Here is a 115343-nt window from a genome sequence, read left to right on the forward strand (position 1 = left end):
GATGCGCCAGAGAGACCGGAAAAACCGCCCGAAAGGCCGAAGATCAAGATTGCAAGGCAGATGATGAGCGCCACGAAGCTGCGCCGCGATGCCTGCTGCAAGACTTCCTCAGTCACCCGCAGAACGGTTAGGATGCGCGAAAGTGTAGTCTTGCGCGCCACTGGCTGAGGTCTAGGTTGGTTACGCCCGCCATAGCGAATATTGACGCCCGATGCTGGCCGCCCGCGTGCGGCGGAAACGGTCACGAATTCGGCATCGACGATATCGGATTTCGGCGTGACGTAATGCACCGGGCTCGACCCCGCTCCGCGCTCGGGCGGAATGAGGTCATAAATAAGCCCCGTCTGTTGTTGACGGTGGCGAAAAGCGCCCATGATGGCCTCCCGTTGCGGTGATCCACATGGTTTCGACGCCCATTGCCAATCTGGGCATTGAAACGAATCCTGCCCAGTCGTAAATTTTATTGGTTAATGCTTCGCAAAGATCGCCATGAATAGGGCGCCTTTCCAGAAAAATTTACCGGCTGTTAATGCCATTGGTTAACAAGTCGCCTGATTGAACCCTGCGGAAGACTGGACTGCCCGTTGATTCATTTTGAGAACGTCGGTTTGCGCTACGGCATGGGTCCGGAGATCCTCCGCGACCTGAGCTTCGACATACCGAGGAAATCGTTCCAGTTCCTGACCGGCCCTTCCGGCGCCGGCAAGACGACACTGCTGCGACTGCTCTTCATGTCGCTGCAGCCGACGCGTGGGCTGATCCGCATGTTCGACCGGGAGATTTCCTCGATCCCGCGCAATGAGCTGCCGCTGCTGCGCCGCCGTGTCGGCATCGTCTTTCAGGATTTCCGGTTGCTCGAGCATTTGACGACCTATGAAAATGTCGCCCTGCCGCTCCGCGTGCGCGGCAAGGAGGAAAGCTCCTACCGCACCGACGTCCTGGAACTGCTGAAATGGGTAGGCCTCGGCGAGCGCATCAATGTGCTGCCGCCGGTTCTCTCCGGTGGGGAAAAGCAGCGCGCCGCGATCGCCCGTGCCCTCATCGACCGCCCGGAAATCCTGCTTGCCGACGAACCGACGGGCAATGTCGACCCGCCGATGGCACGCCGCCTGCTCAATCTCTTTCTGGAACTCAACCGTCTCGGCACCGCCGTCGTCATTGCCACGCACGATCTCGCTTTGATGGACCAGATCGAGGCGAGGCGCATGATTCTATCGGGGGGGCATCTCGATATCTATGACTGATCCCCGCCCCCGCAGGACAGCCCCGAACACCGGAGCTCCGCAAGCACGGCAGGCGCCTGCAGCACCCGCAGAACGCAGGCGCCCGGAGATGCGCGTGCGCCCGACGGGACCGATCGTGCCGTCTTCGAACATTCAGGGCAATGCGCTGATCGTCGTCATCGCCATCATGGCCTTTCTTGCCTGCCTGACGCTCGGTGCGGTCAGCATGGTGCGCTCGACGGCGGCAAGCTGGGAGAGCCAAATTTCCCGCGAGATCACCATCCAGATCAAGCCGGACGACAATCTCGACATGGAAAAGGCGCTTGCGAGCGCCCGCGACATCGCATTGAGCTTCGTCGGCACCAAATCAGGCCAGATCGTCGACGAGGCGGCGACCGCGCGCCTGCTCGAGCCGTGGCTCGGTGCCGGCCTCGATATCAAGGAACTGCCCGTCCCGCGCCTCGTCATCATCACGATCGACGAGACGCATCCGCCCGATTTCGAAGCGATGCGCAGCCTGCTCAAGGCACAGATCCCGCAGGCGACCCTGGACGACCATCGCACCTGGGTCGATCGGCTCGTGTCGATGGCGCACACCACCGTTCTCATCGGCACCGGCGTGCTGCTGCTCGTCTTCACCGCCATGGTGCTGACGGTGGTCTTCGCCACGCGCGGCGCATTGTCGGGCAATCGCCATATCGTCGAAGTCCTGCATTTCGTCGGCGCAGAAAGCACCTTCGTCGCCAATGAATTCCAGAAGCATTTCCTGAAGATCAGCCTCAAAGGCTCGGGAGCCGGCAGCGCGCTCGCCGCCCTCTTCTTCGCGACAGCCGGCCTTCTGCAGAGCCATACGATCGCGACACCGCAAACCGATCAGGCAACGGCATTGTTCGGGACTTTCTCCGTCGGCGCGCTCGGCTATGTCGGCATTCTCGCCACCATGATCATCATCGCGCTGCTGACGACGCTGACGGCGCGATTCACCGTCATGCGCACGATTTACGAGATCGATCTGGTCCGTTCCGATCCCGGGCGGACGGATAGCGTACCGAATTGACGCCTCAGCGATGTTTTTTTACCGTTTGCCAGCCCGTTCATTGCCGCAATTGGCGTATAATAGCGAATCATGAGCATGGATCTGACGACTCGCAAGTCCGTGAGTTTGCAGTCGCTGCGGGCCCGACCCCGCGGTGATAGACCCGTGCGCCGCAGCCTGTTCCGCCGTCTCTTGCGCTGGGGCGGCTTCGCTTTCATCTTCCTGGTAGCCATCGTTTTCGGCGGCTTCCTGCATTTCGCCGATTCGATCACCACCTTGAAGCCGCCGCTCGACCCCAAGGCCGATGCCATCGTCGTGCTGACGGGCGGCTATCAGCGGATCGATCAGGCGGTGGAGCTGCTGCGCACCGGTGCCGGCAACCGCCTGCTGATCTCGGGCGCACATCCGACCACCACGCCGACGCAGATCCGGAAACTGACGCAGAGTTCCGCCAGCCTGTTCAGCTGCTGTGTCGACATCGGCTATGACGCGCTCGATACGATCGGCAATGCCCGCGAAGCGGCAAAGTGGATTCACGCCAGGGGCTACAAGAGCGTTCTCGTTGTCACGAACAACTACCATATGCCCCGCAGCCTCGCAGAATTGAAATACGTCGATCCCTCGACCGATTTCATTCCCTATCCGGTCGTCAACTCCGATCTGAAGACCAAGAACTGGTTCACGGACCCGAATGCGCTGCGCACGATGATCGCGGAATATGCCAAGGTGCTCCTTGCCGGCGCCCGCAACATCACGGGACTTGGACGTCCGACCGGCCTGCGTTCGCGTCAGCCGATCGAGGACGACGACTAAGGCCTGTCGCGCAAAACCGTGCACGCACCGACTTTTTATTGACGTCGTAATCGTGTAGGCAAACCTTTGGATGCCGGTGCAAGCCGGTGCATTGGAAAAGCCTCGATGATTATCCTGCGTTCGATCCTGTTCAACACGGCCTTCTATGCCAATCTGATCATTCGCATGATCGTGCTGGCGCCGATTTACTTCCTGATGCCGCGCAAGGCGGCCTATGCGATCCCCAAGGCATGGGCGAAATCCAGCACCTGGCTGATGGAGAAGATCGTCGGCACCACCTTCGAGATCGAGGGCTTGGAAAATATCCCCAAAGGCAGCTTCATCTTCGCGCCCAAGCATCAATCCTTCTGGGATACATTTGCGCTGCTGCCCTATCTGGACGACCCGGTCTATATCCTGAAGCGCGAGCTGATGTGGATTCCATTGTTCGGCTGGTACGCCGGCAAACAGCGCATGATCCCGGTCGATCGCGGCGCCCGCGGCAAGGTCATGTTCGATGTCCTGAAGCGCACGCGCGAAGAGCTCGCCACCGGCCGCCAGCTCATCATCTACCCCGAGGGCACGCGACGGCCGCCAGGCGCCGAGCCGGTCTACAAATACGGCATCGCCCGCATGTATCGCGACCTAGGCATCCCCGTCGTCGCCGTTGCCATGCATCCGGGCCTTTTCTGGCCGCGCCGCACCTTCCGCAAATATCCCGGCCATATCAAGGTGCGCATCCTGCCGCCGATCGAGCCCGGCATGGACCCGGATGCCTTTTTCGCGCGCCTGATCGAGGAGACGGAAAGAGCAAGCGACGAGCTGCTGGTCGAAACGATCGCCAACAACCCGAACCTGCCGGTTCCGCCGACGGCGGCGCAGCGTCTGGCGGAAATCGCCAAGGCAAAACCCGTTACCGCCGCAGTCTGAGCGAGCTCTCAACGCCAGGCGACAGGTTCAGGATGCCTTTCGCATCCGCTCCACTTCGCCGGCAACCTGTTCGAGCCAATGATCGCGGATGCCCATGTCGCGCAGATGCGTCAGCGTATTGAAGACATAGGCATCGTTCGGGCCGGAACGCCCATTGGCAGCTTCCACCACATGCGCGGCCTCGATCGCATTCAGCGAGCCGGCATATTGCCTGTGGTTGCGATCGACGACATAGGCGACGGCGATCACGCGCCGCCCGTCGGCGAGCCGGATCGGCAGGGTCTTTTCCAGATAGACGTTGGTGACGAGTTCGCGCTCGCGCAGATAGGTTAGCACCTCATCCCAATCGGAGGCCGGAACCCGGAAGGCCATGCCCCGGCAGGAGCCGCCACGATCAAGGCCGAGGACGAGGCCGGGGTTTTCTTCCGTGCCGCGATGGACCCAGGAACGGACGCAGAGTGAGCGGCGATAGCCAAAAATCAGGGCCTCGGCCCGCTCGTCATAACCAAAGCCCGGATTCCACATGAGGGATCCGTAGCCAAACACCCAAAATTCGTCCATATCCAACGCCAAATCACTGTGAAGCTTCAGTCCAACCATTGGAGAACAACATGGCAGCGTCAAGCCAGAGCGTAACGACCGGTCGAGGCAAGCGTCTGTGGCTCATCCTTTTTGGGTTGGTGGTGGTTCTAGCCGGTCTTTACACCGGCGGTTGGTACTATGCGACCAGTTTCGTCAGGACCAATGTCCTGAAGGCGCTCGGCCAGCAGAACAGCGCCGGCATTGCCGGCAAATGCGAGAACATGGCCTTCAACGGCTTCCCCTTCTCCATAGGCCTGACCTGCGACACGGTGACAGTCGACAACCCGACGCGCGGCGTCTCCACCAATTTCGACAGGCTCAGCGCCTCCGCACCGGTCTTCCAACCCAACCATGTGAGCTGGAGCCTGAAATCTCCCGCCGAGTTGCGCACGACTGAGGGCCTGACCGTATCGGCCGAATGGGCCGATTTGCAATCGAACCTCATCGCCAAGGGCCGCGGCGTCGCTCAGACTCAGACTGTCATCGAAGGGCTGAAGGCCGGCATCGTCTCCTCCGTCACCGGCCAGAGCCTCAATGTCACCGCTGCCCACACGGAGATGCACGCCAGTCAGAATGGCAGCGATCTGGATTTCGCGATCGGCGTCGAAAATGCCAATGCCGTCATCAAAGACTTCCCGCAGACATTGCCCACCGCATCGACCAGCGCCAAGGTGACGCTGTCCGGCAAGGCCGGCCTGCTCGATGGCAGCGACCGGGAGGGGCTTCGCGGCTCGGCAGGCATGCTGCATCAGGCCGTCATCGATATCGGCGATGGCCGCATCATGACGCTTTCCGGACCTTTCAACTTTGACGATGAGGGTTTTCTGTCCGGGCAGTTCAAGCTGGAGATCAATCAGATCGGGCCCTGGGGCGATAGCCTGACCACGACGCTTCCCGCCGCCAAGAACATCATCAAGACGGCGACGAAGATGCTGAAGGCGCTGGCCAATGGCGCGGATAAGGTCTCCGTCGATCTCACCGCCGATCGAGGTCGCCTCTCACTCAGCGGCTTCATCCCGCTCGGAAAGATCCCGCCGATCTGAAGCCTATCCTCTGCGGGCGTCGGAGATATCCTTCACAAAGAATATCTCCGGGCTCGGCTGGACGATACGGAGGTCGATGCTGCCAGCTGGCTTGAAGCCGTTGCGGCGGTGCCAGGCCTGTGGCTCGGCTTGCGCCCATTCGCTCGATGTCATCAGATGCTTGGCGCCCTCGTCGATCATGGCGCTTTCCCAGGCGTGGAACAGAGCAGTTCCGAGACCCTCGCGCCGGTGTAGCGGCAGCACGCGGATCATATCCATATAGGGTATCTTGCCCCAAAAGCGGCTGAAGCGCAGAAAGCCGAGGAGTTTGCCATCCCGCTCGGCCACAAAATATTCACCGAACGCAATGCAGCGCCCAATCCAGTCTTCACTGGCGTCATCATGCTCAAGGAGCCAGGACAAATCTTCGGAACGCGCGCGCCTGACGATCATAAGCGCCCCTCCGTCGTATAGGGATGCCTATTCCTTCACATCCAGCGCATGACGGCCGAAGTCAGGCACGTCGACATCCTGGCCGGCTTCGACGATCGAACGGCGAATGGCGCGGGTGCGGGTGAAAAGTTCGAAGATCTTGTCGCCGTCGCCCCAGCGGATGGCACGCTGCAGCGATGCCAGATCCTCGGAGAAGCGCGACAGCATCTCCAATATGGCATCCCGATTGTGCAGACAGACGTCGCGCCACATGGTCGGATCGGACGCGGCGAGGCGCGTGAAGTCACGGAAGCCGGAGGCGGAATATTTGATGACTTCCGATTCGGTCACCGTCTCCAGATCGTCGGCGGTCCCGACGATGTTATAGGCTATCAGATGCGGCAGATGCGAGACGATCGCCAGCACCTTGTCGTGATGCTCCGGATCCATCTCGTCGACGCGGGAGCCTAAGGTTTCCCAGAAGGTGCGCAGCGTCTTGATCGCCGCCTCGTCTGTGCCCGGAACTGGCGTGAAGATGCACCAGCGCCCCTTGAACAGCCCCGGAAAACCGGCATCCGGACCGGATTTCTCCGTACCTGCGAGCGGATGGCCCGGAATGAAATGCACATTGGACGGCATATGCGGCTGCATCTGCGCAATAACCGACGCCTTGGTCGAACCGACATCGGTGACGATAGCGCCCGGCTTCAGATGCGCCGCGATTTCTTTGGCGACGCTCTCGGAGGCGCCTACAGGCACGGAAACGATGACGAGATCGGCGCCTTTCACTGCTTCGGCCGACGACGGCGTATAGCGGTCGCCGAGCTTCAGCTCCTCGGCACGCTTCAGCGTCTCGGCGCTGCGTGTCGAGATCACCACTTCCTTTGCGATACCGAGGCGCTTGATGTCGTGGGCGATGGAAGAGCCGATCAGGCCGATGCCGATCAGCGCAATGCGATCGAACTGGATGTTGCTCATGCCTTGCGTCCCATAAACTCGGTCAGAGCGTCGATGACGCCGAGATTGGCCTCTTCGGTACCGATGCTCAGGCGCAGCGAATTCGGGAAGCCGTAAGCGCGCACAGCGCGCAGGATATAGCCGCGGCTCGTCAGAAAGTCATCGGCCTCGGCCGCACGCTTGCCGTCGCTATCGGGGAAATGGATCAGGACGAAATTCGCAACCGACGGCGTCACCCTGAGGCCCAGAGCTTCGAGCGCAGCCGTCATCTTCTCGATCCAGAGCGTGTTGTGTGCCACAGCCTTTTCCGTAAAGGCCTGATCGCGAATGGCAGCCGCTCCGGCGGCAATGGCGGCGCTGTTCAGGTTGAACGGAGCACGCACGCGGTTGATCGCATCGACGATATCGACAGGACCGTACATCCAGCCGATACGAAGGGCTGCCAGGCCATAGACCTTGGAGAAGGTACGGGTCATGACGACATTCTGGTTCGCCGAAACGAGCTCAAGGCCGGCTTCGTAATCGTTGCGGCGGACATATTCCGCATAGGCCGCGTCGAGCACGAGGATGACGTGCTTCGGCAGGCTCGCCTGCAGGCGGCGGATCTCGCTTACCGGCACATAGGTTCCAGTCGGATTGCCAGGATTGGCAATGAAGACCATCTTGGTCTTTTCCGTAACGGCCGCGAGGATCGCGTCGACATCGACGGTGCAATCCTTCTCCTTGACGGTGACCGGCGTCGCGCCGGCGGCCATGATCTGGATCTTGTAGACCAGGAAGCCGTGCTCGGTGATGATGCCTTCGTCACCGGTGCCGAGATAGGTGTGGCAGAGCAGGCCAAGCAACTCGTCCGAGCCGGCGCCGCAGAGGATATTGGCCACATTCAGCCCATGCACATCGGCGATCGCCTGGCGCAATTCCTTGGCCTGCCCATCCGGATAGCGCTCGAGATTGCCGGCAGCGCCGCGGAAGGCTTCAATGGCCTTGAGGCTGGCGCCAAGCGGCGTCTCGTTCGAGGATAGCTTGAACACGCGCGCAACGCCCGGCGCATGCTCCTTGCCCGGCACATAGGCGGCTATATCGAGGATGCCGGGACGCGGGACGGGCTTGCTCATTTCCATGCTCATGGGATCGACCTTGGGAAAGACCGGAAAATTCCGGTTTATGACACCCCGTCGCATTAATGCGGATTGACAAATTTGTCGAGTGTCGGCGCTACGACGAAAGCGTCACGCGCCATCGCGCGTCGTCGGTATGCCACGCGGTGCCAGCACCGGCACGAAGACGCGGCGCGAGGCACGAACGGCAACGGGCAGGCCCTGATAAAGCCGTTTCTGCGCCTCGACGATGATGACGCCGGAAAACGCTGGCCACAGGGTGCGGCCAACCCGCTCGAATGCGCGGCGCAGCCGCAGCACGGTGCGCAGCTTCGAGGGCGGAAAGAACAGCGCTTCGGCGGTCGCGCCGGGCGTGAAGTTTGTTTCGCGCAGCAGCGACGTCAGCTGGCCGCGCGAATAGGGCCGGCCGGAGCCGAACGGCGTATGCTCCATGCGCGCCCACACGCCGGTTCGGTTCGGCACGACAATAACAAGCCGGCCGCCGGGCGCCAGAACGCGCCAAAGCTCTTTCAGCGTCTCGCGCGGGCTTTCAGCGAACTCCAGAGAATGCACCATCAGCACGCGGTCGATCGAACTGTCGGGCAGCGGCAATTCCTCATCGAAGATCAATGCTGTCGCCGAGGCCGACCCCATAGGCCAGTTCACCGCGCCCTGCCCCGCCGGCATGAAGGCGAAAGTGCGTTCGGTATCGGCACGAAAACGATCGAGATAGGGCACGGCATAGCCAAGGCCGACGAGCCGCTCCTCCGGCATACGTGCCCAGATGGAAGAAAGCGCCATGGCAATCGACTGCTCCGCCAAGCGACCAAGCTCGGAATGATAAAACTGGCGGAGATCGACAATATCGGTATGCATCGAAACAAATGTTATCAGCCGAACGTTGGACTTCAAGGCCGAACGGCTTACATTCTCTACTCACGGAAAAGATGAGGACGATTTCGATCATGAAACCATTGGAATTAGAGATTTTTATCTGCCGTTCCGACAATTACGGCGTCTTGGTCCATGATCCCGAAACCGGATTGACGGCATCGATCGACGCTCCCGAAGCGGATGCGATCCTGAAGGCCGCCGATCGGCGCGGCTGGACGATCAGCCACATCCTGACGACCCATCACCACACCGATCATGTCGAGGGCAATCTGGCGCTGAAGGAGCAGTTCGGCTGCGAGATCATCGGACCGATCAACGAGGCCGTCGCCATTCCCGGCCTCGATCGCGCCGTTGCTGATGGGGATACGTTCGAGTTCGCCGGCCATACGGTCAATGTCATCGAAACGCCGGGCCACACCGCTGGTCACGTCTGCTATCACTTTGCCGACGACAAGCTGCTTTTTGCCGCCGACACCCTGTTCGCGCTCGGCTGCGGCCGCCTGTTCGAACGGCCGGCAGCGGATATGTGGGCCTCGCTGCAGAAGCTCGCCGTGCTGCCGGACGAAACGGCCGTCTATTTCGGCCATGAATACACGCTCTCCAATGCCCGTTTCGCGCTGACCATCGATCCCGACAACGAGCGGCTGAAGGCGCGCGCCGCCGATATCGAGGCATTGAGAGCGGAGGGTAAGTTCACCATCCCGACGACATTGGCGCTTGAGAAGGAAACGAACCCGTTCCTGCGCGCCGCCGATCCGGCAATCCGCCGCCATCTGCTGATGGAAAGCCGCAGCAACGAAGAAGTCTTCGCCGAGATCCGCAAGCGCAAGGACAATTTCTGATGCAGGCAAAAGAGATCATCGAAACGCTTTCCATGCAGCGGCATCCGGAAGGCGGCTGGTACGTGCAGACGTTTCGCGACGAGAACGGCGGCACGAGAGGCCACTCCACCGCCATCTACTATCTGCTGGAGGCGGGCGAGCGCTCGCACTGGCATCGGGTGCACGACGCCGCCGAGGTCTGGCACTACTATGCCGGCGCCCCCCTTGCTTTGCATCGCTCGGCCGACGGCAAGGCGAGTGAAAAACTCGTTCTCGGCATGGATCTGGCAAAGGGCGAGCGCCCGCAGGCGATCATTCCGGCCAACTGGTGGCAATCGGCCGAAAGCCTCGGGCAATTCACGCTCGTCGGCTGCACGGTCTCTCCCGGCTTCGAATTTTCGAGCTTCGAGATGGCGCCGCCTGACTGGAAGCCGGCCTCAGACTGACCCTTTTCTACCTTTCATTGACATCACGCAGGATGCGGCCAGACAGCGCGCAGCGACGGTCTTGAAAAAGCGACGCGCTGTGTCAGCTTTACACGGGGAAAGTGAAAATTGATTCATCTGGAGGAGGTTTTTTCGTGCGTTTGTTGTTTCCTTTGCTCGTCGCAGCAGGCTGCGTCATGAGCGCCCCTGTCTTTGCCCTTGATGCTCCGGCCTCGCCGCCGGCCGACAAGCCACTGAAAAACTTCGTGACCGCGGTAGAGAAGGATGGGTCTATCACCTTCCGCCTCTATGCGCCGGCGGCAAAAGCGGTTTCCGTCACTTTGGGCTCGCGCGATCCCCTCGCCATGCAACGCAGCGACGATGGCACATGGAGCGCGAAGACGGAGGTGCTGAAGCCGAACCTCTACGAATATTACTTCAACGTCGACGGCTTCCGCAGCGTCGACACCGGCACCAATGCGCCGAAGCCGCAACGGCAGGTCAATACCAGCCTCATCCTGGTGCCCGGCAGCATTCTTGATATCCGCAACGTGCCGCATGGCGACCTGCGGCTGGTGACCCTGCATTCCAAGGCGCTCGATTCGGAACGGCAGATGTATGTCTACACGCCGCCCGGCTACACCGATTCCTCCAAGCCGCTGCCGGTGCTCTACCTCTATCACGGCTTCGGCGATACCGTGGGGTCCTGGGTGCTCCAGGGCCGCGCGCCACAGATCCTCGACAATCTCCTTGCCGAAAAGAAGATCGAGCCGATGATCGTCGTCATTCCCGATACGGAAACCGACGTACCGAATGCGATCGCCGAAAACTTCCCGGCCGCCGATCGTCGCGCGAATTTCTATCCGGCCAATGCCGAGGCGGCCGATCGTGAGCTGACGGAAGACCTTATCCCCTACATGAAGAAGCATTATCGGGTGCGGAACGAGGCGAGCGGCCGCGCCGTTGCCGGCTTGTCGCAGGGCGGCTATCAGGCTCTCGTATCCGGCCTTTCACATCTGGATACCTTCGGCTGGGTCGCAACCTTCAGCGGCGTCAGCACGACGACCGTTCCGAACAAGGCGGTAGATGCCGTGCTGAGCGAACCGGAAAAGATCAACAAGGCGCTGCATAATTTCACAGTGACCGTCGGCAGCAAGGATCAGGTCGTCGGCAAGGACGTAGCCGGCTTGAAGGCGACGCTCGACGCCAAGAAGATCAAGCACGAATACCATGAATACCCCGACCTCCAGCATGAGATGGATGTCTGGCGGCCGTCGCTCGCGGCCTTCCTGGAAAAAGTCTTCAAGAAATAAACGGCAGCGAGGGCGGCGGAGCTATTCCGCCGCTTCCGCCTGCGTCCGCACGACATCATCCCGGCGCAGGATCATGCGATGGGCGGCCAGCACCGCACCTCCCGTCACGAGCAGGCAAGCAAGCGCAATGCCCCAGCTCGGCTCGGCAAAACCGAACAACGTCAGGATCAGCGTCGAGAGCAGCGGTGCGGCATAGCTTGCCGCGCCGAGGATCTGGATATCACCGTTCTTGACGCCGTAATCCCAGGCATAAAAAGCCGCGCCGACGGGAAAAAGACCCAATCCAAGCACGGCGATCCATTGGGGCACGCTCTCAGGCCAGATGGTCTCCTCCAGGCCAAGGTGGCAGAAAAAGGAGAGAATCGATGTCACAAGGCAGAAGATGGTGACGACATCGGTGGAAACGGCCTCGAAGCGGCGCGTTATCAAGGAATAGCCCGACCAGGTGAAGGCACAGAGAAACGCCGCGCCATAGCCGACGGCATAGGCGCCTTCGAAATGAAAGCCGTTGCGGCCGACGATCAGAACCGTACCCGCCAGCCCCATCAGCGCGCCGACGATGTGATACCAACGCAGCCGCTCGCCGGGCAGCAACGCCGAACCGACGACGATCAGCAGCGGCCAGAGATAGGCAATCAGCCCTGCCTCCACGGCCGGCGCATGGCGCAATGCCGTGAAATAGAGGAAGTGATAGCCGAACAGGCCGGCAATGCCTGTTATCCAGACCTTGGCGGGCTGGCGCAGGAGCTGCAAACGCTCCGGCCGCAGCAACAGAACCACAATGCCGGGAATGCTGCCGATGGCAAAGCAGATGGCGAGCAGCTGAAAGGGCGGCATCTTGCCGGAGGCGACAGTCAAAAGCGCCAGAAACGACCACATCAGAATGGCTGAAAAGCCTGTCAACGTCGCGCGAAATTTCATCCCTGCCCCCAGCTTATCGCCGCGGACGTTCCCAGCCCGCCAAAGCAATTCCACGAAAATACACAGCAATTTTCGTGGAATTGCGTAGAAACAACCGCGAGAATCGTCAAGCGTTTCCGTGAAAACAGCAGCCGGTCTAGCTGCCGTATTTTACGGCCGTAATCGTCACCGTTCCGTATTGCGTCGGGATGCGGACGTAGACCGGGGCATAGACATTCATCGTATCCGCCTTGGCGAACCAGATCTCCATATTGTCGCTCTTGGCGAGGTAGAGATAATCCTTGCGGGTGCTCTTGTAGCCGCTCTTCGGCGTGAAACGCACGCCACAGGCGATGGTCTTGCCCTTGAAGCCATCAGTCGAGAAGGGATGCGATCCCTTTGGCGACAGCTTCAGATCCATGCGCATCTCGCCATCGAAGACGGCCAGCGTCTGGTTGCAGAGGTTGAGGCTGGGCGTGATCGGGAAGATCATGCCCGATATCGGATCGAGCACGGACTTCAAGTCGCTTTCCGTGATGGGGACCCAGGTGTCCGGACGCTTCGGCTCGGGCGTGATCGTATTCGACGTCACATTGCCGTTGGTATAGGCGACATCATAGGTGCGCTCTTTCTTCCCGCTCTTGTAGAAGAGCGTGTAGTGGGTCGCCTGCAGCTTACTGTCGTTGACGACCCCAGTCACATCGGTCTTCGCATCGATCGACGTGACGAGATCCGCAAGGCCAGCCGAGGTGATATCGCCGCGAATGGTGAATTGTTTGCCCGTGACCTCGGTCTTGAAATCCGCCCTGGCGATCGGCAGGCCGGCCAGCGAAACGCGATAGCGCGTTTCATGCCGCAGCACATCGGCCAACGCCATCGACGGCATCGACGCGACGATCGCTGAAATGATAAGCCACTTCCGAATTTGAACCATGATCAGGGCCTTCAACGAGGATCAGGCAAGTTATATAGTTGCTTTGCTCGCCTGCTGCGAGCGTCAGACAACAGCAGCTTTTTGACGGAATTGCGGGAAAACACAAGGTTTGGCTTGACGCGGCCAGCCTCTCTGACTATAGAACCGCAACTTTCCAATTATGGCCTGTTGGATTGCGCGCCGGGTTTTGCCCGGTATGTCTATCCGATGGCCGAGAAAAACAAAAGTAGGTGTACCATGTCCCGCATGTGCGAATTGACCGGCAAGGCCGTCCTCGTGGGCAACAACGTTAGCCACGCCAACAACAAGACCAAGCGTCGGTTCCTGCCGAACCTCTGCCAGGTCACGCTGATTTCCGACGTTCTCGGCCAGCGCTATCGCCTGCGCGTTTCCGCTGCAGCGCTGCGTTCGGTCGAGCATCGCGGTGGTCTGGACGCTTTCCTCTTGAAGGCAAGCGAAAACGAACTCAGCATGCGCGCTCGCCTGCTGCGTCGCCAGATCGTCAAGAAGTCCGCTGAAGCTGCCGTTGCTGCCTAAGCAGCGCTAGCATTTCGCGATTTCATACCGGCTAAGAGGCTTGCACGGATCATATCCGGACAAGCCTTTTTCCATGTCCGGTTTCTTTCAACTGGTGGCATCTCCCAGGATAAAAAAATGCTGACGATACGTCATACCCTTATCTACGTTCTGCTGATGACGCTGGTCGTCGTCGCTTCCAACATCCTCGTGCAGTATCCGCTGCAGGTCAGCCTCGCCGGCATCAATCTCGCGGATATCCTCACCTGGGGTGCCTTCACCTATCCAGTCGCCTTCCTCATCACCGATCTGACCAACCGCCAGTTCGGCCCCAAGGCCGCGCGCAAGGTCGTCTTTGCCGGCTTCGTCGTCGGTGTCGCGCTGTCGTTCTACACGGCCCAGCCGCGCATCGCGGTCGCCTCCGGTTCGGCCTATCTTGCCGGCCAGCTGCTCGACATCTCGGTCTTCAACCGCCTGCGCCGCATGGCCTGGTGGCGCGCGCCGCTGTTCGGTTCGCTCATCGGCTCGATGCTGGACACTCTGATCTTTTTCTCCTTCGCCTTCGCGCCCTTCTTCGTCTTCTTCGGCCCGAACGATCCCTTCGCGATCGATTGGGCTCCGATCCTCGGCGCTTTCTCCACCTCGGCCCCGCGCTGGGTATCCTGGGCGATCGGCGATTTCTCAGTCAAGGTGACCGTCGGCCTCGTGATGCTGCTGCCCTATGGCGCGCTGATGAACATGCTGAAGCCGATGTCGCAGGCGCCAACCGCCTGACAGCCGAATGGTCCGCTGCGCGACGCAGTATGGCGAGCGGCACCATTTCCCAGCGAAAGAAGAATGAACCACAACAGGCTGCTAGCTGCTTCAATTCTGGCTGACGATATTGTCATCATGCAGCTTGAACTCCAGCATCAGGCTGCGCTGCAGAATCGAATGATTGTCATCCGAGACCATGACAAGATGCAGGGAACCATCGGTCGCGCGGAAGACATCGAGACCCTCCATATTGTCGATCTGATCTCCCGAGCCAGCCACGAAAATCACCTTGCCGTCCACGACAGCGCCCGGCTTGATGTGAGCACCCACGATGCGGCGGATACGCACGCCGAGGCCATGGATCAGCCCGAAGCGCCGCTCCAGCAGCAATAGATCGCCATCAGGCAGAAAGACGCCGTCGCTGACATTGAAGCCGCCATGGCGCCTCACGGTGAAGCGCCCCTGAAGCGGCCCGTCCAGAACGGCGGCGAACAGATTACCCTGATCGTCCAGACTGTCTTCGGCGACGATGACAGCCCCGCCGGCAAGCGGGCTCGACTGCGGCGCGATCATCAGTGCCTCGAGGCTGCGATTGGACCGCAGTTCCCATCTCGGGATAGGAACGGGCATGCTGCCATCGGGCGGCGAAATCTCAAAGCCTGGATCGGGATAGGCATCGACGCGGTGATATTGTTCGTAGCTGACGAGGACGTGATTGCCGCGCAGCGCCAAGCCTTCGGCATCCATGACCCCATCGCCCGCATCCGTCTCGCCGAAGGGGTCGATCATAGGCGCAATCCGCGCATCGCTGATCCCCTTCAGCCGCCCCTCCTGGTCGCGTTCGATGGTGCCGGTGAACCAGTGGCCGGTATCCAGCACCGAAATGAAACGCCGCTGATCGTCACGAAAACGAATGGCCGAAACAGCGCCGAGAAGCGCATTGTCCGAGCTGAACTCAAGACCGCCGAGAAATTCCAGCGCGCCGAAGCGCGTTTGATCCGAGCCTCGTTTGAAGGTGGAAATGACCTGGGCCTGAATTGCCGCCTTGCCACGCTCGTCGGTGTCATTTCCGGAACCGCAGCCCGAAAGCAGGCCCGCGACCATCGCAATGAAACACACGGATTTCGCGGCAACCGGCCGGCGTCGCGAACCGGCGATCTCGTCCGAAAAAGACACCGGCCATAAGGCCGATGCCGATAAGCGCCACAGCGGGCTCAGCTGGCGCGGCGCATGCGCGAGCGCGGCATGCTCGTCTGATCCTCGAAAAGCGAGGCAAGCTGCTCTGTCATGGCGCCGGCCAGTTCGTCGGCATCGACGATGGTGACGGCGCGGCGATAGTAGCGCGTGACATCATGGCCAATACCGATGGCAAGCAATTCCACCGGCGAGCGCGTCTCGATCTGGTCGATGACGGCGCGCAAATGCCGCTCCAGATAATTGCCCGGGTTGACCGACAGCGTGGAATCATCGACCGGCGCACCATCCGAGATCATCATCAGGATGCGGCGTTGTTCTCGGCGTCCGAGCAGGCGGTTATGCGCCCAGATCAGCGCTTCGCCGTCGATGTTTTCCTTGAGCAGGCCTTCGCGCATCATCAGACCGAGGTTACTGCGAGACCGTCGATAGGGCTCGTCCGCGGACTTGTAGATGATGTGGCGCAGGTCGTTCAACCGGCCCGGCGTTTGCGGCTTGCCGCTGGCCAGCCACTTTTCACGCGCTTGGCCGCCCTTCCACGCCTTGGTGGTAAAGCCGAGAATCTCGACCTTCACACCGCAGCGCTCCAGCGTGCGGGCCAGAATATCGGCACAGGAGGCGGCAACCGTGATCGGACGACCGCGCATCGAGCCGGAATTGTCGATCAGCAGCGTCACCACCGTGTCGCGGAACTGCGTATCGCGCTCCATCTTGAAGGACAGCGCCTGCATCGGATCGATGATCAGCCGCGGTAGGCGTGCCGGATCGAGATAGCCCTCTTCCAGATCAAAGTCCCAGGAGCGATTCTGCTGCGCCATCAGACGGCGCTGCAGGCGGTTGGCGAGCCGGCCCACGGCGCCCTGCAGATGGGCAAGCTGCTTGTCGAGGAAGGCACGCAGGCGCTCGAGTTCGGCCACGTCGCACAGCTCCTGCGCCGTCGTGGTCTCGTCGAACTCCTCCGTATAGACGTGGTAGTCGACCTTCTCGTTGAAGTCGGCGAAAGGCGTGTTCGGACGTCGGGTCTCGCCCGGCGTTTCCGAATCTTCCTCGCCCTCTTCGCTCATATCGTCGTCGGAGATCTCGCCGCCGTCTTCGGTCGCACCGTCTTCCATCTGCTCGTCGGAAGCTTCGCTATCTTCGGCTGGGGCGGCGTCGGCGCCTTCGTCTTCCTTGACGTCGTCGTCGTTCTGATCCTCGCCGCTCGGCTTGTCCTCTTCGCTCTGCTGGTCGTCGCTATCGGGTTCCGACTGCTCGTCGCCATACTCCTCGGCCATTTCCATAGCCGTCAGCATGTTGCGGACGACACGGGCGAAGCTCTGCTGGTCGTTGATGGCAGACAGCAGATTGTCGAGTTGACCGCCGGTCTTTTCCTCGATGAAGGGGCGCCAGAGATCGAGCACCTTGCCGGCAGTTTCCGGCGGCTTCTGGCCGGTCAGCTTCTCGCGCACGATCATCGCCATGGCTTCACCGATCGGCGCATCCTCGCGCCGTTCGATGCCGGAGAAATTCGCCTTGGCGTATTTCTCCGTATTCATGGAGCTGAGGTTGGCGGCAACACCGCTCATGCGCAGCGAGCCGATCGATTCGACACGCGCCTGCTCCACAGCATCGAAGATCGAGCGGGCGTCCGCGCCTTGCGGCGCCATGACGGCATGCACGCGGGCATCGTGACAGGCAAGCCGCAGGGCCATCGAATCGCCAAGGCCGCGCGTCACCGCGAGCTCATGGGCTGTCGGCCGCTTCGAAAGCTCCGGCAAGCGGATGCGCTCGCCGGTCATACCCGGGCGTTCATTGGCAAAAGCCACCTCGACCTCGGCATCGCCGGCGATCGAGCGGACACAGCCGGTGATCGCCCGGCGCAACGGCTCCATGTCCACCGGGGCGCCCGGCTTCGCTTTGGAATTATCTCCGCGACCTGACATGATGTATCGGCTTTTCCCTAAAGCAATTCCAGGAAAAATGCATAGCATTTTTCTATCCGGAATTGCGTCAAAACAAAAAGATAGAACGTTTTCGCAATTCGAAGAAAAGCGGAAATGTTCTAGGCTTCGAGCACGATGTTGGCGGCACTTTCCTTCAGCTCGACGCCGAACGCGCGCTGATAGTGCTCGGCGACCAGCGGCCGTTCCAGCTCATCACACTTGTTGAGGAAGGTGACGCGGAAAGCAAAGGCGACATCGCCGAAGATTTCCGCATTTTCGGCCCAGGTGATGACGGTACGCGGGCTCATGACGGTCGACAGATCGCCATTCATGAAGGCGGCGCGCGTCAGGTCGGCAACGCGGACCATCTTGGAGACGGTGTCGCGGCCCTTGTCGCTGCGGAAGGACTTCACCTTCGCCAGCACGATATCGACTTCATTGTTGTGCGGCAGGTAGTTCAGCGTCGTCACGATCGACCAGCGGTCCATCTGCGCCTGGTTGATCTGCTGCGTACCGTGATAGAGGCCGGTCGTGTCGCCAAGACCGATGGTGTTGGCGGTTGCGAACAGGCGGAAGGCCGGGTGAGGACGGATGACGCGGCTCTGGTCGAGCAGGGTCAGGCGGCCCGAGGATTCCAGCACACGCTGGATGACGAACATGACATCCGGGCGGCCGGCGTCATATTCGTCGAAGACGAGCGCGACATTGTGCTGATAGGCCCAGGGCAGGATGCCGTCCTTGAATTCGGTGACCTGCAGGCCATCCTTGACGACAATCGCATCCTTGCCGACGAGATCGATACGGCTGACGTGGCTGTCGAGGTTGATGCGCACGCAAGGCCAGTTGAGGCGCGCGGCGACCTGCTCGATATGGGAGGACTTGCCGGTGCCGTGATAGCCCGAGATCATCACACGGCGATTGTGAGCGAAGCCCGCGAGGATGGCGAGCGTGGTCTCGCGGTCGAAGAGATAGTCCGTGTCGAGATCGGGCACGTAGGCACTGCCCTGGCTGTAAGCGGGCACGCGGATGTCGGAATCAATGCCGAAGACTTCACGGACCGAAACTGTGGTATCGGGGATCTCGGAAATATCAAGGTCAATCTTGCTCATCATGTCTCCAGGGCGGGTGGCTCTCACCCTGCCATATCAAACTCAGCCGATTTATCCGAAACGCCGCAGCTTGTTGCCCGCATCCGTCCGGTCGGAACAGCGGCGATACTTCTCCGGGACTAAAGCAAAATCTCGGCGCGATAATATGATCGCTTGCGAGCATCCTTGAACAGAGTCCCCGGACAAGAAACGCCGCGTCCGGAAAGTTGACCGAGGTGCAGCCAGCCAAATGCGCACCCTCCCGCGGTTGCCCGCAGCTTCAGCCGATTTGGACCATACCTGATTGAAGGCGGAGAGCAAGGACGGGAATTAACAAAAACCGTTCTGCTTCAATAATTGATAGGCCTGAATCACTGCGCGGAAGCGCTCTTCCGAGCCGCGGTCGCCGCCATTGGCGTCGGGATGGTGCATTTTCACCAATTCCTTGTAGCGTCGCTTGATTTCCGGAGCCGAGGCATTGGCGCCGAGACCCATGGTGTCGAAGGCTTTCGCCTCCAGCGTTTTCAGCTTGCGCTGCTGCGGAAAACGCGGGCCGCGACCTTGGCCCTCGCCTTCCCTAACGAAGCCGAAGGGGTCGCGAACGCGGGAATAGGCGCCCGAGCGGATATCGGAATGAAGCGGGCTATTCCTGGCAGCCTTGTTCACGCCCACGGTCCAGGTCGGACGGTGGCCGGTGATGGCTTCCTTCTGATAGCGCGCGATTTCCCCGTCCGAGAGGCCGGAGAAATAATTGTAGCCCTTATTGTATTCCTTGACGTGCTCGAAGCAGAACAAAAAGAACTGCCCTTCCGCATTGCGCCCCACCGGGGCGCGATGCGTACCGTGCTTGTCGCAGCCGTCCCACTGGCACGTCGGCGGACCCTGTTCGGGCTCCTGCGCGCGCTTGCGGCGGGTGCGGATGCGATCGAAATATTTTGAATCAAGTCTCATGGCGTCCTAATTATGGGGCCTTGGATACCCCACAACAAGAATTGACAAACAGGAATGTTATAGGCTTTGTGGGAGCCTTTTTTCGCAAGCGAGGTCGACGCGGGAATATGGAAACGACACTGCAATCCCGCATTGAGCGGAAGCTCACCGATGCCTTCGCGCCCGAGCGCCTTGCCGTCATCAACGAGAGCCACCTGCATGCGGGTCATCAACCCGACATGATCGGGACGGGCGAAACTCATATAAGAGTTCGCATCGTGTCCGCCAAGTTTTCCGGCATGCCCCGCCTCGCGCGCCACAGGGCGATCAACGAGTTATTGAAGCCGGAACTGGAGGCGGGGCTGCACGCGCTGGCGGTAGAGCCGGCAGCTCCGGGAGAGACGGTGCGCTGGTAGGGCGCTGGGGACGCCTTAAGCCGGCTTCGCCTCTTCCGCCTCCGCGGGACGGATGCGCAGCTTGGTGATGCGGTTCTTTTCGCGCTTCATGACGATGAAGCGCTTGCCGTAGAACGTGAAGGCCTGCCGTTCTTCAGGGATGGTCATCGATTCGTGGATGACGAGGCCGGCAATCGTCGTCGCCTCTTCGTCGGGCAAATCCCAGTCGAGCGCGCGGTTCAGGTCGCGAATCGGCACGACTCCGTCAACAACGATCGAGCCGTCGGCCTCCTGCCGCACGCCCTGGATATCCAGATCGTGCTCATCGGCGATGTCGCCGACGATCTCTTCCAGAATATCCTCCAGTGTGACGATGCCCTGCACCTCGCCATATTCGTCGACGACGACGGCGAAATGCTGCTTGCGGCGCAGGAAGGCGTTGAGCTGGTCCTCGAGATTGGTGCTGTCGGGCACGAACCAGGGCTTTTGCGCGATCTTGACGATATCGAGATTTTCCGGCTCGACATTGCGTTCCGCCAGCGCCCGCAGCAGATCCTTGGCATGTACGACGCCGATGATGTTGTCGATGGTGCCACGCCAGAGCGGCATGCGCGTATACGGACTGTCGAGGATCGCACGCACGACCACTTCTGGCGGATCATCGGCATTGATGGCGCGCATTGCCGTGCGGTGAACCATGATGTCTGACAGTTCCAGCTCGCCGAGATCGAGAACGCCGCCCAGACGGTCGCGGTCGGCCTTGACCACGGAACCCTCGCGGTGGAGCAGATCCACGGCGCCGCGCAACTCCTCATGCGCCGACAGCATCGACACTTCCCGCGAGAGATTGACGCCGAAAATGCCCAGGATCTGGCGCACGATGGCATTGACGACGCTCGACACGGGCCCAACGACGATGACGAAAAGGCGTATCGCACTGGCGACATTCAGCGCGAAGCGATCCGGCGTCGCAATGGCCCAGCTCTTCGGCAGAACCTCCGCGAAAATCACGAGGATGACGGTCATGGCGGCAGTGGCGATCGCCACGCCGGAATTGCCGAACAGACCCAGGAACACGCTGGTCGCAAGCGAGGACGACAGAATATTGGCGAGATTGTTGCCGATCAGCAGCGCGCCGATCAATCGGTCGCGACGTTCTATCAAGAGCCGCACGATGCCGGCACGCCTGTCGCCGTTGGCTTCCAATGTATGAATACGGCTGCGCGAAGCCGCCGTCAGCGCCGTCTCCGAGCCGGCAAAGAAGGCGGAAAGCAGCACCAGGGCCACGATCGATATAATCTCGGGCCAATATTCCCACAAAACAGCCAGCGTGCCCTCGACGGTCATCAGGGATGTTTTTCCTTCAGGAAACTCAGGACTTCGGAAGACGGTACATCGTCCGCAACGAAGGACTGACCGATGCCACGCGTGAGGATGAAGGTGAGCTTGCCGCTTTTGACCTTCTTGTCCTGCGCGATCGCATCCATCAGCGCTTCGGCCGGCGGCAGCTCGCCCGGAATATCGCCCATCCGCGTTGGCAGGCCCACGGCCTTCAAATGCGCCTCGACACGCTTGGCATCATCCGGGCTTGCCAGATTGAGGCGCGCGGAAAATTCATGCGCCAGCACCATGCCGATCGCAACACCCTCGCCATGCACCAGCCGGCGGCTGTCATAGGCAATGGCGGCTTCCAGCGCGTGGCCGAAGGTATGGCCGAGATTGAGCAGCGCACGCGGGCCGTTTTCGCGTTCGTCGGCAACGACGACATCGGACTTTGCCTGGCAGCTGGCGGCAATCGCCTCGATGCGAGCGGCGCCACCCGAGAAGACATCCTTCCAATTGGCTTCCAGCCAGGCGAAGAAATCCGGCTTGTCGATCAGGCCATATTTGGCGACTTCGGCATAGCCGGCGCGAAATTCACGCTCGCTCAGCGTATTCAGCACATCGGTATCGGCAAGGACGAGATCAGGCTGGTGGAAGACGCCGACCAGGTTCTTGCCATGATGGGTGTTGATGCCGGTCTTGCCGCCGACGGACGAATCCACTTGCGACAGAAGCGAGGTCGGAATCTGGACGAAACGAACGCCGCGGCGCACGATGCCGGCAGCAAAGCCGGAGAGATCACCGATGACGCCACCGCCAAGTGCGATCACCGCATCGTTGCGCTCCACACGCGCCGTCAGCACCGCATCGCAAACGGTAATCAGATGCTCGAAGCTTTTTGTCTTTTCACCGGCGGGCAAAACGAGGCTGGAAGCCTGGATACCGGCCGCTTCAAGGCTCGCAACCAAAGCATCGAGGTAAAGCGGCGCGACATTTTCATCGGTGATGACGGCGGCCTTGCGCCCCTTCAGCCGGGCTGCGATCTCTTGGCCCGCACGCGCGATCAGGCCGGGGCCGATCAGGATGTCATAGGCACGCTCGCCGAGAGGCACGCGCACGAGACGCTCAGCGGAAGCCGGTATGATCGCATTCATGGTATTCTGCCTTCTGCTTTCTTTCCCTCGGCAATCGCGGCAAGGACTTCCCTGACCATGATATCCTTGCTTACGTCGCGGGAGAGAACCGTGATATCGGCTTCCGCATAGATCGGATAGCGCGCATTCATCAGGTTCTCGAGGGTCTGTTTCGGATTCTCGGTCTTCAGCAACGGCCGTGTGTCGCGCTTGTTGACGCGGTCCCACAAGACGTCGAGGTCGGCCTTCAGCCAGACGGAAAGGCTGCCGCGTTTGACATGCAGCCGCGTGCTTTCGTTGATGAACGCGCCGCCGCCGGTCGAGACGACACGCGGGCCGCCCTTGAGCAGCCGCTTGATGACACGCGTTTCCAGCGCCCGGAACTCCTGCTCGCCATAGGCGGCAAACAGTTCGGCGATCGTCATGCGCGACACGCGCTCAATCTCGATATCCGTATCGACGAAGGGAAGGCCGAGCTGCTGCGCGACTGGCCGGCCGATCGAGGATTTTCCTGCTCCCATCAATCCCACGAAGACGAGATTGCGCTGACCGAGCGCAGCACGCGCCCTGTCTTTAAGGCTCTCGGCAAGGGTCAGGACTTGTTCACTCATCGGCCCATTCACAATTTCTTTGGAAACGGTATCGTCAAATGCACCGGTAGCGTCAAGACGCCGCTATCGTAAACATGTCTGCAATATCCTTCAGCTAACCCTTGAAGGACATAATTATTGCGCATCGCCGCGCCAATGAACGGCGAAGGAGAGTTTTCGAATGCCAACCCTATTTCGCTTCCTTGTCATCTGCGCGGTCATCGCCGGATCGATATATGGAGCAATGTGGGCTCTGGTGCTCTTCGTCGATCCCCAGCCACGTGATGTGACGATCCGCATTGCCCCCGAACGCCTCAATCCTCCGACGACAGGCTCGCTGAAACCATGAGCGCGCAAGCCGAAAATGTACGAGCGGGCAAGAGAGATCTGGGGCGAGTGCATCTGGAAGCCTTTCTGGAAATGATGAGCGCCGAGCGGGGTGCTGCCGTCAACACGCTGCAATCCTACGAGCGTGATCTCGACGATCTTCATTCATTCCTATCCGGGCAAGGAGTCCGCCTGACGGAAGCCAGCTCCAGCGACCTGGGAGCCTATCTTTCCAACCTGTCGAGCCAGGGCTTCAAACCGTCCTCCCAGGCACGCCGGCTCTCTGCCATGCGGCAATTCTATAAGTTCCTCTATGCTGAAGGTCTGCGCACGGACGACCCGACGGGGATCCTCGATGCTCCCAAGAAGGGCCGCGCCCTTCCGAAGACGATGGGCGTCGACGAAGTGACGAGGCTTCTGAGCCAGGCTGAGGAGGAGGCCGCGGCCGACGGACCGGACCGGCTGCAGCGCCTGCGCATGCTGGTGCTCCTGGAAATGCTCTATGCCACCGGCATGCGTGTGAGCGAGCTCATCTCTCTGCCGGCGAAGGTGCTGGATCAGGAAGGCCGCTTCCTGATGATCCGCGGCAAAGGCAACAAGGAGCGGCTGGTACCGCTGTCGCAGTCGGCCATTTCGGCGCTGAAAAGCTATGGGCGCCTGCAGGCCGAGATTGCGGCAAACGCTAAGAACCCTGCCCCCGAAAGTCCGTGGCTTTTCCCCGCCGCTTCCAGGCAGGGCTATCTGCCGCGTCAGGTTTTTGCGCGCGATCTCAAGGACCTTGCCATCCGGGCCGGCCTGACACCTTCGATGATCTCGCCGCATGTGATGCGCCATGCCTTCGCGAGCCATCTTCTCGCCAACGGCGCGGACCTGCGCGTGGTGCAGGAACTTCTCGGCCATTCGGACATTTCGACGACACAAATCTACACACATGTGCTGGAAGAACGCCTTCATCAGCTGGTCCAAACGCATCACCCCCTTGCCAAACAGGCAAAAAAACAGGATTAGGACCGGCATACAGGCTCAAGCCGCCATCTCTCGTCACGGGCAAAAGGATCGGAAACGCACCTCATGCACAATTATCTGGACTTCGAAAAACCCATCTCGGATCTCGAAGGCAAGATTCACGAGCTCAAGAAACTGGCGAGCGAAGACGAAAGCATCGATACGTCCGAAGAAGTCGGACGGCTTGAAAGCCGTGTCCGCGAGGCGATGGTCGACATCTATTCCAAGCTCAACGCCTGGCAGAAGACGCAGGTCGCACGTCATCCGCAGCGCCCGCATTTCGTCGACTATGCCAATACGCTGTTTACGGAATTCACGCCGCTCGCCGGTGATCGTCAATTCTCGGAGGATGCCGCCATACAGGCGGGCTTTGCCCGCTTCCGCGGCCAGCCGGTCGCTCTCATCGGCCAGGAAAAAGGCAACGACACCAAGAGCCGCCTGAAGCACAATTTCGGCAGCGCCCGGCCGGAAGGCTACCGCAAGGCAATCCGCATTCTCGAAATGGCCGACCGCTTTCAGCTGCCCGTCATCACGCTGGTCGATACCGCCGGCGCTTATCCGGGCGTCGGAGCAGAAGAGCGCGGCCAGGCCGAAGCGATTGCCCGCTCTACCGAGATGTGTCTCGGCGTGAAGGTGCCGATCGTCTCCATCGTCATCGGCGAAGGCGGTTCGGGCGGCGCGATCGCGATTGCCGTCGGCAACCGCGTCTATATGCTCGAACATTCGATCTACAGCGTGATTTCGCCTGAAGGTGCGGCATCGATCCTGTGGCGCGATTCGACCCGCGCCAAGGAAGCCGCCACCAATATGAAGATAACCGCCGATGATCTGAAAAGCCTCGGCGTGATCGATGGCATCATTCCCGAGCCTGTCGGCGGCGCGCATCGTGATCCGAACGCGGTGATAAGCGCGGCCGGCGAGACGATTGCGAACGCGCTTGCAGAGCTTTCCAGCCGTTCGGGTGAACAATTGCGTAGCGACCGCCGCCAGAAATTCCTCAACATCGGCCGCAATCTCTAAGCCGCATTCGGAAAAAGTGATCGCGAAAAACGGGAATGAGGCCAAACCTTGGCCACATTTCCGTTATCGAAGCTATTGTGGCAAAGAAAAGCTTGCCGACGCGCTGCGGGCACGTCATAGGCTGGTAAGGAATTTTCAAGTATAAGCCATCTATGATTCCGTTTCATGCTTCGAGGGGAGTGGCGAAACAGATCGAGCTGCCACTCTTCGCATTTATGGACCAAGTCAGAATGCGCATTCGACACCTTGCCTATGTTTCCCTGATGGCGCTGGCGCTCGCCGGCTGTAACGACGCACTGGACACCGCGTCGATCGACCTGTCGACGGTGAAGAACAAGGTCGAACAGCCGCTTCCGAGCCATATCCTCGCCGACATGGCCAAAAAGGGGATGGATCGCAACTCGCCGATCATGATCCGCATCTTCAAGGAAGAAGGTGTGATGGAAATCCTGAAGGCGAACCAGAACAATCGCTTCGAAGTCATCGCCGATTACAAGATCTGCGCCTGGTCAGGTCGCCTCGGCCCGAAGGTGAAGGAAGGCGATCGGCAGGCGCCGGAAGGCTTCTATATGCTGACGCCGGCCAACCTGAACCCGAATTCGAAATACTATCTCGCCATCAACACCGGCTTTCCGAACCGCTACGATGCAGCCAATGGCCGCACCGGCAACAATCTGATGATCCACGGCGCCTGCTCGTCGTCCGGTTGCTATTCGATGACCGACCAGCAGGTGCTGGAAATCTATGCCTTCGCGCGCGACGCCTTCAAGGGCGGCCAGAAGGCCGTTCAGCTCGAAGCCTTCCCTTTCCGCATGACGGCGGAAAACATGTGGAAGCATCGCCTCAGCCCCAATATCGAATTCTGGAAGATGCTGAAGGTCGGCTACGACAATTTCGAAGTCACCAAGCGCCCGCCCGAAGTCGAGGTCTGCGAGAAGAAATACGTCTTCAACCAGCAGGCCAGCGGTCCGTTCAACGCCAGCGGCAAATGCCCTGTCATGACGACGCCGCCTGCCCTGCAGGTGGCGCTTGCGACCTATGACAAGCAGTATCAGGCGGATTATGCGGCCGCCTCGAAGAAGTTCGACGGCATGGCCTGGTACGACCCGACCGAAGCCGAGCGCAAAGCCATCGTCGCCAAGCAGCGCAAGGGCCATGATCTCGCCTATGCTCCGACAGGCACCGCGCTTGCCGCCGGCAAGATGATGAAGGTTGCCGATCTCGAATCGATGATGTCGAACCAATCGGCGCAGCAGATTGCACGCGGCGGCACGGTGGCGAGCCCGACGGGCAACCCGACGACGGCAAGTATCCGCGTGGCGGCAGCGAACCCTGCGGCAGGCGCACCGGTGGCGACTGCGCAGCAGCCCGCAGCTGGCCCCGTCGTTGCGGCCAACGTTCCGGCGAACGTGCCGATCCCGACGGCGAACCCGATGAACCCGGGCCTCAATGCGCTCGCCTATGCGCCAGCTCCGACCGTCGAAACCGCGCAGACCGAGGCCAAGAAGCCGCCGTTCTGGAAGTTCTGGGCCAAGAGTGAATAGTCCGGATACCGAGATCTACGATCTGCGCGGCCTAAAATGCCCCTATCCGGCGATCAAGACGGAGAAGCGCCTGCGCGGCATGGTAAGCGGCGCGACTTTGACCGTGGAAACCACGGATCCGCTCGCTATCATCGACATCCCGCATCTCTGCAACGAAAAGGGCCACACGCTTCTCGTGAGTGAGAGGACGGATGACGGCCATCGCTTCGTGATCCGCAAGGGGTGACCATTTGCGACCGGGGCCATCCTCGTTATTCGAGGGTCGCTACGCTCCCGCCTCACCATGAGGATCGAGCGACCACGAATTTCGCTTATCGCCCCGACTTCTCTTCGATCATGGGCGACAGTGCGGCCAAGATCAGCCTCACCCTGAGCCTGTCGAAGAGCGAGGCGGGCTGTTGGATCTCATCGAGTTTAACTAAAACTTCATCCCCGGCACGGCCAACGGATTGTCCTCCAGCGCTGCCCTGTCGGGCGTATCGACGCGCGGCTTGCTGAGAAAGGCGTCGAACAGGCCCTTCACGAAATCCTCGGGCAGGTCCTTGGTGATGATGACCATGCGCGTGCGTCGGTCTTCGGGATCGGGCCATGCCGGCAGGCGCACCGGCGCATGGAAGATATTCTGCACCCCATGCAGCACGACAGGACGCTCCGGCCGATCGGACACGGCAACGATCGCCTTCATGCGCAGCAGCTTTTCGCCATGGGCCGAACGAAGGAGATCGATGAACATTTCGAGCGCCATCGGATCGATAGGCTGCGTCTCGATGATCGAGAAAGACCGGATCGATCCGTCATGGCGGGTGACGTCATGAGCGTGCTGATGCCGATGACCGTGGTGGCGCCCATGATGGTGATGGTGGTGTCCATGATCGCCGTGATGATGATCATGGTCGTGGTGATCGTGCTCATCATGGTGATGATGATCGTCGTCCGCTTCCAGCTCGTCCTGCAGCCAGCGGCCGACATCGGCGATCTTCGAGGCCGGGTCGTAAAGGCCGTTGACGAGAATGGCGGCACGGCCGGCCTCGTCGCTATCGGCATTCAGGATCTGCGCGCGCGGATTGAGCCCCCTTAGCCTGCTCTCCAGCTGCACTTCCGGCACGGCGCCGGCAATCCCGGTCTTGGACACGATCAGCCGGTCGGCGACTGCGACCTGCTTGCGCGCTTCTTCGTGATTGTCGAGCGTCTGCAGCCCGTTGACCGCATCGACGACGGTAATGACGCCATCGAGGTCGAAATTGTTGGCGATGATCGGATTGCCCATGATCGACTGCATGACGGGAGCAGGATCGGCAAGGCCGGTCGTTTCGATGACGACGCGCTTCAGCGGCCGGATGCGGCCGGTCTGCATAGCGTCCATCAGGTTTGCCAGCGTATCCACCAGCTCGCCGCGCACCGTGCAGCACAGGCAGCCATCGGAAAGCTCGATAATGGAATCGCCGGAGCTTTCCACCAGCAGATGATCGATGCCGACATCGCCGAACTCGTTGATGATGACGGCCGCATCGCGCATGTCCTCATCCTTGAGGATGCGATTGAGCAGGGTCGATTTACCCGCACCGAGGAAGCCGGTCAGGATGGCAACCGGCACTCTTTGCTGCGAAACGCTCATGATTCCTGTCCGATATTAGAAAGTGGGCCGCGGCATGGGGACCGGCACATTGGACGCGCCGCCGGAGATGGCGATCTTGTTGTCCCGGGTCGCCTTATCGCCTTTCGCCGTCACATCGTCCTTGTCGCCCTTGGCGGCCGTTGCGATGTCCTGGCCGCCGATCAGGCCGGCATAGACGAAATTGGGCTCGTGATCCATTTCGTGGATATAGGGCGACTGCACCTTGGTGCGGCCGAAGGGATCGCGGGTCTCGCTGCGCGCCTGCGCGCCCTTGGTGCTGCAGATGTCGGCCGTGACATCGGCGACATCGGCCGCAAGCGGCGCGTCGGGTCTCAAGGTTGCGAGCGTGTCGCGGGTGGACAGCTGGTTCTGGAAGCCTTTTTCCAGGAGATTGGCAGAATCGTCGGCGCGTGCCGCCAGGCTGTCGGTGCCGAGAACGACCGAGATCAGCGTACGGCCGTTGCGGGTTGCCGAGGCGATCTGGTTGAAGCCCGCCGCGCAGATGAAGCCGGTCTTCATGCCGTCGGCGCCGTCGAAACGGCCGATGAGCATATTGATGTTCGGCACCTGCTTGACGCCGTTGGTGAAGCCCTCGAGCGAGAAATAGCCGGCATATTGCGGGAACTCGCGGCGCAGCGCCACGCTGAGAATGGCAAGATCGCGCGCCGTCGTATATTGCCCCTTGCCGGGCAGGCCGTTCGGATTGATGAAATGCGAGTCGCGCATGCCGAGGCGCGCTGCTTCCGCATTCATCCGCGCCACGAAGCCCTGCTGCGAACCGCCGACCGTCTCTGCGACCGCCATGGCAAGATCGTTTGCCGATTTGACCAGCATCATCTTCAAGGCGTTGTCGAGCGTCATCTTCTGGCCCGGCTTGAAGTACATCTTCGCCGGCGGCTGTGCGGCAGCAAGCTTCGACATGACGACGGGCGTATCGAGCCGGATCTGACCGGACTGAATGGCTCGGAAGGTCACATAGGTCGTCATCAGCTTCGTGAGCGAGGCGGGATACCAGCGGCGAAACGCCTCCTGCTGGTCGAGAACGCGTCCGGTGCTGACATCGACGAGAATATGCGGATTGGCTCCGGCCGTTTGCGCGGTCGACAGGAAAAGCATGGATGTTGCTGCGGCCATAGGAACGAGCCGCAGGGCGGCATACAAACGATTCTGCTTCGTCGGCACGATCTATCCTTCAGAAGTCCGGAATTTTCTCGAAAGCTTCGTCTATTTAACCTATATGGCTAGGAGAAGGCAAAGGCGATTGACGACTTTATTTCCCGATGGCACGCCGCCAAGGCCACGATAAGCTGGCCAAGGCTGTGCCAAGGACCCGCAGGTTGAACCAGAATCGATATTGAGCAGCAGGAAAATCAGCATATGCCGATCTTGAACAGAGCCGCAGAACTCCAGGGCGAAGTGACCGAGTGGCGCCGCCATATCCATGCGCATCCCGAACTCCTCTATGCGGTCGAGAATACGGCCGCCTTCGTGGCTGAGAAACTGCGCGCCTTCGGCGTCGACGAGGTGGTGACCGGCATCGGCCGCACCGGCGTCGTCGGCCTGATCCGTGGCAAGGGCGAAGGGCGCACGATCGGCTTGCGCGCCGACATGGATGCCCTGCCCCTCACCGAAATCACCGGCAAGCCCTATGCCTCCCAGACTCCGGGCAAGATGCATGCCTGCGGCCATGACGGCCACACCGCCATGCTGCTGGGGGCTGCGAAATACCTCGCCGAGAACCGCAATTTCAACGGCAACATCGCCGTCATCTTCCAGCCGGCCGAAGAAGGCGGCGCCGGCGGCGACGCCATGGTCAAGGACGGCATGATGGAGCGTTTCCAGATCGCCGAAGTCTACGGCATGCACAATATGCCGGGGCTGCCCGTCGGCCATTTCGCCATCCGCAAGGGCGCGATCATGGCGGCGACGGATGAATTCACCGTCTCCATCAAGGGCGTCGGCGGCCACGCCGCCATGCCGCACAAAACGATCGATCCGATCGCCATTGGCGCGCAGATCGTCTCCAATCTGCAGCTCATCGCCTCGCGCAGCGCCAATCCGCTGAAATCGGTGGTCGTTTCCGTCACCAAGTTCAACGCCGGCAATGCGCATAACGTCATCCCGAACGATGCGAGCTTCGGCGGCACGGTGCGCACGCTCGATCCGGAAATGCGCGACCTGGCCGAACAGCGCTTCAAGCAGATCGTGACAGGCATCGCGACGAGCCACGGCGCGGAAGTCGAGATCGAATTCCAGCGTAACTACCCTGTCACCTTCAACCATGCCGACGAGACCGATCACGCGATTGCGGTGGCCGAGGAAATCGCCGGTGCAGGCAATGTCATCCCGAATATCGACCCGATGATGGGCGGCGAGGATTTTTCCTACATGCTGCTCGCCCGCCCCGGCGCCTTCATCTTCGTCGGCAACGGCGACAGCGCCGGCCTGCACAACCCGGCGTACGACTTCAACGACGAAGCCATCGCCCACGGCATTTCCTACTGGGTACGCCTCGCCGAACAGCGCCTCAACGCCTGAGGCCTGCCTCGATACCTCCGCGTGGTCTTTGAGGCCACGCGGAGCCTGCTTAAGACAGATTGTCTCCACGACGCAAAAAGGCTTGGCTTCGGGCCTTGGCTTTTGTATGGATCATGCCGAGTGGTCTCGTAGCTCAGCAGGATAGAGCATCAGATTCCTAATCTGAGGGTCACGCGTTCGAATCGCGTCGAGATCACCATTACACTCAAGCACTCAGTATCGCTCTTAGTCCGCGTTTCGAGCGGGCGAAGGTTGCGGCGATCACGATCTTTTCATGCGTTTCGCCTCGAGAACGGAGTATCCCGTGAGCCCCCAAGGCAAGCGTACATGAAACGACGCCGTTGCCGCGTCCTCCTTCTCCCCTCGGGGAGAAGGTGCCGACAGGCGGATGAGGGGGGTGTTGCCAAGGGTGCGAAAACCCACATTCAAATCGGTCAGCCCCCTCATCCGACCCTTCGGGCCACCTTCTCCCCGAGGGGAGAAGGAACTTTCGCCCATATGCGATCACTCTGCCGTGAGCCCCATCGGGCGCCGCGTAAACGCGAACTTAAAAGGCGGATATCACCCCACAGCGATCCTGTTCCTCACCAGCCGCACACCAGGAATGGATTCCGCGACCGCGGTTGCCCGCTTCACCTCCTGATAGGTTGCGACCGAACCGTGCAGGCGGATTTCCTGGCCTGCCGCAATCACGGTGACATCGGAAGCATCGATTCCGCCGGCAACGGCGAGCGCATTGGCAACCGCAGATTCCAGCGCCGAGCGCCTGGCCTGGTCGTTTTCCAGATAGAGCTCCATACCATGAAACGTTGCCGCCTTGAAAACCATTCATTGCCCTCCGCATTCAAGTGGTCGGAAAACGCAGCAGTTTGCATTTGGTTCAATGCAGATTGAAAAAAATATGACTAATTGCACATTCGCTTTCCGCGTGTGCCGGCGAGGGAACAGTTGCATGGCTCCGGACTTGCCGCTCCGCCCAATCCCCTGTAGAGCCATGGGGAGCAGCAGCAAATGCGGATACCTGAATGAACACCGGCAGCACGGCGCGTCGTCGCCTGACGATATTGGGTTCGACCGGCTCCATCGGCCAGAATACGCTCGACGTCATTGCCCAGCTGGGCGGGCGTGAGGCCTTCGATATCGCGGCAATCACCGGACATGACAATATCGGACTGCTGGCCGCACAGGCAAAGGCCTGCGGTGCCGCTTTTGCGGTGACGGCCAATGAGGAGCGCTATCAGGATCTGAAGGATGCGCTGGCTGGATCGGGCATTGCCGTCGGCGCGGGCAAGAATGCCTTGATCGAGGCCGCCTCCATGCCCTCGGACTGGGCGATGGCGGCGATCGTCGGCACGGCCGGTCTTGCGCCGACGCTGGCAGCCGCCCGCCGCGGCGCCGATATCGCGCTTGCCAACAAGGAATGTCTTGTCTCCGCGGGCGATCTCTTCGTGCGCGCCGTTGCCGAAGGCGGCGGCCGCCTTATCCCGGTCGATAGCGAACACAGCGCGATTTTCCAGGCACTGGAGGACGATCAGCAGCATGCGGTGGAGCGCATCATCATCACTGCATCGGGCGGCCCCTTCCGCACCTGGACGCGGGAGCAGATGGCCAATGTCACGCCGGCGATCGCGCGTGCCCATCCCAACTGGTCGATGGGCTTAAAGATTTCGATCGGCAGCGCCTCCATGTTCAACAAGGCGCTGGAGATGATCGAGGCCAAACACCTGTTCAATGTCCGGCCCGATCAGATCGAAGTGGTGGTGCATCCGCAATCCGTCATCCATTCCATGGTCGGCTATACGGACGGCTCGGTGCTGGCGCAGCTCGGCTGTCCTGACATGCGCACCGCCATCGGCTACGCGCTGACCTATCCCGCCCGCACCAGGCTCAATGTCGACCGGCTGGATTTCACCAAGCTCGCCCGGCTGGATTTCGAGGCGCCGGACGAAGTGCGCTTCCCGGCACTGCGCCTTGCCCGCACCGCACTGGAGCGCGGCGGCCTTCAGGGCGCAATCATGAATGCGGCCGAAGAAATCGCCTTCCACGCCTTTGTGGATGGCCGCATCGGCTTCCTCGAAATGGCCGATATCGCCGAGGCCGTCATGGAGGAGATGATTGGCATCGGCAGCGCCGACAGCATGGATGCGGTCTTTGCCGCAGACATGGAAGCACGACGACGCGCCGCAGCACTTGTCGCTCAGCGGGAAAAGGCTGCGTAAGTATAAGCCTACAATATATCGCAACTTTCCGCATTCGCTATGCAACCGCATATACGGTGGTTGCCATTCCCGGTGATGATGCTAGAGAGGAATTCCGGCTTCACTTTCAAGGGAATCACGATGCCGGACTTTTCCACGATCATTCTTTTTGCCGCCGCCGCGCTGGTGCTCACCGCCACGCCCGGTCCCGACATGCTTCTCATCGCCTCGCGCAGCGTCAGCCAGGGCCGCTCCGCCGGCTTTCTCACCTATGCCGGCATTGCGCTTGGAACCTATTGCCACGCCATGGCGGCAGCCCTCGGACTGTCACGGCTCTTTCTCACCGTGCCGGTCGCTTATGAGATCGTGCGTTGGGCAGGCTGCGCCTACCTGCTCTATCTGGCCGTCAAGACGCTCCGCTCCCAGGGTTCTGCGTTCACACCGTCGGCCGGGCTCAAGCGCCTTTCGGGTAAGCGCATCTTCGTCGAGGGCCTGGCAACCAATATTCTTAACCCGAAAATGGCCCTGTTCGTGCTTGCGCTCTTCCCGCAATTCGTCGATCCCAGCGGCTCGATGATCCTGCAGATGGCCTTGCTCGCCACCATTCTCAACGGGATCGGCTTCCTGGTGAACGGCTCCGTCATCCTGCTTGGCAGCCACATCCGCGGCCGGTTCTCGGCGATCAAGCGCCTTCCGAAGCTGCCGCAATATCTGCTGGCGACGGTATTTGCCGGCCTCGCCTGCCGCCTGGCTTTGGGAAGCCGCGGCTAACGACGGCACAAACAATCATTGCAGAAATCGGCATCGCACCGATATTCCGCAATGAAGCGCATTTTGATTTTGAGGCGGAAGCCGTCTCTTACGCAACGGCCCGGGCAAGCGCACAGCGAGACCAAAGCGCGTGCAGCGCACCGACCAGCTGTTCGATATCGCCATCGGAATGCAGCGGCGTCGGCGTGATACGCAGGCGCTCGGTCTTCTTCGGCACAGTCGGATAGTTGATCGGTTGCACATAGACGCCGGCATCGAGCAGCAGATCGGAAATCCACTTGCACTTGGCCGCATCGCCGACCATGACCGGAACCACATGGCTCGGGTTCGGCATGTGCGGAATGCCGGCCGCATCGAGCTGGGCGCGCAGCTTACGCACGCGATCCTGATGGCGCATGCGTTCGAACTGGCTGACCTTGAGGTGTTGGATCGAGGCGACGGCACCCGCAGCCAGAGCCGGCGGCAGCGACGTCGTGAAAATGAAGCCCGACGCAAACGAGCGGATGAAATCACAGAGCGCGGTCGAAGCGGCGATATAGCCGCCCATGACGCCGAATGCCTTGCCGAGCGTGCCTTCGATGACGGTCAGGCGATCCATCAATCCCTCGCGCTCGGCGATACCGCCGCCGCGCGGGCCATACATGCCAACGGCATGCACTTCGTCGAGATAGGTCATCGCGCCATATTTGTCGGCGAGATCGCAGATTTCCTTGATGGGCGCGATATCGCCATCCATGGAATAAACGGATTCGAAAGCGATCAGCTTCGGCGCCTTGGGATCGGCAGCCTTCAGCTTGGCTTCGAGATCGTGCAGGTCGTTATGCTTCCAGATGACCTTGTCACATTTCGCATAGCGGATGCCTTCGATCATCGAGGCATGGTTGAGCGCATCCGAGAAGATGATCAGGCCGGGAATGCGCGCGCCGAGCGTGCCGAGCGTCGCCCAGTTGGAGATGTAGCCCGAGGTGAAGATCAGGGCGGATTCCTTGCCGTGGAGATCGGCGAGTTCCTGCTCGAGCAGAACATGGTAGTGGTTGGTGCCAGAAATATTCCGGGTGCCTCCCGCACCCGCGCCACAGTGATCGATCGCCTGCTTCATCGCCTCGATCACTTTCGGATGTTGGCCCATGCCGAGATAGTCGTTGGAGCACCAGACGGTCACTTCCTGCGGGCCATTCGGGGTATGTCTGATAGCGCGGGGAAAATTGCCACGGCGGCGTTCGAGATCTGCGAAAACCCGATAACGGCCCTCATTGTGCAGGCCTTCCAGCTCGCCTTTAAAAAATGCTTCGAAATCCATCATATGCTCCAGTACCGTGCGACCGTTTTCGAGAATGCCGGTTCACACGTCAACCCCTCCGCATTGCTTTCGCGCCCACTGCGGCAAATGGCCCCTAATTTTGAACAATTCCAGACAAGAATAACCATTCACGTCAAATTGACAATCGAAACCATGCTGGAAACACTCTCTCCGGAGCGGAGGGTAAACCCTGCCGCTCCGGGCTTGTTCATGGCGAATCTAGGCGGCAGCCACAGCGCGCTTGGCCATAACCTTGATCAGATTGGCGCGATATTCGGCCGTGGCGTGCAAGTCGGACAGCAGCGCGGATGGGTCCACCGTCACGCCGGTAACCGCGTCCGGCAGAAAGTTCGCCGCAAGCGCCTGCTCCAGTTCGGCATGGCGGAACACGCCGTCCGCACCGGCACCGGTAATGGCAACGCGCACGCCCCCCGCGCCCTTGGCGACGAAGACCCCCGTCATCGCATAGCGTGAAGCCGGATTGGGGAATTTTGCGTAAGCTGCCCTTTCCGGTGCGTCGAAGGCGATGGAGGTGATGAGCTCCGCCCCTTCCAGTGCCGTTTCGAACAGACCCCGGAAGAAGTCGTCAGCCGCGATCTGGCGCCCGTCGGTGACGATGGTGGCATTCAGCGCCAGCATTGCCGAGGGATAATCCGCCGCCGGGTCATTATTGGCGATGGAGCCGCCGATCGTGCCCATGTGCCGGACATGCGGATCGCCGATCATGCCGGCAAGGTCGCAAAGCGCCGGACAGACCGCACGGATCGCTGCCGAAGAGGCAACCTCCGCATGGGTGGTCGCCGCGCCGATCGTGACCCTGCGGCCATCGACGCGAATTCCCTTGATCGAAGGGATATGCCGGAGATCGACGAGATCGCTCGGCGATGCCAGACGCTGCTTCATGGTGGCGATCAGCGTCATGCCGCCGGAGACATATTTGCCTTCGTCGGCATCAGACAGAAGCTTCACGGCTTCGTCGACCGAGGAGGCGCGATGGTAATTCGTTGCGTACATTGTCCTATCCTCCTCTCAGCCAGCCGCCCGCGCCGCTTCCCACACCTTGAGCGGGGTTGCCGGCATGGTCAGTCTGTTGTTGCCGATCGCATCGGTGATGGCGTTCATCAACGCCGGCGGCGAGCCGATCGCACCCGCCTCGCCGCATCCCTTGATCCCCAGGGGATTGTTCGGGCATGGCGTATTCTGATGCGAAAGCTGGAAGGACGGCAGATCATCGGCGCGCGGCATGGTGTAGTCCATGAAGCTGGCCGTCAGAAGCTGGCCGCTCTCGTCGTAATGTACGCCTTCCAGCAGCGCCTGACCGATACCCTGCGCGATGCCGCCATGCACCTGTCCCTCGACAATCATCGGATTGATGATGTTGCCGAAATCATCGGCCGCGACGAACTGCACGATCTCGGTTTTGCCCGTTTCCGGGTCCACTTCGACCTCGCAGATGTAGCAGCCGGCCGGGAAGGTGAAGTTTGCCGGATCGTAGAAGGCGGTTTCCTTCAGGCCCGGCTCCATGCCGGCAGGCAGATTGTGGGCGGTATAGGAGGCGAGCGCCACCTGGAACCATGGCAGCGCCTTGTCGGTGCCTGCCACTTTCACTTCGCCGTTCTCGATGACGATATCGCTCTCATCGGCCTCCATCAGATGCGCGGCGATCTTTTTTGCCTTCGCCTCCACTTTGTCGAGCGCCTTGACGACGGCGGACATGCCGACGGCGCCGGAGCGGGAACCATAAGTGCCCATGCCCATCTGTACCTTGTCTGTGTCGCCATGGACGATGGATACGCTGTCGATCGGCACGCCGAGGCGATCGGCGACCAGTTGCGCGAAGGTCGTCTCATGCCCCTGCCCGTGGCTATGCGAGCCGGTGAGCACCTCGATGGTCCCGACCGCATTCACCCGCACCTCGGCGGATTCCCAGAGGCCGACGCCGGCACCGAGTGCGCCGACGGCCTGCGAAGGCGCAAGGCCGCAAGCCTCGATATAGCAGCTCATGCCGATGCCGCGCTTCATGCCGCGGGCGGCTGCCTCCGCTTTGCGCGAAGGAAAACCATCCCAATCCGCCTGCTGCATGGCGGCATTCAGCGAGGCTTCGTAGTCGCCCGCATCGTAGTTCATGATGACGGGCGTCTGGTGAGGGAAGCTGCGGACAAAATTGATCCGCCGCAATTCCGCCGGAGAAACGTTAAGTTCGCGCGCAGCCGTTTCCACCGTGCGTTCCAGAAGATAGGTCGCCTCCGGACGCCCTGCGCCGCGATAAGCATCGACCGGCACGGTGTTGGTATAGACCGTGCGGACATTGGCATGGATCGCCGGGATCGCGTACTGACCTGACAGTAGCGTCGCATAAAGATAAGTCGGCACGCACGAAGAAAACAGCGACATATAGGCGCCGAGATTGGCGATCGTGTCCACCTTCAGCGCCGTGATACGGTTCTGCGCATCGAAGGCCATCTTGACCTTGGAAACATGATCGCGGCCATGGGCGTCGGTCAGAAAAGCTTCCGTGCGGTCAGCCGTCCATTTCACAGGCACACCGGTCTTCTTCGATGCCCAGAGGCAGACGATCTCCTCCGGATAGATGTAGATCTTCGAGCCGAAACCGCCGCCGACATCGGGCGCAATGACGCGCAGCTTGTTTTCCGGCGCAACATTATAAAAGGCGCTCATGACGAGCCGGGCCACATGCGGGTTCTGGCTGGTCGTATAACAGGTATAATGGTCTTCGGCCGCATCATAGATGCCGAGCGTAGCGCGCGGCTCCATGGCATTCGGCGAAAGCCTGTTGTTATGAATCTCGATTTCGGTGACATGCGCGGCCTCGGCAATCGCCTTGTCGGTCGCCGCTGCATCGCCCAGTTCCCAGTCGAAGATCAGATTATCGGGCGCTTCTGGATGGATCTGTGGCGCGCCGGCTTTCAGCGCATCCACCGCCTCGACAACGGCAGGCAGCTCCTCATAGTCGACAGCTACGGCTTCGGCCGCATCGCGCGCCTCGCCGAGACTATCGGCCACGACGATGGCGACGGCATCGCCGACATAGCGGACAGTATCGACCGCCAGCGGCCGCCACGCGCCCATCTTCATGGGAGAGCCGTCACGGGAATGGATCATCCAGCCGCAGATCAGATTGCCGATGCCATCATCAAGCAGCTGCTTGCCGTCGAGCACGCCGATCACGCCCGGCACGGAGAGTGCTGCCGATGCATCGATGCCCTTGATCTTCGCATGTGCATGCGGGCTGCGAACGAAATAGGCATATTTCATTCCCGGCGTCACCATGTCGTCGGTGTAGCGCCCCTTGCCCGTCAGAAATCGCTTGTCTTCCTTGCGCGCCACGCGCGCGCCAATGCCTTCAACGCCCATCACATCCTCCATTGGGGTTCCGGGCCTGGCAATCCGCCAAGATCACAGCCCGGGCGTTTAGCCAGACGGTCTCGGTGGAATTTATTCGGCCGCTTGGCTTGCGGCGTTCATCGCGGCATTGGCTGAAAGCACCGCCTTGACGATGTTGTGATAGCCGGTGCATCGACAGATATTGCCTTCGAGTTCACTGCGCACCGTCTTCTCGTCCAGCTTGCCGCCATGACGATTGATCATATCGACCGATGTCATCACCATGCCCGGTGTGCAGAAGCCGCATTGCAGGCCATGATGTTCCTTGAAGGCGGCCTGAACCGGATGCAGCTCGCCATTGGCGGCCAGACCCTCGATGGTTGTGATCTTGGAGCCGGAAGCCTGAACGGCCAGGATGGAACAGCTCTTCACCGACTTGCCGTCCATGTGCACGACGCAGGCGCCGCACTGGCTGGTGTCGCAGCCGACATGGGTTCCGGTCAGGCCGAGTTTTTCCCTGATGAAATGGACAAGCAGCGTGCGATCCTCGCACTCGCCGCTGACCGAACGGCCATTCACCGTCAAAGTCACTTTTGCCATATTTTCCTCCTCGCCTCTCCTCCAGAGGCAAGGAGCATCATTTGACTTTTTCGCAATCCAATCAACCTCTACTTTAGAGAGGAGGTGGATTTTCTGCCTCCCGGCAAGCTGTTTTCTTCTCCAGATGGCAAGCCGCCTTTTTTCAGCAATAAAAAAACTGCTATCCACCAATAGACAATCATATTTTGCACGATATTTTCTATCATTGCAGGACTGTAAAGACAGCCCATCGTGGTGGAGCTGAAGAATTGGGACGACGTTGGCCGGGGTTCGGCTTAACTAACGTTGGAGAGAGTAAATGAAGAAAGTTCTTATGCTCGCATTGGTCGGCTTGTCTATCGCAAGCTGCACGCCGACAGAACAGGGCGCTGGCATCGGCGCGGCATCCGGCGCGATCATCGGCGGCGCGGTCACCGGCAACGTCCGCGGCGCGGCAGTCGGCGCAGCAATCGGTGGCGTTTCCGGCGCCGTCATCGGCAGCGTCCAGGAACAACCCGGCCAGTGCTACTATCGCGACCGCTACGGCCGTCGCTACATCGACGATTGCCCGCGCGGTGGCTATCGCGGTGGTTACGGCGGCTATTGATCGATTGATCGATCTTTCATCGAATTTCGAAGGTCCCGGGCTGCAAGTCCGGGACTTTTTGATTCGGGCCGCAAATTCCTTTGGCAACGCGGCGAAACCTGGCTATCGCATGGTTTTGACAACCCAAGGGCGCTGTTTTTCGGGCCGCCCGAATATATGAGAATTCCAGCAAGAATCTCAGCGTTTCGCGCGCTAGCGGGCATATTTTCCCTGTTTTTGACTCCAAAACGGTACACCTGAGGGACTTTTGCCTCTATGGTGGCCGCGCGTTAACTCCCGGGAAACGTCAAACTGAGTAAGTTCTCATGTAACCGTAAAGCGGCGTATGCATAAAAGAACTGAACCGAGAAAGAGTATTGCGTATCGGCAGGCAGGAACCGTGGCAGCGGTTGCGGCAATGCTGGCGCTCGGTCCGGTGTGCGCCCAAAATGCCTTTGCATTCAAACTTTTCGGCATCAAGCTCTGGGGTGAAGACGAAACGGCCGATCAGGTTTCCGATCCCGTCCGCTACATGGTGGATTTCAAGTCCGATAATCTCGACAAGGACCTCAAGGAAGCATTGAGCGATAGCTCGATGCTGATCTCCGACGAAAAGAAGCCGGTATCCGGCGACCTTGGCGTCGTCGTCAAGGCGCGCGACGATCGCGACCGGCTGATAGCAGCGCTTTACGAAAAGGCCCGTTACGGCGGCGTGGTTACCATTGCCGTCAACGGCACGCCTCTCGACGCCTTGCCGCCGACGCCGACCTTCAGCCGCGCCAAGCCCGTTGCCGTCACCATCAGCGTCGATCCCGGCCCGGTCTTCAAACTCGGCAAGATCAACCTGCTTGGCGACGCCGCGAGGCTGGACCCGGCCAATTATGGCCTCGTGCGGGGCGGCGATGCCGGCTCATTGACCATTCTGAAGGCAGGCGACAAAATGGTCGTCGACTTCAAGAACGAAGGCCACCCACTCGCCAAACTGGACGAGCGCCAGGTCGTTGCCGATCATTCGACCAATACCGTGGATGTCTCGCTGAAGGTCGAAAGCGGCCCCGTCGCTCCTTTCGGCAATGTCGGCGTTACCGGCCAGAAGTCGGTCGATCCAGACTTCATTAAGCGCTATGCCCGCATCAACGAAGGCAAGCCCTACTCGCCCGACGAGCTGAAGAAGGCCTCGGACCGCCTGAGAAAGCTCGGCGTCTTTTCAAGCGTTACCATTCGCGAGGCCGACAAGCTGGCGCCGGATGGCAGCATCCCGACGACCATCGAGGTATCGGAAGGCAAGCAGCGCTTCTTTGGCGTCGGCGCCCAATATTCCACCATCGACGGCTTCGGGCTGCAGGGCTATTGGGGACACCGCAATCTCACGGGGCGCGCGGATTCGCTGCGCATCGAGGGCTCCATCTCCCGCATCGGCGAAACGACCGATGTTGGCCAGTTCGATTACACGGCCGGCATCACCTATGTCAGACCTGCGACTTTCTATCCTTCGGCGACCTTCACGGCCGGCCTCAAGATGCAGAGCCTGCATCCGGACGCCTACGACGCCAACACTGCGACGGCAAGCGGCAGCCTTGCCTATGAAATCAACGATCAGGATACGGTATCTGCCGGCGGCGAGGTGTCCTATGAATCCGATACCACCGATGCTTTCGGAAAACATAATTACCTGACGGTCGCGATCCCGCTCGAATACGTCAGGGACACGCGCGACAACAAGCTGGATCCGACCGAAGGCTTTCGTGCCTCCATCAGCGCCAAACCGAGCTATGAAGCAATGGGCGGCACGGTTTTCAGCTCCTTCGAAGGTTCGATCACCGGTTACAAGGGCATAGGCGCCAACAACAACGTGGTCTTCGCCGGCAAGCTGGCTGCGGGCTCGTTGCTGGGGGCAAACAGCATCGAGGACATTCCCGCGACCCGGCGTTTCTATGCCGGTGGCGGCGGCTCGGTGCGCGGTTACAGCTATCAGGAAATCTCGCCCTATAACTCCCACGGCGACGAAACTGGCGGACGCTCCTACGTGACCGCCTCCTTCGAAGCGCGGGTGAAGATCACAGACACGATCGGCGTCGTGCCTTTCGTTGATATGGGTAGCGTCACAGACAGCGTCTTGCCCGACGCGTCCGATCTGCGCATTGGCGCTGGCGTCGGCTTGCGCTACGCTACGCCCTTCGGTCCGATCAGGCTCGATGTCGCCGTGCCGTTGAAGAAATATGACAATGGCACATCTTATGGCATCTATGCCGGCATCGGTCAGGCCTTCTGATAAAGCCCAGAGTTGTCGCGGGCCTTTCAGCACACGGTTACGAAATTGAGGTTACTGTCGCTTTCATGAGCATATTGATTCGAATCCTCGGGAAATTGGTGCGCTGGATCGCCTATGCGGTCGTGGCAATCCTTTTGCTCGCGATTGCGGCTGTGCTCGTCGTCGGCCTCGTACCCTCCGCAACCGGTTATGCCGTCGATCAGGTGGCAAAGCTCGCATCTACGCCGGATCGTACCATCGCCATCGCCGCGCCCTCAGGACTGCTGAACGGCAATCTGAGGGTCGGTTCGATCACTGTGTCCGACACGAAAGGCCCCTATGCCAAGGTGCAGAACCTTGCCATCGACTGGTCTCCCCTGTCCTTGCTGACCGGCACCTTCCATGCCGATCGCGTCGCAGCCGATGTGGTCGATTTCGGACGGCTGCCGGTTTCGACGGTCGCACCCGCAACGGCAACGCAACCGGCAAGCTCCAGCGGTTTCTCCCTGCCCATCGCCATCGATATCGGAGCCATCGCCCTGCCTGATCTTCGCATCGGACAGGCCGTTGCCGGGCAGGACTTCGTTCTCGCCGCCGACGGCAGCGTCAAGGCAAACAGCAGCAGTATGGGTCTGACACTCAATGCCTTCAGGCACGATGTGCCGGATGCCAAGCTTTCCGCCGATATCGCCTTTGCTCCGGCCGACAATCAGCTGAAACTGAAGACACAGATCTCCGAGCCGCGCGACGGCATGCTGGCCGGGCTGCTGCACCTGCCGGGCGGCCCTGCCGTCAATATCGATCTTTCCGGCGATGGCCCTCTCTCCAACTGGGCCGGCAAGCTGCAGGCGTCACTCGACGGCAAGCCGACAGTCGCCATCAGCGGTCACCACAGCCTCTCCAACGACGGCCTGCACCACATCGATGTCAAAGGCGGCGGCGATGTCGATTCCCTCCTGCCGCCGACCATGCGCGCGCTCTTTGCCGGCCAGACCACCATCGATCTCTCCGCAACCTTCGACGGCAAGGGCAAGATCGATATTCAGACCGGCAATCTCGCCACAGGCAGCGCCGTGCTTGCCGCATCGGGCACGCTCGATCCCGCCGGCAACAACAGCCTCAATGCCAATCTCATCGGCACCTCCGGCCCCGTCGATTTCCGCTGGCCTATGGAAAGCGGCGAGGCACGCGCTCTGATCTCCCGGGTCGATATCGCACTGACGGGTGCAGCCCAATCGGTAAAGATCGACGCGAAAGCTGCTCTCGACAGCGCCAGCACGCCACAGGGCAATATCGGACAGATCAATCTCAGCGCCCGAAGCGATGCTTTCAATCTCACCGGCATGTCCGGCCCGCTGCAGCTTCGCCTCGTCGTCGGTCAGACGGCTTTCGTGAGCCCCGACCTTAACCGCCTCATCCGCGCGCCGATTGCGCTGACCGCGCCGCTGCAGCTCTCGCCCGATACGATCGGCTTCAACAATACGACATTGGAAAGCGCCAGCATCGGCGGCACCGTCAACGGCAAATATACGCTGTCGTCGAAGGCGCTGACGGGTAATTTCAAGCTTTTCGCCCTGCCCGGCGTTCTACCGGATGGTGTCTCGGACAAGTTCGAAGGCACGATCTCCCTGGAAGGCCAGGTCGCCGGCACGGTGCCGACCAAGATGACGCTCTCCAATCTTGCGGTGAAATCCAATGTCGCCGAAATCAATGGCAATGTCGCGCTCAACGACCAATCGCTGACCACAGATCTATCCGGCAAGGTACTCGACCTTTCCAAGCTCGTCCCGAACGCACAAGGACAGGCCGATATCGGTCTCAAGGCCAAGGGACCGCTCTCTGCACTCGGCATCGACGCGACCGTCAAGGCCGTCAATGTCAAGCTGGCGGGACGGCTGCTCGATACGCTCGATATCGGCGTGACCGGTACCGCCAATCCCAAGGCACCACAGGCAAATATCCAGGCAAATGGGGCAATCGACGGCAAGCCGATCCGCATCACCGCCGACGCCGTTTCCAAGGATGGCCGCACCAGTATCCCATCGCTGGCAGCCGAAATCGGCATCAACAAACTGCAAGGCAAACTGGATCTGTCGCCGAGCTTCGAGCCGACAGGCGCGCTGACCTTTGACCTGCCGGATCTCAGCCTTCTGGCCGCGCTTGCCGGCCAGCAGGCCGAGGGTGACCTCAAGGGCTCGCTCGACATCGCCAGCACCGGCGGCAAGATCGGCCTGAAAGTCAATGCAAACGGCAGCGGCATCCGCCGCGACGATCTCGTCATTAGCAAGCCGGCCGTGGCACTTGCCGTCGATGATCTCAAGGCCCTCTCTGCAAATGGCACCATCCGCGCCGATACGATCGCCTCCGGCGCCAACCGCATCGCCGATCTTAACCTGACCTTCACCCAGCAGGGCAGCCGCACGGATTTTGATCTGAAGTCGACCTATGATAGCGCGCCGCTGACGACACACGGCAGCGTCGAAACGGCTGGTGGCCAGACGACGGTGAGCCTCGACTCGTTTGCAGGCGCGCCGCGCACGATACCGGTGAAGCTCACATCGCCGACGAAGATCGTCATCAAGGACGGCATCGCCTCTCTGAACGGCCTGACCCTTCAGACCGGTGGCGGTTCAGTGACCGTTGATGGCACCGCCGGGCAGGTCCTGAACATCAATGCGAAGATCGCCAACCTGCCGGCGAGCCTGGCCAATGTCTTTGCGCCGACGCTTGCGGCAGAAGGCGTCATCTCGGGCACGATCGCGGTCACCGGCAAGGCCGCCTCGCCGGCCGTTGTCTTCCAGACCAACTGGTCGGGAGCAGCAACAAGCCAGACGAAATCCGCCGGCCTCGCCGCGCTCGGCATCAAGGCGGACGGCAAGTTCGCCGATAATGTCGTCACCATCAACACCAACCTGACCGGCCAGAGCGGCCTGGCGTTGAATGGCGGCGGCACCGTCGCCATTGCCGGCAACAAAGCGATGGCGCTGAGGTTTACCGGTAGTCTGCCGTTCGACGCCTTGGCAGGCCAGCTGGCCGCCCAGGGCCTGGTCATGACGGGTACGGCGAAAATCGACATGCAGATCGGCGGCACGACGGCAGCACCCGCCATCACCGGCTCGATTACCACCGACGGTGCCAAACTGGTCGATGTTCGGCGAAACCTGACGCTCAACGGCCTTGCCGTCACCGTAACACTCGACGGCAGGCAGGCGGTCATCTCGCGGCTGAGCGGCAACCTCACGAGCGGCGGCAGCGTTTCCGGCAGCGGCACGGTCGGCATTACCCCGGATGGCGGCTTCCCTGCCGATATCCAGATGAAGTTCAACAATGCGACCTATGTCGACGGGACACTCGTCACCGCGACGGTCAACGGCACGCTCGGCATCAAAGGACCGCTCATGACCGCGCCGATGCTGACGGGCAATCTTAGGATCAACAAGGCATCGATCACCGTGCCGCAGAAGCTGCCGGCCTCGCTGTCTGAGATCAACATCAAGCACAAGAATGCGCCGGCTGCGGTCAACGCCCAGTTCAAGGATCAGAAACCGGAGGCGCCGCGCAGCAAATCGACCACGCTCGGCATCGATCTGCAACTCGAGGCACCCTCGCAGATTTTCGTGCGTGGCCGCGGCATCGATGCCGAACTCGGCGGCAACATCACGGTGCGCGGCACGGCAGCAGAACCAATCGTGTCCGGCGGTTTCACCATGCGGCGCGGGCGTCTGACCATCTTGAGCCGTCGGCTTGACTTCACCGATACCAGCAAGATCACCTTCGGCGGCGATCTGACGCCGGCGCTCAATATGGAAGCGACGTCGACGGCAGGCTCCACCACCATTACGGTCGACGTCACAGGTCTCGCGACCGACCCGCAGATCGGCTTCTCCTCATCACCGGCCCTACCGCAGGACGAGGTGCTGGCACAGCTGATCTTCGGCCAATCCATGTCGAAACTATCGGCCATGCAGATCGCCCAGCTCGCCGATGCGGCAAGCCAGCTGGCCGGCGGACGCTCCACCTCGCTCTTCGAAGGCCTGCGCAGCCATCTTGGCGTCGACGATCTCGACATCTCGACGGATGCGAACGGCCAGGCACAGGTTGGCGCCGGCAAGTATATCAACAAGCGCACCTATATCGAACTGCAGCAGGGCGCTTCAAACAACACCAAGGCCATCATCAATTTTAACGTCGGTCGCGGCGTGAAGCTGCGCGGTGCGGCGGGATCCGACGGCGCCGGGGAAGCCGGCGTCGTCTACGAGCATGAATATTGAGAAGATCTCGCGCTTTTCTGCTCAGGCCAATGCGCGGCCACCTCGCCCTTCGAGGCTTTGCCGCTTTCGCCGACGCTCAATCGTCAAAGCACCTCAGGGTGAGACGAGGAGAGTTTTGCCGCCACGCATAGAAGATCAGCCCATGCTGAGGTGCGTAGGCTCCTGAGTCCGTCCAAGGGCTGTAGCCTCGAAACACGAAGCATCTCGTCGAACAAGGCGAGATTGCATTAAGATCGTCCATGCGCTTGTCATTTTGCGCAATCGGATTGATCAATCTGTCGAAACCCAGTCGATTTTGGACAATTTTTCATCTTTTTGCTGTCATCCAGACAATCGATAATGCGCGCCAACATAATTCAGACCGGTTCGGCTCTTCATGGATTCTCCGAACTGGTCTATCTCATTTTCATGCCGTCCCGGGCAAAGCCGCTACTGGCTCTTCCGGAAGCGCTCTAACCCTCGGAGCAATGCCGATGAATACGCAATCCACTCCCGTTACCCTGATCGGCGTCCCCCTGGAAGAAGGGTCCGGCCGCCGCGGCGCCGGCATGGGTCCGACGGCGCTCCGCATCGCAGGCATCGAAACCACCCTGACCGAACTTGGCCATCGCGTCACGGATAGCGGCGACCTGCATCCTGTTCCGGCAGCGGATCTTTCGGACCATCCCCACGCTCACAATCTGAAGATTGTCGGCGCTTTCACCCGTGCGCTGGAAGCAAAAGTCTACGATGTCGCATCGTCTGGCGGCTTCCCGCTGATCCTCGGCGGCGACCACAGTCTCTCCATGGGCAGCGTCTCCGGCATGGCCCGCCATGCGGCGGAGGTCGGCCGCCCGCTCTTCGTGCTCTGGCTCGACGCCCACTCCGATTTCAATTCGCCCGCCACCTCCCCCTCGGGCAATATTCACGGCATGCCCGTTGCATTCTTCTGCGGCGAAGCCGAGATCGAGGGTGTTCTGCCGGCCGGGCGGCCGCTGGTCGACCCGACGAAGGTCTTCCAGGTCGGCATCCGCTCCGTCGACCCGCGCGAGCGCGAGGAAATCCGCGAACACGGCGTCAACGTCTTCGACATGCGTTCCCTCGACGAGCAGGGTGTCGCCGCCATCATGCGCAAGGTGCTTGATACCGTCAGCGAAGCCAACGGCCTGCTGCATGTCAGCTTCGATGTCGATTTCCTCGATCCGGATATCGCGCCGGGCGTCGGAACCACCGTGCCGGGCGGCGCGACCTATCGCGAAGCGCATCTCATCATGGAGATGCTCTCCGACAGCAATCTCGTCTCGTCGCTCGATCTGGTCGAGCTCAACCCGTTCCTCGATGATCGCGGCAAGAGCGCCCGCGTGCTGGTGGAAATGGCCGCAAGCCTCTTTGGCCGGCGCATCTTCGATCGACCGACCCGGGCCGCCTGAGGCGCTGTCCGGCCGGCAGGGGAGTCCGGTGATGGATTGCCGGCGGGCGAGCATTCCTATCTGGCGCCATCCTCGTCCTTCGGCAGGCTCAAGATGAGGGTGGGGTAAGCCCTTCCTCGATATAGCTGGTTCTTGGCAGCAGAGCGAGACGATCAGCCTTCATGGTGAGGCGGCGCGTAAGCGCCCTCAAACCCGAGGGCGGGTGGCTGCTCTCCCTTTACAACCTCCATACTTCCAGCATCTTGCTTTGCCAGCCAATACTGTCGAAACCGCTTGTATAGGTTTAGGTTTAAGCAATCTTCTTGCCCTATCGTGCCAATAACGCGCCGCATCGGCGTCACGGGTTCAATGGGAAGAACGTTCATGGCCACGATCAATTCCACCAGCTTCAGCGGCGATACTCTGGAGATCATTGCCTTCCGGCTGCATGATCAGGAATTCTGCGTCAAGACCACCACGATCCGCGAAATACGCGGCTGGGCACCCTCGACGCCGATCCCGCACGCGCCGGCCGATGTCATCGGCGTCATGAACCTGCGCGGTTCGGTCATCCCGATCATCGATCTCGCTTACAAGCTCGGCATGCAGAGCACGGTCGCCAATGAGCGCAGCGCCATTGTCGTTGCCGAAGTCCACAACATGGTCATCGGCATGCTGGTCGACCGCGTCTCCGACATCCTGACGATCGCCTCCAGCCAGGTGCAACCGGTACCGGAAGTGACCGCCTCCTTCGATCGCGCCTATTGCGAAGGCATCATCGCCACGGAGAATGGCATGATCTGCTTCCTGAACCTCGCCAAGATGTTCAAGGAAAACGAAACAGATGAACTTGCCGCTTAACTTCGCCGCATAGTCCTTTTTAAGAAACCGCCGCTCTCTTGCGGCGGTTTTTTATTATCTCCTAATTTTAGCTAGTTATATTTTATTTAAATTATAATTTCTAATGAGCTAATTTTTACTCAAAATTAAAGAAGGAAACTCCATCATCGATTGTGAAGCGAGGAAAGAAAATACAATCTATACATTCCGACCATCCCTTGCGGAACGTCGTCCTTCGGCGTGCCGACGAGCGCGGCCGCCCGCTTCGAAGCCATTAATCGACGCCCGACAAAGGCGAGCTTTCTAAGAGGGAATGGGAATGTTCAGTCTATCATCCGATGCCAGCCGCATTCTTTCCGCCGTTTCCAAATCGCAGGCCATCATCGAATTCGACATTCAAGGTAAGGTTCTGACCGCAAACGAGAATTTCTGCCGCACGCTGGGCTATGAGCTGAAGGAAATCGTCGGCAATCATCACCGGATGTTCTGTGATCCCTCCTATGTCACAACCCCTGCCTATCAAGATTTCTGGGCGCGTCTCGGCCGCGGCGAACATGATGCCGGCACCTACAAGCGTCATGCCAAGGGCAATCGCGAGATCTGGATACAAGCCTCCTACAATCCTGTCTTCCGCAACGGTAAGCCGATCAAGGTCGTAAAATTCGCTGTCGATGTCACCGAAGCCAAGAAGAAGGCAATCGACGATGCGGGCAAGCTAGAGGCGCTCTCGCGCTCGCAGGCCGTCATCGAATTCCTGCCGACCGGCGAAATTCTGACCGCGAACGAAAACTTCTGCAGCGCAATGGGCTATGCGCTCGGCGAGATCACAGGCAAGCATCACAGCATCTTCTGTGATCCTTCCTATGCCCGCACCGAGGAATACAAGCGCTTCTGGCAGCGCCTAGCGCAGGGCGAGTTCATCGCCAACGAATTCGTCCGCTACGGCAAGGGCGGCAAGGAAATCTGGATCCAGGCGGCCTATAACCCCATCGTCGACGCCGACGGCAAGGTCTACAAGGTCGTGAAATTCGCCACGGACGTTACCTCGCGCATGAGCGCCATCAACGAAATCGCCGGCGCCCTTCGCAGCCTGTCGGAAGGCGACCTGACGAAGACGCTCCAGCGGTCCTTCGTGCCATCCATGGAGCAGCTTCGCCACGATTTCAACGCAACGATCGAGAAGCTTTCCGAAACGTTGACCACCGTCGGCCACAATGCTAGCGCCATTGCCGCCGGCTCGCGCGAGCTCGGCCACTCAGCAGAAGCCTTCTCAAGGCGTACCGAACAGCAGGCTGCATCGGTGGAAGAGACGGCGGCGGCTCTGGAGGAAATCACCACGACGGTCACCGATTCCAGCCAGCGTGCGGAAGAAGCAGGGCGTCTCGTTGCCGAAACCAAACGCGGCGCCGAAGAATCCGGCACAGTGGTCCGCAATGCCGTCGCCGCCATGGATCAGATCGAGAAATCCTCCCGCGAGATTACCAACATCATCGGCGTCATCGACGATATCGCTTTCCAGACCAATCTTCTCGCATTGAATGCCGGTGTCGAAGCCGCCCGTGCCGGCGAGGCGGGCAAAGGCTTCGCCGTCGTGGCGCAGGAAGTGCGCGAGCTTGCTCAGCGTTCGGCCAGTGCCGCCAAGGAGATCAAGGCGCTGATCACGACATCGAGCCAGCACGTCAAGAATGGTGTCGGCCTGGTCGGTCAGACAGGCAGGGCGCTGGAGCATATCGTTACTCAAGTCGCCGATATCAACACCAACGTCGCCGCCATCGTGAAGGCTTCGAAGGAACAGACGATCGGCCTTCGGGAAATCAACTCGGCGATCAATTCGCTGGATCAGACCACTCAGCAGAACGCTGCCATGGTCGAGGAAAGCACGGCGGCAAGCCTCCGGCTCGCAAACGAAGCGGACGCGCTACATACGCTGCTTGCGCAATTCCGCCTCGCCGACTCGATGATCCGCGATATGGTGATGCGGCGCGCAGCTTGACCGCCAAACTTGCTGAAAAGCACGAGGCCGCCCCGAAATTCGGGGCGGCCTCGTCGTCTTGCGGAGGATCGTTTAGCCAAACAATGCGTAGGTGCTCTTGATCGTCACCCATACGCCCCAGAGGAGCGGAATGCCGACGAGTGCCCAGGCGATCAGCGCCTTGCCATCGAAACCGCCCGTGCCGATGCCGAAAGAGCCGGTGGGGCCGGCATTGGCGGCGGCGGTCTTTGCCTGTAGCGCTGCAACCTCTTCATCCGACATGAACGATTTGTCCGAGAGCGGCTTGACCAGCGAATTGGCGATCAAGCCCAGAGCCAGCATGCCCGCAAGAATATACATGGTGAAGGTGTAGAGCTGCGCACCTTCGACGCCTGCTGCCTTCTGTGCCTCGCGGATATAGTTGACGACGACAGGCCCGATGATCCCGGCCGTCGCCCATGCCGTCAGCAGCCGGCCATGGATCGCGCCGACGAACTGCGTCCCGAAAATATCGGCGAGATAGGCGGGAACAGTAGCGAAACCGCCGCCATACATCGACAGGATGATGCAGAGAGCGCCCACGAACAGCACTTTGCTATGGATACCGGCCGCCCAGGGAGCCAGGACATAGAGCGCAATGCCGATGACGAAGAAGCAATAGTAGGTGTTCTTGCGGCCGATCTTGTCGGAGAGTGACGCCCAGAAAAAGCGGCCGCCGATGTTGAAGAGCGACAGCAGACCGGCAAAGCCGGCGGCTATGGCAGCGACGGTGGCGATCTGATCCTTGCTGAGATCGGCGAATTTCACATCCGGCAGGCCGATGAGGGCTCCGCCGAAAATCTCCTGCAGCATGGGCGAGGCCATGCCGATGACGCCGATGCCGGCCGAGACGTTGAGGCACAATACTGCCCAGATCAGCCAGAACTGCGGGGTTTTGTGGGCATCGCGGAGATGCACATGCTTGGTGGTGATCATCGAGCTCTTGGCGGCAGGCGCCGTCCAGCCCTCAGGACGCCAGCCGGCCGGCGGCAGGCGATAGCCGAAGGCGCCTCCCATCATGAAGACGAAATAGATGGCCGCCATGACGATGAAAGTCTGCCAGACGCCCACCGATCCATCCGTGCGAAAGTGGTTCATCAGCAGGCTCGCAAGCGGCGCCCCGATCATCGCGCCGCCGCCGAAACCCATGATCGCCATGCCGGTCGCCATGCCGCGCCGATCCGGAAACCATTTGATCAGCGTTGACACGGGTGAAATATAGCCGAGACCAAGCCCGATACCGCCGATGACGCCGGCGCCGATCCACATGATCCAGAGCTGATGGAAGATGACGCCAATCGCGGCAATCAGGATACCGCCGCACCAGCAGCAGGCAGCGACTACGCCGGCCTTGCGCGGCCCGGCCCGTTCCAGCCAGCCGCCCCAGATGGCAGCGGAGGAGCCGAGCAGCACGAAGAAGAGCGTATAGATCCAGCCGAGATCGCTGACGCGCCAGTCGCAGCTTGTCGTGAACAGGGCAGTGAGAAGATTGAGGCTGGCGCATTCTGCAGGGGCTGGAGTCGGTGTACCGAGCGCCTTGGAGAGCGGCAGCCAGAACACGCTGAAGCCATAGGCCATGCCGATGCAGAGATGGATCGCCAGCGCCGCCGGCGGCACGAGCCACCGGTTGAAGCCCGGCTTGGCGATAATTCGCTCACGGTCGAGCAGACCCGCCGTCGCCGTCCCTCGGGAAATATTCGTATCCGCAGCCGTCATGAACAACTCCTCCTTGCTTCAAAGACCGGCACCCTTCCTCAAAGGAATCGCATTCGACGATAGAGCCTCCACTCTCCATCCCAATGCGCCATCTGTGCTAGTATTAAGCCGACTTAATTTCCTCGGCCGGCGCCGGCCTGTGGATCAGCGAGGCCGCCTCCAGGACCAAAGGGTTCAGCCCACTGTCGCCATGATCGATGATCGCGAACAGCTGTCTCCGCATGCGCGGCTCCCAGAATTTGTTGATATGCGTAGCCACACCCTGCACCGCCTCGCCCGCCGGCTGTGTCTTGAAGAAGGTGGCGATCTGGTTCGCCATATAGATGAGCTTGGTCTCGGTCTTGCCATGCGGCGTTTCGTCAGGCGACATCGGCGATGCTCCCCGTGATGATGCGATGCGGGTGGGTGAAAATCTCGAAATCGTCGCCGCGGACCAGCGCCACCAGCGTCATGCCGGCCTCCTCGGCCGTACGGATCGCAAGCGCCGTCGGCGCGGAAATCGCTACAAGGACGGAACTGCCTAATATCGCCGCCTTCTGCACCATCTCGACGGACAGCCGGCTGGTGACGGCGACCACACCTTCCGCGCCTTTATGGCCCGAACGGATGACAGCACCGCAGAGCTTGTCCAGTGCATTATGCCTGCCGACATCTTCGCGCACGGCAAGCAGACCTTCGGACGGGATATAGAAGCCCGCGCCATGCACAGCATGCGTCTCGCGATGCAGCGGCTGGGCATCATTGAGGAGAGCGATGGCGCGAACGATATCCCTCTGCGTCAGCTTCAAAGCAACTTTCGAGACATCCGGCACCTTGCGAACTGCCTGCTCGATCGATTCGATGCCGCAGAGACCGCAGCCGACGGGGCCTGCCATATGGCGGCGGCGCAGCCGCAAGGCATCCGCGGCATCATCGACGAGCGTGATCTGCACGTCGATCCCCTGCTCGTCCTCGATCGGCTCGATCGCAGCAATCTCACTCATATCGGTGATGATGCCCTCGGTGAGGCTGAAGCCGACAGCGAAATCCTCGATATCGGCGGGCGTACCCATCATGACCGCGTGCGAGGTGCCGCCATAGGAAAAAGCGATCGGTACTTCCTCGGGGACAATTCGGGAGCCGGACCGCACCAACCCGTTGCGGCGGGCGGTCTCGGGGACGGGGGTGGTGGGCGTGAATTTGGTCATTATCCGGTCTCCCCTTCTCCCCCTCGGGGAGAAGGTGGCGCGAAGCGTCGGATGAGGGGGGCGAGGAGCGACGGCTCCGAGCGTCCTGAGCGCGAGCGAAGGGCCATTCTTCCCGCGCGAAAAGACCCCCTCATCCGCCCTGCGGGCACCTTCTCCCCAAGGGGAGAAGGAGAAAGCATCCTCAAACTCACTCCGCAGCCTCCATCTTCCCAACGATGCGTCGGGACTGCCGGGCCTGTTCATCATACTCGACCTGCCACTGCGATGGACCATTCGAGGGCGAGACCTGCACGGCCGTCACCTTGTATTCCGGGCAGTTCGTCGCCCAGTCGGAATAATCCGTGGTAATGACGTTCGCCTGCGTGTCCGGATGATGGAACGTCGTATAGACGACACCGGGCGCGACGCGGTCGGTAATCAACGCCCTGAGCGTCGTGTCGCCGGATCGGCTGCTGAGCCGCACCCAATCGCCCTCGCGGATGCCGCGCTGCTCGGCGTCGTGCGGATGGATCTCCAGGCGGTCCTCCGCGTGCCAGACGACATTCTCCGTGCGCCGCGTCTGGGCACCGACATTGTACTGGCTGAGGATACGCCCGGTCGTCAGTAGCAGCGGGAAGCGCGGGCCGGTGCGCTCGTCGGTCGGGACATATTCCGTGCGGATGAACTTGCCCTTGCCGCGCACGAAGCCATCGACATGCATGATCGGCGAGCCGAGCGGCGTCTTCTCGTTGCAGGGCCACTGCACCGAGCCCATCTTTTCCAGATAGTCGTAGGAGACGAGCGCGAAGCTCGGCGTCGTCGCGGCGATCTCGTCCATGATTTCGGACGGATGCGTATAGTTCCAGCCGAGACCCATGGCCTGCGCCATCTTCTGTGTCACTTCCCAATCGGCATAGCCGTTGCGCGGGGTCATGACCTTGCGCACGCGGTTGATGCGGCGCTCGGCATTGGTGAAGGTGCCGTCCTTTTCCAGGAAGGTCGAACCGGGCAGGAAGACGTGGGCGTAGTTGGCGGTCTCGTTCAGAAAGAGGTCGTGGACGACGACGCATTCCATCGCAGCAAGGCCGGCCGCAACATGCTTGGTGTCCGGATCGGACTGGAGAATGTCCTCACCCTGGATGTAGATGCCCTTGAACGTGCCTTCGACGGCGGCATCGAGCATGTTCGGAATACGCAGGCCCGGCTCGTTGTTGAGCTTCACACCCCAGAGCTTTTCGAAGATATCGCGGGTCGCATCGTCAGAGATGTGGCGATAGCCCGGCAGCTCGTGCGGGAAGGAGCCCATGTCGCAGGAGCCCTGCACGTTGTTCTGTCCGCGCAGCGGATTTACGCCGACGCCCGGACGGCCGATATTGCCCGTCACCATGGCAAGGTTGGCGATCGCCATGACGGTGGTCGAGCCCTGGCTGTGCTCGGTGACGCCGAGACCGTAATAGATCGCGCCATTGCCGCCCTTGGCAAACAGACGAGCGGCGCCGCGTACTAGTTCCGGAGAAACGCCGGTGTATTTTTCCGTTTCCTCCGGGCTGTGCTGCGGTTCGGAAACGAAGGCAGCCCAATCCTCGAATTCGGACCAGTCGCAGCGCTCGCGGATGAATTTCTCGTCGAACAGGCCTTCCGTCACGATCACATGTGCCAGTGCCGTCAGAATGGCGACATTAGTGCCTGGCTTCAGCGGCAGATGATAGCTGGCTTCGACATGCGGCGTGCGCACAAGATCGATGCGGCGCGGATCGATAACGATGAGCTTGGCGCCTTGGCGCAGCCGCTTCTTCAGGCGCGAGCCGAAGACCGGATGACCGTCCGTCGGGTTGGCGCCGATGACAATGACGACATCGGAATGCTCGACGCTGTCGAAATTCTGCGTGCCGGCGGAGGTGCCGAACGCCTGGCCGAGGCCGTATCCCGTGGGAGAATGGCAGACGCGGGCGCAGGTATCGACATTGTTGTTGCCGAAGCCGGCGCGTACCAGCTTCTGCACCAGATAGGTTTCCTCATTGGTGCAGCGCGAGGAGGTAATGCCGCCGATGGAATCGCGGCCATACTGATATTGCAGCCGCTTGAACTCGGTGGCGATATGGGCAAAGGCCTCATCCCATGTCACTTCACGCCAGGGATCGCTCACCTTCTCGCGGATCATCGGGTTAAGGATGCGGTCCTTGTGGGTCGAATAGCCATAGGCGAAGCGGCCCTTGACGCAGGAATGGCCGCGATTGGCCTGGCCGTCCTTCCAGGGCACCATACGCACCAGCTCCTCGCCGCGCATCTCCGCCTTGAAGGAGCAGCCGACACCGCAATAGGCGCAGGTGGTGACGACCGAATGCTCCGGCTGGCCGATCGAGATCACAGATTTCTCGGTCAGTGTCGCCGTCGGGCAGGCCTGCACGCAGGCGCCGCAGGAAACGCACTCGCTGTCGATGAAACTCTCATGCATGCCGGGCGAGACCCGCGAGCCGAAGCCGCGGCCCTCGATCGTCAGCGCAAACGTGCCCTGCACTTCCTCGCAGGCGCGCACGCAGCGCGAACAGACGATGCACTTCGAAGGATCATAAGTGAAATAGGGGTTCGACTCGTCCTTCGGCATCCATTTCAGATTGATGTCGCCGTTGTTGCGCGCCTTGACGTGGTTGTCGCCCTCATAGCCGTAGCGCACATCGCGCAGGCCGACGGCGCCAGCCATGTCCTGTAGCTCGCAATCACCATTGGCGGCGCAAGTCAGACAGTCGAGCGGGTGGTCGGAGATATAGAGTTCCATCACGCCGCGGCGGATGTCCTTCAGCCGGCCGGTCTGCGTGTGAACGACGAGGCCGGGTGCCACAGGCGTCGTGCACGAGGCCGGCGTGCCGTTGCGGCCTTCGATCTCGACGAGACAGAGGCGGCAGGAGCCGAAGGCATCGACCATATCGGTGGCGCAGAGCTTCGGCACCTGAATGCCTGCTTCCATCGAGGCGCGCATGATCGACGTACCCTCGGGCACCGTGATCTGGCGACCGTCGATGGTGAGCGTCACCATGGTTTCGGATGTGGAGGCCGGCGTGCCGTAATCGATTTCTGGAACGAGGGACATGGGTCTTACTCCGCCGCTTCAATCAAGGGAGCCGGAGAAAAATCCTCCGGAAAATGGGTCATCGCGCTCATGACGGGATAGGGCGTGAAGCCGCCGAGCGCGCAGAGCGAACCGAACTTCATGGTGTTGCAGAGATCGGCAAGCAGCACCCGGTTTTTCTCCGGCTCGATCCCTCGCGCGATCTTGTCGGCCGTCTCGACGCCGCGCGTCGAGCCGATGCGGCAGGGCGTGCACTTGCCGCAGCTTTCGACCGCGCAGAATTCCATGGCGAACCGCGCCTGCTTCAGCATGTCGGCGGTATCGTCGAAGACGACGATGCCGGCATGGCCGATGAGACCGTCCTTGGCCGCGAACGCTTCATAGTCGAACGGCGTGTCGAACAGCGCGCGCGGGAAATAGGCGCCCAGCGGCCCACCCACCTGCACGGCCTTGACCGGCCGCCCTGTCGCTGTGCCGCCGCCGATCCGGTCAACGATGTCGCCGAGCGAAAGACCGAAGGCCGTCTCGTAGAGGCCGCCATGCTTGACGTTGCCGGCGATCTGCAACGGGATCGTGCCGCGCGACCGGCCCATGCCGAAATCGCGATAGAAGGCAGCACCCTTGTCCATAATGACGGGGACCGAGGCGAGCGAAATCACATTGTTGATGACGGTGGGACAGTTGAACAGGCCCTTATGCGCCGGCAGCGGCGGTTTGGCACGTACGATACCGCGCTTGCCCTCGAGGCTGTTCAAGAGCGCCGTTTCCTCGCCGCAGACATAGGCGCCGGCGCCGGTGCGGATTTCCATGTCGAATGCCTTGCCGGAACCAAGCACGGATGCGCCGAGAATACCGGCCTTGCGCGCGATTTCGACAGCTTCCGTCATGGCGGCGATCGCATGCGGATATTCCGAACGCGTATAGACGAAGCCCTTGGTCGCGCCCGTCGCGAGGCCTGCAATCGCCATGCCCTCGATCAGCACGAAGGGGTCGCCTTCCATGATCATCCGGTCGGCGAAGGTGCCGCTATCGCCCTCGTCCGCGTTGCAGACGATATATTTGCGTGTCCCCGGCGCATCGAGCACCGTCTTCCACTTAATGCCGGTCGGGAAACCCGCGCCACCGCGGCCGCGAAGGCCGGAATCGGTCACTTCCTTGACGATATCGCCAGCAGCCATGCCGATGGCGCGGCGCAGACCTTTCAGGCCGCCGTGCGCTTCGTAATCCTGCAGCGAAAGCGGGTCGGTGATGCCGCAGCGGGCAAAAGTCAGGCGGGTCTGTTCCTTGAGGAATGGGAGGCTTTCGACCTCCCCAAGACAGAGCGGATGCTCGCCGCCTTCGGCGAGCCCGGCATCGAATAGTGCGGGAACATCCTTGGCCTTCACCGGTCCATAGCCGATGCGCTTGCCGTCGATCTCGACTTCGACCAGGGGCTCGAGCCAGAACATGCCGCGCGAGCCGTTGCGCACGATGCGCGCATCGAGCCCGCGCTTGGCAATCTCCTGCGTGACGGCTTGCGCCACCTTTTCCGCACCCAGCGAAAGGGCGGCGGCATCGCGAGGGACATAGATGGTGAGTGTCATCGGCGCGCCTCCTTGACAAGGTCGTCCGCGCTTTCATCGTCAAGCCGGCCATAGAGCTCGCCGTCGAGCATCGCAGCCGGAGCGCAGGCGCAAAGCCCGAGACAGTAGACCGGCTCCAGCGTGACGCTGCCATCGAGGGTCGTCTGATGGAAATCGATGCCGAGCAGCCGCTTGATGCGCTCCGTCAGCGCATCGCCGCCCATCGACTGACAGGCCTCGGCGCGACAGAGCTTCAGCACATGCCTGCCGGCCGGATGATCGCGATAGTCATGATAGAAGGTCATGACGCCGTGCACTTCGGCGCGGGAGAGGTTCAGTGCCTTGGCGATCAGCGGCAACGCATCCTGCGGCACATAACCGAATTCTTCCTGGATCCCATGCAGGATCGGCAAAAGCGGCCCCTCCATCGATTTCATGCTATCGATGATGATGCCGGCGCGGGTTGCGACATCGCCCGCAGCCTGATTCAAACTCATTAGCAGCCTCCCGCGCATAGCTCCGAAGATCGAAGGCGAATCTTCGGAAAAGGCCTATGCGGCATTTCCTCCTGGCGCGCGATCGACACGCCATGTCGTTAAGGTCGCAGGGAGAAGGCTGGGGATCAATAAGGCAGTCTCGTTGCTCGATAGAAAATTTCTATCGATTCTCGTCCTCTTCCGCGAGCAATCTTGCCTCGTGCAACAAGGCAGAGACGAGGGGCGTGAAGGGTTCACGATGTGTGGCGACCAAGCCGACAAGATGCTCAGCGTCAGGCTCCGTGATTGGGATCTTATGAATATCCGCCGGAAAACCGAAGGAATCAGCGATATTCTTCGGCATGATGCTCGCCCAGCGCCCGGTCTGCACATGCGAAAACAGCACGATCATCGAATTGGATTCCAGCGTCGGCCTCGCCGTTGCGCCTGCCTCGGCAAGATGCCGATTGATAATGCGGCGATTCTGCATGTCGGCAGTCAATAGACAAAGCCGAAGATCGCCGACTTCCTTCCAGGTGACGGTCTTGCGCTCGGAAAACGGGCTGCCCGCCGCGGTAATCAGGTGATAGCGCTCGGCATAGAGCGGCACGCTGGTGACACGGCCGAGCGGCTCGTTTTCCAGATAGGTAATGCCGGCATCGATCTCGAGATTTTCCAGTAGGCTCAGAACCTGCAGCGAATTGCGCGATAAAATGGAGAAGGTGACGTCCGGGTGTCTTTCCTGGAAAGGCGTGGTGATTTTCTGCACCATGGCGAGCGCTGTCGGAATGGCGGCGATCCGGATATGGCCGGCGAGGCCCTTGCGCGCCGCGCGCATCTCCTCGCGCATTGTGCGGCTGTCGCCGACGATGCGGCGGGCCCATTCCAGGACACGCTGCCCCTCGGGTGTCAGTCCCTGAAAGCGTGAACCGCGGCTGACGAGCATTACGCCGAGCTGATCTTCCAATTGCCGGATTGCCGCCGATAAGGTCGGCTGCGTCACACCGCATTCCTCGGCAGCACGTCCGAAATGCTTCTGATTCGCCAGCGCGATGAAGAATTCCAGCTTGTCGATCATCCCGCTCTCCCGAAGTGAAAGGGTTAGACCGACAGCCCGGTGAACGCAACATGCAAGGCTGCTACAGACGTCAACATTCGCCCTGACAGAAAGCCTTCTGCAGCGAATCCACGACGGCGCAGATTTCCGACCGCGCGACGGCATAATGGATGAGTCGCCCTTCGCGGCGCGTATCGACCAGCTTGTCCAGGCGAAGGCGTGCCAAATGCTGCGACACGACGGCCTGCGGCAGATCAAGAAGAGCCTCGAGCTCCATCACCGTTTTCTCGTGCTTGGCAAGCGTGAAGAGAATTGCCAGGCGGGTCTCATGCGATAGTGCTTTCAGCAGGGCGCTCGCCTTTCGCGCCCTGTCAGTCATTTCCTCAACATCACGTTCCGCTGCACCGCCCTGCGGTAGAGACGACGACATATGACAGCCTCTAGTAAGAAATCCCCCAGAGGTATGCTTATAATATTATCAAATCAGAAGCTGATTCAAAAAGACACGGAAAACCAAAAAAGGTCCGTTTTATCAGCAGATAAGCTGCCCGCCATTGATCTCGAGCACCTGCCCGGTGATGTAGCTGGAAAGCAGGGGCGCTGCGAGAAAGAGATAGGCGGGCGCGCAATCTTCGGGCGTTCCCAGGCGCTGAAGTGGGATCGATTTGCGCGTCTGCTCCAGCTTCTCTCTCGAGGAATAGCGCTCATGAAAATCGGTTGCTATCGTTCCGGGCGAGACGCAATTGACCCGTATGCCATCAGGTGCCAGTTCGCGCGCCAGTGCTTTCGAGTAGGTTGCGACAAAGGCCTTCGAGGCGGAATAGATCGCCGATCCCGGGCTGTCGCCGGTCAGCGCCGAAATCGAAACCGTATTGACGATCGCCGCCTGTCCGGCGGCCCGCAGCAGCGGCAACAGTCCTCTCGTCACCTCCATCACGGAAGTCTGATTGAGATGAACGATCTGCTCGTATTGTTCGTCCGTAAGCTCGCCGGCTGGAAATCGTCCGACCATGGTGCCGGCATTGTTGACAAGCACGTCGATGCGGTCGAAACGCTCGCCGGCAGCGCTAACGAAATCACGCGTACCATTGCGGGCGGCGAAATCGCCGGCAATGAGAAACGCGCGGCGCTCGGCTTCCGCTTCCATCAGAAAATCAGGCAAATCGCGACTGCCATCGCGGCCAACATGAACAAGGACATGGGCTCCGCAATCGAGAAACTGGCGCGCGACCTCCAGCCCGATGCCACGGCCGGCGCCAGTGACCACGACGTTGCGATTTTCGAATAGCTTCGGATGAAACACGATGACCTCCCCAACCGCACTATTCGCGCGCCGGTAATTGCGGAATTTTCACTTTATCATATGATGACGAAAAAACGAAAGAAAGGGAGCGAAAACCATGTTCCTGTCCGGGCGTCAGACAGAGATCCTCGAAATCGCCAAGGCGGAGGGCCGCGTGCTGGTGGAAGAGCTGGCGATGCGCTTCTCGGTCACGCCGCAGACCATTCGCAAGGACCTGAACGACCTCTGCGACGGCCGCGTGCTATCGCGCGTGCATGGCGGCGCGATCTTTCCCGGCGGAACCGAGAACGTGAAATATGAGGCGAGACGCTCCATCGCCGCGCCCGAAAAACAGGCGATCGGCCGCGCCGCAGCAAGCCTGATCCCCAACAATAGCTCGCTTTTCATCAATATCGGCACAACGACGGAAGCCGTCGGCGAGGCGCTTCTTGGCCATCACGAATTGATGGTCATTACCAATAATATCAACGTTGCCAATAAGTTGCGTATTTTCCCCTCCATCGAGGTCGTCATTTCCGGCGGTGTCGTGCGCGGCTCGGATGGCGGCATCGTCGGTGAAGCCGCCGTCGATTTCATCAAGCAGTTCAAGGTTGATTATGCTGTCATCGGCGCCTCCGCGATTGACCCCGACGGCGCGCTTCTGGATTTCGACTTTCGCGAAGTGAAAGTCGCGCAGGCCATCATCGCCAATGCGCGGCACGTCATTCTCGTCGCCGACAGCACCAAGTTCGAACGAACCGCTCCGGTTCGCATCGGCCATCTATCGCAGGTTCATACCTTCGTAACGGACGAATGCAGCATCGAATCCGTGCGCTCCATCGCCGCGGAACATGACGTGCATCTTGTTGAAACCTCTCGCAGACCAGCTTGATCGGCGCGCTTTCCGTCAAGAAACGTTCGTTTGACATTCGTATCTGTTTCGCTTTAGATGGATTAGTTTCGATTTTCCATCTTCAGGGGATGGCTGACCTTTGCGGAGGGGCGGGTGAGCGAGCAGGTCTACGATATTTTCGTTATCGGCGGCGGCATCAATGGCTGCGGCATTGCCCGCGATGCCGTTGGGCGCGGCTATAAGGTCGCGCTCGCCGAGATGAACGACTTCGCCTCCGGCACGTCGTCGGGCGCCACCAAGCTCATCCATGGCGGGTTGCGCTATCTCGAACATTACGAATTCCGTCTCGTGCGCGAATCGCTGATGGAGCGCGAAGTGCTCTGGGCGATGGCGCCCCATATTATCTGGCCGATGCGCTTCGTCCTGCCCTATCACAAGGGTGGCATCCGCCCGGCCTGGCTGATCCGCCTCGGCCTTTTCCTCTACGACCACCTTGGCGGACGAAAGCTGCTGCCACCGACCGCGACGCTGGACATGAAGAAGGATCCGGCGGGCAAGCCGCTGAAGGCGCTCTTCACCAAGGCTTTTGAATATTCCGACGGCTGGGTCGACGATGCCCGCATGGTGGTGCTGAATGCGCGCGATGCGGCCGATCGCGGCGCAACGATCATGCCGCGGACGAAAGTGATCTCCGCGCGCCGCGAAGGCGCGGTTTGGGCGATCGAAACGGAGAATACGATCAGCGGCGAGAAGCGCCAGTTTCGTTCGCGCATGCTGGTCAATGCGGCGGGTCCTTGGGTCGATCAGGTGCTCGCCGGTGCCTTCGGCAAGAATCAGGTGCACAATGTCCGTCTCGTCCAGGGCAGCCATATCGTCGTGCGCAAGAAGTTCGATGATCCCCGCGCCTATTTCTTCCAGAACCCGGACAACCGCATCATCTTCGCCATCCCCTACGAGCAGGACTTCACGCTGATCGGCACCACGGATCGCGACTACAAGGACGATCCGAAGGATGTGAAGATCACGGCAGAGGAGACGGCCTATCTCTGCAATGCCGCCAGCGAATATTTCAAGGAGCCGGTAAAGCCCGAGGATATCGTCTGGACTTACTCGGCCGTGCGCCCGCTCTATGACGATGGCGCATCGAAGGCGCAGGAAGCCACGCGCGATTACGTGCTGAAGGTCGAAGGCGAAGAAGGCCAGGCACCGCTGCTCAATGTCTTTGGCGGCAAGCTCACCACTTATCGCCGCCTCGGCGAACATGCGCTGGAGAAGATCGGCGAGGCCATCGGCCTGAAGGGTACGCCCTGGACTGCCGGCAGTTCGCTGCCCGGCGGCGACTTTCCGGTTCGCGGCTATGAGGCCGAAGTCTCCAAGCTCAAGTCGCGCTATTCTTTCCTTGCCGATCCGCATGCCCGCCGCCTCATCCGCCGCTACGGCACACGCGCCGCCATGATCCTTGGCAACGCAAAGACGGTCGCCGATCTCGGCCGCTGTTTTGGAAGCGATCTCTACGAGGCGGAAGTGCGCTACCTGATGGAACAGGAATGGGCGTATGACGCCGCAGACATCCTGTGGCGGCGCTCCAAAAAGGGTCTTTATCTTTCGAAGGAAGAAGCCGCAGCTCTCGACGGCTATATGGCAGAGAGCCACGTCCACGCCTGAGTCGCCAATTCACTCTCCGGGATCGAGCAGCCGCGGGCCTGCGCCTTCTTCGGAAAGCACATCCCACGGATTGCGCAAGGGACAGCTGTCGAGCGAAAGGCAGCCGCAACCGATACAGCTGTCCAGCTGAGCGCGAAGTCCCTGCAGGCGCTTGATGCGAGCGTCGAGATCGTCCTTCCACCGCTCCGAAAGCGCCTTCCAGTCGGACGCGGTCGGCGTGCGCCCCTGCGGCAGCGATTGAAGAGCCGCCTGAACCTCGGCAAGCGGAATACCGACGCTTTGGGCCACCTTGATGATGGAGACTCGCCGCAGCACTTCGCGCGGATAGCGCCGTTGGTTGCCGCGGCTGCGATGGCTCTCGATCAAGCCTTTCGCCTCATAGAAATGCAGCGCCGATACGGCCACGCCGCTACGCGCCGCCACCTCGCCGACCGTCAGCAGCTTCGGAAATTGAGCCGGGTCGATTTTTCCCATTTTCGCTATTGACCTCAACTTTACTTGAGGTTTTATAACCCTGGCTCCGAACCGCGTAAAGCAGGAGCAAGACATGACAGAAAGAATCCGGCTGGCGATCATCTACGGCAGCACGCGTCCCGGCCGGCTGTGCGACCGGGTGGTCAACTGGGTCGCCCGCGAATTGACGCACTATCCACTTATAGACATCGATCTGATCGATCCCCTCGAATTCGATCTGCCTTTCGCGCACAATCGCGAGCATCCCGGCGTCGCGGCCCTATCGGAGCGGCTTTCCGATGCCGATGCCTTCATCGTGGTCACGCCGGAATACAATCACAGCTTTACGGCCTCGCTGAAATTCGTGCTCGATCTCGTTTACGAGCCCTGGCACGGTAAACCTGTCGCCTTCGTTTCCTATGGCGGCATCTCCGGCGGCCTGCGCGCGGTCGAACAGTTGCGGCTCGTCTTTGCCGAACTCCATACCGTCACCGTGCGCGATACGGTCAGCTTCGCCAATCCGTGGGGCAGATTTGCCGAGGATGGCACATTGGAAAACCCGCTTGATGCCAGAAAATCGCTTGTTCTCATGATCGCGCGGCTGACTTGGTGGAGCAACGCCCTGAAACCGGCGCGCGCCACGCGCCCCTATCGCTCCGCTGCCGCCTGATCCTTATCCTGAACACAGGAATCCGATCTCTCGTTTCTGGCAGGTGCGGGAGATCGGTCCGACGCCCGGACCCGGCACCACGGGTCCGGGCGTCCTGCCTTCAAGGATCACGCTTGCCGAAACCGCCGCAATGACCTAACCCAATAGCAGGAGATCTCGGGCGGATACGGGAATGGAGAACGCCAAGCGGCTGGGAGGAGCGGATTTCGTGCGCGCTGTCGCATGTCTGATGGTGCTTGTTCACCATCTCGTGCTCCGAATGAATTTCTACAAAATCCCGCCGGATCTGGACATGACCTTCATAATCGCGCGCTTCGGCAATCACGGCGTCTCGGTCTTCTTCGTCCTCAGCGGTTTCCTTCTTGCACGTCCCTTCTGGCTGGCACTGGATAGAGCTCAACCCCTACCTTCGCTGAAGATCTATGCCATGCGCCGCGCCGCACGCATCCTGCCGGGTTTCTGGTTTGCCCTGACGTTCGGCTTCGTGATCAGCTTCACCATCTACGGCTTTCCGCTCGATGCAGAACTGGTCGGCCGCTACATCGCCGGTTTCTTCCTGATGAGCCAATGGCACTGGCGCACCTTTTTTCCGGTGCAAGGCGATGGGCCGCTATGGTCGATCCCCTTCGAGACGACCTGCTATGTTCTCATGCCAATCGGCTTTCTACTGTTGTTTCATCCGAAACTGAGAACCCGTTCCATTCTTGTCAGCCGTGCGCTCTGGATCGGCATTATCGCAATATCTCTGGTCGGCCATTGGCTCGTGGTCACCTATCTTCCAACCGACAATGTCGGGCGCGGATGGCAATATGGCTTCCAGGGCGGCGCCAAGGAATGGATGCCGCGCTACAACCCGATCGGCTTTTTTGCGATATTCGCGATCGGCGCGCTCGCCGCCAGCATTCAGACACTCCTCCCAGCCCGACGTTCGGCGATCTATGACATCATCGGCGCTCTCGCGATCGTCTTGGGTGCGTGGCAGCTGCCGCAGTCGATCGGCGGTGCAGCGGAGGGCTATGCCTGGCTCGGCATTCCCTATCAATTCCCGCTGCTTCCCCTGGCGGTCGCGATTGCGCTTTGCACGCTTCCCCAATCGCTGCTGCTGGCAAAGCTGCTCGACAATCCCGTGAGCCGTTATGTCGCCACCGTCTCCTTCGGCGTCTACATCTGGCAGGATATCGTGTTGACCTTGATGCCGCAGCTCTTTCCCTCATCCTTCGGCGCAGGCTCGGACGATGTGCTGGGCGGCTGGATCGTCTCAAGCCGGATCGCAATCGCCATCATCTTCGCCATCGGCACGCTGAGCTATGTCCTGCTCGAACGCCCCGTCATCCAGTGGGCACGGACACGGGAAAACAAACAAATGCAGCCCGTAGCTGCGTGATATAGGGCAATCGCATGTGAGGTGCGTAGACACCACAAACTCCTTCTCCCCTCGGGGAGAAGGTGGCCCGAAGGGTCGGATGAGGGGGGCGACCGATTTGGATGCGGGGATTTTCGTGCTCTTGGCAACACCCCTCATCCGCCTGACGGCACCTTCTCCCGAGGGGAGAAGGGGGGGGGCGCGGAGCCCATGCACCTCACAAGCCAGGCCTTGCTGCCTAATACCGCAGGCACCTTCAGATGCGCGTCGCCTTCAGCCGCTCCTCATCGAGAACGATGCCGAGGCCTGGTGCGACGCGGAGATCCAGCCAGCCGGCCTCGTGCTTGAGCGGCGAGGCCATTGGATAGTCGCGGCGGGCTTCGCTCCATTCCGGATTATCATAGGGATATTCGAGCCAGGCTGCATCGCCGACACCGGCGGTCAGATGCGCATTGGCGAGAACCCCGATGCCGTTCGTCCAGGAATGCGGCGTGAACTGCACGCCCGCCTCGCGCGCCTGATAGACCAGCCGCCGGCAGCCGGTGATACCACCAACGAGCGCGACATCGGGCTGCACGACATCGAAGGCACGCTCCTCGATGATATCGCGGAACTCGTAGAGCTCGCGCGTCATCTCGCCACCGGCGATCCGAACCGACGTCGCCTCCTTCAGTTCCTTCATACCCTTGCGGTCGGAGCGGTGAAGCGGCTCTTCCATCCAGTAAACACCAAGCCGCTCCAGCTCCTTCGCTACAGCAAGCGCATCCTTGAAGGTCCATGGCAGAGTCGTATCCCAGGGCATGCGCCAACCCTGATTGCAGTCGACCATCAGCTCCAGCCGGTCGCCGACGCGGGCGCGGATCGCTTCCAGCGCCTTGACGTCCTCGCGCCAGCCGCCGCGACCGCCCGAGGACGAGGAGAAGCGCACCTTCATGGCCGGGAAGCCCTCGTCGATATAACGCTCGGCCTGATCGGCCATGGCAGATGGCTCGCGCAACACGCCGGAGGAGGCATAGAGCCGCACGCGGCTGGCGCGGCCACCGAGCATCCGCCAGACAGGCTCGCCGGTGATCTTGCCGGAGAGGTCCCATAGCGCCAGATCCATTGGCCAGCAGCGGCCATAATGGAAATTGATGTGCGACAGGACTTCATAATGCCGTTCGACATGCCGGGGATCCTGCCCGATGAACAGATCCTCATGCCCCTCGAAACCCTTCATCAGGTCGCCGGAGCCGATGCCTTCGCGACCCTCATCATCCCTGACGCGCACAATGGTCGCATCGAAATGCCGGCGCGGACGGCCATCCCAGCTCGCCTTGAACGCTGGATCGAGCGGCAGGCGGTGATGGGTGATCTCGATGGAAACGATCTTGCTCATGGTCATGCCTCCCCGCAAACCTCAACCGAACTGCTGCCAGATCGTCTTGTAATCGCAATATTTGTCGATCGCATGCACCGAACGGTCCCGGCCGAAACCGGACTGCTTGAAGCCGCCGAACGGCGTCGCGAAATTCGACATGTCATAGGTGTTGATCCACACCGTACCCGCATGGATCTCTTCGGAAAAGCGGTGGGCACGATCCATGTCCTTGGTGAAGACGGCGCCGGCAAGCCCATAGATCGTGTCATTGGCGATCTTCAGTGCCTCCTCCTCAGTATCGAAGGGGATGGCGGCGAGCACGGGGCCGAAGATTTCCTGCCGCGCCAGGCTCATGTCGTTGGTCATGTCGACGAAGACGCCCGGCGAGATATAATAACCGCCGGTCTCGCTCAGGACACGCTCGGCGCCGAAGGCACGCCGCGCCCCCTCCTTCTCGCCGGCCGCGATCATCGCCAGCACCTTGTTCATATGCTCTTCCTCGATCAGCGCACCGATCTGTGCCGAAGGATCGAGCGGATGCTTGAGCGAGATGTCCGAGCGGGTGACAGCCTCGATCTTCGCGATCAACTTGTCCTGCACCGAGCGCTGCACGATCAGACGGGTCGAGGCATGGCAGGTCTCGCCGGAATTATAGAAGCAGCCCCAGGCAGCGGCGACGGCAGCCGCGTCGAGATCGGCATCTTCGAAGACGACCAGCGGCGACTTGCCGCCAAGCTCCAGCGCCACGCGTTTGACGTTCGATTGGGCCGCATAACCCATAATCAGCTTGCCGACTTCGGTGGAGCCGGTAAAGGCGATCATGTCGACATCCATGTGCAGCGCCAGTGGCTTGCCGGTCTCTTCGCCATAACCCGTGACGACGTTGAAGACGCCTGCTGGCAGACCGGCTTCAATGGCGAGTTCGGCAAGCCGGATCGCCGAAAGCGAGGACTGTTCGGCCGGCTTCAGCACGACGGAATTGCCAGCCGCAATCGCCGGCCCCAGCTTCCAGGCATCGATGATCATCGGATAGTTCCAGGGCGTGATCGCCCCGATGACGCCGAGCGGCACCTTACGCACCAAAGCCCGCGCATTCGGGCCGGTCGGCGCAATCTCGTCATACATCTTGTCGATCATTTCGCCGTAGAACTGGATGCCGTCGGCGCAGAGCCGCACATCGACACCAAGCGACGCCATGACCGGCTTGCCGACATCGATCGTCTCGAGCATGGCGAGTTCATCGCCATGGGCGCGAATGAGCTCCGCCCATTTCAGCATGATCTTCTTCTTTTCGAGCGGCTCCTTCTTGCGCCAGACGCCGCTTTCGAAGGCAGCGCGGGCTGAGGCAACGGCAGCATCGACGTCGGCGGCATTGCCGCGCGCGAGCTCTGCGCCGGGCTTACCATCCATCGGCCGGATGCGGGTGAAAGTTTCGCCTGAAGTGGCGGCACGATGTGAGCCATTGATGAAATGACGACCTTCTGGCTTGAGGTCGGACAGAACGCTCTCCCAATAGTCGCGCGTGTAAATCTTGGTCATCTCAAATTCCTTTCGGCAGCGCCATGACGGCGGCGGCAAAGCGGTCGATATCGGCATCCGTCACGTCACGGATCGTCGAGCGCCGCATGGGCTGGTTTTCGGTTGCGCGCATCTCGCGGGCGAGATCGGTTTCGTCGAACGGTTTGAACGCAGCCGGCAGCGCGCGCACGATGCCGCAGCGATCCATCCAGTCCGAGACGAAAGCGGGCAGATCGGCGGCGCTCTCGAGGCCGCAAGCCTTGGCTGCGGCGTTCAGATCTGCGGTATCGGCTTCGACGAGCCATGGCAGCGTCACTTCGAAGCCGAGCGCCGTCGCAAGCCCGTGATGGACGGGGCCGAGGCCCGCCAGCGCATGGCTGATATTGTGGGCGATCGCCGTGCCGCAATTGTCGATGGCAATGCCGGCAAAGCAAGAACCGAGTAGCACATCGCCGCGCGCGGCCATATCGTCGGGCTGCTTGACGGCCGTCTCCAGCGCACCGGCCAGCAGCCGCAGCGCCTGATGCGCGTAGAATTGTGCGCCGAGATGCGTGTTGCGGTTCGTGGCTGCTTCAAAAGCATGGATGAAGGCATCGAGGCCGCACCATGCCGTCAGGCTGGCGGGCAGGGTCTTCGTCAGCGCCGGATCGAGGATGACCAGATCGGCCTTCGTCTCCGGACCCCAGATCCAGAGCTTCTTGCCCTCAGGCCCGGCAAAGATATTCGTCGCCGATGTCTCCGAACCTGTCCCCGCAGTGGTCGGGATCATGATCTTCTTCAGCGGATTTTTCGGCAGCGGATTGGCGGCCAGCGCGTAGTGCATGGGATCTTCGCCGGAGGCGATGCAGCAGGCAACGATCTTGCCGATATCGAGCGCCGAGCCGCCGCCGATGCCGATCACCATGTCGGCGCCCTGCCCTGCAGCGATCGCCGCATGCAGATGCGCAAGCTTCGGCTCACCAGCAAAATCGGAGAAGACCTGCGTCTTCACGCCCGCTTCGGCAAGCTCGGCGCTGACCTTGGCAGCAAGGCCCGACTGCGCCAAGAAGGCATCGATCACCAGGAGAATGGTGCTGACGCCACCGAAGGATTTGACCGCAGCGGGAAGGCCGGAGAGCGCACCCTCGCCGAAATGAATGTCTGGGATGGCGGAAATGGAAAAGGACACGCAGGATCACCTTGGAGAAGCGGCTGATTTGATGTCATAATCCTGCATCACAATTTCAGATCTTCAAATCCGGGCAATTATCGGGAATATTGATGATCTGAAGTTATGGAGAGCCGATGCTAGAAAAAATCCCGCTTGAGGCCTTCCGCGTGTTCGATGCGGCCGCGCGCGCCATGAATTTTTCCCGCGCCGGCCGCGAGCTCAACATCACCCAGGCCGCCGTCAGCCGCCGCATCAAGGGATTGGAAGATCATCTCGGCGCGACGCTCTTTACCCGGCGCGGCCGAAATCTGGCGCTGACACCGGACGGCGAGCGGCTATTCCAGCGCGTCCGCGCCACGCTGGAATATCTGGAAGAAAGCCTGGAGCCCTTTCGCACAGGAACAGGCGAAATCATCTCGATCGCGGCCAGCGGCTCGATCTCCCATCTCTGGCTCGGGCAGCGGCTACGGGATTTCGGCAAGGAGAGCCCCGGCATCTCGGTCCGCCTGCTGACGACGGATGTGCACTCCGAACTCGCCTCGGAGAACAACGATCTCATCATCATCTATTCCACCGGCGAACACCCGCGCTGGAGCCTGACGCCGCTCTTGAAGGAAGTGCTGGTCCCGGTCGCCTCGCCGGATTACCTGGCAGCCCGCGATCTCGACCCGCGGGCACTGACACCAGTCGACATTGCCGGGCTCGATCTCATCGACTACGAACGCGCCAATGCCCATTGGATCAGTTTCCGTCAATGGTTCGGCCGCGTCGGTGACCCCTTGAAGGGCAAGCTGCCGCGACCGCGCCTGTCCTTCTCGACCTACATCATGGCGGTGGAAGCAGCACTCAGGGGCGAAGGTATCGCGCTCGGCAGCCTCGGCCTCATCGAGGAATATCTACAATCCGGCACCCTCGTCACCGTCGGCAACGATCGCGTCGAGAGCGGCTTTGGGTATTATCTCGGCGCACCGCGCTTCCGTTCGTTGTCTCCCGAGGCGGCGCAGCTGCACCGGTTCCTGCTGGAAGGGCAGTAGGTCTGATGCGGCTTCGGGAGAATCGCCTCAATGCCTTCGCGTCGAGAAATGACAGATGTGGTCGCGCACCATCCGTCCTCTTGGTTCGAGGCTGCAGCTCATTCGACAAGCTCATGGGGGCTTTCGCACCTCACTCACCATGAGGACTGATCTTGCGTGGCTCTCCACGGGGCTCTGGCGTGGCTCGCTGCGTGCTTGCTCCACCTCATGGTGAGGTGCAGCGCCGTTAAGCGGAGCGAAAACGGTGATGCCTCGAACACGAGGTGGCCCTGCCCTCCAACAAAAAAGCGGCCCATAGGACCGCTTTCATCTCAATCATCACTATTCGGATCTCATCAATCCTGCGGGATCGAGCCGCGCAGATGCGAGAGTTCCATGATGAAGTGCTCCAGGCGCGACTTGTGCTCATGATGCTCGGCATCTTCAAGCTCGGCCTTGGCGGCATTGATGCGGCGGTCCAGCTCGTCGCGACTCATGTCTTCGACCGGAACGGCGGATTCGGCGAGCAGCGTGCAGCTGGTCGGCAGAATGTCAGCGAAGCCGCCGAAAACCACGTAGTCCTGCTTCTTGCCCGAAGCCGAATGCACCTTGACGACACCAGGCTTGATCGTGGTCATGGTCGGCGCATGGTTCGCCATGACGGTCATCTCGCCTTCGCTGGCGGGGATGACGACATCGATGACCTGTTCCGACAGCAGCAGACGCTCCGGAGAAACCAGTTCGAAATTGAAATTGTCAGCCATGACCCGTCACTTCTCGATTGTCTTATTCGCAAGGCAAGGGCGCGCGAACAATGCCGCGCGCCGATGGATTGGCCTGATTAGGCGGCCAGCTTCTTGGCCTTTTCGATCGCTTCGTCGATCGAGCCGACCATGTAGAAAGCAGCTTCCGGCAGGTGGTCGTATTCGCCATTGACCAGGCCCTTGAAGCCTTTGATCGTGTCTTCGAGAGCGACGAGCTTGCCCGGCGAACCGGTGAAGACTTCGGCGACGAAGAACGGCTGCGACAGGAAGCGCTCGATCTTGCGGGCGCGGGCAACAGCCAGCTTGTCGTCTTCGGACAGCTCGTCCATGCCCAGGATGGCGATGATGTCCTGCAGGGCCTTGTAGCGCTGCAGCGTCGACTGAACCTTACGGGCAACTTCGTAGTGCTCTTCGCCGACGACCATCGGGTCGAGCATGCGCGAGGTGGAGTCGAGCGGGTCGACGGCCGGGTAGATGCCCTTTTCAGCGATCGAGCGCGACAGAACGGTCGTTGCGTCCAGGTGGGCGAACGAGGTTGCCGGTGCCGGGTCGGTCAAGTCGTCGGCCGGAACGTAAATGGCCTGAACCGAGGTGATCGAGCCCGTCGTCGTCGTGGTAATGCGTTCCTGCATCTGGCCCATGTCGGTTGCGAGCGTCGGCTGATAGCCCACGGCCGAAGGAATACGGCCGAGCAGAGCCGACACTTCCGAACCAGCCTGCGTGAAGCGGAAGATGTTGTCGACGAAGAACAGAACGTCCTGACCTTCATCGCGGAAGTTTTCAGCAACGGTCAGACCGGTCAGAGCGACGCGAGCGCGGGCGCCCGGCGGTTCGTTCATCTGGCCGTAAACGAGCGCAGCCTTGGAACCTTCGCCACCGCCGTGCTTGTTGACGCCCGATTCGATCATTTCGTGGTAAAGGTCGTTGCCTTCGCGGGTACGCTCACCCACGCCTGCGAACACCGAGTAACCACCGTGCGCCTTGGCGACGTTGTTGATCAGTTCCATGATGAGAACGGTCTTGCCGACGCCGGCGCCGCCGAACAGGCCGATCTTGCCGCCCTTTGCATAAGGGGCGAGCAGGTCGACGACCTTGATGCCGGTGACTAGGATCTGCGCTTCCGTGGACTGCTCGACGTAGGACGGAGCTTCCTGGTGGATGGCGCGCTTCTTGGAGGTGTTCAGCGGACCTGCTTCGTCGACCGGCTCGCCGATGACGTTCATGATGCGGCCGAGCGTCTCGTGTCCGACCGGAACCGAAATCGGTGCGCCCGTGTCCTTGACCGGCTGACCGCGAACCAGACCTTCGGTCGAGTCCATGGCAATGGTGCGGACGGAATTTTCGCCGAGGTGCTGTGCGACTTCGAGAACCAGACGATTGCCGTTATTGTCGGTTTCAAGCGCGTTCAGGATCGCCGGGAGCTCGCCGTCGAAAGCAACGTCCACAACGGCGCCGATAACCTGAGTAACCTTACCGACAGAACCTGCGGGGGTAGCTGCGTCAGCCATATTCTTACCCTCTTTTCCCTAACCTCAGAGCGCTTCCGCGCCCGAAATGATTTCAATCAATTCCTTGGTGATCTGTGCCTGGCGCTGACGGTTGTAGTTCAGCGTCAGCTTGTTGATCATCTCACCAGCGTTGCGCGTCGCATTGTCCATCGCGCTCATCTTGGCGCCCATCTCGCCGGCGACGTTTTCGAGCAACGCGCGGAAGATCTGGACGGAGATGTTGCGCGGGATCAGGTCCGCGAGGATCGAAGCCGCATCCGGCTCGTATTCGTAGACGGCGCCCTTGTGGGCTGCATCTTCTTCGACGACGGCGGGAGCCGAAGCCGGAATGAGCTGCTGTGCCGTCGGGATCTGGCTGATCACCGACTTGAATTCGGAATAGAACAGCGTGCAGACATCGAATTCGCCGGCTTCGAACATCTCGATGATGCGCTTGCCGATGGCGTCGGCATTGTCGAAACCGATGCGCTTGACGTCGCGCAATTCCTTGCGCTCGACGATCAGCGATGCGTATTCGCGGCGAAGGACGTCATAACCCTTCTTGCCGACGGTGAAGATCTTTACCGTCTTGCCTTCCGCCAGAAGCTTGCGGGCATGGTCACGGGCAAAACGCGAAATCTGCGAATTGAAACCGCCGCACAGACCGCGCTCGGCCGTGCAGACGACGAGCAGATGCACATCGCTCTTGCCGGTTCCGGTCATCAGCAGCGGCGCGCCGTCAGCATCGCTGACGGCAGCCGAGATGTTGGCCAGAACAGCGGCCATGCGCTGCGAATAAGGCCGGGCGGCCTCGGCCGCCTCCTGCGCACGCCGAAGCTTCGCCGCGGCGACCATTTTCATCGCCTTGGTGATCTTCTGCGTCGCCTTGACGGAGGCGATCCGGTTTTTCAGATCCTTGAGTGAAGGCATCCTTGGTCCGTCCTAGAGCTTGGGCCCGATTACGCGAAAGACTTGGCGAAGCTGTCGAGAGCAGCGGTGAGCTTACCCTTCGTCGCGTCGCTGATGGCCTTTTCGGTACGGATGGTATCGAGGATGTCCTTGCCTTCCGAGCGGAGGTACGACAGCAGGCCCTGTTCGAACTTGCCGACCTGAGCAACAGGCAGCTTGTCGAGATAGCCGTTGACGCCGGCGAAGATCACCGCAACCTGCTCTTCCGTCTTCAGCGGCGAGAACTGCGGCTGCTTCAGGAGTTCGGTCAGGCGAGCACCGCGGTTCAGCAGGCGCTGCGTTGCGGCATCGAGGTCGGAACCGAACTGGGCGAAGGCGGCCATTTCGCGATACTGGGCGAGTTCACCCTTGATCGAGCCTGCAACCTGCTTCATCGCCTTGATCTGAGCCGACGAACCGACGCGCGAAACCGAGAGACCGACGTTAACGGCCGGACGGATGCCCTGATAGAACAGGTCGGTTTCGAGGAAGATCTGGCCGTCGGTGATCGAGATCACGTTGGTCGGAATGAAGGCCGAAACGTCGTTGCCCTGCGTTTCGATGACCGGCAGAGCGGTAAGCGAACCAGCGCCCTTCTCGTCGTTCATCTTTGCTGCGCGCTCGAGGAGGCGCGAGTGCAGATAGAAAACGTCGCCCGGATAAGCTTCGCGGCCCGGCGGGCGGCGCAGCAGCAGCGACATCTGACGGTAAGCAACGGCCTGCTTGGAGAGGTCGTCATAGCCGATCAGGGCATGCTGGGCATTGTCACGGAAGTATTCACCCATGGCGCAGCCGGCAAACGGAGCCAGGAACTGCATCGGAGCCGGATCGGAAGCGGTCGCCGCAACGATGATCGAGTACTTCAGGGCGCCGCGCTCTTCGAGCACCTTGACGAACTGGGCGACGGTGGAGCGCTTCTGGCCGACGGCGACGTAGACGCAGAAGAGCTTTTCGCTGTCCGGACCGTTATCCTGGATGGACTTCTGGTTCAGGATCGTGTCGAGGATGATCGCGGTCTTGCCGGTCTGGCGGTCGCCGATAACAAGCTCGCGCTGGCCGCGGCCAACCGGGATCAGAGCGTCGATGGCCTTGAGGCCGGTCGACATGGGCTCATGAACCGACTTGCGCGGAATGATACCCGGAGCCTTGACGTCGACGCGCGAACGGCGGGTCGCGTTGATCGGGCCTTTGCCGTCGATCGGGTTGCCGAGCGCGTCGACAACGCGGCCGAGAAGTTCCGGACCGACCGGAACGTCAACGATCGCGCCGGTGCGCTTGACGGTGTCGCCTTCCTTGATGTCACGGTCGGAGCCGAAGATAACGACACCGACATTGTCGGCTTCGAGGTTCAGCGCCATGCCGCGGATGCCGCCGGGGAATTCGACCATTTCGCCGGCCTGAACATTGTCCAGACCGTAGACGCGGGCGATACCGTCACCGACGGAGAGAACCTGGCCGACTTCGGAGACTTCAGCTTCCTTGCCAAAGTTTTTGATCTGATCTTTCAGAATTGCGGAAATTTCCGCGGCGCGGATATCCATCAGCCGACCTCTTTCAATGCAAGCTTAAGGGTGGAGAGTTTGGTGCGAAGGGACGTATCGATCTGACGCGAACCGACCTTGACGATCAGACCACCAAGGATCGACGGATCGACGGTGACGGCAATCGTCACGTCCTTGCCGGTGACGCCCTTCAGCGCCGCCTTCAATTCATCTTCCTGCGCAGGTGTGAGCGCATGGGCCGAGGTGACCTCGGCGGAAATCTCGCCGCGATGCTGGGCGGCGATGATGCGGAAAGCCTTGATCATGCCCGGCAGCGCAAAAAGGCGCCGGTTGCTGGCCACAAGCTTCAGAAAATTGGTGACATAGGCGCTAAAGCCGGCCTTCTTTGCCAGCGCTTCGATCGCGCCGACCTGCTCTTCAGCCGAAAAGACCGGGCTGAGGACGAAGCGCTTCAGATCATCGCTTTCGTCGAGCATGGCTTGGAACCGATCGAGATCGGCGGCCACTGCCGGCACGGCACCCTCTTCAAGAGCCAATTCGAACAGCGACGAGGCATATCGTTCTGCAACGCCAGAAACATGCTGGGATGTGTCTGCCACGGGCACAAAATTCCCTGATTTCAACCCAAGAACCAAACTTCCGGGTGGCGGAAGCGATATGCCCTTGAATTCGTTTTGATTTCCCCCAGAAATCAGCAGGAGTGCGCTCCTGCCTCATCCGAAATTCGGGGTTCGTCTAACATAGGATATTGAGACTCGCAACACGCGTATTCGACGAATACGCCATTCGGGCGAATTTATGATGGCAAAATTCAAAAAGCATGGGGATAGCACAGGCAAAAATGGCCGCGCCGGAGCCGTTTTCGGCTCAAATATAGCCAAGACCATAGAGAAGGGGTAGAGCAGCCAAAATAACATGCACAAGCAGAAGTAGCATACTAAGCCATGCACTTCCGCGATCGGACATAATTGAAAGAATTCGCCCAAAGGAGGCAACAGCGAACGACGCTCCAAGCGCAATATAAATCGATGTTTGCTGTAGCAAAATAGCCGTCAGCGCAAAACCAATGAGAAAACCTCCCGCCGAACGCGCCTCACCATAAGCTTCGAACCGCCCTTCGCGCACCTGAAGCTTGAGCAATCGATAGGTGTAGCCTGGCGCAAACATCACAACGATGCCGATGAGCACGATAAAAACCGCCGAGCAAAAAGCTAGCCGCTCGCCGAATTCTGTCGGAAAATAAAGCTCCATCGGTCGCCCTCAAATCAGTCGCGCAAATCTCGTCAACGAGATGGCCGACTTATGGCATGATCCGCGTTGCAAGGGGAAGGTGCAGCCGAAATATCCGTCGCGTCAATCACAGAAAGCTTTGCGGATCGATATCGAGCTGCACTTGCACGGAGCCGCGCTCTTTCGGTGATTGCGCCAGCATCGCGCGCAGAAAGGCCTGCATATCGGAATTGCGCCTGCCATGCACCAGCAAGCGGAAGCGGTGTCGGCCGCGCACCAGCGCGATTGGCGCCTCGGCAGGACCGAGCACCGAAATACCCGAAACCTGCGGCGCCGCATTGCGCATGCCGCGGGCATGGGTCTCCGCATCCTGCCTCGTGTCAGCCGAAACGATGATCGAGGCGAGCCGGCCGAAGGGCGGCAATATCGCTCTTTCTCGCTCCGAAATCTCGCGCTCGTAAAAGGCGCTGGCATCGCCCGAGACGATCGCCTGCATGACAGGATGCTGCGGCTGGTAGGTCTGCAGCAAGCCATGGCTCTTGAGGCCGGTTCGCCCGGCGCGTCCCGTCACCTGCGACAGGAGCTGGAACGTCCGCTCAGCGGCGCGCGGATCGCCATTCGCCAGGCCGAGATCCGCATCGACGATGCCGACCAGCGTCATCAGCGGAAAATTGTGCCCCTTGGCGACGAGCTGCGTGCCGATGACGATATCGGCCTCGCCCTTGGCGATGGCGTCGAGCTCCAGCCGCAGCCGCTTGACGCCGCCCATGATGTCGGAAGAGAGCACGATCGTCCGCGCCTCGGGGAAATGCCGCTCCACCTCTTCGGCAATGCGCTCGACACCCGGGCCGCAAGCAACGAGATGATCAAGCGTGCCGCATTCGGGGCAGGCTTCCGGCGTGCGTTCCGAATAGCCGCATTGATGGCACTGGATCTGATTGCGGAAGCGATGCTCCACCAGCCAGCTCGAACATTGCGGGCATTGGAAGCGGTGGCCGCAGACGCGGCAGAGCGTCAGCGGCGCATAGCCGCGCCTGTTGAGGAACAGCAGCGCCTGCTCGCCCTTGGCAACCGTCTTGCCGATCGCGCGGATCATCACGGGCGACAGGAAGCCGCCGCGTTCCGGCGCATGCCGGCGCATGTCGATCAGATGCAGATCGGGAAGAGCCGCATCGCCAAAGCGCGTCGGCAGGTGGATTGTCGTGTAGCGCCCGCTCTGGCCATTGACCTGGCTTTCGACTGAAGGCGTCGCCGATACCAGCACGACCGGGAAATCACCGATGCGGCCGCGCACCACGGCCATATCTCGCGCATTATAATAGACGCGATCCTCCTGCTTGTAGGCCGGGTCATGCTCTTCATCGACGATGATGAGGCCGAGATCCTCGAAAGGCAGGAACAGCGCTGAACGCGCCCCGGCCACGACCCTGACTTCGCCGGTAACGGCCTGGCGCCAGACCTTCTCGCGCATGCGCGGCGCAAGATCCGAGTGCCATTCGGCGGGCTTGGCGCCGAAACGATCCTGAAAACGCTCCAGAAAACTTGCCGTGAGCACGATTTCCGGCAGCAGAATCAGCACCTGCTTGCCGCGCCTCAGCGTTTCGGCGATGGCCTCGAAATAGACCTCCGTCTTGCCGGAGCCGGTAACGCCATCGATCAGGGAAACCGCGAACTCACCCTTGCGTACATCGGCCAGGATCTCATCGGCCGCATCCTTCTGCGGCCCTTGCAACCGTGACGCGGTGAATTCCGGATCGGGCTTGGCGACGACGGGTGGCGGCGGCAGGAAGATGGTCTCGAAAATGCCCTGCGCGATCAGCCCGTCGACGACGCTGGTGGACACACCCGCCGCATGCGCCAGGCCGAGCCGCGTCCACGAAAGCCCGTCGGCGGCAATCTCCATTACCTTGGCGCGCGCCGGCGTCATCCGTTCCGGCTGCCCGCCGATGAATCGCAGTCCCTCGACCATCGGTTCGGGATCGAAGGCGGCCGGCGCTCTCAGCGCCATGCGCGCCACCAGCCCCGGCGGCGACAGCGTATAGGCGGCAACCCAATCGATGAAATCGCGCATATGCTTGCCGAGCGGCGGACAATCGAACACATGGCTGATCGGCCGAAGCTTCTTCGGATCAACACCACCATCATCCTCGCCATCCCAGACCACGCCGATCACCTGCCGCGGCCCGAGAGGCACCTGCACGACAGAACCAGGCTCGACCGCCATGCCCTCGGGCACGGCATAGGAATAGGCTCTGGGCGCCGGCATCGGCACGAGAACGGGCACGGTACGGCTCATCACAGGCTTTGCAGGCGCCGCCTCGAAAAGCGTACCGAACAGATCGGAAGAATCTTTGCTCATTGCGCGAGACCATGCCCCGGACGGACAAAAAAGGAAACCCGGGAGTGGCGCATGACCGCTCGCAAAAAACGGATGGCCTGCAAGTATCGTAAATGTCCGGCCTTAGTCAGCGATGCCACACATGCCATGGCCGCACTAATCGGCTAGGACACTTTTGACTGCAAGTTCGAGCTGGGTATCGACCCTGCTCCTCAATTCGTCGCGCGTCAGGGGAATTGACTTGTCGGGCTTTACGCCCACGCCTTCGAACTGGCGACCGTCGGGAAAATATTCGCGTTTGGTGGATATTCTGAACGACATACCGAATTTCGGAAATCTCACAAAGTAAGGCTGTCCCGTCGATCCAAAACTAGGCTCGCCGAGCACAAGGCCTCGCTTGCCATCCTTGAAGCGCAGAGCGAAATCCTCGCAAGCCGAAGCGCTGCCACCATTGATGAGCAACGCCATCTTTCCCTTCCATGCGTCCGGAAAAGGCAGCGTCATCTCTGGACCGCTCCGCATCATCGTTGTCGGCAATGCAGGGACGCTGCCGCGAAATGAATTGGAAGCATCGGAGTTGGCAATCGTCATAGGGGTGGAAACCAACGTGCCGCGATAAGGGTTGGTCATAATGGCGGACAGCAGGTTGCCGGGTGAGCTGCCGCCGTTGTTATCGCGCAGGTCGAGGAGGATGGCAGCGGCATTCTCGACGCCTCGAATGGCTCCAACTGCAGCTTCCTCATATTTCGGATCGTCAAAGCCCGGAATACGGATCACCACCACACCGTCTGGGCGGTGGATGGTTTCGACTTCGGTTGCGGGCAGAACACCGCGCTCCGGGCCGGTCGATGGTTCGGTCAAATCGGTTGCCACCTGCCTGCCGTCATCCGTGCCGATCGTAAAACGCGGGGGCAGCAGAAATGGATGGAGCCATGTCATCCAGTCGAGTGCAGCCAGGCTGGACTGACCGATGTGTTCACGCACCGCCCCAAGCCACTGGTCAACGGGTTTTCCGTCAGCGGTGGTCACGACCTCACCAGGATGAAGCCCCGCGAGCCTTGATCTTACGACTGTCCACTGATCCTCGACCCGTCTTATACGGAACGGCATCGGTCCCGTCTGCCGCCCCAATTCCTCGTCCCAAAAGGAGGTATGGCCATTCTGCAGGCTTGCAAAGAAGCGCATTGTGGCGAGCGAGAAGGCTTTCCGATTTGGCGCTTCTAATGCCTCTCCAAGATAAGCACGGTAACGAGCCTCGAAATCATACCCGACAGGTAGTCCTTCCGCATGCGCAAAGTAGCGCTTGATCGCATGATAGGCCGTTGCTCCGATATAAGCGCGATCCATAATATCGGGATCATGAAACTGGGTCATATGGGCTGTCTCGGTGCGGTTTGCTGTGTTTGGCAGTACCAATGACCTCGCACTCGCCGTTAGTACAGTGTCCTCCGATAATCTTCCTCCAGCCCTTCGTCCATCGTTCGCACTTCATCCCGGTCCGCGGGAGCTCCTGTCGTCTCATCCAGGATCATCTTTATGAGCGAGGGCATCTCGCTGCGATCCTGAAAATGATCCGCGCTCCAGAGGTGGGACCGCCGGAAGGCCTTGGCGCAGTGCAGAAAGACTTCGCTGATGCTTACGATAATGGCAAGTTTTGGTACGCGGCCGGCGACCGCCATATCTTTCAGGAGTTCCGGGTCACGTGTAAGAGCGGCCCGCCCGTTTATGCGCAATGTGTCCTCGAAGCCTGGAATGACAAAGAGCAGTCCGACGTTCGGATTGGCGATAATGTTGGCTAGCGTATCAAGGCGGTTGTTGCCCGGGCGATCCGGAATCGCAATCGTACGCTCATCGAGAACCTTGACGAAGCCCGGAGGATCGCCACGAGGACTGACATCAGCCTTTCCGTCCGGATGCTGGGAACCAATACATAGAAACGGCGAGCGCCTGATGAACTCTCGCGCGTGCTCACCCAGGGAATCCTGACATTTCAATATAGCCAAAGCGTGGGTTGGCTCGAATAATTCACGAAGTGATTGCTCATCGTCAATTGCGAAATCGGGATTGAATTGTACCCCTGCCATCAACCACCTCCCCAGATTGCTCCCGTTTGCATCTTAGCCACCAGTGAACACCTCAAATCCTCACCGATTGTTCTTCTGGCAAAATTTGATGTACGTACATCAAATTTGATACAGGATATTGACTACAGGATCAATTGGATTTGTCAGTATTCCGCAACACGGAGGCTACTCGTCGTCATCATCGATCTCGCCGGTCAGCCGCATGCCGTCGATCCAGGTGGAGCCGTCCTCACGGATCACCCGGCGCGGCTTGGCGCCGCAACGTTCGCGCACGGCCTCGGCCAGACGTTCTGAATGGGTGACGATCCAGATCTGGCTGGTCCTTGCGGCCTCAGCGATCATGTCGGCAAGCGGCAGCAGCATGTCCGGATGCAGGCTCGCCTCCGGCTCGTTGAGCGCGATCAGCGGCGGTAGGCGGTAGGACATCAAGGCGGCGGCAAGGCCGAGAAAACGGATCTGGCCATCGGAAAGCTCGCGCGGCTGGAAGACGCGGTTCGGAAACTCGGGCAGCATCAGGCCGAAATCCGCCGTTTCCTGTGGCTCCGGCACGACGAGCCGCGCCCCGCCGAGCGCGTCGGCAAGAACCCGGTCGAGCTCGACGGTATCTTCACGCGTATGAACGAGGGTTGCGAAAACGGCGGCGATATTGGCGCCATCCTCGTCCAGCATGGGAGACGTCACGGCAAGGCAAGGCGCACGCAGCGGCGAGCCGCGATCGGTGCGGAAGCCGTGGTAGAATCGCCAGGCGTCGACGGCGCGCCGGAACGTGCCGACCTCCGGAAAATGACCGGCATCACCGAGTAATGCGACCGCGGTTTCGGAGGTCAGGGCGTTCTCCGGATGCGCCTGCATGCGGCCGCTCTCGCCGCGCACGGAAATGCCTGGCCCCTCGCGCTTCATCATCGTCACCGGCCGCCGCCCCGTCTCGACGGAAAGTTCCTCGGCCTTGACCTGCGGCTCCAATGGAAATCCGGCGGATGCCACGGGCGGCCGCATGCCCGCTTCGATCCAGTAGCGAAAGGTCGCCGCCCGCTCTATGTCGAGCAGTTCGACATCGAAGCGGATACGGGCGGACTCATGCGAACGCCGCTTGCCCGACCACATGGCCGAGAACATGCCGCCTTCGCTCGATATCTCGTGCGCCAGCCGCCCACGAACAGCAGCCTGCACCAGCTGCAGGGAGCGATAGAGATTGGACTTGCCGACACCGTTCTCACCGATGAACAGATTGACATCGGAAAGATCCATGCGGATCGAGCGCAAGGAGCGATAATTGCGGGCAAACATGGAGCGTAGCTGCATGCCGGAGGGTTTAGCCGATTCCGATATTAAAGAGAATGCGAAACCAGAGGCTCGTCCTGGTTCGGAGGAACAAGCGGCGAGAAGGTTGCATTTCCATCCGCCGCAAGATCGACGACCGTATGCCTCTCCAGCGCCTTCGTCACCTCGTTGACATCGCCGTCCAGATGCTCGACCGGAATGAGATTACCCACGAGGAAATCGAACCGGTCGCCGCGCTTGTTGAGCAGCTCGTGAAAGACTGTCATGTCGCGCAGCTCGGTCGACCATTTGGCGAACCAGTAGAACAGGCCGGAATTGCGTGCCGTCAGATGCACGGGCAGGATCGGCAGATTGTATTTGCGCGCCAAACCGACGGCCGAGGTCTTCCACGGCCGTTCGTTCAGCTTGCCGTTTGCCCAGTAGGCAATGCGACCGGACGGGAAGAGCACAGTCACCTTGCCCTCCGCCACGGCGCGGTTGGTCAGCTGCAGCGTCTCGCGCGTCTTTGGCTTGCTCTTATATTCCTCGCGCCACTCCACAGGGATGATCATCTCGGCAAAGCGCGGGTTGACGCGTACCGCATCGCGGTTGGCAAAGATCATCATGTCGGGCCGGCGCGATTTCAGAAGATCGAAGACGGCCACGCCATCGGCGATGCCTGTGGGATGATTGCTGACGAGAATGAAACCGCCCTTAGCCGGAATACGATCGGCATGGGTGACGCCGATATCGAGCCGCAGCAGGTCGCTCATATATTCGAAGCATTGAAAGCCGGAGAGCTTGGCGACATCGTCGGCGAACTCGATCGCCTTGTTGTAGCGCAGCAGCGTGTAGAGAAACGGGCGCATGAGCGGCCAGAGCGGATTGCGAACGATCTTCTGACCGCGCTCGGCGATGAGAGTATCGACAATATGTCCGGGCTGGCCCTGAGACACCAAAGCGATCGCTTCTGCAAGTTGTCCCAGTGCAGTTATCGAGCCGCGGCGCGCCATGAAGTGTCCTGAATGGTTGGGAGATATTCTATCGCAATCGAATATGATCGAAGCATGACAAGCGCCTCGCATATGGAAGGCGAACCATCCGAGATCCGGAATCGACCCATATGCAGTTTCATTGAAGTCCAGCTACTCCCCGCAGCACGAAGGGAAAACGCGCCGGAAGCAGCGGGAAAATTAGCGATTCCATAACCTTCCTTCCTTCAAAGTGGCAGATGCGATCTGAATTTCAAGGGGTTTTCCACTGAACGAATTATTGATCATCGCCGACTCCAGGTTGATGGCGGAACGCAACTGTTGGCTCGATGCGCTTGGTCAGGAGCGGCGGCTCGCCGCCCACACGCTGAATGCCTATGAACGCGACACGCGGCAATTCCTCACCTTCCTCACCGGCCATCTCGGCGGTCCGGCAACGATCGAGGATATTCATGCGCTCCGTCCCGCCGACTTTCGCGCATTCCTTGCCGCCCGCCGCAAGGACGGCGCGGGCGCACGTTCGCTCGGCCGCAATCTTGCCGGGCTTCGCTCGCTGTTGCGCTATCTTGAGAAGAAGGGCCTTGTGAATGCCGCGGGTGCCGCTGCGGTCCGCTCGCCGAAACAGCCGAAATCGCTGCCGAAGCCCCTTTCCGACAAGCAGGCGATCACCGTCGTCAGTGACGAGGCGCAGCTGCACGAAGAACCATGGATCGCTGCGCGCGATGCCGCCGTGCTGACCCTGCTCTATGGCTGCGGTCTGCGCATTTCCGAAGCGCTGGATCTGAAACCGCAGGACTTTCCATCAGGAGCGACATCGCTGCGCATCACCGGCAAGGGCAACAAAACCCGGCTAGTGCCGTTGCTGCCGATCGTTATCGAAGCGATCGATCAATATCGCAAGCTCTGCCCTTATCATCTCGAAGCCGATGGCGCCCTCTTTCGCGGCGCACGCGGCGGCAAGCTCCAGCCGGGCATCATCCAGCACGGCATGCAGAAACTGCGCGGCGCCTTCGGGCTGCCGGACACAGCAACACCCCACGCGCTCCGTCATTCCTTTGCCACCCATCTCCTGGCCGACGGCGGCGATCTGCGCACCATTCAGGAACTGCTCGGCCATGCGAGCCTTTCGACGACGCAGGTCTATACCGGTGTCGACTCCTCGCGCCTGCTCGAGGTCTACGACCGCGCCCATCCCCGCGCGTAAGGCCGTTCGCGCGCATAAGAAAAGATTAACCTCTCGCGTTAAGGGAATTTCCGTCTCACGCGCGTAAAGCAGAACCATGTCCCGGCATGCCCTCCGAAAGCCGCTTTCCGGCATTAGCGGTCATGCTCTCTGCGAATGGAAGATTCTGATGATTTCTGCCCTCGGATCCAAGACGATGCGGTCGATGAAGCCGACGCTTGGCGATATGCTTCTCTGGCTTGCAACCGCCTTTCCGCTGATGCTTGCGGTGCTGTTGGTCGCGACTATGCTGACACTGCAGCCGGCTCATGCAGAAGGCGCTGTGTCGGACAGCTGCGGCGGCAAGGATCTGATGGCCGAACTTCAAAAGAACGATCCGGCAAAATACGCCTCCATCATCGCCGCCGGCGACAAGGTGGAAAACGGCAAGGGCATCTTCTGGAAGATCGAAAAGCCCGGCCTGAAGCCGTCCTGGCTGCTGGGCTCCATGCATGTTTCGGATTCGCGCGTGCTCACCATGCCAAAGGGTGCTGCGGACGCCGTTGCATCAGCCGATACGATCGTAGTCGAATCGGATGAGATCCTTGACGACAAGAAGGCCGCCGCTGCCCTTTTCGCTAATCCTTCGCTCACCATGCTCACCGACGGCTCGACCATCAGCCAGCATCTGTCGCCCGAAGACAATGCCCGGCTGGAAACGGGCCTGAAAGCGCGCGGCATTGCGCTCGCCGCGGTTTCCCGCATGCAGCCCTGGCTGATCTCGAGCTCCTTCGAGATGACGGGCTGCGAGGTTCGCCGCAAGACGGCCGGTGCGAAATTCCTCGACCAGAAGCTGGCGGGCGATGCCGCGGCCGAGGGCAAGAAGGTCGTTGGCCTCGAAACGCTGGCAGAGCAGGCCAAAGCCATGAGCGATCTGCCGATCGCGCTTCATCTGAAATCGCTGATGCAGACGCTCGAACTGGGCGACAAGATCAACGACGTCAATGAAACGATGACAGGCCTCTATCTCGCCGGCAATATCGGCGCGATGATCCCGATGCTGAAGGTGATCGAACCGGACCAGAAGATCACCGATGCCGATACCGCCGCCTTCGAACAGCGCATCATCCTCGACCGCAACAAGGTCATGGCCGAGCGCGCCGCGCCGGTTCTCGACAAAGGCAATGCCTTCATCGCCGTTGGTGCGCTTCACCTCGTCGGCGATCAGGGTCTCGTGTCGCTGCTACGCAAGCAGGGCTTTACTGTCACGGCGGTAAACTGACCGCTCGCAACCGCTTGCCAAGATCGGCAAGCATCGTCGCGACGATCAGCCGGTGGAATGGCGTGATGATGGCGAGATAGATCCGACCCAGCAATATGTTCCGCCGGACGAGCGTCGTGGCATCGACAAGCCGACGCCCCTGGTCGTCATCACGCACGTCGATAACGACCCGAAAATCGAGATGCCGATCGTCAAACCCGAGCACGACCTGAGTGTCGGACTTGCTGACGACGGGAAAGAAGCCGATCTTTTCCAGCTCCTGTGCCCGAAGTTCGCTGCTGGATTTTAAGCCGAACAAGCTGGTTACCGCATCGCGCACTCGTATCAGCAGCCGCGCCCAAAGCGGAAAGCGGCTCAGCATCGTTCGGGCGGCGGCGATGGCCGTCAGATCCGAGTTCGGAATACTCAGTTCGTAGCAGTCAGCCCAATCGGCATCCGGCAGCGCTGGATGCGGCATTAGGGGCTTCACCATCAAAGGCCTTGCAGACATGATTTCATCCGCCTTTATTCGACGGCTGCAGACTACCACACATTGCAATGCTATCCGACCAACAAAAGCCGGCTGCGGCAATTTGGCCGGCAGATAATGGCCTAACGCACGGCCGATCCATCCGCCGGCAATATCTTCAGCCGCCAGGATGCATCGGGCTTCAGATAAGTCGTTGCGATGGCGCGGACATCCTCGGCGGTCACGGCTTCGTAGCCGCTGATACTCTTGCGAATACGGTCGAGACGCCGAGGATCTCTCTGAGCATCGCGAAGATTCTGAACCCAATAGCCGTTGGTCTGTTGCGAGCGCTTCACCGCTTCGATGATCGGAACCTTGGCCCGCGTCAGCTCATCGGGCGAAACATCTCCCTGACCGAGATCGGCGGCGATCTTATTCACCAGCTCAAAGAAGTGATCCACCTTGGCGGGTGTGGTTTCGACATAGAGATAGGCAAAACCATAGCCGGGGATCGACCTCGACAGATCGACCTCGCCCTGAGGGCTGTAGGTGGCGCCCTCAGCGATACGGAACTGGTCGATTAGGCGATTCTGCAGGATCGCGCCGGCGACATTGGCAGCGGCAGCACGCGGCAGATCCGAAAGGAAATCGCCGATCGGCATGGCGACGGCTGCACCGGCGCTGTCGCTGCGCCCATCGTGAAGGCGCACGACCGGATCGGTCGTCGGTGCCGGAAAATGCACGCCGGAACCGCCACTCTGTTTCCCTTCGTCGCCGCGAACCGGCAAGGCGCCGAAGGTCTGCGCCGTCAAGCGAATGGCGTCATCGACCTCGACATCGCCGGCGATGATGACCTCGATCGGTCCCTTCGAAAGAGCGGGCTGCAGGAGGCCCTCGAAATCTTCCGGCTTCGCATCCATCAACTGCGTCCGGTCCGGAAATGCCCAGCGCGGATCGCCGGAATGCAAGAGGCCCGAAAGGTCGCGGCCGACCACGCTGCCTGGCGTCGCCTGAAGCTGGGGAAGCATGTTCAGATAGGCTTGCTGGACCCGCTTGAAGACATCCGGACGATAGGCCTGATCGGAGACGTAAGCCGTCAGCAGCTGCAATTGCGTCTGCAGATCGCGCGGCTGCGTCGTACCTTCGAATTTGAAAGCGGCATCCTGAATGGCGAAATCAATGCTCACGACCTTCGCGGCAAAGGCCTTCTGCATGTCGTCATAGCTGATGGCTTTCAGGCCGGATAGCGGCAGAGCCGGCGCCGCCCAAATCGGCAGCGGGCGATCGTTCGGCAGGTCCAGCCGGCCACGGCCGACTTCTGCGCGCACCAAAATCTCATCGGCGCGATATTTCGTCGGCTTAACGGTCAGGCGGACGCCATTGGCGAAACGCACCATCGTAACGCCGATATCATCGACCGTACGGCGTTCGACGATATCGCCGGGCTTGCCGAAATCGGTGTAGGGCCACGCGACCGAAGCCGCCTGTTCCGGTGCCTTTACCGCCACGGCGCGCGATTCGGCATAGGCTTTCTCGACAGCGGCATCGCCGCCCTCGGGCGTTTGCGGGATTTGCAGGACCAGCTGCGGACCATTGCCGGTAAAGACGCGCTGAAGAACCTGGTTGACCTCTTCCGCCCGCAGGTCTTTCATCGCGGCATCAAACAGCGCCAGATCTTCCGCAGGCGAGGTGAAAACCATGTTTTCGCCGACGCTCCAGTTGAGCGAACCGGCAATATCCGGGCTCGTGCGCGTCGCGGCACCGCTCGCGGCTGCCTGGAGGGTGGAGCGATATTCGGCGATTTCCCTGTCGATCTCGCTCTGGTTGGCACCGAACTGCGCTAGGCGGCGCTGCTCCTGATCGATAGCGGCCAGGGCAGCCTGCCACTTCGCGGGATCGCTATCGGCAGCAATCATCGCCACATGGGCCGATTTCAGCAGATCCTGCGCACCGGCCTGCGCGCTGACGAAGGGCGGGTTAGGCTGCTGTGCCAGAACTGACAGGCGCCGGTTGAGAACGGCAAGGCCGATATCCTCCACCAACTGCGCGCGGCGCTTGGCAGCCGTATCCGGCGATGCGTCGTAGGCCCGTGTCCAGGCAAGCTGCACGCGGGTCGCGCCACCCGGCACGATGACCGTCCCGACGCGCTCTCCATGGCTTTGGAGAGTGCCGAGATCAGGGTCTGCGGGTGCAGCTGCGGCGGTGACCCAATTGCCGAAGCGGTTGCGGATATCGGCTTCGATGGCGGCCGCATCGATATCGCCGACGACAATCAGAGTGGCGCGATCGGGGCGATAATAGCTGCGGTAGAAATCCCGCAGCAGATCGACCGGAGCGTTGCTGATAATATCGGTCTTGCCGATGGGCGGACGCTGCGGCACACGCTGCCCTGGCAGCAGCTGAGCAAGCAAACCGGTCCCGCCGCGATATTGCGGCGTGTCGCGCAGCTTCTCTTCCGAAAGGATGACGCCGCGTTCGCGGTCGAAGGCGCCGGCATCGAGCGTCAGTTCGCTCGCCGTCTCGCGCATCAGCATCAGGCCGGTCGAAACCGTCTCCGGATTGGCTTCCGGCAGATCCAGCGCATAAACAGTTTCGCCATAGCTCGTCGACGCATTGGTATCCGCGCCGAAGGCAAGACCGAGACGCTGAAGGGTGCGCACCATCTCGCCTTCCGGCACATGGGTCGAGCCCTTGAAGGCCATATGCTCGAGGAAATGCGCCAAGCCCTGTTGGTCGTCGCGCTCCTGCAAGGAGCCAGCGCCGATACGGAAGCGGATCGCCACCTGACCGGCCGGTGTCGCATTGTGCATGACGGCATAGCGCATGCCGTTCGGCAAAGTCCCAAAGCGAATTCCCTGCTCCACCGGCAGATCGCTTGCCGCCTGAGGCCAGCTGGCGACAGGCGTTTCCGCATAGGCGGGAGCCGCAACGGTAACGAGGAGTGCGAGCGCTGTCGCAACGAAAAGTTTCAGGGATAGGCGGCCGGCTGGGTTTTGACGTGACATGCTTGCTTTGTTGGTGAGAACGATTGGATGATGCGATGCACGGGAGCCCGTACATCGCATCATCAGGCAAGCATTGCAATCCCGGCGCTTGTCACGCCGGGACGGTCCGATCTTACATATGGATCGGCTTGAAGAAGGTCGCGAGCGCGGCTTCCTTGACAGCTTCCGACATTGTGGGATGCGCGTGGCAGGTGCGGCCGAGATCCTCCGACGAACCGCCGAATTCCATCAGCACGGCGATCTCGTGGATCATCTCGCCGGCGCCGAAGCCGACGATATGGCCGCCGAGAACGCGATCGGTTTCCTTATCGGCGAGGATCTTGACGAAGCCATCCGTCGCCAGCATGGCGCGGGCGCGGCCGTTGGCGGAGAACGGGAACTTGCCGACCTTGTAGGCGATGCCTGCAGCCTTCAGCTCTTCCTCGGTCTTGCCGACGGAGGCGACTTCCGGCTGCGTATAGACCACGCTCGGAATGACATCGTAGTTCACATGGCCGGCCTGGCCAGCGAGGATTTCCGCAAGCGCCACGCCCTCATCTTCCGCCTTGTGGGCGAGCATCGGACCCTTTACGACGTCGCCGATAGCATAGATGCCGGCGACGTTGGTCTTGAAGTGACCGTCGATCTCGACGCGGCCGCGATTATCGAGCGTCACGCCTGCTTCTTCGAGGCCGAGGCCTGCCGTGTAGGGCTTGCGGCCGGTGGCGACGAGAACGACATCGGCATCGAGCACGACCTTGTCGCCGCCCTTGACCGGCTCGAAGGTGACCTTCGCGCCGTTGCCGGTTTTTTCCACGCCGACGACCTTGGCGCCGAGATGGAACTCAAGACCCTGCTTGGCAAGCATGCGCTGGAACTGCTTGGAGACTTCACCGTCCATGCCGCCGAGGATGGTGTCGAGATATTCGACGACGGTGACCTTGGCGCCGAGGCGCGACCAGACCGAGCCGAGCTCGAGGCCGATGACGCCGCCGCCGACCACGATCATCTTGCCCGGCACCTTGTCGAGCGCGATGCCACCGGTCGAGGAGATGATGACCTTCTCGTCGATCTCAAGCGGAACGCCCGGAATGCCGGCAACGTCGGAGCCGGTGGCGATGACGATATTCTTGCCTTCGATCTCGGTCACCTTGCCGTCTTCGGCCGTGACGGAAACCTTGCCGGCCGAAACGATCTTGCCGGTGCCCTGGAAGGCATCGATCTTGTTCTTCTTGAAGAGGAAGGCGACGCCGTCGACGTTCGACTTAACCGTTGCATCCTTGTGCGCCAGCATCTTTTCAAGATTGAGCTTCGGAGCGGCAACTTCGACGCCGAGCGCGTCCATGCCATGGCCGGCATGATGGAACACTTCGGAAGCGTGCAGCAGCGCCTTGGACGGAATGCAGCCGACATTGAGGCAGGTGCCGCCATAGGTCGCGCGCTTTTCGACGACCGCGACCTTCAGGCCGAGCTGCGCTGCCTTGACTGCGCAGACATAGCCGCCGGGGCCGGTTCCGATAATGATCACATCGTAGGACATGTTTTAATTTCCTTGTTTTGTATCTTTGTTAGTCAGTCGCCCGTGCCAAGGCGAGGCGGATGCCGAAGCCGACAAGCGCCGCTCCGGTGATGCGGTTGAACCATTTACCCGATGCTATGAAACGATCGCGCACCGGCTTGACGGTGAAGAAGGTGGAAACGCCGGCAAACCAGGCGACAAGCGCCGTTGCCATGCCGATGCCGTAGCTGAACTGGATGAGCGCCGGCGTATCGTGATGGACGAGCGTCGAAAACAGCGACAGGAAGAACAGCACCGGCTTCGGGTTCAGCGCATTGGTGATGAAGCCCGTGGCTAGGCAGCGCCAGACGGAAACCGGCTTGCGATCTTCCTCGGTGATCTCGACATCCTTCACCTGGAAATCCGGCTGGCGGAAGGACTTGAAGCCGAGATAGACGAGATAGGCCACGCCTGCCCATTTGATCAGACTGAACAGGACAAGCGACTGCGACACGATCAAGCCAAGGCCAAGAATGGTGTAGCTGATGTGAAAGAGCAGCGAGAAGCCCATACCAAGGCCCGTCATCATGGCAGCGCGGCGGCCATGCACGATGCTCTGGCGCAGGATCACGGCAAAATCAGCACCCGGAATGACGATGAAGATCGAGAACACCGCCATCAGGCCGAGGAATTCGAGAATATATGGCATCTATCGACCCTTTCCGATCAGCGACCGCCGCTCACGTCGAGCACGGCACCGGTTATATAGGATGCATGCGGGCTCAGCAGGTAGAGGATGGCATCCGCGACCTCATCGGCCGTTCCCGAGCGCTTCATCGGCAATTGCGGCGCGATATCGCGCGCCCGATCCGGCAGTCCGGCGGCCGCATGGATATCGGTGTCGATGATGCCGGGCCGCACCGCATTCACCCGAATGCCTTCCGCCGCCACTTCGCGTGCAAGCCCGACAGTGAACGTATCGATCGCGCCCTTGGAAGCGGCATAGTCGACATATTGCCCGCCACCGCCAAGCGTCGCCGCCATGGAGGAGACGTTGACAATCACTCCGCCCTTGCCGCCATGCCGGGTCGACAGGCGGCGCACGGCTTCGGCCGCCGCCAGCATCGAACCGGTGACATTGATGCGAAACATGCGGTCGATCCGCTCCGGCGTCATTTCATCCAGACGCTGGACGACATCGACGATGCCGGCATTGTTGACGAGCCCGTCGATGCGGCCGAAATGCGCGTCGACCTTGGCAAAGATGGCTTTGATATCCTTGGGCTTGCCGACATCGCCGGCAACTGCGATCGCCTGGCCGCCGGCGTCAACGATCGTCCCCACCACAGCCTCGGCCGCATCCTTGTTGGATGCATAATTGACCGCAACGGCCCAGCCATGCTGAGCGGCTGCCAGACAAACCGCGGCACCGATGCCGCGGCTGCCGCCGGTCACGAGAAGAACAGGTGCATCGTCGGTCATTGATTGCATCCTTTCAGACTAAGGACATCCCACGGCGCGATAGTTGCCTTACCCTTGCCCCAGAGGGACGACTTCTGGATCGAGGGGCCGAGCGCCGGCAGGAACAGCCGATCCGCCGCGCTCTCGCCTTCTCCCGGCAATGCACGGATATGGCCTTTCAGATCCGAGGCATAGACCATGCCCTGCCACACGGTGCAGGCCCTGAGGTCGGCTCCCGTTACATCCCCTTCAGGACATTCGAACATGATCCGCCCATCGGCGCGCAGATGGTCGTCTGTGCGCATCACGATCCCATCGGCCACGATATTGGTGTTGCGCACTGCGAGCTTGAATCTGTTGCTGACGGATGATTCCGAGCCCATGGGCTCAAAGCGCAGCTCATAGGCATTGTCCATATCGACATAGACAGCCTTTTCCTGCACGCATTCTTCCGCATAGGCAGGCACGGGATTGACCGCGCAGGCCACCATTATCCAAGGCATCGAGGCCAGTCGGATCATCGCGGTTGCGATCGGCATCGTCATTGCCCTCCCGGCTCGCGCCGGCCGTCGGCATTTTCCATGACGCCGAAATCGGTGAACAGAACCAGCGGCCTGCCGGCGGCATCCAGCCCCCAAAACACCGGATAGAAGCCATCACCCCAGCCGCTCGAGAAGATGGCGACGTTGCCGCGCTTGTCCGATATCGGCCGATGTAAGACGTAGTCGTCGTTATTCGGCTGCAGCTCGGAGGCCAGAACGTCATCATAGTAGTTGATATCCGACGATGACTTCCCTGCCTGGACCTGCTTTTCGCGCTCCTGGATCAGCGCGAAGGTGTCGGCATCCATGTAGCAGCCAAGACCGGCATCGACCGGATAACCGAAGAACTCATCATTCTTCAGCGAGTTGATATCCTGGCCGGGGACCACGGCCAATTCCCAGCGCACCGGCTTGCCCTCGGCAAAACGCATGCTGGCCGCAGCGATGCGGCCGAAGGCTTGATACAAGGTAACGGGATAATCGCCGGGAGAAACGGTGCGAGTAAATGCGGCGCGGTCAGGCCCGACGAGCGGGTCGCTGGCGACGATGCGCCCGGAGGTCAGTTCCACCTTACCGATGTGCAGGACATTGATCGAGCGAGCGGCAAGATCGGCGTCGCCAAGCGACGCCAGATCGAGATTGCTGCTGAGTTTGGAAATGTCGAGCTCCGCCGCGCCGGCGGAGGATGGCACCCATGCGGCGACGGCGCATAGCAATCCGCGCAGCGTCCGCATGGGCCATGTCGACATGATCCAACGCTCCCCTTAGAGATCGAGAACGAGACGTTCCGGATCTTCCAGGCTTTCCTTGACACGCACGAGGAAGGTTACCGCTTCCTTGCCGTCGACGATGCGGTGATCGTAGGAGAGCGCCAGATACATCATCGGACGGATGACGACCTGGCCGCCGATGGCGACAGGACGCTCCTGGATCTTGTGCATGCCGAGAATGCCCGACTGCGGCGCATTGAGGATCGGCGATGACATCAGCGAACCATAGACGCCGCCATTGGTAATGGTGAAGGTGCCGCCCTGCATGTCGGCCATTGCCAGCGTACCATCGCGAGCGGCCTTCGCCAGACGGCCAAGCTCCTTCTCGACTTCCGCGATCGACATCTGGTCGGCGTCGCGGATGACGGGAACGACAAGACCCTTGTCGGTGCCGACGGCCATGCCGACGTGGCAGTAGTTCTTGTAGATGATGTCGGTGCCGTCGATCTCGGCGTTGACAGCAGGCAGTTCCTTCAGCGCATGGGTGACGGCCTTGGTGAAGAAGCCCATGAAGCCGAGCTTCACGCCATGCTTCTTCTCGAAGATGTCCTTGTACTTGTTGCGCAGGTCCATGACGGCCTTCATGTCCACCTCATTGTAGGTGGTGAGCATGGCAGCGGTATTCTGCGCATCCTTGAGGCGCTTGGCGATCGTCTGGCGCAGGCGCGTCATCTTCACGCGCTCTTCGCGGTTGACGTCCTCGACAGCGGTCGGCGCGCGGGCGGCAACAGGTGCTGCCGGTGCGGCGGCGGGAGCCGATGCAGCCTTGGCAACGGCAGCGATCACATCGCCCTTCAAGACCTGGCCGCGCTTGCCGCTGCCTTCGACCTGATCGGCGGAGAGGTTGTTTTCAGCAAGCAGCTTGCCGGCAGCCGGAGCCGGCGGCATGGAGGAAGCCGGAGCGGAAACGGCGGGAGCGGCAACCGGTGCAGCGGCGGCGGGTGCCGGAGCAGCAGCAGCGGCAGCGGGTGCGGCAGCCTGTGCCGGAGCGGCAGCAGCGCCGTTGCCGGCGGAGATCTGGCCGAGCAGCGCACCGAGACCCACGGTTTCGCCGGCCTGGGCAACGATTTCGGAAAGCGTGCCGGCAGCAGGCGCCGGAACTTCGATCGTCACCTTGTCGGTTTCAAGTTCGAGAAGCGGCTCATCGGCCTTGATGGCATCGCCGACCTTCTTGAACCAGGTACCGACGGTCGCTTCGCTGACGGATTCGCCGAGGGTAGGAACGCGGATTTCAGTGGCCATTGTTCAAATCCTAATTTTTCGTCTTTATGAGTTGGATGGAATTCCGGCGACAGAGGACCGGAGAATGAGTGAGGGCATCGGCGAGATTTCGATACGGAAACCGAGCCCGGCGAGTAGGACGGGATCGGCATCGCCAAGCGAATTGGCCGCATCGGCATTCTCGACGTCGACGACAGCCACGCCGAAAGCACCATCGGCCGCGAAGACCGGGCCGACGACAATTGCCGTCCCGGCATTCGCATGTTCTCGCCAATAGGCGGCGTGTTGCTGCATGGCGGCCATCTCCTCCTCCGTGGCGTCATCCGGGAAGCTGGGGCGCGGCGGCACAAGTTTCAGATGAAAATAGGCCATCGCGCAACCCCTCAACCGCCAAGCGCGTCCTCAAGGAACGCCGCAAGCTGCGACAGATGCTTGGACATCAGGCCCGTCGCCGGCGAGGCGGCGGCCGGACGGCCGGTGTAGCGAACGCGCTGGTACTTCGCATCGATATGGGCAAGCACCCATTCCAGATACGGATCGATGAAGGACCATGCGCCCATGTTCTTCGGCTCTTCCTGGCACCAGACCATTTCCGCATTGCGGAAGCGGCTGAGCTCGTTGATGAGCGCCTTGGCCGGGAACGGATAGAGCTGTTCGATACGCAGCAGGTAGATATCGTCGATGCCGCGCTTCTCACGCTCTTCCAGCAGATCGTAATAGACCTTGCCCGAGCAGATGACGACGCGACGGATCTTGTTGTCCTTCTGCAGCTTGATCGGGCTGTCCTTGATCAGCTCCGCATCATCCCAGAGCAGGCGATGGAAGGAGCTTTCGCCGGCCATCTCCGCAAGGGTCGATACGGCGCGCTTGTGGCGCAGCAGCGACTTCGGCGTCATCAGGATCAGCGGCTTGCGGAAGTCGCGCTTCAGCTGACGGCGCAGAATGTGGAAGTAGTTCGCCGGCGTCGTGACGTTGGCGACCTGCATGTTGTCTTCGGCGCAGAGCTGCAGATAGCGTTCCAGGCGAGCCGAGGAGTGTTCCGGACCCTGGCCTTCATAGCCATGCGGCAGCAGGCAGACCAGACCCGACATGCGCAGCCACTTGCGTTCACCCGACGAGATGAACTGGTCGAACACGACCTGCGCACCATTGGCGAAGTCGCCGAACTGGGCTTCCCAGAGGGTCAGCGCGTTCGGACGGGCAAGCGAATAGCCGTATTCGAAGCCGAGAACCGCCTCTTCCGAGAGCATCGAATTGATGACTTCGTAACGGGCCTGGGTCGGCGAGAGATTGGCGAGCGGAATGTAGCGCTCTTCGGTCTCCTGATCGTAGAGAACCGAGTGGCGCTGCGAGAAGGTGCCGCGTTCGCAGTCCTGACCGGACAGGCGGATCTTGTGGCCTTCGACGACGAGAGAACCGAAAGCCAGGGCCTCCGCCATCGCCCAATCGATGCCCTCGCCGGTCTGCACCATGTTGGCGCGGTTTTCCATGAAGCGCTGGATGGTGCGGTGCGCATGGAAGCCGGCCGGGATTTCCGACAGCTTGCGGCCGATTTCCTTCAGCGACTTCATCGGCACGGCGGTCTTGCCGCGGCGCTGCTCGTCGGCATTGTCGGCCGTGTGCAGGCCGGACCACTCACCGTCAAGCCAGTCGGCCTTGTTCGGCTTGTAGGACTGGCCGGCCTCGAATTCCTGCTCGAGATGAGCGCGCCAGTCGGCCTTCATCTTCTCGACTTCGCCTTCGGTCAGCACGCCTTCGCTGATCAGCCGCTGCGAATAGATCTGCAGTACCGTCTTGTGGGCGCGGATGACCTTGTACATGTTCGGCTGCGTGAAGGACGGCTCATCGCCTTCATTGTGGCCGTAACGGCGGTAGCAGAAGAGGTCGACCACGACCGGCTTGTGGAACTTCATGCGGAATTCGGTCGCGATCTTCGCGGCATAAACAACCGCTTCCGGATCGTCGCCGTTGACGTGGAAGATCGGCGCCTCGATCATCTTGGCGACGTCGGACGGATAGGGCGACGAGCGCGAGAAGGCCGGATTGGTGGTGAAACCGATCTGGTTGTTGATGATGACGTGCATCGTGCCGGCAACGCGGTGGCCGCGCAGACCGGAGAGGCCGAGGATTTCGGCAACGACGCCCTGGCCGGCGAAAGCCGCGTCACCATGGATGAGCAGCGGCACGACCTTGGCGCGCTCGGACAGCGGGATGATATCGCCGTCCCATTGGGTGGCGCCCATATCCTGCTTGGCGCGGGCCTTGCCCATGACCACCGGGTTCACGATTTCGAGGTGCGACGGGTTTGCCGTCAGCGACACGTGCACCTTGGCGCCGTCGAAATCACGGTCCGAGGAGGCCCCGAGATGGTACTTCACGTCGCCCGAGCCTTCGACTTCGTCCGGCGCGTAGGAGCCGCCCTTGAACTCGTGGAAGATGGCGCGATGCGGCTTGCCCATGACCTGGGAGAGCACGTTCAAACGGCCGCGATGGGCCATGCCGAACACGGCTTCGCGAAGACCGAGCTGGCTGCCGCTCTTGAGGATCTGTTCGAGCGCCGGGATCAGCGACTCACCGCCGTCGAGGCCGAAGCGCTTGGTACCCTTGAATTTGACGTCGAGGAACTGCTCATAGCCCTCGGCTTCGATAATCTTCTGAAGGATGGCCTTCTTGCGCTCGGGATTGAAGGCGATGCCCTTGTCCGGACCTTCGATGCGCTCCTGAATCCAGGCCTTTTCCTCCGGATTGGAGATGTGCATGAATTCGACGCCGAGGGTGGAGCAGTAGGTGCGCTCAAGGATCTCGATCATCTCGCGAATGGTCGCGAATTCGAGGCCGAGCACGTTGTCGATGAAGATCTTACGGTCGAGGTCGGCCTCGGTGAAGCCGTAAGCTTCCGGCGACAGTTCCTTGTAGTCTTCGACCGGGGCCGCAATGCCGAGCGGATCGAGCTTGGCATGCAGATGACCGCGCATGCGATAGGCGCGGATCATCATGATGGCGCGGACGGAATCGCGCGTCGCCTGCAGGACGTCGGTCGCGCTCGCCGGCGCTCCGGCGGTTTCGGCCTTGGCCTTCAGCTTGGTTTCGATGACCTTTTCGACAACGCCCCAGTCGCCATCGAGCGCGGAGACGAGATCGCCCTTTGCCGGGATCGGCCAGTTCTTGCGCTGCCAGGAGGCGCCCTTGGCCGCCTTCTTCACATCGTCGGGACTATCCTCGAGCGCCTTGAAGAACGACCGCCACTCGTCGGAGACCGATGAAGGATCGTCCTCGTAGCGCGCGTAGAGCTGCTCGATATAGGCAGCATTGGCGCCATCCAGGAACGAGGTGATCTGAAATTGCTCGTTGGCTTCTTGCCTTGCCATGGTGAATCTGCGGGCGCTCTCGCCCGTCTCCCAACTTGTTTGCATTGCCGGTTTTCGGGTTCCCGGCGACCGTATTTCGTCTGAGGCCATCAAGGCCGTCGGTATGCACTTGCGATTATCTAAACCGGACGGGACAAGTCGACTGACGCCCCGTCCGGCCTTGCTATAGGTAGGCTCAGCCCTTCAGGACTTCCACCAGCGTCTTGCCGAGACGCGCCGGCGACGGCGACACGCGGATGCCTGCCGATTCCATCGCTGCGATCTTATCTTCCGCGCCACCCTTGCCGCCGGAAATGACGGCGCCGGCATGGCCCATCGTGCGGCCGGGAGGTGCCGTCCGGCCAGCGATGAAGCCGACCATCGGCTTCTTGCGGCCCTTCTTGGCTTCGTCCTTGAGGAACTGTGCGGCGTCTTCTTCAGCCGAACCGCCGATTTCGCCGATCATGATGATCGACTTGGTTTCGTCGTCGGCGAGGAACATTTCAAGGACGTCGATGAATTCGGTGCCCTTGACCGGGTCGCCGCCGATGCCGACAGCCGTCGTCTGGCCGAGACCTTCATTGGTGGTCTGGAACACGGCTTCGTAGGTCAGAGTGCCGGAACGCGAGAGAACGCCGACGGAGCCCTTCTTGAAGATGGAGCCCGGCATGATGCCGATCTTGCATTCGTTCGGGGTCAGAACGCCCGGGCAGTTCGGACCGATCAGGCGCGACTTCGACTTGATCAGACGATCCTTGACCTTGACCATGTCGGCAACCGGAATGCCTTCCGTGATGCAGACGATAAGCGGGATCTCGGCGTCGATCGCTTCGAGGATCGCAGCTGCGGCGCCTGCCGGCGGAACGTAGATGACCGAGGCGTTGGCACCGGTCGCATCCTTGCCTTCGGCGACGGACTTGAAGATCGGCAGCTTTTCGCCGTCCTTGCCGGTCCAGGTTTCACCGCCCTTGGAAGGGTGGATACCGCCGACCATCTTCGTGCCGTGATAGGCGAGCGCCTGTTCAGTGTGGAAAGTGCCGGTCTTGCCGGTCAGGCCCTGAACCAGAACCTTGGTGTCTTTGTTGATGAGAATAGACATGCGAGGCCTTTGTTACGAGAGGTTGGAAGACGCGGAGGCAACGCGACGGTACACGCCGCTGACGACCTCCTGCCATGTATCGCTGCCGGCGGGCGAGAACGTGACGCCCATGCGGTAGCAGTCTTCATTTTCGAACTGGAAGAGAGTGCGTTGCGCACCGCGCGGCGAAACTCGGGTCAGGACAAGCTTATCGTCGATCCACTCGCCGGAAGCCGGCGCGGCGGGCACAAAGCCCACCGTATCGAACTGATAGAGCTTATAGGCCTGATCCGCTCCGTCGAAGCCGAGAATATTCCGGGCTTCGAACGAGGTTTCGCCATCGCGCGTCTGCACGTAGCGCTGTTCGACGAAAAATCCGCCGAACAGACACTCGGCCGTGAGCCGCGCGGTTGCCGTGCCTTCCTTCGTCCAGGCCGAAGCCGCGACATGCTCTTTCCCTTCCCAGGTGCCGGCAAAGGCACCGAGGCGAAGATGAGCAGCCGTTGGAGCGAAGGAAGCAGCCATCCCGATCAGCCCTTGACTGCCTTCACGATCTTCTGGGCGGCATCGTCCAGGTCATCTGCGGAGATGACGTTGAGACCGGATTCGTTGATGATCTTCTTGCCGAGCTCGACATTGGTGCCTTCGAGGCGAACGACGAGCGGAACCTTCAGACCGACTTCCTTGACGGCTGCGAGCACGCCTTCGGCAATGACGTCGCACTTCATGATGCCGCCGAAGATGTTGACCAGAATGCCCTGGACAGCCGGATCGGCGGTGATGATCTTGAAGGCGGCCGTGACCTTTTCCTTGGAAGCGCCGCCGCCGACATCGAGGAAATTCGCCGGCTCAGCGCCGTAGAGCTTGATGATGTCCATGGTTGCCATGGCGAGACCGGCGCCGTTGACCATGCAGCCGATGTTGCCGTCGAGGGCGACATAGGCGAGATCGTATTCGTGGGCCTGGATTTCCTTCTCGTCTTCTTCGGTCGTATCGCGCAGCGCGCGGATGTCTTCATGACGGAAGAGGGCGTTGCCGTCGAAGGAAACCTTGGCGTCGAGAACGCGAAGGCGGCCGTTGGTCATGACGATCAGCGGGTTGACTTCGAGGAGCGCCATGTCCTTCTCGACGAAGGCCTTGTAGAGGATCGGGAAGAGCTTGGCGGCATCTTCGCGGGCAGCGCCCTCAAGCTTCAGCGCATCAGAAAGGGCAGCCGTGTTGGCAGCCGTCACACCCGTCGACGGGTCGATGGCGACGGTGATGATCTTTTCCGGCGTGTCATGCGCAACGGTCTCGATGTCCATGCCGCCTTCGGTCGAAACGACGAAAGCAACCTGACCGACGGAACGGTCGACGAGGATCGAGAGATAGAGTTCGCGGTCGATATCGGCGCCGTCTTCGATGTAGAGGCGGTTGACCTGCTTGCCGGCCGGGCCGGTCTGCTTGGTCACCAGCGTATTGCCGAGCATGTCCTTGGCGTTGGCGACAACGTCGTCAACGGACTTGGCGAGGCGAACGCCGCCCTTGGCGTCCGGGCCGAGTTCCTTGAACTTGCCCTTGCCGCGGCCGCCAGCGTGAATCTGGCTCTTGACGACGTAAAGCGGGCCTGGAAGCTGTTTGGCAGCAGCAGCGGCTTCATCGGCGGAGAAGATGGCAACGCCGTCCGCGACGGGTGCGCCATAGCTCTTCAGCAGCGCCTTGGCCTGGTATTCATGAATGTTCATGGGTCTATCCCTGTTGGAAGGCGGAAATTACTTCAGCGACGGCGCGATCGTGGCGCAGGCTTCGCAAAGACCCGCAACGGCTGCGACCGACTTGTCGAAGGCTTCCTTCTCAGCCTTGTTCAGATCGATCTCGATAACGCGCTCGATGCCGCCGGCGCCGATGACGGTGGGAACGCCGACATACATGTCCTTGACGCCGTACTGGCCATCGAGGTGCGCGGCGCAGGGCAGGACGCGCTTCTTGTCCTTGAGGTAGGACTCGGCCATGGCGATGGCGGACGCGGCCGGAGCGTAATAGGCGGAACCGGTCTTGAGCAGGCCGACGATCTCGGCGCCGCCGTCACGGGTGCGCTGGATGATTTCTTCGAGGCGCTCGGCGGTCAGCCAGCCCATGTTGACGAGATCCGTCAGCGGGATGCCGGCAACGGTGGAGTAGCGGGCGAGCGGAACCATCGAGTCGCCGTGGCCGCCGAGAACGAAAGCCGTGACGTCTTCGACCGATACGTTGAATTCCTTGGCGAGGAACAGGCGGAAGCGCGAGCTATCGAGCACGCCAGCCATGCCCACGACCTTGTTGGTCGGCAGGCCCGAGAATTTCTGCAGCGCCCAGACCATGGCGTCGAGCGGATTGGTGATGCAGATCACGAAAGCATTCGGGGCATACTTCTTGATGCCGGCGCCGACCTGTTCCATGACCTTGAGGTTGATGCCGAGAAGATCGTCGCGGCTCATGCCCGGCTTGCGGGGAACGCCTGCCGTGACGATGCAGACGTCAGCGCCTTCGATCGCGGAATAGTCGCTGGCGCCCGTGAGAGTGGCGTCGAAGCCTTCGACCGGAGAAGACTGGGCAATGTCGAGACCCTTGCCCTGAGGAATGCCGTCCGCGATGTCGAACAGGACGATATCGCCCAGTTCCTTCAGGCCGGCGAGATGCGCCAGCGTGCCACCAATCATGCCAGAACCAATAAGTGCGATCTTGTTGCGCGCCATTTCGGTGTATCCTTTGCGATCAAAATCCGTGGCGGGACACCGTGACAGGCATCCACAATAGCCGCCAATCGCATAGACCCAAAGGCCGAAATTGGCAATTGATTATTTTGAGATCAGGAATTTCAATCGGTTAGATCGAAAAATTCTTACGTAAACGTAAGACACTCTGTCACCGAATTGTTACTCGGCGGCACGCCTGGCCGGAGTCTGAGCCAGATATTCGGCGCTCCGCATCTCGAAAAGCCGCGATGCCGTGCGGTCGAATTCGAAGCCTTCTGTCCCCCGCCGCTCCTCGAGCAGATCTTCCGGCATGGCAGCCGCGGAGATGTAGAGACGGATATTATGATCGTAGAGCGTGTCGATCAGAATGATAAAACGCTTCGTCTGGTTGCGCTTATCCGGCCCGAGCTTCGGCACGCGATCGAGGAAGATCGTATCGAACCGTTCGGCGATGGCGAGGAAATCGGCAGGCCCGAGCGGCGCGTCACAGAGATCGGCGAAGGAAAAGCGCGCCATGCGGTCGACGGCCAGAGGCACATGGATGGAGCGCCCCTTCATCGGGATCTCCATCGGCTGCGCCTTGCGCCCATGCAACGCCTGCATCCAGGAGGCATCCATAGCCATGTCGGTGCGCTGGTCCACCGGCGTCAGATAGACGGGCTGACTGTTCAGCTTCTCCATGCGATAGTCGGTCGGCGAGTCCAGCGTCACCACATCGACATGCTTCTTGAGGAGATCGATGAAGGGCAGAAAGAGGCCGCGATTGAGCCCGTCGCGATAGAGATTGTCCGGCTCGACATTCGAGGTGGCGATCAGCACGCAGCCGAGCGAGAACAGTTCGGAAAACAGCCGCGACAGGATCATCGCGTCGGCAATGTCGGTCACAGTGAATTCGTCGAAGCAAAGCAGTTCGGCTTCGGCATAGAGATCGGCGGCGACAGGTGGTATGGGATCGGCCTGCTTGGTCTCGCCATTCTTGAATTTCAGCCGCTGCGCCGCGATGCGATTGTGCACATCGGTCATGAACTCGAAGAAATGCGCCCGGCGTTTCTTCTGGCAGGGCGCCATCGAGAAGAACATGTCCATCAACATGGTCTTGCCGCGCCCGACGCTGCCGTGAATATAGAGGCCCTTGATCGTCTCGACCGACTTCTTGCGGGCAGCAAACATCCAGCCGAGCGCGCTGGATTTTGCGGCGGGCCGCTTGCGCTTGAGATCGGCAAGCACCCGGTCCAGCATTTTCGCCACATCCATCTGTGCCGAATCCACCTGAAGGGATCCGGACGCCGTCAGCGCCTTCAGCTGTTCGCAGACGCTGATCGAATAATCTGGCATGGGCTGCATGGGGAAATATCCGCCTGTGCAAAATAAGGGCGCACCCGAAGGATTGCTGCCCCTTTCAAAATAAGCTTATCGGCTGAGGCTGAGCGGCTGGCCGGAGGCGGTCGAACCGTCAAAACGCGAATCGGCCGTCTTGTAGACCGTACCGATCGTCGAGCCGTCACGATTCTTCAGGAGAACCTGCTTGCCGGAGACTTCCCACGAGCCCATTGAGGTCAGTTCGCCCGCGCAACCGCGCGTACCGCCGCGTGAACCGCTGCCGAGGTTGGTCAATGTCAGGAACATATCGCAGCTCGATCCGCCATTGCTCACCTTCCAGCTGCCGACCATCGATTCCTTCGTGACATCCATAGCCGAAGCCGCCATCGCCTGCTGCTGCGCCGGATTGGCTGCATTCGGTGCGCTCGCTGGCGCCGCCGGGAATTGGGAGCCGTTACCGGCGCCGGGAGGCGGAAGCTGGCTGGACTGGACGGAAGGAACAGGCTGAGCCTGCAGTGGTGCCGGAGACGAATAACTGTCGTTATTGTATGCCGTGCGCTGGCAACCGGCAAGCGACAGGCCAATCGCCGCAGCCGTCACTGCATATCTAAACTGCATCATCACACTCCTAAATGATTGTCCACCGCTGACATCGACAAAGTGATATTTAATGATGTCCGAATTATCGTATTTCACTTTGGTTAATCAAGTCGATACCGCCACAAATTGCCGAAGGCCATAGCTGGACAAGAATCGGGTGGTTTCAAGGCTGATCCACCGCGCCTCACTCAAAATGAACGCAGGCGGAGAATTTCGGCATTCTCTCCCACCAATGCTCTCTTGAATACCTATACGCGACGATAGCGATATCGCATGTCAGGACTATGCGAGCGCTTCGGCAAAAAACCTGCCGAAGCATTCTTTCATCATTTGCAGTCAAAAGGCAGGTCAGACCCGCCGCTCGACCATCATCTTCTTGATTTCGGCGATCGCCTTGGCCGGGTTCAGACCCTTCGGGCAGGTCTGGGCGCAGTTCATGATCGTATGGCAGCGATAGAGGCGGAAGGGATCCTCGAGGTTGTCGAGGCGCTCGCCCTTGGCTTCGTCTCTGGAGTCGATCAGCCAGCGATAGGCCTGCAGCAGCACGGCCGGGCCGAGGTAGCGGTCGCCGTTCCACCAGTAGCTCGGACAGGAGGTGGAGCAGCAGGCGCAGAGAATGCATTCGTAGAGGCCGTCGAGTTTGAGGCGGTCCTCATGGCTCTGCTTCCATTCCTTGGCCGGCGGCGGCGATACCGTCTTCAGCCAGGGCTCGATCGAGCGATGCTGGGCATAGAAGTTCGTCAGGTCAGGCACGAGATCCTTGACGACGGGCATATGCGGCAACGGATAGACTTTCACCGTGCCCTTGATCTCGTCCAGACCCTTGGTGCAGGCGAGCGTGTTGGTGCCATCGATGTTCATCGCGCAGGAGCCGCAAATGCCTTCGCGACAGGAGCGGCGCAGCGTCAGCGTCGGGTCGATCTTGTTCTTGATGTAAAGCAGACCGTCGAGCACCATCGGGCCGCAATCGTCGACATCGATGTAATAGGTATCGATGCTCGGGTTCTGACCGTCATCCGGGCTCCAGCGATAGACGCGGAATTCGCGCGTGTTCTTGGCGCCGACCGGCTTCGGCCAGACCTTGCCTTCGCGCATCTGAGAGTTCTTGGGGAGAGCGAGTTCAACCATGGTCAGTTCCTCTCAGATCAATACACGCGTGCCTTCGGCTCGATCTTGTGCGGATCGATGCCTTCGGCGATCAGGTCGGTGTGAACCGGACGATAGTCGAGCTTCACGTCGCCTGCCTCGTTGACCCAGGCAAGCGTATGCTTGCGCCAGTTCTCGTCGTCGCGGCCGGCAAACTTGCCCTCGGTATAGTCCTCGCGGGCATGCGAGCCGCGGCTTTCCTTGCGAGCCTCGGCGCCATAGATGGTCGTGATGGCATTGGCCATCAGATTGTGCAGCTCCAGCGTCTCGACAAGGTCGGAATTCCAGATCAGCGAGCGGTCGGTGACCTTGATATCGGGCAATTCCTTCCAGATCTCCGACAGGCGGCGGCAGCCGGATTCCAGCGATTCCTGGGTACGGAACACGGCGGCATCTTCCTGCATGGCGCGCTGCATCTTCTCGCGCAGTGCCGCCGTCGGCGTCGAGCCGCTGGCATGGCGCAGGCGATCGAAACGCTCCATGATCTTGTCGCAGGCGGCGACATTCACAGGGGGAACCGGGCTGTTGCGGTCGATGACCTGGCCGGCGCGGATGGCGGCGGCACGGCCGAAGACCACGAGGTCGATCAGCGAGTTGGAACCGAGGCGATTGGCGCCGTGCACCGATGCGCAGCCGGCTTCGCCGACGGCCATCAGGCCCGGCAGCACGCGCTCGGGATTGCTACTGTCGGCATTCAGCACTTCGCCCCAGTAGTTCGTGGGAATGCCGCCCATATTGTAGTGAACGGTCGGAAGCACAGGGATCGGATCGCGGGTCACATCGACGCCGGCAAAGATGCGCGCGCTCTCGGAGATGCCCGGCAGGCGCTCGTGCAGCACGGCCGGATCGAGATGGTCGAGATGCAGGAAGATGTGATCCTTGTTCTTGCCGACGCCGCGGCCCTCGCGGATCTCAAGCGTCATGCAGCGCGAAACGACGTCGCGCGAGGCAAGATCCTTCGCCGACGGCGCATAGCGTTCCATGAAGCGCTCGCCCTCGGAATTGACGAGATAGCCGCCTTCGCCGCGCGCGCCTTCGGTGATCAGGCAGCCAGAACCGTAGATGCCGGTCGGATGGAACTGCACGAATTCCATGTCCTGCAGCGGCAGGCCGGCGCGGGCCACCATGCCGCCGCCGTCGCCGGTGCAGGTATGGGCCGAGGTCGCCGAGAAATAGGCACGGCCGTAGCCGCCGGTCGCCAGGACCACCATCTTGGCGGCGAAGCGATGGATCGTGCCGTCATCGAGGCACCAGGCGACGACGCCGGTGCAACGACTGCCGTCATCGGACATGATGAGGTCTAGTGCAAAATACTCGATGAAGAATTCCGCATTGTTGCGCAGCGACTGGCCGTAGAGCGTGTGCAGGATGGCGTGACCCGTACGGTCGGCAGCGGCACAGGTGCGCTGCACCGGCGGTCCCTCGCCGAAATTCTGCATGTGGCCGCCGAACGGGCGCTGATAGATCTTGCCCTCTTCGTTGCGCGAGAAAGGCACGCCGTAATGCTCGAGTTCGTAAACGGCCTTCGGCGCTTCCATGACCATGTACTGCATCGCGTCGACGTCGCCGAGCCAGTCAGAGCCCTTGACGGTGTCGTAGAGATGCCACTGCCAGCTGTCCGGCGTCATGTTCTGCAGCGAGGCGGCAATGCCGCCCTGGGCTGCGACGGTGTGCGAACGGGTGGGGAAGACCTTGGTGATGCAGGCGGTGCGGAAGCCCTGTTCGGCCATGCCGAGCGTGGCGCGCAGGCCGGCGCCGCCGGCGCCGACGACGATCACGTCATAGGAGTGGTCGATATACTTGTAGGCTTTCCCGTTCTGGGCGGGCCCATTCTGAGCGGATGAGTTCGGTGCCATGATGCAATTATCCTACGAACGCGATCTTCAGAATGGCGAAAAGACAGAGCCCCGCCACGACGATCGCGAAGAACGTGTTGAGCATGAGAAGGACGATCTTGGCGAATTCGCCATGAACATAGTCCTCGATGATGACCTGCATGCCGATCTTCATATGAATGAGGGCGGAGATCACCATCAGGGCGAAGATGACGGCGACGATCGGATTCGAGATCGCATGCACGACTTCAGCGTAGGGCGCGCCGGCATAGATCATCAGGAAGATGACGAAGAAGAGGAAAAGTGGGACGTTGGCAACGGCGGTCAGGCGCTGGCGCCAGAAATGATCGGTACCTTCCTTGGCGGAACCGAGACCGCGGACTTTGCCCAGAGGAGTGCGCATATCCATGAGAAATATCCTTTAAAGCATGATCCCGAAATGTGCCCAGGCGCTTCCGGGAGCGATCATGCCAATCAACCCAGCCGGATGACGATGCCGATGATCCAGACCAGCGCGGTCAGACAGATCGAGCCGATGAGCGTGAACTTGGCCATCTTCGTCGAGACGGCGGGATCGAAACCATGCCCGAGATCCCAGATGAAATGACGAAAGCCACCCAGCATATGGTGCAGCAGCGCCCAGGTGTAGCCGAGCAGGATGATGCGGCCGATGATCGTACCCATGATCCAATTGACCAGATCGAAATAGCCCTGACCCGTCGCCGCGGCGATCAGCCACCAGGCGACCAGCAGCGTGCCGAAGTAGAGCGCGCCACCGGTGATGCGGTGGACGATCGACATGACCATGGTGGGGATGGGTTTGTAGATTTGCAGATGCGGCGACAGAGGCCGGTTTTGTGTGACGTTCGCCATCAGAACCTCGCGGCGTTACGATACGCTTAGAACCCGGATATCCGGGGCAACGCGCGCGCGGGGATGCGCAGTGTGCGTTGCATCATTGCGACCATTAATCACACAGACGGCCATCGACAAGCACAATTGATGCCTGCATCGAATTTAATCGATTCGGATCGCTCTGCACTTTAGCGAGCATGCAGAGAAGAGCCTCCCATTCCGGCCCATTTACCATTTCGGCAAGCCTGACATGGACTTCGCTGCGGTCTTCGGGCAATCTGCCGTTAAGATTTCATTAACGAACCGAAGCGGATCGAATCATGGCCCCGCATCTTTTCAAGGCAGCAGCGCTCGTTTTAGCGGCAGCCGCTCTTTCCTCGACGCCGACTTCAGCCGGCGACTATCGCCACTGGCACCATCACAACCGCTCCGGCATCGTGCGCCTCAACCAGATATCCCAACCGCAGGGTTCAGGGCAGCAACCCGCCCGGATCGTGATCATGGAACGACGCGATGCGGCAAGCGCCGGCAGCTATGCCGGTTCGGCCGACGTCTATCGGGCTGATGGCGGCACCTATGTTATCGGCTATGGCGGCTACAATCCCTATGCCCGGACCGCTGCGGCGCAGCTGCGACCGAAGGCGAAGGTCATCGATGTCCGCTATGCCGACAATCCCTGCTCATACGAAGCGGGCGTCTGCGTCATCCGGCATTGATGATTCTCAATCGGCGAGAAATCGCCAGACCGTCGTTTTCTTGACTTCGCTGTCCTCAAGCGCCCGCGTCACCGGCACTTGATAGGTCGCCTGCTCTTGCAGACGATCCTTGGGAAGATAGGCCCTGCCGGGATCGCCGACCAGAACCGTCTTCCCGTCGCCCGCCAAACGTCTTAGCCAAGGAACGAGGCGCGCGGCAAAATCGCGATCATAGAAGACATCGCCGGCGAGAATGACGCCCTCATCCACGGCCTGCCCGATCATATTGTCGCCGGAAAAGTCCAGGGCTACACCGTTTTCAGCAGCATTGAGCCGGATCGCCGTGCCCGCCCACGGATCGATATCGACGGCCAGCACATGGGCCGCACCCGATCGCTTGGCGGCAATTGCGACAAGTCCGGAGCCGCTGGCAAAATCCAGCACCTTTTTGCCGGCAACGATCTCCGGATGATCGAGTATATAGCGCGCGAGACCCTGGCCGCCTGCCCAGGCAAAGGCCCAGAAGGGCGGCGGCAGGCCGATCTCTTCCAGCTCCTCTTCCGTCTTCAGCCACAGCTCATGCGCCTCGCTTGCCAGATGCAGCCGGACTTCCGGCACATGCGGCGCCGCCATCAGGCTGGTATTTGCGCGGATGAAGCTTTCCGGATCGGTTTTCAATGAATCTCCCACCTGCCCAACAAGGCGGAATCAGGCCGGCGGGTTGTCCAGCCCGCCCATGCGGCAGACTTCCAACCATTCATCATCCGTCACCGGCTGCACCGAAAGCCGCATGGAGGTGACGAGCGCCATCTGCGCAAGCTTTGGATTGGCCTTAATGTCTTTGAGAGTCACGGGTTTCGGCATGTCGCGGACGGCGCGGATGTCGACGCATTCCCAGCGCGGATCATCCTTCGCGGTCGAATCCGGATGCGCCAGCGCGCAGACCTCGACGATACCGACGACCTCCAGCCCGTCATTGGAGTGATAGAAGAAGCCCTTGTCGCCGATCTGCATGGCCCGCATGTTGTTGCGGGCGAGATAGTTGCGCACGCCGGTCCATTCCGTTCCCTTGTCGCCGGCATCCTTCTGCTGCTGCCAGGACCAGGAGGACGGCTCGGATTTATAAAGCCAATGCGCCATCTCTCATGCCTCCGGATTGTTGAAGACCCAGTTGAACGGCTTGATCTCGACGCTCTCGAACAAGCCGGCCTTCGTATAGGGATCGGCATCGGCAAGCGCCTTGGCCGCTTCGACGCTTTCCGCCTCGACGATCACGAGGCTGCCATTCGGCTTGCCTTCCGCGTCGAGGAACGGACCCGCCATCTTCAGCGTGCCCTCGGCATTGAGCTTATTCAGATGTTCCAAATGCGCCGGGCGCGTCTCCATGCGGACATTCAGGTGACCGGGCTTGTCCTTGCAGACAAAGGCAAACAGCATTGCTTGGCTCCTTCAGATATTCAGAAAATATTCCCCAGAAACTATTCCGTGGTGATCGGCCGTGTCATCAATTGCCCGATGGCTGCGCCTATGTCGAGTTTGCCGTCGATGATGGCGGACACCGCGTCGGTGATCGGCATGTCAACGCCGAGTTCGTGGGCAAGCCGCGCGGCAATGGAGGCGGCGTAGGCGCCTTCGACCAGCGTGCCACGCGTTGGGTCAACCGTTTCTCCTTTACCAAGGGCAATGCCGAAACGCAGATTGCGGGATTGATGGCTGGTCGCCGTCAGCACGAGGTCGCCAAGGCCAGATAGGCCGCGGACGGTTTCCGCCTTGCCGCCCTTGGCCGCGACGAAGCGCGACATCTCGGCAAGGCCGCGGCTGATCAGCGCCGCACGGGCGGAATCGCCGATACCCCGGCCCTCGACGATGCCGCAGGCAATCGCGAGGACATTCTTCAGCGCCCCCCCGAGCTGCACGCCGATACGGTCGTCCGAGGCGTAAAGACGGAAGGTCGGACCGGAAATCGCCTGTGCAAGCCGTTCCGCCACCGCCATGTCTGCAGCGGCGATCGCCATGGCAGTCGGCAGGCCTTTGGCGATGTCGGAGGCAAAGCCCGGCCCGGAGAGAACGGCGATGACATGCTCCGGCAGTTCGCGCTCCAGCATGTCGGTCAACAGATCGCCGGAAACCTTGTCGATACCCTTGGCGCAGGTGACGACGACGGCATCCTTGGCAAGATAAGGCCCATAATGTTTGGCAGCATCGGCCTGCGCCTGCGAAGGCATGGCAAAGAGGACGATGCCCACATCGGAAACGGCATCCGCCTCGGCCGAGAACTTCAAAGAATCCGGAAGCGCAATCCCCGGCAGGACGGCATCATGCATGCGATCGGCTGCAAGATCCGCCATCAGGCCGGCTTTTCGCCCGACGAGGGTGACGTCGCTGCGGCCGGTCAATGCAATGACGGCTGCGAGCGCCGTGCCGAAAGCGCCGGCGCCGATGACTGCGATCCTCTCGTTGCCGCTCATGCCTTTGCTCCTCGTTTGCCGTGCCCGAGCAGGGTTTCCGCCTTCTGATCCAGCGGCCAGCGCGAGCGCGGCTGCACATCGAGATCATCAGGCGCCGCACCCGTTGCCATCCGCTCCAATCCAGCCCAGGCGATCATGACGGCATTGTCCGTACACAGTCTCAATGGCGGCGCGATGAAACGGAAACCATTGGCATCGCAAAGCTCCTGCAGCGTGCGGCGCAGCTCGAGATTGGCGGCGACACCACCGGCCACGACCAGCGACGGCTGTTCCGCCATCTTCGGAAAATCCGCCTTGAAGCGCTGCAGGCCGCGGCCAATGCGATCCTTCAGCGTGCGCGAGATTGCCTTCTGGAAGGAGGCGCAGATATCGGCGATATCCTGCTCCGTGACAGGCGCGATCGCCGTCGCCGCCTGCCGTACCGCCGTCTTCAGGCCGGAAAAGGAAAAATCGAGGCGCGTCTCGCCGACCAGCGGCCGCGGAAGATCGAAGCGGTCCGGATTGCCATCCTTGGCGGCTGCCTCTACGGCCGGGCCGCCGGGATAAGGCAACCCCAAAAGCTTGGCCGTCTTGTCGAAGGCTTCGCCGAGCGCATCGTCGATGGTCGTGCCCCAGCGCTCGTATTGGCCGACACCGCGCACCAGGATCAGCTGGGTATGGCCGCCGGAAACGAGCAGCATCAGGTATGGAAACGCAAGTCCGTCCGTCAGCCGCGCGGTCAGGGCATGGCCTTCCAGATGGTTGATGGCGTATAATGGTTTGCCTGTCGCACGTGAGATCGCCTTGCCGGTCATCAGGCCGACGAGCAGACCGCCGATGAGGCCTGGCCCGGAGGTGGCAGCGATGGCGTCAACGTCCGAGAGCGACACATTGGCGCGTTTCAATGCTTCGTCGATCAGCGTATCGAGCGCCTCGACATGCGCACGCGCGGCAATTTCCGGCACGACGCCGCCATAGGCGCTATGCTCGTCCAATTGGCTGAGGACGACATCGGAACACACCGTCGGCGTGCCGTCATCCCGACGCTCGACAATGGCCGCGGCGGTTTCGTCGCAGCTTGTTTCGATGCCGAGAATACGAAGAACGGATGCCATGGAGAAAGTTCGTTGCCTACAGGTCGATTGCGATAAAGCGGAAATATGGTTACGGGAACTGTCGGTAACAACGGATCAAAGCGGATGCAAACAAAACCTTTCCGGATCGGCACGCGGGGCAGCCCGCTGGCGCTCGCCCAAGCGCGAGAAGCGCGCGACCGCCTGATGGCGGCCCATGGCCTTCCGGAGGAGATGTTCGAAATCGTCGTTCTCACCACCAAGGGCGACCGCATCACCGACCGGTCGCTCGCGGCAATCGGCGGCAAAGGCCTGTTCACCGAGGAACTGGAAGAAAAGCTGACCTCGGGCGAACTCGACTTCGCCGTACACTCGGCCAAGGACATGGCGACGAAACTGCCCCAAGGCTTGGCGCTCACCGCCTATCTGCCGCGCGAAGATATCCGCGATTCCGTCATCGGCCGCACCGCGCCGAAATTGATCGAGCTGCCGCACGGCGCTACCGTCGGCTCTGCGTCGCTGCGCCGCCAGGCACTGATCCGCCGTCTGCGCCCTGATATCAATGTCATCACATTCCGCGGCTCCGTCCAGACGCGCCTGCGCAAGCTGGAAGAGGGGCAGGCCGACGCGACCTTGCTGGCGCTTGCCGGCCTGAAGCGGCTCGGCATGGTCGAGGTCATCACCGATATTCTCGACCCGGACGAATTCCCGCCGGCGCCCGCGCAAGGCGCGATCACAATCGAAAGCCGCATCGACGACGCGCGGATGAATGAGCTGCTCGCCGCCGTCAATGATGCGCCGACCTTCGACGCCGTATCCTGCGAACGTGCCTTCCTGGCCGCACTCGACGGTTCCTGTCGCACACCGATAGCCGGCTACGCAATTTGCGAAGGCGATCATCTGCGCTTCTTCGGCATGATCCTCACCCCGGATGGCAAGCAGGTACACACGACCACGATCGAGGGCCACCGGCGCGATGCCGAGGCGCTTGGAATCAATGCCGGCCAGGCGATCCGCGCCGAAGCCGGCAGCACCTTCTTCGAAGACTGGACCTGACAAAGGATGCGCGTCGTCGTCACCCGCCCTCAGCATTCGGGTGAGCGCACCATGCGGCGGCTGGCGCAGATGGGACATGAACCCCTGCTGCTGCCGCTGGCCGAACCTGTCCACGATGCCGAGGAGGCGAGACGCGCGCTCCTTGCCACGCAGGGCGCCGTCGCCGTTACCAGCGCCGAGGCGATCCGGGCGCTTTCGCTGTTGGATTCCGATCTTGCGCCTCATCTTGGTCGTCGCCTCTTTGCCGTGGGAAAGGCGACAGCCAAAGAAGCGGCTGATCTCGGATTCAGCAATATCGCCATATCCGAAGGCGGCGGTACAGAGCTTGCCGTCATGATCTCCGGCCATCCTTCAGGCCTGAACGACGGCCCCCTTCTCTATCTTGCGGGGTCTCCGCGAGCGGCTGGCTTCGAAGCCGGACTGGCTGAGCGACACCTGCCTTTCCTGACCATCGAATGCTACCGGATGCAGAATATCGTCCCAGACGACAACATTCTTCGCCGGCTTTTCGCCGACACCCGTGCGGACGCCGTACTGCTCTATTCCCAGGAGACGGCGAAACGCTTTTTCAGCCTGCCATTCGTTCGGCACAACCCCGGCATCCTTGCTGAAACACGATTTCTCTGCCTGAGCGAAACCATCGCCAGCGCAGTTCCGGAGCCGATGCGATCCCATGTCGATATTGCCGACATGCCGAATGAAGACCGGCTTATGGCGCTTCTGATCCACGCGTAAGGTCGCAATTTTGATGTAAGGCCTTTCCATAATCGCCTTGTCTGTCTAACTTCGTTGCAGCGCATGATAAAGAGGACCTCATGGTATCGCGAAAAACGCCTAACCATTCGAAGCCCAACGACGAACCGGTCACGATTGATCTGGAAGCCGAAAAAACTGCGCAGGACGCAGCTCCCGAAGATTTGACTGAGCGCAGCCATGGCGAGCTTGGCGGCTCCTCGGCTGATGAAGTGGAAATGCCGCTGGAAGCGGAGAAGGAGCCATTTCGCGAAGAAGCTCAGGAGTCGATCTTCGGCGCCGCACCGCAAGAGCCGCAAACGGCCGCTGCGCAGCAGGCCGATCCTCCACCGTCCCATGCCGACCATCCGCCTCATACCGAGCGTCCGCCGTCACGCGAGGGTTCGACATCAGGCCTTATCGCAGCCGGCATCACCGGCGGCCTGATCGCCCTCATTTGCGCCGGCGCCTTGCAATATGCGGGCTTCCTGCCTGGCGGCCGCACAGGCAAGGACAGCTCAACCGAGATCGCCGCACTGAATGCGGAGATCGACGGTCTCAAGCAGAGCATCGCCAATCTCGCCGCCACACCAACCGCAAAGCCGGACGAAGCACTGACGGCCCGCGTCGCAGCACTTGAGGCGAGCGCTGCCAACGGCGCTTCGGCAAATGGCTCGGCTGGCATCCCTAATCCCGCCTCCGACCAGAAGATCGCTTCGCTCACCAGCGAGGTGGAGCAGCTGAAATCGGATCTCAGCAAGGCAACGCAGAGCCAGGCAACCTCAGATGCCGAAGTCAGCAAGCGTCTTGACGACGCTGAAAAGAAGTTGAGCGGACCGAGCCAGGAAAGCGCGGTTGCCCGCGCCATCGCAGCTGCAGCGTTGAAGGCGGCAATCGACCGCGGCGGCCCCTTCCAGCCTGAGCTCGACACCTTTGCCAATGTTGCGCCGGACGATCCAGCCGTTGCAGATCTCAAGAATTTCGCCCAGACCGGCGTGCCCTCCCGTGCCGACCTGATCCGCCAGGTTTCCGATGTCGCGACCGCAATCGTCGCCACCGCGCAGACCGACGATCCGAACCAAAGCTGGAGCAGCCGGCTGATGTCGGGAGCGAAATCGCTGGTGCAGGTCCGCCCCGTCGGCAATGTGCCCGGCGACAGCATCGATGCCATCGCCGCGCGTTTCGAGGACAAGGTCAGGAACGGCGATTTGCCGGGCGCGGTGACCGAGTGGAACAGCCTGCCCGATGCCGGAAAATCCGCATCGGCCGCCTTCAAGCAATCTCTGGAAGCCCGCATCCGCGTTGAG

107 protein-coding genes and 1 tRNA gene (2 of these 108 only partly in view) are annotated in these 115343 nt (G+C 60.9%); 37 read left to right on the forward strand and 71 right to left on the reverse strand.

Features of this window, described 5'->3' with window-relative positions; translation table 11 throughout:
• A protein-coding gene (locus AC13RC_RS23930; protein WP_488558626.1) for a hypothetical protein crosses the window boundary here: on the reverse strand, positions 1-374 show its 5' portion. Its footprint begins 292 nt before the window's first position; 374 of the gene's 666 nt are visible here — the first part of the coding sequence; the start codon lies at positions 372-374; its stop codon lies off the left edge, out of view.
• 210 nt (positions 375-584) lie between these two features.
• On the opposite strand from AC13RC_RS23930, the gene ftsE reads away from it, so the two are divergent.
• From ftsE to AC13RC_RS23950, 4 genes are all read left to right on the forward strand, one after another.
• Positions 585-1244: a cell division ATP-binding protein FtsE gene (ftsE, locus tag AC13RC_RS23935; protein WP_004107686.1), complete on the forward strand. Its 660-nt coding sequence runs from the start codon at positions 585-587 to the stop codon at positions 1242-1244.
• A gap of 88 nt (positions 1245-1332) precedes the next feature.
• On the forward strand, positions 1333-2280 hold the full coding sequence (locus tag AC13RC_RS23940; protein WP_069612922.1) for a cell division protein FtsX: 948 nt from the start codon (positions 1333-1335) through the stop codon (positions 2278-2280).
• Between the two features lie 69 nt (positions 2281-2349).
• Positions 2350-3072 carry a YdcF family protein gene (locus AC13RC_RS23945; protein WP_173002584.1) on the forward strand — a complete coding sequence of 241 codons (723 nt, stop codon included), beginning with the start codon at positions 2350-2352 and terminating at the stop codon, positions 3070-3072.
• A 105-nt stretch (positions 3073-3177) separates the two neighbouring features.
• A complete protein-coding gene (locus tag AC13RC_RS23950) occupies positions 3178-3981 on the forward strand; it encodes a lysophospholipid acyltransferase family protein (protein ID WP_069612921.1) in 804 nt (267 codons plus the stop codon).
• 27 nt (positions 3982-4008) lie between these two features.
• Here AC13RC_RS23950 and AC13RC_RS23955 read toward each other — a convergent pair whose 3' ends face one another.
• Positions 4009-4581 (reverse strand): gamma-glutamylcyclotransferase, encoded by a 573-nt coding sequence (locus AC13RC_RS23955; RefSeq protein ID WP_488558627.1) that lies wholly within the window; start codon positions 4579-4581, stop codon positions 4009-4011.
• An 11-nt stretch (positions 4582-4592) separates the two neighbouring features.
• Between AC13RC_RS23955 and AC13RC_RS23960 the strand changes: the two genes are divergently transcribed.
• Positions 4593-5606, forward strand: coding sequence for a DUF2125 domain-containing protein (locus AC13RC_RS23960; RefSeq protein ID WP_488558628.1), 1014 nt, complete (start codon positions 4593-4595; stop codon positions 5604-5606).
• 3 nt (positions 5607-5609) lie between these two features.
• Here the strand turns inward: AC13RC_RS23960 and AC13RC_RS23965 are convergent, their stop codons facing one another.
• The 4 genes from AC13RC_RS23965 to AC13RC_RS23980 all read right to left on the reverse strand — a co-directional run bounded on the left by AC13RC_RS23965 (position 5610) and on the right by AC13RC_RS23980 (position 8983).
• Entirely contained in the window at positions 5610-6038 is a 429-nt protein-coding gene (locus tag AC13RC_RS23965; RefSeq protein WP_113421389.1) for a GNAT family N-acetyltransferase, read from the reverse strand.
• A gap of 27 nt (positions 6039-6065) precedes the next feature.
• Positions 6066-6995: a prephenate/arogenate dehydrogenase family protein gene (locus AC13RC_RS23970; RefSeq protein ID WP_269244493.1), complete on the reverse strand. Its 930-nt coding sequence runs from the start codon at positions 6993-6995 to the stop codon at positions 6066-6068.
• Complete coding sequence (gene hisC, locus AC13RC_RS23975) at positions 6992-8101, reverse strand: histidinol-phosphate transaminase (protein ID WP_488558629.1); 1110 nt, start codon at positions 8099-8101, stop codon at positions 6992-6994. Before hisC ends, AC13RC_RS23970 begins: the two co-directional genes overlap by 4 nt.
• A gap of 102 nt (positions 8102-8203) precedes the next feature.
• The gene (locus tag AC13RC_RS23980; protein WP_069612917.1) at positions 8204-8983 is read right to left on the reverse strand and encodes a class I SAM-dependent methyltransferase; all 780 of its coding nucleotides are present in this window, start codon (positions 8981-8983) and stop codon (positions 8204-8206) included.
• 53 nt (positions 8984-9036) lie between these two features.
• On the opposite strand from AC13RC_RS23980, the gene gloB reads away from it, so the two are divergent.
• From gloB to AC13RC_RS23995, 3 genes are all read left to right on the forward strand, one after another.
• Positions 9037-9807: a hydroxyacylglutathione hydrolase gene (gloB, locus tag AC13RC_RS23985; RefSeq protein ID WP_113421404.1), complete on the forward strand. Its 771-nt coding sequence runs from the start codon at positions 9037-9039 to the stop codon at positions 9805-9807.
• On the forward strand, positions 9807-10232 hold the full coding sequence (locus AC13RC_RS23990; RefSeq protein WP_488558630.1) for a cupin domain-containing protein: 426 nt from the start codon (positions 9807-9809) through the stop codon (positions 10230-10232). The genes gloB and AC13RC_RS23990 overlap by 1 nt, the downstream gene beginning before the upstream one ends.
• A gap of 134 nt (positions 10233-10366) precedes the next feature.
• Positions 10367-11524: an esterase gene (locus AC13RC_RS23995; RefSeq protein WP_488558631.1), complete on the forward strand. Its 1158-nt coding sequence runs from the start codon at positions 10367-10369 to the stop codon at positions 11522-11524.
• A gap of 21 nt (positions 11525-11545) precedes the next feature.
• Here the strand turns inward: AC13RC_RS23995 and yddG are convergent, their stop codons facing one another.
• Together yddG and AC13RC_RS24005 are read right to left on the reverse strand one after the other, a co-directional pair.
• Entirely contained in the window at positions 11546-12445 is a 900-nt protein-coding gene (gene yddG / locus AC13RC_RS24000) for an aromatic amino acid exporter YddG (RefSeq protein WP_488558632.1), read from the reverse strand.
• 136 nt (positions 12446-12581) lie between these two features.
• Positions 12582-13358 carry a DUF3108 domain-containing protein gene (locus AC13RC_RS24005; protein WP_488558633.1) on the reverse strand — a complete coding sequence of 259 codons (777 nt, stop codon included), beginning with the start codon at positions 13356-13358 and terminating at the stop codon, positions 12582-12584.
• A gap of 237 nt (positions 13359-13595) precedes the next feature.
• Between AC13RC_RS24005 and rpmB the strand changes: the two genes are divergently transcribed.
• Positions 13596-13895: a 50S ribosomal protein L28 gene (gene rpmB, locus AC13RC_RS24010; RefSeq protein ID WP_069612914.1), complete on the forward strand. Its 300-nt coding sequence runs from the start codon at positions 13596-13598 to the stop codon at positions 13893-13895.
• Positions 13896-14012: 117 nt separating this feature from the next.
• Positions 14013-14648: a queuosine precursor transporter gene (locus AC13RC_RS24015; RefSeq protein WP_488558634.1), complete on the forward strand. Its 636-nt coding sequence runs from the start codon at positions 14013-14015 to the stop codon at positions 14646-14648.
• Between the two features lie 90 nt (positions 14649-14738).
• Here AC13RC_RS24015 and AC13RC_RS24020 read toward each other — a convergent pair whose 3' ends face one another.
• The 4 genes from AC13RC_RS24020 to AC13RC_RS24035 form a co-directional block, all read right to left on the reverse strand.
• Positions 14739-15734, reverse strand: a complete 996-nt coding sequence (locus AC13RC_RS24020; RefSeq protein ID WP_488558706.1) for an esterase-like activity of phytase family protein — start codon at positions 15732-15734, stop codon at positions 14739-14741.
• A gap of 110 nt (positions 15735-15844) precedes the next feature.
• Positions 15845-17746: a cobaltochelatase subunit CobT gene (gene cobT, locus AC13RC_RS24025; protein WP_488558635.1), complete on the reverse strand. Its 1902-nt coding sequence runs from the start codon at positions 17744-17746 to the stop codon at positions 15845-15847.
• A 119-nt stretch (positions 17747-17865) separates the two neighbouring features.
• Positions 17866-18855 carry a cobaltochelatase subunit CobS gene (gene cobS / locus AC13RC_RS24030; protein ID WP_488558707.1) on the reverse strand — a complete coding sequence of 330 codons (990 nt, stop codon included), beginning with the start codon at positions 18853-18855 and terminating at the stop codon, positions 17866-17868.
• A 309-nt stretch (positions 18856-19164) separates the two neighbouring features.
• Complete coding sequence (locus tag AC13RC_RS24035; RefSeq protein ID WP_069612909.1) at positions 19165-19785, reverse strand: J domain-containing protein; 621 nt, start codon at positions 19783-19785, stop codon at positions 19165-19167.
• A gap of 107 nt (positions 19786-19892) precedes the next feature.
• Between AC13RC_RS24035 and AC13RC_RS24040 the strand changes: the two genes are divergently transcribed.
• The gene (locus tag AC13RC_RS24040; RefSeq protein ID WP_488558636.1) at positions 19893-20180 is read left to right on the forward strand and encodes a BolA family protein; all 288 of its coding nucleotides are present in this window, start codon (positions 19893-19895) and stop codon (positions 20178-20180) included.
• Between the two features lie 15 nt (positions 20181-20195).
• On the opposite strand, the gene AC13RC_RS24045 is transcribed toward AC13RC_RS24040, so the two are convergent.
• Genes AC13RC_RS24045 through AC13RC_RS24055 form a run of 3 tightly spaced genes read right to left on the reverse strand, consistent with a single transcriptional unit; the run spans position 20196 to position 23226 of the window.
• Positions 20196-21506, reverse strand: coding sequence for an HlyC/CorC family transporter (locus AC13RC_RS24045; protein ID WP_488558637.1), 1311 nt, complete (start codon positions 21504-21506; stop codon positions 20196-20198).
• On the reverse strand, positions 21506-22636 hold the full coding sequence (gene aroB / locus AC13RC_RS24050) for a 3-dehydroquinate synthase (protein WP_488558638.1): 1131 nt from the start codon (positions 22634-22636) through the stop codon (positions 21506-21508). Before aroB ends, AC13RC_RS24045 begins: the two co-directional genes overlap by 1 nt.
• On the reverse strand, positions 22633-23226 hold the full coding sequence (locus AC13RC_RS24055) for a shikimate kinase (RefSeq protein WP_488558639.1): 594 nt from the start codon (positions 23224-23226) through the stop codon (positions 22633-22635). Before AC13RC_RS24055 ends, aroB begins: the two co-directional genes overlap by 4 nt.
• Before the next feature lie 160 nt (positions 23227-23386).
• Between AC13RC_RS24055 and AC13RC_RS24060 the strand changes: the two genes are divergently transcribed.
• From AC13RC_RS24060 to AC13RC_RS24080, 5 genes are all read left to right on the forward strand, one after another.
• On the forward strand, positions 23387-23554 hold the full coding sequence (locus AC13RC_RS24060) for a hypothetical protein (RefSeq protein ID WP_167078112.1): 168 nt from the start codon (positions 23387-23389) through the stop codon (positions 23552-23554).
• Positions 23551-24540 carry a site-specific tyrosine recombinase XerD gene (gene xerD, locus AC13RC_RS24065; protein ID WP_488558640.1) on the forward strand — a complete coding sequence of 330 codons (990 nt, stop codon included), beginning with the start codon at positions 23551-23553 and terminating at the stop codon, positions 24538-24540. Before AC13RC_RS24060 ends, xerD begins: the two co-directional genes overlap by 4 nt.
• Positions 24541-24603: 63 nt before the next feature.
• Positions 24604-25557: an acetyl-CoA carboxylase carboxyltransferase subunit alpha gene (locus AC13RC_RS24070; protein WP_488558641.1), complete on the forward strand. Its 954-nt coding sequence runs from the start codon at positions 24604-24606 to the stop codon at positions 25555-25557.
• Between the two features lie 230 nt (positions 25558-25787).
• Positions 25788-27101, forward strand: a complete 1314-nt coding sequence (locus AC13RC_RS24075; RefSeq protein ID WP_488558642.1) for a L,D-transpeptidase family protein — start codon at positions 25788-25790, stop codon at positions 27099-27101.
• Positions 27094-27327 (forward strand): sulfurtransferase TusA family protein, encoded by a 234-nt coding sequence (locus tag AC13RC_RS24080; protein ID WP_488558643.1) that lies wholly within the window; start codon positions 27094-27096, stop codon positions 27325-27327. The genes AC13RC_RS24075 and AC13RC_RS24080 overlap by 8 nt, the downstream gene beginning before the upstream one ends.
• A 192-nt stretch (positions 27328-27519) precedes the next feature.
• On the opposite strand, the gene AC13RC_RS24085 is transcribed toward AC13RC_RS24080, so the two are convergent.
• Together AC13RC_RS24085 and AC13RC_RS24090 are read right to left on the reverse strand one after the other, a co-directional pair.
• Complete coding sequence (locus tag AC13RC_RS24085; RefSeq protein ID WP_488558644.1) at positions 27520-28716, reverse strand: CobW family GTP-binding protein; 1197 nt, start codon at positions 28714-28716, stop codon at positions 27520-27522.
• A gap of 15 nt (positions 28717-28731) precedes the next feature.
• Complete coding sequence (locus tag AC13RC_RS24090) at positions 28732-29898, reverse strand: D-alanyl-D-alanine carboxypeptidase family protein (protein ID WP_488558645.1); 1167 nt, start codon at positions 29896-29898, stop codon at positions 28732-28734.
• Between the two features lie 195 nt (positions 29899-30093).
• Here AC13RC_RS24090 and AC13RC_RS24095 point away from each other — a divergent pair, with 195 nt between their 5' ends.
• Positions 30094-31254: a M20 aminoacylase family protein gene (locus tag AC13RC_RS24095; RefSeq protein ID WP_113468117.1), complete on the forward strand. Its 1161-nt coding sequence runs from the start codon at positions 30094-30096 to the stop codon at positions 31252-31254.
• A gap of 122 nt (positions 31255-31376) precedes the next feature.
• Positions 31377-31453, forward strand: a tRNA-Arg gene (locus tag AC13RC_RS24100).
• Between the two features lie 362 nt (positions 31454-31815).
• Here the strand turns inward: AC13RC_RS24100 and AC13RC_RS24105 are convergent.
• Entirely contained in the window at positions 31816-32082 is a 267-nt protein-coding gene (locus tag AC13RC_RS24105) for a BON domain-containing protein (RefSeq protein ID WP_069612897.1), read from the reverse strand.
• A 197-nt stretch (positions 32083-32279) separates the two neighbouring features.
• Between AC13RC_RS24105 and dxr the strand changes: the two genes are divergently transcribed.
• Both dxr and AC13RC_RS24115 read left to right on the forward strand, forming a co-directional pair.
• Positions 32280-33473, forward strand: a complete 1194-nt coding sequence (dxr, locus tag AC13RC_RS24110; protein ID WP_488558646.1) for a 1-deoxy-D-xylulose-5-phosphate reductoisomerase — start codon at positions 32280-32282, stop codon at positions 33471-33473.
• Positions 33474-33593: 120 nt separating this feature from the next.
• A complete protein-coding gene (locus AC13RC_RS24115) occupies positions 33594-34223 on the forward strand; it encodes a LysE family translocator (RefSeq protein ID WP_113333914.1) in 630 nt (209 codons plus the stop codon).
• An 88-nt stretch (positions 34224-34311) separates the two neighbouring features.
• Here AC13RC_RS24115 and hemA read toward each other — a convergent pair whose 3' ends face one another.
• The 4 genes from hemA to AC13RC_RS24135 all read right to left on the reverse strand — a co-directional run bounded on the left by hemA (position 34312) and on the right by AC13RC_RS24135 (position 39468).
• Positions 34312-35523, reverse strand: coding sequence for a 5-aminolevulinate synthase (gene hemA / locus AC13RC_RS24120; RefSeq protein ID WP_113333934.1), 1212 nt, complete (start codon positions 35521-35523; stop codon positions 34312-34314).
• 219 nt (positions 35524-35742) lie between these two features.
• Complete coding sequence (locus tag AC13RC_RS24125; RefSeq protein ID WP_488558647.1) at positions 35743-36537, reverse strand: FAD binding domain-containing protein; 795 nt, start codon at positions 36535-36537, stop codon at positions 35743-35745.
• Between the two features lie 15 nt (positions 36538-36552).
• Entirely contained in the window at positions 36553-38898 is a 2346-nt protein-coding gene (locus AC13RC_RS24130; protein ID WP_488558648.1) for a xanthine dehydrogenase family protein molybdopterin-binding subunit, read from the reverse strand.
• A gap of 81 nt (positions 38899-38979) precedes the next feature.
• Positions 38980-39468 carry a (2Fe-2S)-binding protein gene (locus AC13RC_RS24135; protein WP_113231566.1) on the reverse strand — a complete coding sequence of 163 codons (489 nt, stop codon included), beginning with the start codon at positions 39466-39468 and terminating at the stop codon, positions 38980-38982.
• A gap of 298 nt (positions 39469-39766) precedes the next feature.
• On the opposite strand from AC13RC_RS24135, the gene AC13RC_RS24140 reads away from it, so the two are divergent.
• From AC13RC_RS24140 to AC13RC_RS24165, 6 genes are all read left to right on the forward strand, one after another.
• Positions 39767-40054: a YMGG-like glycine zipper-containing protein gene (locus AC13RC_RS24140; RefSeq protein ID WP_113333910.1), complete on the forward strand. Its 288-nt coding sequence runs from the start codon at positions 39767-39769 to the stop codon at positions 40052-40054.
• 325 nt (positions 40055-40379) lie between these two features.
• The gene (locus AC13RC_RS24145) at positions 40380-42305 is read left to right on the forward strand and encodes an autotransporter assembly complex protein TamA (RefSeq protein WP_488558649.1); all 1926 of its coding nucleotides are present in this window, start codon (positions 40380-40382) and stop codon (positions 42303-42305) included.
• Between the two features lie 65 nt (positions 42306-42370).
• Entirely contained in the window at positions 42371-46555 is a 4185-nt protein-coding gene (locus AC13RC_RS24150; protein ID WP_488558650.1) for a translocation/assembly module TamB domain-containing protein, read from the forward strand.
• A gap of 473 nt (positions 46556-47028) precedes the next feature.
• The gene (gene rocF, locus AC13RC_RS24155; protein ID WP_488558651.1) at positions 47029-47964 is read left to right on the forward strand and encodes an arginase; all 936 of its coding nucleotides are present in this window, start codon (positions 47029-47031) and stop codon (positions 47962-47964) included.
• Positions 47965-48327: 363 nt separating this feature from the next.
• The gene (locus tag AC13RC_RS24160) at positions 48328-48804 is read left to right on the forward strand and encodes a chemotaxis protein CheW (protein WP_095436032.1); all 477 of its coding nucleotides are present in this window, start codon (positions 48328-48330) and stop codon (positions 48802-48804) included.
• 298 nt (positions 48805-49102) lie between these two features.
• A complete protein-coding gene (locus AC13RC_RS24165; protein WP_113354290.1) occupies positions 49103-50776 on the forward strand; it encodes a methyl-accepting chemotaxis protein in 1674 nt (557 codons plus the stop codon).
• Positions 50777-50848: 72 nt separating this feature from the next.
• Here the strand turns inward: AC13RC_RS24165 and AC13RC_RS24170 are convergent, their stop codons facing one another.
• From AC13RC_RS24170 to AC13RC_RS24210, 9 genes are all read right to left on the reverse strand, one after another.
• On the reverse strand, positions 50849-52510 hold the full coding sequence (locus AC13RC_RS24170) for an OFA family MFS transporter (protein WP_488558652.1): 1662 nt from the start codon (positions 52508-52510) through the stop codon (positions 50849-50851).
• Positions 52511-52613: 103 nt separating this feature from the next.
• Positions 52614-52880, reverse strand: coding sequence for a formate dehydrogenase subunit delta (locus AC13RC_RS24175; RefSeq protein ID WP_113333905.1), 267 nt, complete (start codon positions 52878-52880; stop codon positions 52614-52616).
• Positions 52870-53697, reverse strand: coding sequence for a formate dehydrogenase accessory sulfurtransferase FdhD (gene fdhD, locus AC13RC_RS24180; RefSeq protein WP_488558653.1), 828 nt, complete (start codon positions 53695-53697; stop codon positions 52870-52872). Before fdhD ends, AC13RC_RS24175 begins: the two co-directional genes overlap by 11 nt.
• A 187-nt stretch (positions 53698-53884) precedes the next feature.
• The gene (gene fdhF, locus AC13RC_RS24185; protein WP_488558654.1) at positions 53885-56764 is read right to left on the reverse strand and encodes a formate dehydrogenase subunit alpha; all 2880 of its coding nucleotides are present in this window, start codon (positions 56762-56764) and stop codon (positions 53885-53887) included.
• Positions 56765-56769: 5 nt separating this feature from the next.
• On the reverse strand, positions 56770-58326 hold the full coding sequence (locus AC13RC_RS24190) for a formate dehydrogenase beta subunit (RefSeq protein ID WP_488558655.1): 1557 nt from the start codon (positions 58324-58326) through the stop codon (positions 56770-56772).
• Positions 58323-58802 carry a formate dehydrogenase subunit gamma gene (locus AC13RC_RS24195; RefSeq protein ID WP_488558656.1) on the reverse strand — a complete coding sequence of 160 codons (480 nt, stop codon included), beginning with the start codon at positions 58800-58802 and terminating at the stop codon, positions 58323-58325. Before AC13RC_RS24195 ends, AC13RC_RS24190 begins: the two co-directional genes overlap by 4 nt.
• A 160-nt stretch (positions 58803-58962) precedes the next feature.
• Positions 58963-59859: a LysR family transcriptional regulator gene (locus AC13RC_RS24200; protein ID WP_113333661.1), complete on the reverse strand. Its 897-nt coding sequence runs from the start codon at positions 59857-59859 to the stop codon at positions 58963-58965.
• Between the two features lie 70 nt (positions 59860-59929).
• Complete coding sequence (locus AC13RC_RS24205) at positions 59930-60268, reverse strand: ArsR/SmtB family transcription factor (RefSeq protein ID WP_488558657.1); 339 nt, start codon at positions 60266-60268, stop codon at positions 59930-59932.
• A 102-nt stretch (positions 60269-60370) separates the two neighbouring features.
• Positions 60371-61141 carry an SDR family NAD(P)-dependent oxidoreductase gene (locus tag AC13RC_RS24210; RefSeq protein WP_488558658.1) on the reverse strand — a complete coding sequence of 257 codons (771 nt, stop codon included), beginning with the start codon at positions 61139-61141 and terminating at the stop codon, positions 60371-60373.
• Positions 61142-61238: 97 nt separating this feature from the next.
• Between AC13RC_RS24210 and AC13RC_RS24215 the strand changes: the two genes are divergently transcribed.
• Both AC13RC_RS24215 and glpD read left to right on the forward strand, forming a co-directional pair.
• Positions 61239-62012 carry a DeoR/GlpR family DNA-binding transcription regulator gene (locus AC13RC_RS24215; RefSeq protein WP_113333658.1) on the forward strand — a complete coding sequence of 258 codons (774 nt, stop codon included), beginning with the start codon at positions 61239-61241 and terminating at the stop codon, positions 62010-62012.
• Between the two features lie 114 nt (positions 62013-62126).
• The gene (glpD, locus tag AC13RC_RS24220; protein WP_488558659.1) at positions 62127-63638 is read left to right on the forward strand and encodes a glycerol-3-phosphate dehydrogenase; all 1512 of its coding nucleotides are present in this window, start codon (positions 62127-62129) and stop codon (positions 63636-63638) included.
• 9 nt (positions 63639-63647) lie between these two features.
• On the opposite strand, the gene soxR is transcribed toward glpD, so the two are convergent.
• Complete coding sequence (gene soxR, locus AC13RC_RS24225) at positions 63648-64112, reverse strand: redox-sensitive transcriptional activator SoxR (protein ID WP_488558660.1); 465 nt, start codon at positions 64110-64112, stop codon at positions 63648-63650.
• Positions 64113-64185: 73 nt separating this feature from the next.
• Here soxR and AC13RC_RS24230 point away from each other — a divergent pair, with 73 nt between their 5' ends.
• On the forward strand, positions 64186-64761 hold the full coding sequence (locus AC13RC_RS24230) for an NADPH-dependent FMN reductase (protein WP_488558661.1): 576 nt from the start codon (positions 64186-64188) through the stop codon (positions 64759-64761).
• Positions 64762-64933: 172 nt separating this feature from the next.
• Positions 64934-66145 (forward strand): acyltransferase family protein, encoded by a 1212-nt coding sequence (locus tag AC13RC_RS24235; RefSeq protein WP_488558662.1) that lies wholly within the window; start codon positions 64934-64936, stop codon positions 66143-66145.
• A 235-nt stretch (positions 66146-66380) separates the two neighbouring features.
• Here AC13RC_RS24235 and AC13RC_RS24240 read toward each other — a convergent pair whose 3' ends face one another.
• From AC13RC_RS24240 to AC13RC_RS24250, 3 genes are read right to left on the reverse strand one after another with little or no spacing between them, the layout of a single operon-like run.
• Entirely contained in the window at positions 66381-67502 is a 1122-nt protein-coding gene (locus AC13RC_RS24240) for a mandelate racemase/muconate lactonizing enzyme family protein (RefSeq protein WP_488558663.1), read from the reverse strand.
• A 21-nt stretch (positions 67503-67523) separates the two neighbouring features.
• Positions 67524-69023: an aldehyde dehydrogenase gene (locus AC13RC_RS24245; RefSeq protein ID WP_488558664.1), complete on the reverse strand. Its 1500-nt coding sequence runs from the start codon at positions 69021-69023 to the stop codon at positions 67524-67526.
• Position 69024: 1 nt separating this feature from the next.
• Positions 69025-70170 carry an iron-containing alcohol dehydrogenase gene (locus AC13RC_RS24250; RefSeq protein WP_488558665.1) on the reverse strand — a complete coding sequence of 382 codons (1146 nt, stop codon included), beginning with the start codon at positions 70168-70170 and terminating at the stop codon, positions 69025-69027.
• Between the two features lie 116 nt (positions 70171-70286).
• Here AC13RC_RS24250 and AC13RC_RS24255 point away from each other — a divergent pair, with 116 nt between their 5' ends.
• The gene (locus AC13RC_RS24255; protein ID WP_488558666.1) at positions 70287-71186 is read left to right on the forward strand and encodes a LysR substrate-binding domain-containing protein; all 900 of its coding nucleotides are present in this window, start codon (positions 70287-70289) and stop codon (positions 71184-71186) included.
• 335 nt (positions 71187-71521) lie between these two features.
• On the opposite strand, the gene AC13RC_RS24260 is transcribed toward AC13RC_RS24255, so the two are convergent.
• The 11 genes from AC13RC_RS24260 to AC13RC_RS24310 all read right to left on the reverse strand — a co-directional run bounded on the left by AC13RC_RS24260 (position 71522) and on the right by AC13RC_RS24310 (position 83791).
• Positions 71522-71929 (reverse strand): F0F1 ATP synthase subunit epsilon, encoded by a 408-nt coding sequence (locus tag AC13RC_RS24260; RefSeq protein ID WP_488558667.1) that lies wholly within the window; start codon positions 71927-71929, stop codon positions 71522-71524.
• A 77-nt stretch (positions 71930-72006) separates the two neighbouring features.
• Positions 72007-73437 carry a F0F1 ATP synthase subunit beta gene (gene atpD, locus AC13RC_RS24265; protein WP_069613407.1) on the reverse strand — a complete coding sequence of 477 codons (1431 nt, stop codon included), beginning with the start codon at positions 73435-73437 and terminating at the stop codon, positions 72007-72009.
• A gap of 24 nt (positions 73438-73461) precedes the next feature.
• A complete protein-coding gene (locus tag AC13RC_RS24270; RefSeq protein ID WP_015341388.1) occupies positions 73462-74346 on the reverse strand; it encodes a F0F1 ATP synthase subunit gamma in 885 nt (294 codons plus the stop codon).
• A 29-nt stretch (positions 74347-74375) separates the two neighbouring features.
• On the reverse strand, positions 74376-75905 hold the full coding sequence (gene atpA / locus AC13RC_RS24275; protein ID WP_069613405.1) for a F0F1 ATP synthase subunit alpha: 1530 nt from the start codon (positions 75903-75905) through the stop codon (positions 74376-74378).
• Positions 75905-76471, reverse strand: a complete 567-nt coding sequence (locus AC13RC_RS24280; RefSeq protein WP_488558668.1) for a F0F1 ATP synthase subunit delta — start codon at positions 76469-76471, stop codon at positions 75905-75907. The genes atpA and AC13RC_RS24280 overlap by 1 nt, the downstream gene beginning before the upstream one ends.
• Before the next feature lie 262 nt (positions 76472-76733).
• The gene (locus AC13RC_RS24285) at positions 76734-77117 is read right to left on the reverse strand and encodes an AGROH133_08824 family phage infection protein (RefSeq protein ID WP_488558669.1); all 384 of its coding nucleotides are present in this window, start codon (positions 77115-77117) and stop codon (positions 76734-76736) included.
• 106 nt (positions 77118-77223) lie between these two features.
• Positions 77224-79455, reverse strand: a complete 2232-nt coding sequence (locus AC13RC_RS24290; protein WP_488558670.1) for a primosomal protein N' — start codon at positions 79453-79455, stop codon at positions 77224-77226.
• Between the two features lie 135 nt (positions 79456-79590).
• Positions 79591-80808, reverse strand: a complete 1218-nt coding sequence (locus tag AC13RC_RS24295; RefSeq protein ID WP_488558671.1) for a S41 family peptidase — start codon at positions 80806-80808, stop codon at positions 79591-79593.
• Between the two features lie 59 nt (positions 80809-80867).
• Positions 80868-81518, reverse strand: a complete 651-nt coding sequence (locus AC13RC_RS24300) for a pyridoxamine 5'-phosphate oxidase family protein (protein WP_488558672.1) — start codon at positions 81516-81518, stop codon at positions 80868-80870.
• Between the two features lie 165 nt (positions 81519-81683).
• Positions 81684-82820, reverse strand: coding sequence for an AAA family ATPase (locus AC13RC_RS24305; RefSeq protein WP_488558673.1), 1137 nt, complete (start codon positions 82818-82820; stop codon positions 81684-81686).
• A 26-nt stretch (positions 82821-82846) separates the two neighbouring features.
• The gene (locus tag AC13RC_RS24310; protein WP_488558674.1) at positions 82847-83791 is read right to left on the reverse strand and encodes a GNAT family N-acetyltransferase; all 945 of its coding nucleotides are present in this window, start codon (positions 83789-83791) and stop codon (positions 82847-82849) included.
• Between the two features lie 247 nt (positions 83792-84038).
• On the opposite strand from AC13RC_RS24310, the gene AC13RC_RS24315 reads away from it, so the two are divergent.
• Both AC13RC_RS24315 and AC13RC_RS24320 read left to right on the forward strand, forming a co-directional pair.
• The gene (locus tag AC13RC_RS24315) at positions 84039-84974 is read left to right on the forward strand and encodes a tyrosine recombinase XerC (RefSeq protein WP_488558708.1); all 936 of its coding nucleotides are present in this window, start codon (positions 84039-84041) and stop codon (positions 84972-84974) included.
• 148 nt (positions 84975-85122) lie between these two features.
• Positions 85123-86214 carry a TraB/GumN family protein gene (locus AC13RC_RS24320; RefSeq protein ID WP_488558675.1) on the forward strand — a complete coding sequence of 364 codons (1092 nt, stop codon included), beginning with the start codon at positions 85123-85125 and terminating at the stop codon, positions 86212-86214.
• Here the strand turns inward: AC13RC_RS24320 and AC13RC_RS24325 are convergent.
• The 20 genes from AC13RC_RS24325 to sdhC form a co-directional block, all read right to left on the reverse strand.
• On the reverse strand, positions 86198-86704 hold the full coding sequence (locus AC13RC_RS24325; RefSeq protein ID WP_488558676.1) for a DUF2867 domain-containing protein: 507 nt from the start codon (positions 86702-86704) through the stop codon (positions 86198-86200). The genes AC13RC_RS24320 and AC13RC_RS24325 overlap by 17 nt on opposite strands.
• A 101-nt stretch (positions 86705-86805) precedes the next feature.
• Positions 86806-89667: a M16 family metallopeptidase gene (locus AC13RC_RS24330; protein ID WP_488558677.1), complete on the reverse strand. Its 2862-nt coding sequence runs from the start codon at positions 89665-89667 to the stop codon at positions 86806-86808.
• 112 nt (positions 89668-89779) lie between these two features.
• Complete coding sequence (gene lpdA / locus AC13RC_RS24335; RefSeq protein WP_488558678.1) at positions 89780-91186, reverse strand: dihydrolipoyl dehydrogenase; 1407 nt, start codon at positions 91184-91186, stop codon at positions 89780-89782.
• Positions 91187-91214: 28 nt separating this feature from the next.
• The gene (locus tag AC13RC_RS24340; RefSeq protein ID WP_488558679.1) at positions 91215-91853 is read right to left on the reverse strand and encodes a LysE family translocator; all 639 of its coding nucleotides are present in this window, start codon (positions 91851-91853) and stop codon (positions 91215-91217) included.
• Positions 91854-91870: 17 nt separating this feature from the next.
• Positions 91871-92626 (reverse strand): SDR family oxidoreductase, encoded by a 756-nt coding sequence (locus tag AC13RC_RS24345; protein WP_488558680.1) that lies wholly within the window; start codon positions 92624-92626, stop codon positions 91871-91873.
• Entirely contained in the window at positions 92623-93144 is a 522-nt protein-coding gene (locus AC13RC_RS24350; protein ID WP_488558681.1) for a hypothetical protein, read from the reverse strand. Before AC13RC_RS24350 ends, AC13RC_RS24345 begins: the two co-directional genes overlap by 4 nt.
• 2 nt (positions 93145-93146) lie before the next feature.
• Positions 93147-93896: a DUF4241 domain-containing protein gene (locus AC13RC_RS24355; RefSeq protein WP_488558682.1), complete on the reverse strand. Its 750-nt coding sequence runs from the start codon at positions 93894-93896 to the stop codon at positions 93147-93149.
• A gap of 15 nt (positions 93897-93911) precedes the next feature.
• Entirely contained in the window at positions 93912-95159 is a 1248-nt protein-coding gene (gene odhB, locus AC13RC_RS24360; RefSeq protein ID WP_069613390.1) for a 2-oxoglutarate dehydrogenase complex dihydrolipoyllysine-residue succinyltransferase, read from the reverse strand.
• Between the two features lie 24 nt (positions 95160-95183).
• The gene (locus AC13RC_RS24365; protein ID WP_488558683.1) at positions 95184-95510 is read right to left on the reverse strand and encodes a YciI family protein; all 327 of its coding nucleotides are present in this window, start codon (positions 95508-95510) and stop codon (positions 95184-95186) included.
• A gap of 11 nt (positions 95511-95521) precedes the next feature.
• Positions 95522-98506: a 2-oxoglutarate dehydrogenase E1 component gene (locus AC13RC_RS24370; RefSeq protein ID WP_069613388.1), complete on the reverse strand. Its 2985-nt coding sequence runs from the start codon at positions 98504-98506 to the stop codon at positions 95522-95524.
• A 175-nt stretch (positions 98507-98681) separates the two neighbouring features.
• Positions 98682-99584 carry a succinate--CoA ligase subunit alpha gene (sucD, locus tag AC13RC_RS24375; protein ID WP_095432963.1) on the reverse strand — a complete coding sequence of 301 codons (903 nt, stop codon included), beginning with the start codon at positions 99582-99584 and terminating at the stop codon, positions 98682-98684.
• Between the two features lie 12 nt (positions 99585-99596).
• Positions 99597-100088 (reverse strand): DUF1579 family protein, encoded by a 492-nt coding sequence (locus AC13RC_RS24380; protein ID WP_488558684.1) that lies wholly within the window; start codon positions 100086-100088, stop codon positions 99597-99599.
• A 5-nt stretch (positions 100089-100093) separates the two neighbouring features.
• Entirely contained in the window at positions 100094-101287 is a 1194-nt protein-coding gene (gene sucC / locus AC13RC_RS24385) for an ADP-forming succinate--CoA ligase subunit beta (RefSeq protein WP_113330702.1), read from the reverse strand.
• A 27-nt stretch (positions 101288-101314) separates the two neighbouring features.
• Entirely contained in the window at positions 101315-102277 is a 963-nt protein-coding gene (gene mdh, locus AC13RC_RS24390) for a malate dehydrogenase (RefSeq protein WP_488558685.1), read from the reverse strand.
• 180 nt (positions 102278-102457) lie between these two features.
• Positions 102458-103621, reverse strand: coding sequence for a cell division protein ZapE (zapE, locus tag AC13RC_RS24395; protein ID WP_183809730.1), 1164 nt, complete (start codon positions 103619-103621; stop codon positions 102458-102460).
• Positions 103622-103687: 66 nt separating this feature from the next.
• Positions 103688-104215, reverse strand: a complete 528-nt coding sequence (locus tag AC13RC_RS24400) for a protease inhibitor Inh/omp19 family protein (protein WP_069613433.1) — start codon at positions 104213-104215, stop codon at positions 103688-103690.
• Between the two features lie 330 nt (positions 104216-104545).
• Positions 104546-105325: a succinate dehydrogenase iron-sulfur subunit gene (locus AC13RC_RS24405; RefSeq protein WP_004107862.1), complete on the reverse strand. Its 780-nt coding sequence runs from the start codon at positions 105323-105325 to the stop codon at positions 104546-104548.
• Between the two features lie 17 nt (positions 105326-105342).
• The gene (gene sdhA, locus AC13RC_RS24410) at positions 105343-107199 is read right to left on the reverse strand and encodes a succinate dehydrogenase flavoprotein subunit (RefSeq protein WP_112341366.1); all 1857 of its coding nucleotides are present in this window, start codon (positions 107197-107199) and stop codon (positions 105343-105345) included.
• Between the two features lie 7 nt (positions 107200-107206).
• Positions 107207-107587, reverse strand: a complete 381-nt coding sequence (gene sdhD / locus AC13RC_RS24415; RefSeq protein WP_113330705.1) for a succinate dehydrogenase, hydrophobic membrane anchor protein — start codon at positions 107585-107587, stop codon at positions 107207-107209.
• 65 nt (positions 107588-107652) lie between these two features.
• Complete coding sequence (sdhC, locus tag AC13RC_RS24420) at positions 107653-108051, reverse strand: succinate dehydrogenase, cytochrome b556 subunit (protein ID WP_069613380.1); 399 nt, start codon at positions 108049-108051, stop codon at positions 107653-107655.
• 302 nt (positions 108052-108353) lie between these two features.
• On the opposite strand from sdhC, the gene AC13RC_RS24425 reads away from it, so the two are divergent.
• Complete coding sequence (locus tag AC13RC_RS24425) at positions 108354-108749, forward strand: hypothetical protein (RefSeq protein WP_145636090.1); 396 nt, start codon at positions 108354-108356, stop codon at positions 108747-108749.
• 6 nt (positions 108750-108755) lie between these two features.
• On the opposite strand, the gene AC13RC_RS24430 is transcribed toward AC13RC_RS24425, so the two are convergent.
• From AC13RC_RS24430 to tsaD, 5 genes are read right to left on the reverse strand one after another with little or no spacing between them, the layout of a single operon-like run.
• Complete coding sequence (locus AC13RC_RS24430; protein WP_488558686.1) at positions 108756-109406, reverse strand: class I SAM-dependent methyltransferase; 651 nt, start codon at positions 109404-109406, stop codon at positions 108756-108758.
• Between the two features lie 30 nt (positions 109407-109436).
• On the reverse strand, positions 109437-109868 hold the full coding sequence (locus AC13RC_RS24435) for an EVE domain-containing protein (RefSeq protein WP_113354322.1): 432 nt from the start codon (positions 109866-109868) through the stop codon (positions 109437-109439).
• A gap of 3 nt (positions 109869-109871) precedes the next feature.
• On the reverse strand, positions 109872-110165 hold the full coding sequence (locus AC13RC_RS24440; protein ID WP_113354323.1) for a YciI-like protein: 294 nt from the start codon (positions 110163-110165) through the stop codon (positions 109872-109874).
• A 41-nt stretch (positions 110166-110206) separates the two neighbouring features.
• Positions 110207-111196 carry an NAD(P)H-dependent glycerol-3-phosphate dehydrogenase gene (locus tag AC13RC_RS24445; protein WP_488558687.1) on the reverse strand — a complete coding sequence of 330 codons (990 nt, stop codon included), beginning with the start codon at positions 111194-111196 and terminating at the stop codon, positions 110207-110209.
• Positions 111193-112290 carry a tRNA (adenosine(37)-N6)-threonylcarbamoyltransferase complex transferase subunit TsaD gene (gene tsaD, locus AC13RC_RS24450; RefSeq protein ID WP_488558688.1) on the reverse strand — a complete coding sequence of 366 codons (1098 nt, stop codon included), beginning with the start codon at positions 112288-112290 and terminating at the stop codon, positions 111193-111195. Before tsaD ends, AC13RC_RS24445 begins: the two co-directional genes overlap by 4 nt.
• Positions 112291-112374: 84 nt before the next feature.
• Here tsaD and hemC point away from each other — a divergent pair, with 84 nt between their 5' ends.
• From hemC to AC13RC_RS24465, 3 genes are all read left to right on the forward strand, one after another.
• Complete coding sequence (gene hemC, locus AC13RC_RS24455; protein ID WP_152095811.1) at positions 112375-113304, forward strand: hydroxymethylbilane synthase; 930 nt, start codon at positions 112375-112377, stop codon at positions 113302-113304.
• 6 nt (positions 113305-113310) lie between these two features.
• A complete protein-coding gene (locus tag AC13RC_RS24460; RefSeq protein ID WP_488558689.1) occupies positions 113311-114039 on the forward strand; it encodes a uroporphyrinogen-III synthase in 729 nt (242 codons plus the stop codon).
• 80 nt (positions 114040-114119) lie between these two features.
• Positions 114120-115343, forward strand: the 5' portion of a protein-coding gene (locus AC13RC_RS24465; RefSeq protein ID WP_488558690.1) for a COG4223 family protein. 57 nt of this gene lie beyond the right edge of the window; the window shows 1224 of its 1281 coding nt (coding positions 1-1224); the start codon lies at positions 114120-114122; its stop codon lies off the right edge, out of view.

The organism is Martinezella sp. CNPSo 3890 (assembly GCF_057784455.1).

Excerpts from the sequence above, each read along its gene's own strand:
- AC13RC_RS23940 (WP_069612922.1), top strand. The coding sequence starts at position 1,333 with ATGCGCGTGCGCCCGACGGGACCGATCGTGCCGTCTTCGAACATTCAG.
- AC13RC_RS23945 (WP_173002584.1), top strand. The coding sequence starts at position 2,350 with ATGAGCATGGATCTGACGACTCGCAAGTCCGTGAGTTTGCAGTCGCTG.
- AC13RC_RS23950 (WP_069612921.1), top strand. The coding sequence starts at position 3,178 with ATGATTATCCTGCGTTCGATCCTGTTCAACACGGCCTTCTATGCCAAT.
- AC13RC_RS23955 (WP_488558627.1), bottom strand. The coding sequence starts at position 4,581 with ATGGTTGGACTGAAGCTTCACAGTGATTTGGCGTTGGATATGGACGAA.
- AC13RC_RS23960 (WP_488558628.1), top strand. The coding sequence starts at position 4,593 with ATGGCAGCGTCAAGCCAGAGCGTAACGACCGGTCGAGGCAAGCGTCTG.
- AC13RC_RS23965 (WP_113421389.1), bottom strand. The coding sequence starts at position 6,038 with ATGATCGTCAGGCGCGCGCGTTCCGAAGATTTGTCCTGGCTCCTTGAG.
- AC13RC_RS23970 (WP_269244493.1), bottom strand. The coding sequence starts at position 6,995 with ATGAGCAACATCCAGTTCGATCGCATTGCGCTGATCGGCATCGGCCTG.
- hisC (WP_488558629.1), bottom strand. The coding sequence starts at position 8,101 with ATGAGCATGGAAATGAGCAAGCCCGTCCCGCGTCCCGGCATCCTCGAT.
- gloB (WP_113421404.1), top strand. The coding sequence starts at position 9,037 with ATGAAACCATTGGAATTAGAGATTTTTATCTGCCGTTCCGACAATTAC.
- AC13RC_RS23990 (WP_488558630.1), top strand. The coding sequence starts at position 9,807 with ATGCAGGCAAAAGAGATCATCGAAACGCTTTCCATGCAGCGGCATCCG.
- yddG (WP_488558632.1), bottom strand. The coding sequence starts at position 12,445 with ATGAAATTTCGCGCGACGTTGACAGGCTTTTCAGCCATTCTGATGTGG.
- AC13RC_RS24005 (WP_488558633.1), bottom strand. The coding sequence starts at position 13,358 with ATGGTTCAAATTCGGAAGTGGCTTATCATTTCAGCGATCGTCGCGTCG.
- rpmB (WP_069612914.1), top strand. The coding sequence starts at position 13,596 with ATGTCCCGCATGTGCGAATTGACCGGCAAGGCCGTCCTCGTGGGCAAC.
- AC13RC_RS24015 (WP_488558634.1), top strand. The coding sequence starts at position 14,013 with ATGCTGACGATACGTCATACCCTTATCTACGTTCTGCTGATGACGCTG.
- AC13RC_RS24020 (WP_488558706.1), bottom strand. The coding sequence starts at position 15,734 with ATGGTCGCGGGCCTGCTTTCGGGCTGCGGTTCCGGAAATGACACCGAC.
- cobT (WP_488558635.1), bottom strand. The coding sequence starts at position 17,746 with ATGTCAGGTCGCGGAGATAATTCCAAAGCGAAGCCGGGCGCCCCGGTG.
- cobS (WP_488558707.1), bottom strand. The coding sequence starts at position 18,855 with ATGAGCAAGATTGACCTTGATATTTCCGAGATCCCCGATACCACAGTT.
- AC13RC_RS24035 (WP_069612909.1), bottom strand. The coding sequence starts at position 19,785 with ATGAGACTTGATTCAAAATATTTCGATCGCATCCGCACCCGCCGCAAG.
- AC13RC_RS24040 (WP_488558636.1), top strand. The coding sequence starts at position 19,893 with ATGGAAACGACACTGCAATCCCGCATTGAGCGGAAGCTCACCGATGCC.
- AC13RC_RS24045 (WP_488558637.1), bottom strand. The coding sequence starts at position 21,506 with ATGACCGTCGAGGGCACGCTGGCTGTTTTGTGGGAATATTGGCCCGAG.
- aroB (WP_488558638.1), bottom strand. The coding sequence starts at position 22,636 with ATGAATGCGATCATACCGGCTTCCGCTGAGCGTCTCGTGCGCGTGCCT.
- AC13RC_RS24055 (WP_488558639.1), bottom strand. The coding sequence starts at position 23,226 with ATGAGTGAACAAGTCCTGACCCTTGCCGAGAGCCTTAAAGACAGGGCG.
- AC13RC_RS24060 (WP_167078112.1), top strand. The coding sequence starts at position 23,387 with ATGCCAACCCTATTTCGCTTCCTTGTCATCTGCGCGGTCATCGCCGGA.
- xerD (WP_488558640.1), top strand. The coding sequence starts at position 23,551 with ATGAGCGCGCAAGCCGAAAATGTACGAGCGGGCAAGAGAGATCTGGGG.
- AC13RC_RS24070 (WP_488558641.1), top strand. The coding sequence starts at position 24,604 with ATGCACAATTATCTGGACTTCGAAAAACCCATCTCGGATCTCGAAGGC.
- AC13RC_RS24075 (WP_488558642.1), top strand. The coding sequence starts at position 25,788 with ATGCGCATTCGACACCTTGCCTATGTTTCCCTGATGGCGCTGGCGCTC.
- AC13RC_RS24085 (WP_488558644.1), bottom strand. The coding sequence starts at position 28,716 with ATGAGCGTTTCGCAGCAAAGAGTGCCGGTTGCCATCCTGACCGGCTTC.
- AC13RC_RS24095 (WP_113468117.1), top strand. The coding sequence starts at position 30,094 with ATGCCGATCTTGAACAGAGCCGCAGAACTCCAGGGCGAAGTGACCGAG.
- AC13RC_RS24105 (WP_069612897.1), bottom strand. The coding sequence starts at position 32,082 with ATGGTTTTCAAGGCGGCAACGTTTCATGGTATGGAGCTCTATCTGGAA.
- dxr (WP_488558646.1), top strand. The coding sequence starts at position 32,280 with ATGAACACCGGCAGCACGGCGCGTCGTCGCCTGACGATATTGGGTTCG.
- AC13RC_RS24115 (WP_113333914.1), top strand. The coding sequence starts at position 33,594 with ATGCCGGACTTTTCCACGATCATTCTTTTTGCCGCCGCCGCGCTGGTG.
- hemA (WP_113333934.1), bottom strand. The coding sequence starts at position 35,523 with ATGGATTTCGAAGCATTTTTTAAAGGCGAGCTGGAAGGCCTGCACAAT.
- AC13RC_RS24125 (WP_488558647.1), bottom strand. The coding sequence starts at position 36,537 with ATGTACGCAACGAATTACCATCGCGCCTCCTCGGTCGACGAAGCCGTG.
- AC13RC_RS24130 (WP_488558648.1), bottom strand. The coding sequence starts at position 38,898 with ATGGGCGTTGAAGGCATTGGCGCGCGCGTGGCGCGCAAGGAAGACAAG.
- AC13RC_RS24135 (WP_113231566.1), bottom strand. The coding sequence starts at position 39,468 with ATGGCAAAAGTGACTTTGACGGTGAATGGCCGTTCGGTCAGCGGCGAG.
- AC13RC_RS24140 (WP_113333910.1), top strand. The coding sequence starts at position 39,767 with ATGAAGAAAGTTCTTATGCTCGCATTGGTCGGCTTGTCTATCGCAAGC.
- AC13RC_RS24145 (WP_488558649.1), top strand. The coding sequence starts at position 40,380 with ATGCATAAAAGAACTGAACCGAGAAAGAGTATTGCGTATCGGCAGGCA.
- AC13RC_RS24150 (WP_488558650.1), top strand. The coding sequence starts at position 42,371 with ATGAGCATATTGATTCGAATCCTCGGGAAATTGGTGCGCTGGATCGCC.
- rocF (WP_488558651.1), top strand. The coding sequence starts at position 47,029 with ATGAATACGCAATCCACTCCCGTTACCCTGATCGGCGTCCCCCTGGAA.
- AC13RC_RS24160 (WP_095436032.1), top strand. The coding sequence starts at position 48,328 with ATGGCCACGATCAATTCCACCAGCTTCAGCGGCGATACTCTGGAGATC.
- AC13RC_RS24165 (WP_113354290.1), top strand. The coding sequence starts at position 49,103 with ATGTTCAGTCTATCATCCGATGCCAGCCGCATTCTTTCCGCCGTTTCC.
- AC13RC_RS24170 (WP_488558652.1), bottom strand. The coding sequence starts at position 52,510 with ATGACGGCTGCGGATACGAATATTTCCCGAGGGACGGCGACGGCGGGT.
- AC13RC_RS24175 (WP_113333905.1), bottom strand. The coding sequence starts at position 52,880 with ATGTCGCCTGACGAAACGCCGCATGGCAAGACCGAGACCAAGCTCATC.
- fdhD (WP_488558653.1), bottom strand. The coding sequence starts at position 53,697 with ATGACCAAATTCACGCCCACCACCCCCGTCCCCGAGACCGCCCGCCGC.
- fdhF (WP_488558654.1), bottom strand. The coding sequence starts at position 56,764 with ATGTCCCTCGTTCCAGAAATCGATTACGGCACGCCGGCCTCCACATCC.
- AC13RC_RS24190 (WP_488558655.1), bottom strand. The coding sequence starts at position 58,326 with ATGACACTCACCATCTATGTCCCTCGCGATGCCGCCGCCCTTTCGCTG.
- AC13RC_RS24195 (WP_488558656.1), bottom strand. The coding sequence starts at position 58,802 with ATGAGTTTGAATCAGGCTGCGGGCGATGTCGCAACCCGCGCCGGCATC.
- AC13RC_RS24200 (WP_113333661.1), bottom strand. The coding sequence starts at position 59,859 with ATGATCGACAAGCTGGAATTCTTCATCGCGCTGGCGAATCAGAAGCAT.
- AC13RC_RS24205 (WP_488558657.1), bottom strand. The coding sequence starts at position 60,268 with ATGTCGTCGTCTCTACCGCAGGGCGGTGCAGCGGAACGTGATGTTGAG.
- AC13RC_RS24215 (WP_113333658.1), top strand. The coding sequence starts at position 61,239 with ATGTTCCTGTCCGGGCGTCAGACAGAGATCCTCGAAATCGCCAAGGCG.
- soxR (WP_488558660.1), bottom strand. The coding sequence starts at position 64,112 with ATGGGAAAAATCGACCCGGCTCAATTTCCGAAGCTGCTGACGGTCGGC.
- AC13RC_RS24230 (WP_488558661.1), top strand. The coding sequence starts at position 64,186 with ATGACAGAAAGAATCCGGCTGGCGATCATCTACGGCAGCACGCGTCCC.
- AC13RC_RS24235 (WP_488558662.1), top strand. The coding sequence starts at position 64,934 with ATGGAGAACGCCAAGCGGCTGGGAGGAGCGGATTTCGTGCGCGCTGTC.
- AC13RC_RS24240 (WP_488558663.1), bottom strand. The coding sequence starts at position 67,502 with ATGAGCAAGATCGTTTCCATCGAGATCACCCATCACCGCCTGCCGCTC.
- AC13RC_RS24245 (WP_488558664.1), bottom strand. The coding sequence starts at position 69,023 with ATGACCAAGATTTACACGCGCGACTATTGGGAGAGCGTTCTGTCCGAC.
- AC13RC_RS24255 (WP_488558666.1), top strand. The coding sequence starts at position 70,287 with ATGCTAGAAAAAATCCCGCTTGAGGCCTTCCGCGTGTTCGATGCGGCC.
- AC13RC_RS24260 (WP_488558667.1), bottom strand. The coding sequence starts at position 71,929 with ATGGCTGACAATTTCAATTTCGAACTGGTTTCTCCGGAGCGTCTGCTG.
- atpD (WP_069613407.1), bottom strand. The coding sequence starts at position 73,437 with ATGGCTGACGCAGCTACCCCCGCAGGTTCTGTCGGTAAGGTTACTCAG.
- AC13RC_RS24270 (WP_015341388.1), bottom strand. The coding sequence starts at position 74,346 with ATGCCTTCACTCAAGGATCTGAAAAACCGGATCGCCTCCGTCAAGGCG.
- atpA (WP_069613405.1), bottom strand. The coding sequence starts at position 75,905 with ATGGATATCCGCGCCGCGGAAATTTCCGCAATTCTGAAAGATCAGATC.
- AC13RC_RS24285 (WP_488558669.1), bottom strand. The coding sequence starts at position 77,117 with ATGGAGCTTTATTTTCCGACAGAATTCGGCGAGCGGCTAGCTTTTTGC.
- AC13RC_RS24290 (WP_488558670.1), bottom strand. The coding sequence starts at position 79,455 with ATGAGCAAAGATTCTTCCGATCTGTTCGGTACGCTTTTCGAGGCGGCG.
- AC13RC_RS24295 (WP_488558671.1), bottom strand. The coding sequence starts at position 80,808 with ATGACCCAGTTTCATGATCCCGATATTATGGATCGCGCTTATATCGGA.
- AC13RC_RS24300 (WP_488558672.1), bottom strand. The coding sequence starts at position 81,518 with ATGGCAGGGGTACAATTCAATCCCGATTTCGCAATTGACGATGAGCAA.
- AC13RC_RS24305 (WP_488558673.1), bottom strand. The coding sequence starts at position 82,820 with ATGCAGCTACGCTCCATGTTTGCCCGCAATTATCGCTCCTTGCGCTCG.
- AC13RC_RS24310 (WP_488558674.1), bottom strand. The coding sequence starts at position 83,791 with ATGGCGCGCCGCGGCTCGATAACTGCACTGGGACAACTTGCAGAAGCG.
- AC13RC_RS24320 (WP_488558675.1), top strand. The coding sequence starts at position 85,123 with ATGATTTCTGCCCTCGGATCCAAGACGATGCGGTCGATGAAGCCGACG.
- AC13RC_RS24325 (WP_488558676.1), bottom strand. The coding sequence starts at position 86,704 with ATGTCTGCAAGGCCTTTGATGGTGAAGCCCCTAATGCCGCATCCAGCG.
- AC13RC_RS24330 (WP_488558677.1), bottom strand. The coding sequence starts at position 89,667 with ATGTCACGTCAAAACCCAGCCGGCCGCCTATCCCTGAAACTTTTCGTT.
- lpdA (WP_488558678.1), bottom strand. The coding sequence starts at position 91,186 with ATGTCCTACGATGTGATCATTATCGGAACCGGCCCCGGCGGCTATGTC.
- AC13RC_RS24340 (WP_488558679.1), bottom strand. The coding sequence starts at position 91,853 with ATGCCATATATTCTCGAATTCCTCGGCCTGATGGCGGTGTTCTCGATC.
- AC13RC_RS24345 (WP_488558680.1), bottom strand. The coding sequence starts at position 92,626 with ATGACCGACGATGCACCTGTTCTTCTCGTGACCGGCGGCAGCCGCGGC.
- AC13RC_RS24350 (WP_488558681.1), bottom strand. The coding sequence starts at position 93,144 with ATGCCGATCGCAACCGCGATGATCCGACTGGCCTCGATGCCTTGGATA.
- AC13RC_RS24355 (WP_488558682.1), bottom strand. The coding sequence starts at position 93,896 with ATGTCGACATGGCCCATGCGGACGCTGCGCGGATTGCTATGCGCCGTC.
- odhB (WP_069613390.1), bottom strand. The coding sequence starts at position 95,159 with ATGGCCACTGAAATCCGCGTTCCTACCCTCGGCGAATCCGTCAGCGAA.
- AC13RC_RS24365 (WP_488558683.1), bottom strand. The coding sequence starts at position 95,510 with ATGGCCTATTTTCATCTGAAACTTGTGCCGCCGCGCCCCAGCTTCCCG.
- AC13RC_RS24370 (WP_069613388.1), bottom strand. The coding sequence starts at position 98,506 with ATGGCAAGGCAAGAAGCCAACGAGCAATTTCAGATCACCTCGTTCCTG.
- sucD (WP_095432963.1), bottom strand. The coding sequence starts at position 99,584 with ATGTCTATTCTCATCAACAAAGACACCAAGGTTCTGGTTCAGGGCCTG.
- AC13RC_RS24380 (WP_488558684.1), bottom strand. The coding sequence starts at position 100,088 with ATGGCTGCTTCCTTCGCTCCAACGGCTGCTCATCTTCGCCTCGGTGCC.
- sucC (WP_113330702.1), bottom strand. The coding sequence starts at position 101,287 with ATGAACATTCATGAATACCAGGCCAAGGCGCTGCTGAAGAGCTATGGC.
- mdh (WP_488558685.1), bottom strand. The coding sequence starts at position 102,277 with ATGGCGCGCAACAAGATCGCACTTATTGGTTCTGGCATGATTGGTGGC.
- zapE (WP_183809730.1), bottom strand. The coding sequence starts at position 103,621 with ATGCAGCCCATGCCAGATTATTCGATCAGCGTCTGCGAACAGCTGAAG.
- AC13RC_RS24400 (WP_069613433.1), bottom strand. The coding sequence starts at position 104,215 with ATGCAGTTTAGATATGCAGTGACGGCTGCGGCGATTGGCCTGTCGCTT.
- AC13RC_RS24405 (WP_004107862.1), bottom strand. The coding sequence starts at position 105,325 with ATGGTTGAACTCGCTCTCCCCAAGAACTCTCAGATGCGCGAAGGCAAG.
- sdhA (WP_112341366.1), bottom strand. The coding sequence starts at position 107,199 with ATGGCACCGAACTCATCCGCTCAGAATGGGCCCGCCCAGAACGGGAAA.
- sdhD (WP_113330705.1), bottom strand. The coding sequence starts at position 107,587 with ATGGATATGCGCACTCCTCTGGGCAAAGTCCGCGGTCTCGGTTCCGCC.
- sdhC (WP_069613380.1), bottom strand. The coding sequence starts at position 108,051 with ATGGCGAACGTCACACAAAACCGGCCTCTGTCGCCGCATCTGCAAATC.
- AC13RC_RS24425 (WP_145636090.1), top strand. The coding sequence starts at position 108,354 with ATGGCCCCGCATCTTTTCAAGGCAGCAGCGCTCGTTTTAGCGGCAGCC.
- AC13RC_RS24435 (WP_113354322.1), bottom strand. The coding sequence starts at position 109,868 with ATGGCGCATTGGCTTTATAAATCCGAGCCGTCCTCCTGGTCCTGGCAG.
- AC13RC_RS24440 (WP_113354323.1), bottom strand. The coding sequence starts at position 110,165 with ATGCTGTTTGCCTTTGTCTGCAAGGACAAGCCCGGTCACCTGAATGTC.
- AC13RC_RS24445 (WP_488558687.1), bottom strand. The coding sequence starts at position 111,196 with ATGAGCGGCAACGAGAGGATCGCAGTCATCGGCGCCGGCGCTTTCGGC.
- tsaD (WP_488558688.1), bottom strand. The coding sequence starts at position 112,290 with ATGGCATCCGTTCTTCGTATTCTCGGCATCGAAACAAGCTGCGACGAA.
- hemC (WP_152095811.1), top strand. The coding sequence starts at position 112,375 with ATGCAAACAAAACCTTTCCGGATCGGCACGCGGGGCAGCCCGCTGGCG.
- AC13RC_RS24460 (WP_488558689.1), top strand. The coding sequence starts at position 113,311 with ATGCGCGTCGTCGTCACCCGCCCTCAGCATTCGGGTGAGCGCACCATG.